Raw genomic sequence first — 115,343 nt, 5'->3', positions numbered from 1 at the left:
TTGCAATCGCCAAGGTACCTTGAACAATAATCGGTGCAAGGCTATTCGGAAGGACGTGGTGAAGGAGAATGCGGCCGTCCCCCATTCCAATTGCCTTTGCAGCCGTTACATATTCCTCTTCTTTCACCGTTAAGACCCGTGACCGTAAAAGCCGGCCGAATATCGGGACATTGACGATGGCGATGGCAATAAGTGCGTTGCGAAGGGAGGGCCCCAAAACGGCAACGACAGCAATGGCAAGCAAGATACTAGGAAAGGCCAGAATAATATCAAAAATCCTCGATATGATCGTATCTATCCACCTGCCGTAATAACCGGCAATGATCCCCAAAAAAGACCCAACCACAACAGATCCGGCAACAGATAAGAAGCCGACCCCTATTGAAATGCGCGAGCCATAAATGACCCTGCTCAAAATATCCCGGCCAAATTCATCCGTTCCGAACCAATGCTCCGCAGACGGGGCCAAATGTTTATCACTTAGCTTTTGCCCATCAAATGAATAAGGTGCTATAACGGGCGCGAAGATGGCGATTAAGATGAAAAATGAAACAATCCCCAGACCCACGATGGCTACCTTGTTTTTCCTAAAGCTTTTCCAGCCTTCCTTCCAGGGAGAGATGACTTTTTCCTCTGCCTCTTTTGGAGGAAGGATTGGCGGAGTATTCGTTGCTATTTCAGGCATGAGTTTCCCTCCCTATTTATACTTAATCCTAGGATCGATCGCTGCGTACAACAAGTCCACAACTAGATTAATCATGACAAACAAAAAGGCGATGACTAGAATTCCGGACTGTATCACCGGATAATCCCGAGATAGGATTGCATCATAAATATATGTACCGATACCTGGCCATCCAAAAATGTTTTCCGTTAAAATGGCGCCGCCTAAAAGTAATCCTGTCTGCAGACCGATAACCGTCACCACTGGAATCAAGGCATTCTTAAAGGAATGCTTGTAAACAACCCAAAACATTTTCATTCCTTTAGCACGAGCTGTACGAATGAAATCCGATCTCATGACTTCCAACATGGACGAACGTGTCATCCTTGCAATAATCGCCATCGGAATGGTAGCAAGCGCTATCCCCGGCAAAATGAGATGCTTGATCACCTCGAAAAACTGATCAACCCTGCCAGCCATGAGTGTATCTATCAAATACAGACCGGTTATGGCCTCAACAGGATCCCTGATATTGTCCCGCCCTGTCGTCGGAAGTAAATCCCATTGAATTGAAATGATGTATTGCTCCATTAATCCCAGCCAGAAAATAGGCATGGACAAACCAATCAACGCAATCACCATGGCGACATAATCAAACCATGAGTTTTGAAACCAAGCTGATACTATCCCTGCATTCACGCCTATGACCACGGCGATGATCATCGCGATCAAGGCCAGTTCTATCGTGGCCATCAAGTATGGTCCTATTTCTTCCGAAACCGGACTATTCGTTTTTAACGAAACACCCAGGTCCCCCTTTAACAGGCCTGATAAGTAATCCCAAAATTGAATGAACCAAGGTTTATCCAGGCCAAGTTCCTTTGTCATCGCAGCGACTGCCTCTTCCGTTGCTTGCTGCCCTAAAATCACCTGTGCTGGATTTCCAGGAATTGCCCGTATCATCATGAACACAATAAACGCCATTCCGAGTAACACCGGAATGAGAGATCCTAAACGTCGTACGGTATAGGAAAACAAAACAATCACCCGCCTTTTAAATTAGGGTCCTTCGAAGCGCCCTGGATCATTTTGAAATGCATTCCATAACAAAACCGGGAAGCATGCAAGACTCCATACTACCCGGTTCGTACGGTTAATTTTCTAGAGAAACATTAACAAGGGATTGTGAACCAGTTGGATGTGGAACAAACCCTTTGACCGTCTTAGATCCGGCTAACTGAGGTAAAGAGTGTACAAGCGGAACCCATGGAGCTTCATCATGGATGATTTCCTGGGCTTTTCCATATAACTCATTACGCTTGTCTTCATCTGCCGTGGACTGTGCCTCGATCAATAGATCGTGCACTTCATCATTTGCATAACGGGAATAATTATTTGAGCCGATATTATCCTTATCCAATAAGGCATAAAGGAAGTTATCTGCATCTCCATTATCGCCTGTCCAGCCTAGCATGAAGGATTGAGCCTCACCAGCCTGCACTTTCTCTAAATATGCAGCCCATTCGTATGAAACGATATTTGCCTCGATACCAACCTGCTTTAAGCTCGCTTGAATGGCCTCAGCCACTTTTTGACCATCTGGCATATACGGGCGTGGTACTGGCATTGCCCATAGATCCATTTTAAATCCTTTTTCATATCCGGCCTTTTTCAGAAGTTCTTTCGCTTTTTCGACATCGTAATCATAGTCTTCAATGTTGTCATTGTATCCAGAAACGGATGGTGGCATTGGATTCTTGGCAGGCTCCGCCGTGCCTTCGAAAAAGTTATCAATGATTTCTTTTTTGTTAATTAGGTGAGAGATAGCTTGGCGTACTTCCTTTTTGTCGAATGGTGCTTTTTCAACATTGAATGCAAAGTAGCCGACATTCATGGAAGGACGTTCGAATAACTGCAGTTTGTCATCTCCTGTAACTTTGCTGATATCGCTTGGGTTCAAACCGTCCATTAGGTCGATTTCACCTTTGATTACAGCATTTAAACGCGCAGAGTTATCTTTAATGACCTTAAACGTGACTCCATCAAGTTTAGGCAGTCCATCTTGCCAATAGTCATCGTTTTTCACCACTTCAATCGTATCGCCAGGTTTCCATGATTTGAACTTGAAAGGACCTGTACCAGATGGGTTTTTAGTGAAGTCGTCACCCTCTTTTTCAATTCCATCAGGACTGGCTATAGCAAATGTAGGCATGGCAAGGTTTTTCAGGAACGGCGCCTGCGGACGGTTCAAAGTGAATTCCACCGTGCTGGCATCGATCGCTTTTACTTCTTTGATAACATGACCTTCATCGCCTTCAAATCCTCCGAACATGGAGGCATAGTACGCAAATTTCCCTTCATCCTTACTTTTTGCCCATCGTTGAAAGTTTTTTACGACCGCATCTGCATTGAAATCCGTACCATCATGGAACTTGATTCCGGTTTCCAATTTGAATGTGTATGTTTTCGCGTCATCGGACACTTCCCATGACTTTGCAAGACCCGGTTTGATTTCCGTATCATCTTCCCCATATTTCACAAGCGTTTCAAAAATCTGCTGAGTGACGATGAATGATTCCCCATCGGTTACGATAGCTGGGTCAAGACCGACAGCATCTCCGCCTTTACCGTATATCAATACGCCGCCCTTCGCTTCACTCGATCCCCCTTTACCATCATCTTTCTCTTTTGATGTAGACGAGGAGCATCCCGCAAGAGCCAGCGAAAGAGCCAGGATACCAGTCAGCAACAATGCCAATGTTTTCTTCATATTCTTCCCCCTTATTATTTGCGAATTTATGTATACGTCGTGTCAATTGTATAGATGACAAGCAACGTAGTGACCAGGTTTATGTTCAGTCAGGATTGGCTTGTCCGTATTGCATTCTGCCATCGCCTTCGGACATCTCGTATGGAATGGACAGCCGCTGGGCGGGTTTGATGGGCTTGGAACATCTCCCTGCAGGATTACCCTATCCCCCTTATATTCCACATCCGGAATGGGCACGGCCGATAATAAAGCCTGTGTATATGGGTGAAGCGGATTTTCATAAAGCCCTTCACTTTCCGTCAATTCAACAATATGTCCGAGATACATGACACCGACACGGTCGGAGATATGCCTTACCACTCCAAGATCATGAGCAATGAACAAGTAGGTCAAATCAAAATCTTCCTGCAAATCCTGCAACAGATTCAAGACCTGGGCCTGAATCGACACATCCAGTGCAGATACCGGCTCATCTGCAATGATCAGTTTGGGATTGACTGCAAGTGCCCTCGCGATGCCAATACGCTGCCTCTGGCCCCCACTGAATTGATGCGGATACCTTTTAGCGTGGTAACTGCTTAGGCCAACGACCTTAAGTAGTTCCTGTACACGGGCCTTTCGCGCCTTTTTATCTTTAACCCCGTGGACGATGAGCGGTTCTTCCAAAATTTTTTCAATAGTATGCCTGGGATTGAGGGAGGCGAATGGGTCCTGGAAAACCATCTGCATCTCACGGCGCATCTTTCTCATTTCACTGGAAGATAAAGCTGTCAGGTCCTTTCCTTCGAAATAAACATTGCCCTCGCTCGGCTCAAGCAATCGAAGCAATAATCTTCCCGTCGTGGATTTTCCGCAACCGCTTTCACCGACAAGCCCCAAGGTTTCCCCTTTATAAATGGAAAAAGACAAACCATCAACTGCCTTAACCTCTCCAATGGTCTTTCCCAGAACCCCTCCTTTTATCGGAAAATGCTTCTTTAGGTTTTCTACCTTAACCAATGTTTGATTCATGCAAGGAAGCTCCTTTCCCATCTTCATAAAGCCAGCAGCGAACATGCTGACCCTCATCGAATTCCAGTAGAGACGGGGTCTCATTTATACATTGTTCCATGGCATGGGAGCAGCGGGGGGCAAACTGGCACCCTAGGTTGCTTGTCCCAGGTTTTGGCACATTACCTGGTATCGAGTAAAGGCGCTCTTTCTTTATTCGCATATCGGGAATCGACTGAAGTAAACCGACCGTATAAGGATGCTTAGGGTTTTGGAAAATCGTTTGCACATTTCCTTCCTCTATCACCTTGCCGGCATACATGACAATGACACGTTCACACATTTGCGCCACTACCCCAAGATCATGGGTAATCATCATGATTGCCGTGTCTGTTTCTTTATTTAAATTCTTCATTAATTCCAGGATTTGTGCCTGAATCGTCACATCCAAAGCCGTTGTCGGTTCATCGGCTATAAGGAGTTTAGGCTCACAAATCATGGCCATTGCTATCATGACCCTTTGTCTCATTCCGCCAGAAAGCTGATGCGGATACTCTTTGAGCAATTCTTCGGCACGGCCAAGCCCAACCAACTTCAACATTTCCACCGCTCTATTTCGTGCCTGCTTTTTATTCCATTTTTTATGTATCCGAAGCGTCTCGACCAACTGCTCGCCAATAGTGAACACGGGATTCAAGCTTGTCATCGGTTCCTGAAATATCATCGCAATATCATTTCCGCGAATTTTTCTCATTTTCGCTTCAGAGGCATTTGCGATGTTTTCTCCTTTAAAAAGGATTTCCCCCTCCACCTTACCAGCCGGTGAAGAAACAAGACCCATGATGGACAGAGAAGTTACGCTTTTTCCGCATCCCGATTCTCCTACAATCCCTAAAACCTCACCAGGATTGACATGAAAATCGATTGAATTCACGACAGGGATCACCCCATCGTCCGTACGAAAACTGGTTCGAAGCCCATTAACCTTAATAATTGGTTCGTCCATCAAATCACTTCCTATATATAACTTATTTTCCATTATATTATTGGGTTTATTATTGCATCAAAATTAAAATATTACAATATATTTTCTAAAAATTCTAATTTAACAGAATTATTTTTTATTTTTTTCTGTTTACACACATTTTGGCACAAAAAAAAGACTGCTTATTTGCAATCATTACAAGAGGGAAATCATATAACTCAATTTTTTTGAGGGTAAATCGGGGATTACTGCGGAGAAAAAGCCATATTAGCTTTGGGGAATGAATGGATGAAAAAAATTCTATATGCTACTGCCTAGTTTCATAAAAAATCCCTGTAATTCTTGGCATTGGTTATTCATTATGGTCATATAAATACTTTTTTTGTGTATCGAATTTAAATCTTACATTTTCTTAAATCAATTCTTTGTTAAGCAAGCTAGCATGCCCAACCTTCACGTAACACTATAAACCAATATGTTCAAAATCCTTGGGCTTTCCATCATTTTGTTTAGTTCCGATGAATTGAACCCTCTCGGAGACCACTTCAGTTACATATACATATTTACCCTCCTGATTTTCGTATCTCCTTGTTTGTATTCTGCCAGTTATGCCGATTATGGCTCCTTTTTTACAATATTGAGCAGTATTTTCAGCCGACTTTTTCCATATGATACACTGTACAAAGTCTGCCTCATAGTTACCGACAGTATTACGGAAGTTCCGGTTGACTGCTAATGTGATATTGGAAACAGCCTTGCCATCAGGTGTGTATCTTAATTCTGGATCCTTCGTAAGCCTGCCGACGAGGGTAACTTGGTTAATCATTGTTTCACTCCTTCCTCTTTAATTATTTTAATCATACGCTTTCTTCCATCGATTAAAAAATGGAGGAAATGATTTTATTACACCGTTTTTCTTCATAAAAAGTCGTTTAGATTGGTGCAAAAACATTTTTTAGTGATTAAAACCAGGTAAAAAACGAATAGTTAACAAAATTAAATATTTTGCAAATTTTTATTCCATCCTTCATAATTTAGACAAATGTTGGGTTTTCATTTCATTAAGAGACTTTTTTTTAGTATGATATAATTACCTTTAAAAGGATTAATCGATATGTACCCTTTAAAAATTTACGTTTAAGAGAGGTAATCGCCGCTCTTTCTTGCAAGAAACGGAGGAATTAGATGAAATCATTCAAATTGATCTCGTTGCAAATTGTTACTGAAAATTTAAACTTGATTGATATTGCATTAACAGATGGATTGATCATAAATAAAGAAAACGATGCTAGATCATGGTTACTGGAAGCCTTTGTAGAAGAAAAACATTTCAAAGAGCTTGAACCCTCACTTCCCGATATAGACGGAGAGGTGTATATCCAGGCAGTCATTACCAAAAAGGACAATGAACCGGCTTTGTTTCAAACTGTTTTACGTACAATAAGAAAAGTGGGCAATCATTATAGCCTTTTATTTGTTGGTCACATCCAAAAAACACGGAGCAAATATGCAGAACTCCTTCTTGAAGATTTGGTCCAAAAAGGTCTCGTCGGCGATGAACTTATAAAAGAGTTCAAGCAAAAAATCCGCTCAAAGCCTAAATTAGCAACTAATAAATAAAACCCTTCCCTTAATTTCCATCCCCAAATCGAATGCACATAAAAAAGACTGACTTAGACGGATAAGGATATTAATCCTTTTTTGCCTAAGCAGTCTTTCTCATTCTGTGCTAATTACTTATTTTTGTCGTCATTTTTATCATCGTCTTTAATCAAGTCATCTGCATCATCATCGACGTTATTATCGTTATTATCGTCGTTATCAAGGATGTCATCATCGTTGTCGTTGTCGTTGTCGTTATCAAGCACGCCATCATCGTTATCGTTGTTATCATCTGTACCGTTGTTATCATTTACACCATTGTCATTGTTATCATCTTCTATGATGTTGTTATCATCCTCTGGTGCGGGATTTTTATCATTATCATCATTATTTCCACATCCAGCAAGGAACATAATAGATAATAAAGATCCCCCAAGTAGTGCAAAAATTTTCTTCATCATTTTTGGCAACCTCCCTTCTTTCTTTATCATTAGGTATTTTGCCCGAATATGAAAATAACTTGCGTCCTATTTTAAATTTAAAAAGAAAATCTGCTATTTGGAATTAAACATTAAAAAATGCCGGACATTAAAATGTCCGGCATTCAAAGGGAGAATAGAAAGATCTAAAAACCGCTCTTGCTTTAAAAAAGCAATGCAGTGCTTTTTATATACACCGCTTCACGATTCCTTAAACCTCTTTTTGAAATATATAGTTAAGGAAAAAGAATCTTATTTGTCACCAAAAGCAAACATGATATCGGCTTCACATGCTGTTTCCCCATCAACCGTTGCAACTGCTTTCCCTTTACCCATTGAACCTCTCATACGCACTATTTCCACTTCCAGACGCAGCTGATCACCTGGTTTAACTTGCTTTTTAAAGCGGCAATTATCAATCCCAGCGAAAAATGCAAGCCGGCCTTTATATTCTTCTTGTTTCAAGACGGCTACAGCGCCAACCTGCGCTAAGGCCTCTACAATTAAAACTCCAGGCATAACTGGATAATCGGGGAAATGGCCATTAAAGAATTCTTCATTTGCCGAGACATTCTTCAATCCAACCGCTCTTTTCCCTTCATCAATTTCTATGATCCGGTCGACTAATAAGAATGGGTAACGATGCGGAATAATTTCCTTTATTTGTGTGATATCTAGCATATTTGTTCCTCCTATGACTTAAATATTTCAAACATAACGTAAACTCGCCCCTGTCATCTAGACAGAGGCGTAGTTGCCATGAAATATAAATCCGTTAACGACAGCAACTACTTCAAAAAAACATGGAACTACGCGCCCTTGTTCACTATATCAAAAATATGGGTCCATGTGGATTTTTGGAAAACATCCATTGCATGTCCTCCGCCAATCACACTATATCCTAATAGTGCCCCGGATAATACAGCAATGAAAATCAATCCGATAACAATGAGTAAACGAAGCCAAATTGGCAAAAGACGGACCTTGATCCTACGATTCGGTTTCGCCTCAACTTCCTTTATCTCTTCTTCAATTTGTTGTCTCATTACACGATTTTGTTCCATATAGAATGTGAAAGCTCCTTTTAAGAAAACTCGCCGACTGATTTCCCCGATACGCCAGAAATTCAGCAGCTATGCAAAATGGTCGGCACGAATGATTTCTCTTGTTATGAATTCATTATAACCGATTTGCTCTAATTCCGCAGGGAGACATTTTATTTACCAGGTACCTTAACGGATTCCATTGACTAATCCGCTCATTTGATCTGCCATCGTTACCGCCCGGGATTGAAATTGGTAAGACCGCTGAACATTGATTAGATTCGTCATTTCTTTGGAAAGATCGACATTCGAGGACTCCAGGGTACCTTGACGGACCGCTGCCTGGTTGCGGGAATTCCCTGTTAATGCAGTCATGATATCGACTTCCGTAACACCCAAGGCATTGAAGTTTTTGGGCAGGCCAAGTAAGTTCCCGCCTAGCCGGTCAAGAAATTGCGGTTTCTTGACCGAGACTATTCCGAGCCCAAAACTCTTCTCGCCATATTCTTCCGTATCCACTATCAATAAGCCATTTTCCGAAACCTTAATGTCTTTAATATTTCCCTCTATGAGGATCGGTTCACCATTTTCATCAAGTACTTTATGTCCAGCAGAGGTAACAAGCATCATTTGATCGTTAGCATTAGGGGATAAATAAAAGGCACCATCCCTTGTAAGCCTTGTATTGACCCCATTATCGTCCTGAACGCTTACGGTGAAGAATTGGTCATCCCGGGTGAATGCTGCATCAAGGTTGCGGTCCGTCGTCTTTAAGGCACCCTGTGAAAGCACCAATTGAGATTGGCTTAACATAGCACCTGTTCCCTGCCGGATGCCAGGTGCGGTCAACCTTCCTTTTTCCTTGGTCTCACTCGGTTGATTATTGAAACTCTGTGTCAATAAGTCATTGAAACTCGTTTGGGTCTTTTTGAAGGCTGTCGTGTCCACATTCGCGATATTATTACTTATTTGATCGATTTTACTTTGAAGTTGGTTCAGCGTATTCGTCGCCGTCATCATCGTCCGGTTCATGGTTTTTCCCCTTACAGTTCAAATTTCCGAATTTCACCTACTGCTTAATTAAAGCCTGCCAACTTCATTGACCGCTTTATCCAAACTTTTATCATAGGCTTGAAGCACCTTTTGACTTGCTTCAAAAGAGCGGTATGCCGACATCATTTCTGTCATCGTTCTCGATTGGTCAACATTGGAGCCTTCAAGAAAGCCCTGCCTAGTAGAAAAACCGACATCCGCAGCCGCGTATGCGCTAGGTAAATCCCCATCATTCACAGCCTTATATAGACCTTCGCCATCTTTCATGAGCTGTAATGACGGATCATCCGAATAACAGATCCCCAAACGTGCGATTTGAACATTTCCTTCTAAAATAACACCGTTTTCCGCTACTGTGAATCGATCGCTATCAAGCTGGATCTTTTCATTATTTTCGTTCAATACATAATGACCGGACGGCGTAGTCAGATAACCTTGCCCATCCAGGGTGAAACTGCCGTTACGCGTATAACGGATAGCACCATCGCCATCCTGGACAGTAAAAAACACCGAGCCTTGCCGACCCGTTTCCTCATTGATCGGTAGGTTTTCATCAACAAGGGAAATATCCGTATCAAGCTGGGTTTCCTCCAATGTTCCCTGGGTAAATAAAGGATTCGCCTCCTGTACGTAAACGCCCGTACTTAGCCCCCCAACCTGGGAAAAGCCGGACATGCCCAATTTACTCTCCGTGGGAACCGTTTCACCACCCATGCTGCTTATGAGCATTTCCGGAAAAGACCTTACACTCAATTGATCCGCTTTATACCCTGTTGTATTCGAATTGGACATATTGTTTGTGAGTAATTCCGTGCGCCTTTGCTGTGCAAGCATCCCGGAAGCAGCCGTATAAAAACCTCTTAACATCTTCTTCACTCCCCAATCTACATAACTTATCCGTTCAATATCTCATATCTATCTTATCGGTCATGAACATCAGTATCTTAAGGAAAAGGAGAAGCATTAGGCAGAAGAATTTGTCATATCGTAGGTTAGGTCAAATTTAAAGGAATGGTGTTAAATTCTCGACTAAAAGAAGAGGGCCTATTGCTCATCAGTACTGGAACTGCACGCACTTTCACTATGCCTCACGTTTGTCTGAACCTTAGACCCCTATCTTATGATGCGGATTTCCACCCGCTTTTTAGTTGAATTTGTGCCGTGGCAATTTATCCATATTATCAAGCATGATACCTGTTCCGATTGCTACACAATCCATTGGCCGCTCGGCAACGAGTACTGGAACCTTTAGTTCTTCAGCAAGAAGTAAATCAATCCCGTGAAGCAGGGCTCCCCCGCCTGTTAAAATGACGCCGCGGTCGATGATATCAGCAGAAAGCTCTGGCGGCGTCCGCTCAAGTACGCTTTTTGCAGCTTGTACAATGATGGAAACCTGCTCGCGAAGTGCCTCCTCAATTTCTTCAGAATTGACCGAAATGGTTCTAGGCAATCCCGATACCATATCACGCCCACGGATATCGATGACTTCATTACGAGATCCAGGGAAGACGGTTGCAACCTGGATTTTAATGTTCTCCGCAGTACGTTCACCAATCAGGAGCTTATACTTCCGCTTGATATAATGTAATATTTCATTATCGAATTTGTCACCGGCCATTTTGATGGATGAAGATGTAACGATATCCCCCATTGAAAGAACGGCAATATCCGTTGTACCCCCGCCAATATCTACGACCATATTGCCGCTTGGTTGAAAAATATCCATACCGGCACCGATTGCGGCCACTTTCGGCTCTTCTTCAAGGTATACTTTCTTCCCGCCGCTTTTTTCGGCAGCTTCTTTAATCGCCTTTTGTTCGACACTTGTTATGTTGGTCGGGCAGCAAATTAAAATTCTAGGCTTTGAAAGAAAGCCTTTCACATTCAATGTATTGATAAAATGCTTAAGCATCGATTCTGTTACATCGAAATCTGCAATGACACCGTCTTTTAAAGGACGGATTGCGATGATGTTTCCTGGAGTACGGCCTACCATTTTTCGAGCTTCTTCCCCGACGGCAAGAACACGGTTCGTATTCTTATCAATCGCGACTACCGAAGGCTCATTTAACACAATTCCTTTACCTTTGACATGTATAAGAACATTGGCTGTTCCAAGATCTATCCCAATATCTCTAGCAAACATTTTCTTAAATCCTCCTTGAATATCCTCACATATAACCTACTTCTGTCCTAATTGTTTATTTTACCATATTGCATTGACACAAGTAAGTATGAATTATAAATAAACACTAATACAGACTATTATTTCCTATTTTGACAATATGTAAAAAAAATCAATGCCTTATGCACTACCTTACCGTATTTTACCATTAAAAAAATCCCGGCATGGAACCGCATCAAGGTTAAGAAAAAGCTGACACTCACTTTCATGTCCCCTTATTCATTCCCCGATAGCCCGATTCACTTCCAATTGCCGGAATGATTCAAGTATCATTTAACGATTTCTTCTTCTCTTTCAGAACGTTTGTATTTTAATTTTGTCGCTTCTCCACCTCTAAGGTGACGAATGGATTTATGATAATCCAATATATCCTTCACTTCGTTAGCCAAATCAGGATTAATTTCTGGCAGCCTCTCAGTTAAGTCTTTATGCACTGTGCTTTTAGAGACTCCGAACTCTTTTGCAATGACGCGGACTGTTTTTCTAGTTTCCACGATATACTTTCCTATCTTGATAGTTCTTTCTTTGATGTAATCGTGCACACCACTCGACCTCCCCAAATTGGATGTGAGAAGTGTGAAATGAGATTCGTATTTTTCGAATCGAATACCGCTGCCCTATAAACAATGAAAGATAGAATTATTCACCTATTAGATAATTTGTAATAAACGATTCCTCACCTCAAACACTCTCTTTGCATGGTTTATAACATCTTATTAGCTTGGTTAAGAATATATGCCTAATGGGACAGGAGGTTTGGATTTATTTCTGATTTTCATCTGTTTATTTTCATTAAACGTTAATTATTTCCCGAGAAATTTGTCAGAAATTCAAAGGTTTCAGCATATTGGCCAATATTTCCCCGAAAGAAAAAAAGAAGCCGTTCAAAGTGAACGGCCTCCTTTTACCAAATTTTCAGTTGTTGTCATTCGTAACGCTCTAGGTTTTTGTTTTGATTTTATTAAAAATCTTAATCTTAATTAGATTGATTTAACGAATCTTTTAAGGAATCGCTTTCTTCAGTTGTATCTTCACCAGGGACAGAGCCTTCCTCATCAGTGCCACTCTCTAAATCAGTGCTCTCGTCAGTTTCGTCAACTGCAGGCGTTTCTTCTTTGTCAGCTTCTGATCCTTCGACTGCAGGTGTTTCTTTTTTGTCAGCTTCAGACCCTTCGACTGCAGGTGTTTCTTTGTCAGTTTCTGATCCTTCAACTGCAGGTGTTTCTTCTTTATCAGCTTCAGCTTCAGTTGCAGATTGAATCGCAGAAGCTTGTTTATCAACAAAATCAAGTGGGTTTAACGCAATGTTATCTTTTCTGATTTCGAAGTGGACATGTACGCCAGCCTCTTCATTGATTTGGCTTTTTCCGGCTGTAGCAATTGCTTGTCCTTGTTTCACTTTGTCACCGACTGCAACCTTAATGTCTTTAACAGATTGATAACGAGTAACAACGCCATCTTCATGCTCTACTTCAACTAAATTTCCAAGTAACGCATCGTCTTGAACTTTCGTTACATTTCCACTTAAGGAAGCTTTTACATCGAAAGACTTTCCATCTTCCATTGCAATGTCTATACCTTTGTTTTGCTCATATCTATTGTTGTAGAAAACCAATGCTTCTTCTTGTGCCTTTTCATCCGCATTCACATCATAAAACTGTTTCTTGATAACCGATTTGTCTGCATCGGCCACAGGCATCTTGATTGTCTCAAGATTGCTATTAACCTCTACAGAAGGCTCACCATAGTTTTTTCCTGTTTCAGCCGATTCCTCTTTGCCATCTTTAGCTGAATCATTAAAACTATTTTGTAATAAGAAGGCCGCGGCTAAGATTATGGCTGCACTTGCGATATAGATTGCTGATAATGCCCAACGTTGTTTTAGTATACGTCGGATTGTGGAAGTTGGTTTCTTTTCTTCCTCTCTCATATTAATCACCTCAGCAATCATTCTGAACATTTTGTTAAAATTATATACATTCAGGAAAAATTTTTTTTAGATTTATTTTGTGGAAATGAAACCGATTTTATTCGTAGAATGGTAAAATGTTTGGTATCTTACTGTTGAAGGACGTTTAAATCATGAAAAAAGCTTTTAAACTTGTGTTAACGTTATTGCCTTTTCTATATATGATTGCCATTTGGATAATGTCGAGCAACCCCGATGATATGATTCTTGATCTTCCCTCATCGTCATTTGACCGATTTATCAAAGAGGCACTTCATTTGGTCGAATTTGCCCTTTTGTATATATTATTTGTTTCGGCACTTGCTGCACACCAAAAACTGAGACCTGGTTTAAGCCTGTTGGCTGCCCTTGTAGCTTGCCTTTATGGAGTGATCGATGAATACCATCAATCTTTCGTCCCGTACCGCTCTTCCAGCATAATAGATGTCATTAAAGATATCATTGGGGTAGCTGCAGTTTATTTTCATGTCCAATATCATTATTTCAAGCGTAAACGGGGCTTTTTGACCTTTATAGAAAAATTAAACGAAAAGAAATGAGAGATGGGAATTCCCATCTCTCATTTTTTTGCCGTCATCGTATTCAACCACTTACTTGAAGACTGAACTTTGACGCCTTTATAATAATATTTCACGATGTCTTCATAGGTTTTCCCTTCCCTGGCCATGCCATTAGCACCGTATTGGCTCATTCCAACTCCGTGTCCAGATCCTTTTGTCGTGATCACAATCCGGTTGCCTTGACGCTCCCAGTCAAAATCGGAAGATGTCAGCCCGAGCTTCTCACGAATCTGTTTTCCTGTCATTTTCTTTCCTCCGATATCCACTACACCTACGCGATTACCTGATGTTCTTTCAATGACAGTTCCTATGGATGTTCCCGAAGAAAGACTTACACCCAATTTTCTCTCAAAATCTGCAGTAGCGACTACTACTTTATTATAAAATTTTGGTGATTCTTCTTTATCCCATGGACTGGATACACTTTTTAAATAGGGGAATTCAGCTTGCCAATAGTCCTCTGAATTCTCCGTATAGCCATTGCTTGTCGAAAAAAAAGTGGCAGTAATCGGTTTTCCTTCATAGGTTAAGATTTGACCCGCCGTTTCTTTTATGGCCTTGTTAATTTTTTGCATTTTCCATTTATAATCAGAGCCCCACTGTTTTTTCAGCTCATCATTATTCTTATAAACTTGGTGCATGACCGTATCGCTTACATCGGCACCATCGGGCAAGCCTAATCGACTTTCGCTTATGAGCTGATTGACAATATAGGTTCTCGCCGTCAACGCTTGTGCTTTCAGCGCTTCTTCTTCAAAATCTGCTGGCATTTCAGCTGCAACCACACCACTCAAGTACGATTCAATCGGCAGTTTTTCAATCCTTTTTGCTGATGTGCGGTAAACGGCAACTTCTACGGAACTCATTTCATTTGCCGCTACCTCTTTGCCCTCACTCTTCCCTTTCTTTTCCAACTGCTCGGTTAACTGCCCACTTGTCTTATCATTTGAAAATGGAAGCACAAGCACTGCCGGAATCATGATAATTACGAATGCTACTGCTATGAATAGTACGACCATCGGTTTGATTGCTTTCAAATTCCTGAGCCTCCCTACACTTGTTCTCTGCCGTATTATCGTATCCAGCAGGTATCTTTACATAACAAATGTATGTCGAAGGACAAGCATTTATGAATAGAAAAGCGACAACTATTTAACTGTCGGCCAAGAATCCGGAACATGATAAAAAAAACCATTCACGGTTCGGAGACTCGAACGTGAATGGTTTTATAAGCTACTTATGCGTTTAAATCTGCAATTTTTTTTGTTTCAGCAGGCACATCTTCGTTAATACGTTCCACATCAGCACCTAGAGATGCCAATTTACCATGGAAATTCACGTATCCTCTGTCAAGATGCTTTAATTCTGTAACACGTGTAATGCCATCTGCAACCAATCCAGTCAGGATGAGCGCTGCAGCGGCACGTAAATCTGTTGCAGCTACTTCAGCACCTTGAATGTTAGTTGGACCATTAACGATAACGGAACGGCCTTCTATTTTAATATTGGCATTCATGCGACGGAATTCTTCAACATGCATGAAACGGTTTTCGAAAACGGTCTCCGTAATCATACTTGTTCCTTCAGCACGCAGTAATAATGCCATCATTTGCGATTGCATATCAGTCGGGAAACCAGGATGCGGCATTGTTTTGATGTCAATGGCCTTCAAGGTTTTTGGACCGATAACGCGTAATCCATCTTCTTCTTCAAGAATTTTAACGCCCATTTCCTCCATTTTAGCAATAAGGGAAGTAAGGTGTTCAGGTACAGCTCCTTGAACAAGAACATTTCCGCCAGTAAGAGCGGCCGCTGTCATGAATGTACCAGCTTCGATACGGTCAGGTATAATCGTATGTTCAGTGCCATATAATTTATCGACACCTTCGATTCTCATCGTACCAGTACCGGCACCTCTGACTTTGGCACCCATTTTATTAAGGAGATTCGCAAGATCTACAATTTCAGGCTCTTTGGCCACATTTTCAAGAATCGTAATACCTTCAGCAAGCGTAGCAGCCATCATGATGTTTTCGGTGGCACCAACACTTGGGAAGTCAAGATACACTCTTGCACCCTTAAGTCTGCCTTCTACCTCGGCATCAATGAAACCATTGCCGACCTTCACTTTTGCTCCCATCGCTTCAAAGCCCTTTAAATGCTGGTCGATAGGACGTGATCCGATGGCACAGCCACCAGGAAGAGCAACGCGGGCCCGGCCATTCCTTGCCAGTAATGAGCCCATCACTAAAACGGAAGCTCTCATTTTACGTACATATTCAAATGGTGCTTCTTCTAATAACTCTCTTGATGCATCTACAGTTACTTGATTGTCATGAAAGGCAACATCTGCATTTAAGTTGCGCAATACTTCATTGATTGTATATACATCGGAGAGCGTAGGAACATCTTTAATGATACTTTTCCCATCACTTGCTAATAATGTTGCAGCGATAACTGGCAAAACGGCGTTTTTAGCACCTTCTACTTTAACTGTCCCGCTAAGCCTTTTTCCGCCGCGGACGATGATTTTTTCCAAAAGTATTCCCCTCCGCGTCCATTTTCTCTATATTAATATTCAAACGTTATGATTGGTGTGCCAACTACAAAGTTCGTTCGGTCACCCAATCCTTCTGTCCGTAGCCCAAACTGCAAATTTAATTTTTCTTTTGTCAAAGGTTGTTTAAACAAAGTTGAATGTGCAGATATAGATGTAAAGTTTGTTTCGTGCACACTCTCAATTTCCCTTGCTTGGAACATATCTAACAGGTCTTCAGTTTTAGAGTTTAAAACCGAATCCATATTATCATTGATAGACCCTTTAATACAAGAAAAAATTGAAGGAGTTCCTATAAATAGGTCATTCACCCTGTTTTGGAACGTAGCGGTAAAAAAGGCATTATTGGCTTTCTTCCACTTTTTCCCCTTCACTTCGTAAATAACATAGGTAACTTTATCAAATTTCTCTTCCGTTGTCATTATTTTGATAGACTCGGTCAGACCTGAATCGACATTGTAAGTTAACGCCTCAGCCTTCCAGCCGGAAGCATCATCTTTCCGATGCCATTGAAATTGAGGGTATTTTCGTTTTAAAGCTGTAACTTCGCTTTCAAACTCTTGTTTAGTTGTAATCTCTTTATTTATTTCTCTAGTGAGTACAGACCAATCCCCTATGTCTAAATCTTTATCTTCCTGTAACAGTCCCACCATTTTAACTATATCTGGTTTACTTTCTGCCACAATCGTACTATTCCCAATTAAAATCACCGTCAAACCGAGAAATACTATGTATGTTAACATTTTTTTATTTAAAAAATACATGTTAAATCCCTCCCCTTTTACACATTCTTTCCATAAGGAGAGAGATCATACTTCGAGTTTTCCGACAATTGGTGACACCTTCCCATTAAACTTGCAGGAAGCAATAGCGAATACAAGAGTAGAATCATATTTTGCTATAAGAATATTCTTACAGCTTATCAGTCATTACTAAACATATACGGAAGTTGGTTTGCAAATCCCAGGTAGTCGAGGAAGAAATTACTTACAACTGAACCGATGGCAACCGTTAATAAAATATATAATACCCTGGCCTTGATGACCGAATTGGATCTTAACATTTTATCAAAATGTAATGCCTGTAAAGCCCACCAGGTAACTGCGATGAAAAACAAGTGTGCAATTATTCCTGTCAAAGCCTGCTGTCCCATTGCTGAAAACATGTACATACCTCCTAAAAGACACCCGAGTTCTATTCTAACACAAAACCCCATCATATTTGGAATTAAAAAGGAAGAATTGCAAAATATCTTTTTAAAACTGTAAATAGAGGCTTGATCCAATGGAACAAGCCTCTGATACAGGCATTATATCATTTACTCGAAATAAAGTCTGTAAAATCACCAAATTGATCATGAATAAAATCAAAGGCAATATTTGGCGCCACCCCGAAAAGTATGGTGCCTATTACGCATATGATCAATACGATGTGAAGACCCGGACGAATTTTAATGACCTTCTCTGAATGAATCGGTCGGAAAAAGACCTGCACCAATAATCCGAAATAATACACATAGGACACAATGGTACCTGCAATCATGATTCCCGCAAGGACGAAATGTCCAGGCTCCGTTATGAATGTCCCAAGAAAAATATTGAGTTTGCCAATGAAACCTGTCGTCCCGGGAATTCCAGCAAGCGACAGGATGAATACGGTGAATGCCATGGCAAGATACGGGGATTTCCTCCCCATTCCTGCAAGGATGCTGATATCTTCGGACCCACTTTGACTGGAGAGCAGCTGAATGACTGCAAATACACCGATATTCATTAATACATAAGCCATTAGGTAAAACCAGACAGTATCAAGCAGGAAATATCCCCCGCCCAATGTTGCCACCGCCACAAGCAGGTAACCCGCATGAGCGATGCTTGAATAGGCAAACATTCGTTTTAAATTTTGCTGCCTTAACGCAACCACATTTCCAATGATGATCGTCAGCCCCGCCAATGAAGCTATATAAATATTATTTTTATCCAAAAAATCTAGCGCCCCGAACGTATCACCGGAAGCCGTTAGGAACAACGAAAGAAAAAGGCGCAGGATGATGACGAAACCCGCCATTTTCGAAATTACACTCAAGAAGGCTGCGACCGGTGTCGGTGCCCCTTCATAGACATCCGGCGCCCACATATGAAACGGTGCGGCAGCTATCTTGAAGGATACACCGACAAATACCATGAAGAAAGCGAGCCCCATGATATATTGCAGCTGCCCGTCCGTCATCGCAGCCATCGTCCTGCTCATTTCGCCTAGATTGACGGAACCGGTCACTCCATATAAATAGCTCATCCCGAATAAGGTGATTGCTGTGGAAATGCCTCCGTTTATCACATACTTCATGGACGCTTCGTTGGACTTCCGATCATGCTTGCGCATTCCGACTAATATATAAGATGAAAGTGAAAGAAGTTCCAGTCCAACGAACAGCGTGATCAAATCACCGCTTGAGGACATGATCATCGCTCCAAGCAAAGCGGTCAGGAACAGATAATAAAATTCCCCCCGGTGCTCACGCAGCCCCTCTCGCGGTTCATATCCTTCAGCCAGAAGGATGATCAGGGCCGCTCCGAATAATAGTAGCAGCTTAAAAGCTTTTGCAAATGAATCTAAACGAAACGTATCGGATAAGATACTGACTGTCTCAAAGGACAGCAGGCTAATCAGTGACAAACATGCCAAAATGATTCCGGTTAGCGCGAGCCATGCCAGTTTTCTCCGATTAAAGTGCTTCGGCCAGAATAAATCCAGTATCGAAAGAATCATGGTCGTTCCAAGAATGATGAATTCCGGCATCATCGCTCCCCAATCATAAGAAAGCATCGTGTTCCAATCCATCCTTCATCGCCCCCCTAGAGCAAGCATCATGGCTTCAATCGTTCCTTGAAGAGGCCCGCCTAACAAATTTGGGTATACCCCAACAGATATTATCAAACCGAGAAGAACCAACGCCGGCAAAAACTCCCAGCCCCTTAGGTCCCATTTCTCGTTTTCTATCAAGCTATCATTTTTCCCGAAAGTCATAAGCATGACCGCCCTCAGTACATAAACAGCGGTTAATACCAGCCCGATCACCCCTATTGCCGCAAGCAACGGCTGACTCTTGAATAAGCCAAGAAATACCATGAATTCACTGATGAAACCGGACATGCCAGGCAAACCGAGTGATGCCATCCCAGAAGCTAACATAAACCCTGAAAAAATCGGCATCGACTTGGCCAGCCCTCCAAGCCTAGGAAGCATCATGGTTCCTGTACGCTCATACAACGCTCCAACCAAGAAAAACAACAAAGCAGCAATTAGCCCGTGTGAGATGACTTGAAAAATAGCTCCCTGAATGCCCGCTTCATTCAAGGCTCCCAGCCCCATCATGACGATACCCATATGCGAGATTGATGAATAGGCTAAAACGAGCTTGAAATCCGTTTGTACCAATGCCAGAAAAGCACCATATAAAAAACTGAGGACCCCAAATAGGACTATGGTAAAGGCCAAGCTTTTATATTGTTCAGGAAATATCCCCATTCCAAACCGGATGATTCCGTACGCCCCAATTTTCAATAAGACACCGGCATGTATCATGACTATGGATGGAGGTGCTTCTGCATGGACCCGCACCATCCAGCTATGAAAGGGAAAGACCGGCAGCTTTATCGCAAATGCCACGAGAAATGCAAGACATAAACCATATTTCATCGAACCGGATATGGGTGCAAAAAGCGAAACGCCGCCCATTGTCATCATCTGTGTCAATGCTGTAATGTTGGTCGTACCTGTCCTGGCAAACAAAATCAAAATGGCCACCAATAAAACAGCCGAACCAATGCCATTATAGATCAGAAAACTATAAGAAGCTTTCTCCCTCTCCAGAAAGCCCCATCTGCCAATCAAAAAGAAAGCAGGAATCAAAGTCATTTCGAAAAAGATGAAAAAAAGGATCAAATTTTCTGCCGTGAAGACACCGAGCATTCCAATCTCCAGGATCAAAAATAATAAATAATACCCTTTCCATTCTTTTTTTATATAAATGGATGCGATTGCGGCCAGTGATGAAATGATTGTTGTCAGTAATATGAAGATGAGACTTAAGCCATCCAGCCCCAGCTCAAAATCAACCGTGAAGAGCTTGGGATCATACATCTCCAAATTTCCAAACCTGATCCAATTCAACTTAATGTCAAATATGGATAGGGCCACACCCGAATAATATTGGCTGCAAAGAAAGAATGATAGGAAAAGGGGAGGCAGTGTTCCGAAAAAACCAAATTGTTTAATCGTCCTTTCCTCTTTTTTCGGCATGAGGGCAACCATCACGATGCCCAGCAGCGGTGAAAACACTAAAAGCGAGAGCAAATAGACATTCATCTTAGATACCCCCCAGTTACTGCAAAAATCACCAACAGTACCGCAAGTCCCAGAAAGGCTATCATGCCATATTGCTGTACCTGTCCCGTTTGCAGTTTAGACCCTATTTTCCCCAATCCTTCTATTGAACTTGTTACAGTGGAAACAAGGCCACCGATAATGAACCTTTCAATATAAGATAGGAATATACTAAAGCCTTTGATTGCATAGCCTGCAGTAAAATGATAAATCTCATCAATGTAATACTTATTTTCCAAAATCCTATATACCTCGGAGTTTTCTTTGACAAGCCATTCCCGAGATAACTTCTTTTTAACGTATATCATATAAGCAAGGTAAATCCCGGCCAGCGACACAAGCACGGCCATCAACATTATCCAAACGGGCCCCTCACTATGGCTGGCGCCTAAAAGAGCTTCATTTCCCTCCACAAGCCATTCCCCAAGAAAAGCTCCAAACCACGGTGTTTGGATATACCCACCGATTACAGCAAGCAAAGCCAATGCGAGCATGGGAATTAGCATGATGAAAGGTGATTCCTTGACCTGTTCTGTCTGACTGCGCGAATCACCTGCAAACATCATGAAAAACAGCCGGAACATATAAAACGCAGTTAAAAAGGAGGTAACCACCGCTAGACCAAACAATATATAACTACCATTCTCCCAAGCTGCCATTAGAATTTCATCTTTACTGAAAAAGCCCGAGAGCAACGGAAACCCCGATATCGCCAACGTGCCAGTCAAGAACAGCGGACCGGTCCAATTCAACTTGCGCCATAAGCCGCCCATTTTTTCCATATCTTGTGTATGTATAGCATGAATAACACTGCCTGCTGCCAAAAACAGCAAAGCTTTAAAAAATGCATGGGTCATTAAATGAAACACCCCGGCCACATATCCCGAAGTACCCAAAGCAAGCATCATAAAACCAAGCTGAGAGATGGTCGAATAGGCCAATACACGCTTAACATCCTTTTGCACTATGGCAATGCTTGCGGCAAGTATGGCTGTAATCCCACCTGTTATGGCCACTACCTGCATCGCAGCAGAACTAGCCATGAATAACGGAAACATGGCCGCCACCAGGTATACCCCTGCAGCAACCATGGTTGCTGCGTGTATCAATGCGGAAACCGGAGTCGGGCCTTCCATTGCGTCCGGAAGCCATGTATGAAGTGGAAATTGTCCAGACTTCCCAACCGCACCGATAAAAATCAAAATAGCAATTAATGTAAGTTTTTCACTTGATATCATGCCCGACTGAACGGCTTGAAAGATCTCTCCATATTCAAAGCTGCCTGTTTCCCAGAATAGTAGAATGATGCCGATTAATAGCCCTACATCCCCAATCCTGGTCATGATGAATGCCTTCTTCGCCGCAGCCTTAGCTTCCAGTTTATAAAAGTAAAAACCAATGAGCAGGAAAGACCCCACCCCGACCAATTCCCAGAAGATATAAAGTTGTAATAAATTGGGGGCCATGACTAGTCCAAGCATGGCAAAGGTGAAGAAGCCCAGATAAGCATAAAAAATGGAGAATCGTACTTCACCCTTCATATACCCCTTCGAATATATCTGGACAAGCAGGCTGACAAGGGAAACGACCACAAGCATCAAGGCATTGAGCTGATTGATTTCGAATCCAGCTGAAAGTTGCGTCCCTCCGAAGGAAAGCCAATCTATCGATATATTATAAGTAGGTTCTTTAAATCGCTCGATCAGGACAAGCAACGATAAAACGAACGAAGCCACTGTACATATTATTCCTATAAAAGCGCCTCGCTCCCGCAACCGCCCGCCTGATAGAAGCAGAACCAGAAACGTGACGAGTGGAAAGATTGGTATGAGCCATGCGTGCTCCATCATCGTATCAAATCCCCTTCTTCAATTATATAAACCTTCAATTCTTCATCATTTCCATTTCATCGACATTGACCGTCTTACGATTGCGATAAAGGGACATTAGTATGGCCAGCCCTACAGCTGCCTCCGCTGCAGCAATCGTAATCGTGAATAAGGAAAAAACTTGACCCGTAATGGATGGCGTTACCCCGAATTTACTGAAGGCCACTAAATTGATATTTGCAGCGTTCAGCATCAGCTCGATTGAAATCAAAACAATGACCGCATTTCTTTTCGTCAAGGCACCATACAGCCCTATACAAAATAAAACGAGAGCCAATACAAGATAAGCCGACAAAGGAACTCCCGTCATGATCGATCTCCCTCCTCATCATCTTTTTTAGCCAATACGATGGCACCGACTAAAGCAACAAGCAGGAGTACCGACATCACTTCAAATGGAATTACATATTTTGAAAAAAGTTCGATTCCTATTTGCTTTGTATTTTCCTCATGCAACGCCGTTGGCTGTACAGGTATATCCAGATTATAAATCCCCAGATACACTGCTACGGCAAATCCGGCAATCGCTGCCAGCAAGGAGAAATTCCCCCAGCCCCCTTTAGCCGGTGCATCATTTTCCTGGTGTTTTGTCAGCATAATCCCGAATAGCATCACGATCGTAATTGCCCCTGAATAAATAAGGATTTGGACAATGGCGACAAACTCTGCCGAGAGCAACATATAAATGCCTGCAATGCCCAAGAAAGTAAAAACAAGTGCGATAACCATGTGCACCACTTTTGTTAAGGTAATCAGCAACACCCCGCCTACTATCGCGACAAGTGCCAATCCAATAAAGGCAATCAATTCACCCGACAAACTCATACTTTATTCACCTTCCGGATATTTTCATCATTTTCATCCAGCCACTCCAGGTTTTTAAATAGATGATCACGGCTATACTCGGCAAGCTCGAATTGATTCGTCATCACGATCGCTTCTGTAGGGCAGACCTCCGTACATAAATCACATAAAATGCAAATCTCGAAATTGATGTCATACGTCTCGATGATTTTCCCTTTTTTCGACGGGTCCGGATGTTTCTTACCAGTTAATTGAATACAATCCGTTGGACAAATCGTCACGCATTGATTGCATACGATACACTTTTCAGGATAGAATTTTTGGATTCCGCGAAATCGGTCAGGGAGCGGAAGCGGCTCATTCGGGTAGTCATAGGTCACTTTTTTCCTCGTCAAGTTCTTTAATGTATAGGTTAAACCTTTTGCTAAACCAAGCATATAAATCCCTCGCTTTCCGACCAGCTTAAGTTTCTAAAAAAGGTTAAGCAATTCTTTTATTAGTGCCGTCAAAAATATATTTGCCAATGCAACCGGAAGCAGTACTTTCCATCCGAATTCCATCAATTGATCAGCCCTTATCCGAGGAAAGGTTACACGGATCCAGACCAATATATAGAATACGGCACTGAACTTCAGACCGAACCAGATGGCCGCCGGAATAAAATCCAAAAACGGAATAGAATTCCATCCCCCTAAAAATAATACAGTGGTTAGCGTTGCCATTGCAAACATATACACATATTCGGATAACATAAAGAAGGCCCAGCGAAATCCAGAGTATTCAACATGATAGCCTGCTACAAGTTCGGATTCCGCTTCCGGAAGGTCAAAAGGAACCCTGTTCAACTCGGCAACCGATGCAATGAAAAACACGATGAACGCAACCGGCTGAAGAAAAATGAACCAAACCTTTTCCTGGGCTGCGACTATATCATTCAAGTTTAAACTGCCTGTTATGAGGACGATGCCCACTAGCGACATCACCAAAGGGATCTCATAAGATATCATTTGCGCGGCTGCCCTCATTCCGCCAATCAAAGAATACTTATTATTGGATGCCCAACCTGCAGTGACGATGCCGATGGTCGATATGCCGGAAATCGCCATGTAATAAAGCAGTCCGACACCTATATCAGCAAATTGGAAGGCATCGGTGAACGGCAAGGTGGCAAGGACCATGAAAGCGGGAGCAAAAGCAATTACTGGAGCTAAAATATATAACGGCTTATCAGCTTTCTTGGGTATCGTATCTTCCTTGATCAGAAGTTTCAAAACATCAGCAACGGTCTGTAAAAGACCCCATTTCCCTCCAATTTGGTTTGGGCCGACACGCATCTGCATGAATCCCATGATTTTACGCTCTGAAAGGATTCCATAGGTTACAAACCCTAATACGACAAACAGGAGCAGGACTGCCAAACCGAAAAAAATGCCAAAATTCAGCAGGCTTGGAGCGGAATGGAGAAGATCCTTGATCATTTATCCATCCACCTCCCCTAACACGATATCGATTGCACCTAAAATCGTTATCAAGTTCGCCATATTTTCCCCCTCCAATAATTTCGGAAGAATTTGCAGATTATAAAACGAAGGTCTGCGGAATTTCAAGCGGTATGGCTCCTTTTTCCCTTCACTCGCGATATAACAGCCTATTTCCCCTCTTGGTGATTCAATTCGGACAAATGCCTCACCCTTAGGAACCTTTATTATTTTAGGGACCTTAGCAAGGACCGGCCCTTCTGGAAATTGCTCAACCGCCTGCTCGATGATTTTCAGTGACTCTTCGATTTCTTCCATTCTACAATGATAGCGTGAAAAGGCATCCCCCTCTTCCCTTGTAGGAACATCGAATGTGAACCTGTCATAAATGGAATATGGTTCATTTTTTCGTAAATCCCACTTCACACCTGTACACCTTAAGTTGGCACCGCTAAGCGAATACTGCAATGCTTCTTCCTTCGAATAGATGCCCACCCCTTTAACCCGATTAACAAAGATTTCATTCCCTGTCACAAGCTCATGGTAACCTGCAAGCTGCTCCCTCATATAAGGGACAAACTCGGCAACCTTCGCAATCCAGTCTTCAGGAGCATCCCATTTCACACCTCCGACACGCATATAATTGAATGTTAGGCGTGCCCCTGACAATTCAGTCAATAAATTAACGATCATTTCACGCTCTCGGAATGCGTAAAGGAAAGGACTCGTTGCACCTATATCCAGCAAGTATGTACCCCACCAGACGAGGTGGCTTGCAACTCTGCCCAATTCCATTGCGATGACCCGCAAATATTCTGCCCTTTCAGGGATCTCCACCCCCATCATTGTCTCAACAGCATGGCAAAGTACATAATTATTTGTCATTGCCGCCAGATAATCGAGCCGGTCAGTATATGGGATTATTTGTGTATATTGCAGATTTTCCGCTAGCTTTTCCGTACCCCGATGCAGATACCCGATGACAGGTGTAGCCTCTTTGATAATCTCACCGTCAATCTTGATGACAAGCCGAAAAACACCATGTGTACTCGGATGCTGCGGCCCGACATTGAGAAGCATTTCTTCCGTCCTTAACATAGGGTTTATACCTCCACATCATAAGGCTCATAATCTTTTCTAAGGGGATACCCTTTCCAATCTTCCCCAAGTAAAATCCGCTTTAAATCAGGGTGTTCATAAAAGTTAATGCCCAATAAATCATACGCCTCACATTCTGGCCAATTTGCACCTGACCATAATGGGACCAATGATGGGATAACGGGAGTATCCCTATCAAGCTTCACCTTCAAGGCAACTGATTGGTTCATTTTGAATGAGTGTAAATGTACATAGATTTCCATATGGGATTCAAAATCCGTACCATGAAGTTCCGATAAATACGAAAAGTCAAGCTGTTCATCATACTGCAGAAATTTGGCTATTGAGAAATATGTATCCGGGTTAGCCACTAAAGTGGGTACATCTTTTGATAGTCTATTAATATAGTTCTCTAATAATGCCCCTTGTCCTACATGGCTTTCAATAGCAGAAACAATTTGATCGAGTTTCGACTGATTTGGGGAAATTTCGCTAGGGGTGTCAGCTTCCTCGCTTTCCTGTGCAGCTGTCCTGTTCTTCGCAGCAGCAGCAGCAGCTTTCGCTTTGGCAGCGGCTGCTGCCTTCGCCTTGGCCGCTGCCGCCGCCTTTTGCTTCGCTGCATCGATTTCGCCTTCCGGCTTTTCTCCCGCTTCTTCTTTCGCCTGTTTCCGGGCCAATGCAGCTGCCTTCGCCTTGGCCGCTGCCGCCGCCTTTTGCTTCGCTATATCCATTTCACCTTCCGGCTTTTCTGCTGCTTCTTTCGCCTGTTTTTTGGCCAGTGCGGCTGCCTTTGCCTTGGCCGCTGCCGCCGCCTTTTGCTTCGCTATATCCATTTCACCTTCCGGCTTTTCTGCTGCTTCTTTCGCCTGTTTTTTGGCCAGTGCGGCTGCCTTTGCCTTGGCCGCTGCCGCCGCCTTCTGCTTCGCTATATCCATTTCACCTTCCGGCTTTTCTGCCGCTTCTTCTTTCGCCTGTTTTTTGGCCAACGCAGCTGCTTTCGCCTTTGCCGCTGCCGCCGCCTTCTGCTTCGCTATATCCATGTCGACTTCCGGCTTTTCTGCCGCTTCTTTCGCCTGTTTTTTGGCCAACGCAGCTGCTTTCGCCTTTGCCGCTGCCGCCGCCTTCTGCTTCGCTATATCCATGTCGACTTCCGGCTTTTCTGCCGCTTCTTCTTTCGCCTGTTTTCGGGCCAACGCAGCTGCTTTCGCCTTTGCCGCTGCCGCCGCCTTCTGCTTCGCTATATCCATGTCGACTTCCGGCTTTTCTGGAGCTTCTTCTTTCGCCTGTTTTCGGGCCAATGCTACAGCCTTCGCCCTGGCCGCGGCCTCTGCCTTTTGTTTCGCTAAGTCTTCCTTTTCACTCATCTATATCACCCGCTTTCCGGTTTTCGCCTCATAACGGATTTTTTCTTTTAATTTATTGATTCCGTAAATAAGTGCAGCTGGGTTTGGGGGACAACCCGGTATATACACATCGACAGGTACAATTTGATCTACCCCTTTGACCACTGAGTAAGAGTGAACATAAGGCCCGCCAGCAGTTGCACAGGAGCCCATTGCAATAACCCATTTCGGTTCTGGCATTTGTTCGTATAATCTACTTATTATTGGAGCCATTTTTTTCGTTACCGTTCCTGAAACAATCATGACATCCGATTGTCTGGGGGATGTCCGAAAAAAAGAACCAAATCGGTCCAAATCATAATGAGAGGAGCCGACACCCATCATTTCAATTGCACAACATGCCAAACCGAATGTCATTGGCCAGAGTGAGTTACTTCTAGCCCAGCCTTTTATTTGTTCAAGTGTGGATAAGAAAATACTGTGGCGCATTTCTTCCATTTCTTTAGGGGTAAGTTCATCCAACTTCAATTCCACTTTAACACCTTCTTTTTCCAAGCATAGATTAGGCCTAGCATAAGGATCACGACAAAAAACAGCATTTCAATCAATGCAAACAGTCCGAGTTCATCATAGGCAACCGCCCATGGGTAAAGAAAAACCGTTTCTACATCAAATATGACGAACATCAATCCAAATAGATAATACCTAACATTGAATTGAACCCTTGAATCCTGAAAAGGTTCGATTCCGCTTTCATAAGTCGTATACTTCATATCTGTCGGTTTATAAGGCCTTAGCAGTCTACCAAGAAATAAAGCGATCACAGGTAATAAAATTCCGAGACAAAGGAAAACAAATACAATTAAATAATTATTTTGGTAAATATGCAGCTGTCCCATGTTCATCTCCCTTTATGGATATATCATGTTAAATGGCTACAATTTAAGTTTGCTTGTCTTCATTTTGGATACGTTATAAATATTATGCAGGGTAACATTCTTTTAGAAGCAACGTGAAAGGAGGGGTATGAAGTAATAAATGTAAGCGTATACATTATAACATTAGGATAAAAGCATGTCGACGAGTTAAGGTTTAAAATGGAAAATACTTTACTCTATAATTCGACATTTTACTCCTAATTCTGATATTCCATGTCAATAATCTTCAAAAACCATCTGGATAAAAAAACACCTGATCTTACCACGAATGGTTTGATCAGGTGTTTTCATCAATTAAAGTTATCGCATTTCTGCAATTTGGATTCGGTTGATTGCACGTTTAAGCGCTAAATCAGCTCTTTTGGCATCATTTGATCCATCATTGTTCTGCAATCTTTGTTCAGCACGGGCTTTTGCTGCTTGAGCACGTGCAAGATCGATAGTTTCAGCTCTTTCAGCAGATTGAGCTAAAATGGTTACCACATCAGGGCGAACTTCTAAGAAGCCACCATTTACAGCTACATAGTCTGTGTTGCTTCCATTTTTAAGACGGACAGCACCAATGGTAAGCGGGGCTACAGTTGGAACGTGTCCAGCCATGATTCCCAGCTCACCGCTTTTAGCTTTAGTGCTTACCATTTCAACTTCTGCATCATATACTGGGCCATCGGGAGTAACAACATTGACTTTAATGGTCTTCATTTCATTCCCTCCTAGGTCCCTTTAATTAAGCCATTTCTTTTGCTTTAGCAACAACTTCTTCGATGCGGCCAACTAGACGGAAAGCATCTTCTGGAAGTTCGTCATATTTTCCAGCTAGGATATCTTTGAATCCTTGGACTGTTTCTTTAACTGGTACATAAGATCCCTTTTGACCAGTGAATTGTTCAGCCACGTGGAAGTTTTGTGACAAGAAGTTTTGAATTCTACGAGCACGTTGAACGATTACTTTTTCGTCTTCGCTTAATTCGTCCATACCTAAGATGGCAATAATATCTTGAAGTTCTTTATATTTCTGTAAAGTCGATTGCACTTGACGAGCCACTTTATAGTGCTCAGCCCCAACGATTTCTGGGCTAAGGGCACGAGAAGAAGACGCCAATGGATCAACCGCAGGGTAGATACCCATTTCAGAAAGTTTACGCTCAAGGTTAGTTGTTGCATCCAAGTGAGCGAAAGTTGTAGCTGGAGCCGGATCCGTATAGTCATCGGCAGGTACATAGATCGCTTGAATGGATGTAACTGAACCTTTATTTGTTGAAGTGATACGTTCTTGCAATTGGCCCATTTCAGTAGCAAGAGTTGGTTGGTAACCAACCGCTGAAGGCATACGTCCTAGTAGGGCGGAAACCTCAGAACCTGCTTGTGTGAAACGGAAAATGTTATCGATGAAGAATAGAACGTCTTGTCCTTGTTCGTCACGGAAATATTCAGCCATTGTCAAACCGCTAAGAGCTACACGCATACGTGCACCTGGCGGCTCGTTCATTTGTCCGAATACCATTGCCGTTTTCTTGATAACACCGGAATCAGTCATCTCGTAGAAAAGGTCATTACCTTCACGAGTACGCTCACCTACACCAGCGAATACCGAGATACCGCCGTGCTCTTGTGCGATGTTATTGATAAGTTCTTGGATAAGTACAGTTTTACCAACACCGGCTCCACCGAAGAGACCGATTTTACCACCTTTAATGTAAGGAGCAAGTAAATCTACTACTTTAATACCAGTTTCAAGGATTTCAACTGTTGTTGATAAGTCCTCAAAAGTTGGTGCTTGTCTGTGAATTGGATCACGGCGCACCTCTGCTGTAAGTGGTTCGAATAGGTCAATGTTTTCCCCTAATACGTTGAAAACGCGGCCTAGTGTTACTTCACCTACAGGAACGGAAATTGGAGCTCCTGTATCAACAGTCTCTGCACCACGGGTTAAACCATCAGTGGAAGACATTGCTACAGTACGAACTGTATTATCACCTAGTTGAAGGGCTACTTCAAGAGTTAGTCCTGTACCAGACGCTGTATTTTCGATTCTTAACGCGTTATAGATCTTAGGAAGTTGTCCGTCTTCGAATTTCACGTCAACAACCGGACCCATAACTTGAGTAACGCGTCCTATATTCATCGTTTTCCCTCCTAACGTTGCTTGTAACGACAATCTAGTTTATGGAACGGCCAAGCATCGTCCGGTCCGACCGTCCCTTTAATAATTTTTATTCTAAAGCTGCTGCACCGCCGACAATTTCCGTTATTTCTTGAGTAATTGCGGCCTGACGTGCACGGTTATATTGCAATGAAAGTGAATCAATCAATTCTTTAGCATTATCGGTCGCATTTTTCATTGCAGTCATACGTGCAGAGTGCTCACTTGCTTTACCATCTAGCAAAGCACCATAAATTAAACTTTCTGCGTACTGAGGCAGTAATACCTCAAGGATTTCTTCTGCATTCGGTTCAAATTCATAAGAAGTCATTGCTGCATTGGAAGTATTAAAGTCAGCTAACGGAAGGACTTGCGTTTCCGTTACATCCTGCTGGATTGGGCTGACATAATGGTTATAGTACATGTAAAGCTCATCACACAGTTCATTTAGATACAAATTCACTGTTGATTTTGCAAGGGAGCTAATGTCAGCGAAAGAAGGCTGATCAGGAACTCCAGTTACTTCAAGCTCTACGTGCATGTTACGGCTGACAAAGAAATCACGGCCAACCCTTCCGATTGCGATAATGACGAACTCATCATTGGATTTATGGCGTTCAAGAATGGTTTTATGAACGTGGCGAAGGATACTACTATTGTATGCTCCTGCCAATCCGCGGTCCGATGTGATTACCAGGTAACCGGTTTTCTTAACTGGACGCGAGACAAGCATTGGATGAGATGCACCCGTACTTCCGTTCGCAATACTTGATACTACTTCTTGAATTTTATCCATATATGGAACATATGCTTTAGCATTAGCTTCAGCACGGTTCATTTTAGAAGCAGATACCATCTGCATCGCTTTTGTAATTTGACTCGTCTTTTTCGTTGAAGTAATCCGAGACTTAATATCGCGTAAAGAGGCCATTCATTCTCACCACCCTTTATAAATTAGTTAGACCTTATTATTCAGAAATAACGAAGTTCTTTTTGAACTCGTTAATTGCAGCAACGATAGCAGCATCTTCAGGAAGACCTTTCGTTGTGCGAATGTGATCTAATAATTCCGGATGAGAACGATCTAGGAATACATAGTATTCTTCTTCAAAACGAAGGATATCCGATACTGGAATATCATCTAAATGACCTTTAGTCAATGCATAGAAAATCATGACTTGTTTTTCAACTTTGATCGGTTTGTTTAGATCTTGTTTTAGAACTTCAACTGTACGAGCACCACGGTTAAGTTTTGCTTGAGTTGCAGCATCAAGATCAGAACCGAATTGAGAGAATGCTTCCAATTCACGATAAGAAGCTAAGTCTAGACGTAAAGTACCAGCAACTTTCTTCATCGCTTTAATTTGTGCAGATCCACCAACACGGGATACGGATAGACCAGCGTTAATCGCAGGACGTACACCCGAGAAGAACAAATCGGATTGCAAGAAGATTTGTCCATCAGTGATGGAAATTACGTTTGTTGGAATATAAGCAGAGATGTCGCCTGCTTGTGTTTCAACAAATGGAAGCGCAGTGATTGAACCGGCACCTAAAGTGTCATTCAATTTAGCTGCACGCTCAAGTAAACGGGAGTGCAAGTAGAATACATCCCCTGGGAATGCTTCACGACCTGGAGGACGGCGAAGTAGCAAGGAAAGTTCACGGTATGCAGATGCTTGTTTAGAAAGATCATCATAAACCACAAGAACGTGCTTGCCAGCGAACATGAACTCTTCACCCATAGTCACACCAGCATATGGCGCTAGGTATAAAAGTGGTGCTGGTTGAGAAGCTGATGCAGATACAACGATTGTGTAATCCAATGCACCATTTTTACGCAGTGTTTCAACAGTTCCACGAACAGTTGATTCTTTTTGACCGATAGCCACATAGATACAGATCATATCTTGGTCAGCTTGGTTAAGGATTGTATCGATCGCAACTGATGTTTTACCAGTTTGACGGTCACCGATGATTAACTCACGTTGTCCACGTCCGATAGGTACTAGCGCATCGATTGCTTTAATTCCTGTTTGTAATGGTTCATGAACGGATTTACGGTCCATAACACCTGTAGCAGGGCTTTCGATTGGACGAGTTTTTGTTGTAGCGATCGGACCAAGACCATCTAATGGTTGTCCTAACGGATTCACGACACGCCCGATTAATTCTTCTCCAACTGGTACTTCCATGATACGGCCAGTACGGCGTACTTCACTGCCTTCTTGAATGTCTCTGAATGGTCCAAGAATAACAACACCTACGTTATTTTGCTCAAGGTTTTGTGCCAATCCCATTGAACCATTAGAAAATTCTAAGAGCTCCCCAGCCATTGCATTGTCTAAACCATGAACGCGAGCGATACCATCACCAACAGTGATTACTGTACCTACATCGCTTACTTTAATTTCCGACTGATAGTTTTCAATCTGCTTTTTAATCAGCGCACTGATTTCTTCAGCTTTGATGCTCATGAATTTCACCCCTATCTGTGAATATTAACCTAATAGTTGTTTGCTAAGGCGATCAAGCTTCCCACGTATCGTTCCGTCATAAATACGGTTACCGATTTGAAGTTTGATACCGCCAAGAATATTGCTATCCGTAACATTAGTGATACGCAAATTACGTTTGCCGATCTTTGCAGCAAAAGCTGAAGACACAGCCTCCGCTTCAGCTTCAGTTAATGGATTTACTGTATAAACAGTCGCATCCGCAACTGAATTTTCTTCATTCGCAAGTTCAATGAACTCTTGTGCCATAGGAATCACTTCATCTGTACGATGACGCTCCACCATTAACATTACAGTGTTTCGAACGGAAGACGAAAGACTTGCAAATGCATTTGCAAGCATTGTATTTTTTGCATCTCTAGTCATTTTAGGATGAGCCAAGAAGCTTAATAGATCTTTATCATTTGTGAAAACTTCATTCACTATGCGAAGCTCTTCTTCAAGTTGGTTAATGAGATTTTGCTCTTTCGCAATTTGGAAAAGAGCTACAGCATAACGTCCTGCTACAGTTATATCGCTCATTTACCTTCTCCTGCCTCTTGAATATATTCATTGATTAGTTTTTCTTGATCAGCTGATGAAAGTTCTTTCTCAATCACCTTAGAGGCGATCATGACAGATAATGAAGCTACTTGCTCGCGTAAGGCGGCAACTGCTTTTTCTCTCTCTTGAACGATTTCACGTTTTGCTGATTCTTTAACACGTTCAGCCTCTGCACGCGCTTGATTAATAATATCTTCGCGTTGTGCTTCGCCTTGCTGCTTAGCATTCTCTATAAGTTGTCCCGCTTCAGTGCGAGATTGTTTTACGATTTCACGCTGTTCTTCTAAATATTTCAGTGCTTCTTTCCGGCTAACTTCAGCTGCTTCAATTTCATTCGCAACATGCTCTTCACGTTCTTTCATGATGCCCATTAGCGGACCCCATGCAAACTTCTTAAGCAACGCTAACAAAATAATAAAGATTACAAGCTGGTATATGATATCTCCACCATTAAAGTGGACTTGACCAAGAACAAAATTGCTTGTTAACACGCTCGGTTCACTCCCTTCATGAGATTCACTATTGAAGTTCTGTATTTTCGATTGACAGTATCACTGCCATAAATGTTCACTTTAACACAGAGCAATGGCGAAGGGTCTCCTTGGATCATCTTCGCCATTATTGAACTTTTTCAAGTTATCTTATTTACCCATTACAATAAACGCGATAACTACAGCGATGATTGGAAGTGCCTCAACTAATGCAATACCAACGAACATTGTAGTTTGAAGCATACCACGAGCTTCTGGCTGACGAGCCATTCCTTCAATTGTACGCCCAACGATAAGACCGTTACCAATACCCGCACCTAGTGCACCTAATCCAACTGCGATAGCAGCAGCTATAAGACCTAAAGAACCTGTCATGATAAATTTCCTCCTTGAAATGTTGTTTTATTTTTTCATCAATATAATGTTCTAAATGAACAATATTTATAATTAATGGTCGTCACTTACTTTATGGGAAAGATAAACCATCGTTAACATAGTAAAGATAAAAGCTTGAATGGACCCGACAAAGATACTAAACCCTTCCCAAGCTAACATCGGTAATGCAGCAGTGGCTGCACCCACAACACCACTTGTTCCTAGTCCAGCAAGTAAAGTTAATAGTAACTCACCCGCATAAATATTCCCGTAAAGCCGCAATCCTAGAGTTAACGTATTAGCGAACTCCTCAATAATCTTTAACGGAAACAAGAAACCCATTGGCTGAACATAAGTTTTGGCATAATTTTTCATGCCTCTCATCTTGATACCATAATAATGAGTTAAACCCATTACCATAACTGCCAAAGTTAAAGTTATTGCCGGATCAGATGTAGGTGATTTCCACCAAAGTTCATGTCCTATTACAATCGAGAACGGCAACCCTAACATGTTTGAAACAAATACGTACAATATTAACGTCATTCCCAACATTAGGAACTGACCACCCGTACGCCAATCCATATTGCTGTTGATGATATTTTTCACAAAATCCATAACCCATTCGATAAAGTTTTGGATACCTGTTGGCTTCATCGCAAGTTTTCGAGTTGCTGCTACAGCAATAATGAAGACAATGAGACTTGCGATGGTCATCATAAGAACATTAGCCAAGTTGAAATGTATTCCGGTATTCATAAATTCCCACATAGGAGCTTCATGATTCAACAGTATTCACCTCTCTTCTTTACTACCTACGTATGTTTTGCATAAAATAATCTATCATAATGACAAAGTAAACTGTCATTAATCCCACAACCACGCAGACAACCTGAAATTCACCAGGATATCTCAATGCAATAATTGCAGCTAAACCCGCTACAGACATTCTAGTTAAACTACCAAGGGAGCGCGTTTTCTTTCCTTCGGCAACCTCTTGGGCGAACTTCTTGTTCTTTTTGACCATTGACCAGAATATAAATAGGCTGAAGGCAGTTCCAAGCAATAATCCTTGGAAGACTGAATCATGGGAAGTGAAAACCGCCCCAAGTAGATAAATACCCATTAAATACAACATGTATTTTAGCTGCCTATTGAACATCTTTTCCAATTCTAGCATTTTGTCATGTAATCTCCCTAGAAATATTGTAGTATCTTGTTTAGCTTAGGAGAATTTGCCCGTAACAAGTCCAAATAGAAGGTCAAAAACTTACTTCTATTTGACACGTTATTAACGTATGAAACCCCTCTCATTTTACATCCTTAGTTAGCATACAATAGGCTAGAATCATTGTCAATGAGTGGTTAGTGAAATTTGTCACAGGTTTGTAATTATTAACGAATTGTTCACAAATTATCTTTTTTCTTCTATTGACATCCGTTTTATTTTACTTATTAGCCTCTGTTCACTCAATAAGTAACGTCTTTTCTATCCGATCTTCCCTTCCGCCCCTTCTTGCAAAGATTATTGCTTTATACACTCCTTTAGGAGGCAAGTCCTTTTTCAATACATCTTTTTTGATCAAACCGGAAGGAGCCGATCTGGACCAATCCAAATATCCAGCGAATTTCAAGCTATCTTCCTCATAAAGGGCAATACCGAATTCTTCAGCCCCGCGCGGAAGATACATTTCGTATCGATATGTGCCTTCCTGGTCCCCTTGACCAAAATCAAATCCCATTATCCTTGGATAATCAGGCTCTTCTTTTACATATAAATAAGGAAGGGATATTCTTTTGGTTCCTTCCATTATAATGAGGTATCCATCAAAGACTCCCTTTTTAAGCTTGGCTGGGTTGACCTGCAATCCGACTTTTATCCGTTTCTTTTCCTTCGGTTTCAAAGTAAGGGATTTCGGCAATTCCCAAGTGAGTCCCGTCTCTTTTAATGGGACCATGAATGAGTACTTCCTCATTTCCGTACCGGTATTTTCTATGACTATGGTTTCATGATGCTCTTCAATTCCTTCTTTTTTTGTATACATCCCAAAAGACAATGAGCTTGGGTTCAAGAGCGTATCCGCTTTTAACGCTTCGTCGACCTGGATGCGCCCAGCCCCCTGTTCATATGTGTGATACAATTGATTTGCTGTTTTCCTCAATGGCTTGGAAGTGCTCATCAATGCAGATTTGACTTGATCAGGAGTCCACTCCGGGTGTTTTTGCAGGATTAAGGCGCATGCTCCTGCAACATGCGGTGCGGACATACTTGTTCCATCCAGGGACATATATCCTTTAGGAATGGTGCTTTCAATTTCCACTCCCGGTGCCAATACGTCAGGCTTTATTCCCCATGATACGGTTACCGGTCCCCTGGAGCTAAAATCCGCGAGCCTATCCTGCTCGTTCTTATAAACAAATTGAACGGTTTTGCTCTGCCCTTGCTCCATGATTTGCTTGAGCTGCAATCCATCTCTTCTATTAATAGAAGAAGCCGGGATGTTCATTTCTTTTTCCAAGCTTCCAGTAAAGGTCCCGCTCGTATTATTAAAAACAATTACCCCCTTCGCACCCGCCTTTTCTGCATTGGATACTTTCTGCTGGAAGGTAAGTGTGCCACGTTCCAACAACACAATCTTATCCCGAACATTCTTTAGGTCCTTTTTATTACCCAGTCCCCCATATATGACATCCTCGGAAAACGTCAGGTTCCATTTTTTAGAGCCTTGAAACAAGGTTAAATGCGATTGATGCTTTTTTGATCCAAGTCCGTAAATCATATACGGCACTCTTAAGGGCGGAGTCGAAGCCCCAACGGAAATCGCTTTTTCCGCTGTACCGGGTGAACCGACGGTCCATACAGCCGGACCGGAATTCCCGTTTGATGTCACGGCAACAATGCCGCTTTCCACAGCTTTATTCAATGCAAGGGAGATAGGTAAATCAGGACCATTGACGTTATTACCTAGAGAGAGGTTCAATACATCCACCTTATCCTTCATGGCTGACTCAATGGCCGTCAACACTTGATCAGTATCTCCAGAACCGCCTGGCCCCAATGCTCGATATGCGTAAATCTCCGCTTCAGGTGCGACACCTTTCATTTTTCCATTGGCTGCAATGATGCCCGCCACATGAGTGCCATGCAATGTATCCAGGTCGCCTTGATTTTTGGTTTCCATCGGATCTGCATCACCATCAACCAGATCCTTACCTCCTTTATAAGCTCGTTGCAAATCTGGATGAGTATAATCGATGCCAGTATCGATTATCCCTACCTTTATCCCTTTCCCGGTGATCCGGCGATTCTCCTTATCAAAGAAACCCCTGACCCTGTCTCCTCCTATGTATGGGACACTTTTATCCAACACGGCTTGATAAACGGATACTTCCGTTACTGCCTGAATTCCACCCTCCTTTTTAAGTTGTTCTATTTCATTCATTTTCCCTTGAAGGGAAAATCCATCCAGGGCAACCGAATAAACATTCCGTAATTGAAGAGATGGATATTTTTCAAGCAGTTTTTCGATCTTTTTTCGATTAAACGCCTTATCCATCGTGACAACAACCGTTACTTCCTTAGATTCAGATAGTTTTGGTAAAGGCGGCAGAATGACTTTTGCAAAGCCCTTTTCATATTGATAAATAAATATAAAAAGGAAAACAAACACTATGAACGTTTTCTTTCCCAACATAATCATCCCCTTAGCAGTTATCTTTTCTCAACAACCTTGGAGTATGCAAATAAAAAAAGGAAAAGCGCATGGCTTTTCCTCTTTTATGGTTCAAATCTAGTTGGCGGCATATTCACTTGCTTAAAATAGTAACGGATGGCTTCAGCTATGCGGACCGAAGCATTTCCGTCCCCATATGGATTTGAAGCTTTGGACATTTTTTCGTGCACCTCTTGATCGGTGAGCAATTCATGTGCCAAATCATATATGGTTTGTTCATCAGTACCTGCCAATCTTAAGGTTCCAGCCGTAATCCCCTCAGGACGTTCGGTCGTATCCCTTAAAACCAGGACTGGTACACCAAGTGACGGTGCCTCTTCCTGGATTCCTCCAGAATCAGTCAAAATCAGAAAGGCTCTAGAAGCGAAGTTATGGAAATCCAATACATCCAGCGGTTCGATCAAGTGAACCCGCGGATCGTCCCCGAGAACTTCGTTTGCCAATTCTTGAACAAGCGGATTCAAATGGACAGGATATACCACTTGAACATCATCATGCTCAACAATGATTCTCTTAACGGCCCTGAAGATATTCCTCATGGGTTCCCCTAGATTTTCCCTGCGATGGGCGGTAAGCAAAATGAGCCTGTCTTCTCCAAGTCCATTTAAAACCGGATGGGAATATGTCGACCTTACAGTCGTTTTTAAAGCATCCGTTGCCGTATTTCCCGTCACGAAGATATTATCCTTCTTGTTCTCGTTCAGCAGATTCTCCTCGGCTTTCGAAGTCGGCGCAAAATGCAAATCCGCCATCGTACCCGTAAGCTGTCGATTCATCTCTTCCGGATAGGGGGAATACTTATTCCATGTGCGCAGCCCCGCTTCTACATGCCCAATGACAATTTGATTATAAAAAGCTGCCAGACTGGCAACAAACGTTGTGGTTGTATCACCATGAACGAGAACAATATCTGGTTTAGCTTCCTTCATTACGGAATCAAGACCATTCAATGCTCTTGTTGTAATGTCAGCAAGCGTTTGCCTTTCCTTCATTATGTCCAAGTCATAATCCGGCTGTATGGAAAATAGTTCGAGAACTTGATCTAACATTTGGCGATGCTGAGCCGTGACAGCAACGATCGGCTTGAAATATTCTGGGTGTTTTTGAAATTCGAGTACTAAGGGAGCCATTTTGACAGCTTCTGGTCTCGTCCCGAAAATGGTCATGACTTTAATCGGTTTGTTCATTCGTGACACCTCAGTTTCTTTCCTTATTTTGTGCCGAATAAACGATCTCCTGCGTCTCCAAGACCCGGAACGATATAACCATGTTCATTCAGTTTTTCGTCAAGACCCGCAATATAGATATCAACATCAGGATGAGCTTCTTTTAAAGCTTCCACACCCTCTGGAGCAGCAATCAAACACATGAATTTAATATTGACTGCACCGCGTTTTTTAATGGAATGGATCGCTTCGATGGCTGATCCGCCAGTGGCTAGCATCGGGTCAACGACAATGCATTCCCTTTCTGCCAAGTCACTTGGCATCTTCGCATAATATTCAACCGGTTTCAATGTTTCAGGATCACGGTAAAGTCCAACATGTCCGACCTTTGCAGCAGGAATCAGCTTAATGATTCCGTCCACCATCCCTATGCCCGCACGTAAAATCGGGACGATTCCCACTTTTTTACCAGAAAGCATTTTCACTTTCGCTGTGCTTACAGGCGTTTGGATTTCCACTTCTTCCAGCGGCATATCCCTCGTGATTTCAAATGCCATCAATGATGCAACTTCATCCACTAGTTCACGGAATTCTTTTGTTCCTGTATTTATATCACGTATATAGGCTAATTTGTGTTGAATTAACGGGTGATCGAAAACATAAACTTTTCCCATTTGGCATCTCTCCAATTCCATTGCTTAGTTTTGCGCTTTTTTATGATTTCCCTAATCGAATAGAAAAATTTTCGTGTCTTTTAAATTTCACTTCAACCTATTTTACAGAAAAACGTTTCAATCTTCAATAAAGGTTTAGTTGTCAGACCTATTTTCACTATTCGGATTCTTCTAACACACCGACTTCCATAAATGAAAAAACCGCTCCCTTTAAAGGGAGCGGCCCGATATTACAATGAAGGATATAATTCAAATTTGTTCGCTAATGATTCAACACGCTGTTTTGCTTCTTCAAGCTTAGCTGCGTCTTCATTATTTTTCAATACAAGTCCGATGATAGCAGCTATTTCATCCATGTCTTCCAATCCGAAGCCACGTGATGTCACTGCCGCAGTCCCAATACGTATACCGCTGGTAACGAATGGTTTTTCCGGGTCATAAGGAATCGCATTTTTGTTCACGGTAATACCGATTTCATCCAAAACATGCTCTGCGATTTTTCCCGTTAACCCTGTAGAGCGTACATCAAGAAGAATCAAGTGATTGTCCGTTCCATCAGAAACAAGAGTGAACCCTTCTTTCTTCAAACCTTCACCCAAGCGTTTAGCATTGTCGATGATTTGTTGAGCATATACTTTAAAATCATCTTGAAGCGCTTCGCCGAATGCAACAGCCTTAGCTGATATTACATGCATCAAAGGACCGCCTTGAATTCCAGGGAAGATGGATTTATCGATCTTCTTACCGAATTCTTCTTTACAGATGATCATCCCGCCGCGTGGTCCGCGAAGTGTTTTATGAGTAGTTGTTGTAACAAAGTCAGCATAAGGAATTGGACTTTGATGTAATCCAGCCGCAACTAAACCTGCAATATGCGCCATGTCGACCATTAAATATGCCCCGACTTCATCCGCAATTTCACGGAATCGCTTGAAGTCGATTTCCCGTGGATATGCACTTGCACCCGCTACGATCAATTTAGGTTTGTGTTGACGCGCTTTTTCCAATACATCATTGTAATCGATACGGTGATCTTTTTCGTCTACACCATATTCAACAAAGTTGTAGTTAACACCACTGAAGTTTACTGGACTTCCATGTGTTAAGTGACCACCATGCGAAAGGTTCATCCCAAGCACTGTGTCGCCAGTTTGAAGCACTGTAAAGTAAACGGCCATATTGGCTTGAGCTCCAGAGTGAGGCTGTACGTTCACATACTCGCCTCCGAAAATTTCTTTCGCACGCTCACGTGCTAGATCTTCAACGATGTCTACATACTCACATCCGCCATAGTAACGTTTTCCAGGGTATCCTTCTGCATACTTATTAGTCAAGACCGATCCTTGCGCTTCCATGACAGCTTCACTCACGAAGTTTTCAGAAGCAATAAGCTCAATTTTACTTCTTTGACGCCCTAATTCCAGTTGAATTGCGTTAAACACTTGCTCATCTTGCTTTGCTAAACGATTCATTCCGTAATTCCTCCTTAAATTGTGCGTGATTCGCTTTTTAGTATTTATGTGCAACATGCCTTCAAAAAGCATGAAAAAGCCATATCAATAGTTATTAGAAAATTCTACTCCATTTTAACATGTCTAATTTAGAAGTGATAGTCTAATTTTATCGAACATTAAATGTTTTTTCATTTAAAAATGTTCGTATTTAACATCAGAATTATGGTAAATAGCTCTTTCACCTTATATTACAAGAGCGAAATCACTATTCTATTAGCACTATAAAGGAAAGTTTTTTCTTTTGATCCTTTACCTTGAGCGTTACGATTTTGCCCGCCTTAATTAAAAAACAGCATTCCCCATCCGAGAAATGCTGTCTTACTTACCCATTAAGTACAACTTTTGTTTTCAGAGAGGTCCCGATAAACTGCACGCTCCCCGCCAATCAGTTTCGGGCGGGCTTTTGCCATCGTCACATGTGCATGTCCTATTTCTTTAATGGCAGAGCGAATCGGAACCGCAACATGCTTCAGATGCATACCAATGAATGTGTCTCCAATATCTATCCCCGCATCCGCTTTGATATGCTCAACGACGACTGCATCTTTCCATTGCTGATAGGCGTACGTCGCCATCGATCCACCAGCTGTTCTTACAGGTACGACCGAAACTTCTTCATAACCATAACGAATCGCGGTTTCCCTTTGTAAAACCAAGGCCCTGTTTAGATGCTCACAACATTGATATGCAACCTGAACACCCGTTTTTCCTTGAAAATCCCTCACTACGGAAAAAATCATCCCAGCAACATCGAGCGTCCCTTCAGTCCCGATCCTTTTCCCGATCACTTCACTTGTACTGCAGCCGATGACCAGTAGCTGTTTCTCTTTTAAAGCCGTCTGTTCTTGGAACTCGTATAAAAGTTCCCGAAACTGGTTTTCCCACATCTCAAGCTCATTTGAAAATGTAGCATCACTTGTCATGAAAACGCATCCTTTCAATAAGAAAACTTACTATCGGAACTCTCCAAAAACCAAAAGAATTAGCTGTGCTTACCTTCGTACTCCGCAATCTTACCAATCCTGTTTTGATGGCGCCCGCCCTCAAATTCCGAAGTCAGCCACGTTTGGGCAATTTCCCTGGCTAGCCCCGGGCCAATGACACGTTCCCCCATCGCTAACATATTGGTATCATTATGCTGACGGGTCAATTTCGCACTATAGACATCATGAACCAATGCACATCTTATTCCTTTGACCTTATTGGCAGCAATGCTCATTCCGATTCCAGTTCCACAGATTAAAATGCCCCGATCGAACTCACCCCGTGCCACTTTTTCAGCAACCGGCAAGGCATAATCAGGATAATCCACCGACGTACTGCATTCACAGCCAAAGTCCTCAAATGGAATCTGTAACTCATTCAATAAATTCTTTATTTCTTCACGGATATGTATACCACCATGATCCGAAGCAATCGCAACTTTCATCATAATCCTCCTCTAGCTTTTTCATTTGATTTTATTGTGTCACAAAATTATGAAAAGATAAAGGATGTCCATCCTTTTCCCCGCAAAGAAGCAGGAAACCTACTCTGGTTTCCTGCTAGCGGGTAATGGTCCTGTTCAACTTTTCCGCTTCCGCTTTAAGTTCCATTGACGATGTTTCGACATTTTCCATGACTGCCCCTTGTTCGCTTTTGACAGCCGACACTTCTTCCGCTCCAGCAGATGCTTATTCTGCAATGGCAGCCAATGCTGCCTTGATCCTATACCAAGCTTAGTAATATCTTTTACCCCAGCGGCCACATTATGTACCCCAGTTCAATTTTTAAGCCTTTTGACTAATTCATCTATCAATTCCTGCAGCTCTCTGAACGTTTCCCGATAAATGCCTTCAGAACCGCCGAACGGATCCATTATATCTCTATCATATTTATCGCCGAGAATGAATTCTTTTAAAGTAAAGGTCTTATCGATCATTTGGGGATATGAACGGGTAATGGCCGATTTATGTCCTTCCGTCATGGTGAAGATATGAGTCGCCCACTCCATTTCCTTCGCGGATAAAGGCGTTGAATGATGATTATGCACTATGTCATTTTCAACCAATACATTTTTAGCATGCATTGAAGCATCCTGACCTGTCGAAGCATACACGCCTGCGGACTTCACTTCAACACCCGCAATATTCTTGTTTTTCAATATCGCTTCTGCCATCGGGCTTCGGCATGTGTTACCTGTACATACAAATAATACTCGGATCATTTTAACGCCTCCTTTTTTATTCATTATAAGCTATCGCCCGTTTATTATAGTCAAAAAATCACTGTCATTTTGTCCGAAGAAAAATAAAAACCGCTCCGTTAATCGGAACAGTTGAGGTAGGAATGATATGAATTCAGGCGGATCAAAAAGAGAACAATAGTTTCAATCCAAACGCACACAGAATGCTTCCGCCAAGAATCTCACTATACACGCCAAGCAAACCCTGCATTTTTCTACCCAGTAAAAGCCCCGCCCACGTTAATAGAGTGGCGGCAAACCCAAAACAAAGAACCGTTAAAATCGTTTTGGCACCGTAAATCCCCAGAGTCAACCCTACCGAGAAGCTATCCAGGCTTACCCCTAAAGCAAAAATGATTAAACCTTTCCCGACAGGAGCCAGCATCTTATTTTGCATGGCACCAGCTCCATCCTTTTTACCAGGAATAAACATCTGTATACCAAGAATGATCAACAATAGACCGCCGGCGTATGTAGCGAAGGTCCCGAATTTTTCTGAAATGAAACGGCCTGCCCCCATTCCTAGCAAGGGCATCCAAATATGAAAAATGCCGACTGTCAAACCTATAAACAGAATTTGCCTCAACCTTAGCTTAAACATTCCCATTCCAAGGCCCACTGAAAAGGCATCCATTCCCAAAGCGAAGGCCATTAGCAATAAGGTGATGATTTCTCCAGCAAATGTATTCATTCCAATCCCCCTCGGACGTGCCTACTACATGTTATGCATGTCCGAAAAGAAATAGAAGGATAAATCAGTCCTTATTACACATGTTCCTTGATGATTTGATGACCTGCTGCCTTCTCAAGCCGGTTCATGACCGCAGCCCCTATTCCATGGTCAGGAAACATTTCACTAAAAATGACATCGACCTCCAGCTCGTCAAACTGTCTTAAGGCATCATATAAGCCTGTCGCAACTGTATGTAAATCGGCTAGTGAACCTGGGACAACCACATAATCCGCCTTATAATCCTGTTGATGTTCATGAGCCGTAATGATGCCCACCTTTAACCCGTCACTTCTTTTTTCATCCACAAGCTTCTGAAGGAAAGCTTGATTACCCTTGACTAAAAATAGAGGGGCCTTTGGAGCATAGTGGGTATATTTCATGCCCGGAGCCTTTGGCGCCGTTTCCTGATTCTTCAAATCGACATCTTGCCTGACTTCCCCAATTACCGCTTCAAGCTGTTCCAGGGTCACCCCGCCAGGCCTTAAAATAACAGGGACTTCCACAGTGCAATCCAGTACTGTGGATTCCACGCCCACACCTGTATTCCCGCCATCGACTATACCTGCAATCCGGCCCATCAAGTCATCTTCAACATGTTTTGCTGAAGTGGGGCTTGGTTTCCCGGAAGTATTTGCACTTGGAGCCGCAATGGGCAAACCACTCGCACGAATAAGGCCAAGGGCAACCTGATGATCCGGCATCCTGACAGCCACCGTGTCCAATCCAGCTGTCACAAGATTCGATAGCTGGCCCGGTTTCCGTTTCATGATCAAAGTCAAAGGACCCGGCCAAAATTCTGCCATTAGCTTCCGGGCCTGTTCCGGAATCTCTTCAACAATACCCGACAACTGGTCATCGGAGGCTATATGAACGATTAAAGGATTATCACTCGGACGCCCCTTTGCTTCGAACACTTTTTTGACCGCCTCGTCATTTTTGGCATTCGCGCCGAGTCCATAAACGGTCTCTGTAGGAAAAGCAACCACTTGATTAGCCTTTAATAATTCAGCTGATTGTATAATCTGGGGATAACTTTGTAAATTATCCACATTTTTATCCACTGACCAAATTTTTGTTTTCATCTTGAACACCATCGCCTTTTAACATTTCTTATTTTATATAATCGCTTTAATATGAACGGTTTTTTCAATTTAACGTACGAATTCCACTTAAAAGATACTTTGAAAGTATAAAAGAAGTATACACATATTTCAAGTGTTATCCACAAATTGGGGATAACTACATCGAATCCGTGGATAAGTTTGTGGATATTAATGATTAATGACAGACTTTTTTGATTTTTTGTTAATAACCCTGTGGATATGTTTTTAAAATTATCTGAATTTAAAGAAGAGGGACTCTGCCCCCTCCTTAAAATAGATCATTGAAGATTTCTGCAAACAAGGACTTCACTTCCACCTCAGGCTCCTTTTCCCCTTCATATAATTGTTGACCTTTTTCATTGGATGCCGCAAGTTCAACCTTGTTTTCTTCAGCTTTCCCTTCAATGACTTCATCTGTCACTTGTTTCTTATCTTTCACTGCCACTTCTTCTTTTACCTCTGGCTCTACAACCTCTTCTTTTACCTTTACTTCCGGTGCTTCCTCTTTTACACTCTCCTCGATTACCTCTTCTTCAACTACTTCCTCCGGCCTTTTTTCCTTTTCAGCCAGCACTTCTTCTTCAACTACTTCCTCCGCTACAGGTTCACTTTCTTCATTCGTTGCAGCATACGCCGTCCCTTCCGAAGTCAAGGAACCTTCCTCTTCATCCTCGACAATCGGACTTTGACTTACAGCCGTCCCATTTGAAAAATCCAAGAAACACAATGGGGGAAATAACACACACCACCAATTAGCGCCGTCCCCTTCACCAAGCGTGATAATCACTGCTTCATATTCCCCTGCCGGATATAAATACTGCCCGTACAGCTTTGTCGGAAATTCAGCTTGTCCAAAATCCACTTTCACCGACTGCTCCAAACCCTGTTCCTTTATTACCGCCTCAGCCGTCGCCTGGATATCCGGCAGATGCGAGGTGATCACATCCCTCGCCTCATCCAAAGAAGTAAGCTCAGCGACCCACTTTGTGATATCTTCATTTACCTTATCCCTAATCAGTCGTTTAACCGCTTGGTCCTCTTCTTTATCACTATTGGCGAGTATCCGCAGCCGAATCGCCTCATCCGGGATTACCTTTGTATCTTCTGCACCGACCATCTCCGCTTTAGGCATATATATACTTACGATCGTTCCTATAGTTAAGATTAATAGATAAATAATGGCTAAATGTTTAGTTTTCATCGCCTTCGCCCCCTCACATGAATCAGTCTCACCATTTTTCAGCTATCTTAAACTAGTAAAAACAAAAAAAGTTGATAGCTGGAAATATAGATTCCAAAGGATAATGAGGGTGCTGTCCCTAAAAAAACCGTCTCACATAAGGGAGACGGATCATTTTAATTCAGCAAAGACCATTCGATCTTTTTCATTAATGTCATTTATGATGGATACTTCCGCGGCAGGAAAGGTTCGCTTCAATAAATCGGCAACCGCCGCCCCCTGTCCTGCACCCACTTCAAAACCGATCAGTCCAGGCACCTTCATCACCAAAGGTAACTGTTCCATAAAGCGGCGGTAAAAATCCAGCCCATCGATACCGGCAAACAACGCACGGTGTGGTTCATGACCAGTCACGACCACTGACATGGATTTATGATCATCTTCTGGTATATATGGCGGATTCGATAAAAGAATGTCCACCTTCTCGTTTATATTCATGAAAGGCGAAAGCAAATCACCTTGCATGAACTCCACTTCGGCACCAAGTGATTCGGCATTTTTCCTCGCCACCTCAAGCGATGGTTGCGCTATATCCGTGGCCGTCACCATCAGGTTTGATTTTTCAAGTTTCATCGTTATGGCAATTGCGCCGCTGCCAGTCCCAATATCAACTAAACGGAGCTTCTGTCCCTCCATAAAAATCGCCGGGAGTTTACGTAATGTATAATAAATCAATTCTTCTGTTTCCGGTCTCGGTATGAGCACTTCTTCATTCACAAAAAAGGTCCGTCCATAAAATTCTTCACTGCCGATTATATATTGGATGGGCGTCCCCTCAGCATGCAGCTCAATAGCGTCCTTAAATTGCCCAAAATCCGCTTCACTAAGCTCATCATGAAGGTTGGCCAGCATTTGGGAGCGAGTTTGTTTTAAAAAGTGCTGTAACAGGATTTCCCCAGCATTGGCATCACGATCATTTTCCTTTAAAAAAGAAGAAGCCCATTTAAGGGCTTCAAAAACTTTCACGGCAGAATTATTCATCTGCATTTTCCAGCCTTGAAGATTGGTCTTCCATGATTAATGCATCAACGACTTCATCCAGTTTACCTTCCATGATTTGATCCAGTTTTTGAATCGTTAAACCAATGCGGTGGTCGGTAACGCGGTTTTGCGGGAAGTTATAAGTCCGAATCCTTTCAGATCGATCGCCCGTTCCAACGGCCAGCTTCCTGTTTTGATCATATTCCGCCTGTATTTCGCGATTGATTTTATCGAACACCCTGGCACGCAAAACCTTCATTGCCTTTTCTTTGTTCTTGATTTGTGATTTTTCATCTTGACAGGATACAACCGTATTAGTCGGAATATGAGTCAAGCGCACCGCTGACATTGTCGTATTGACACTTTGCCCTCCAGGACCGCTTGATGCAAAGGTATCGACACGGATATCCTTATCATGGATTTCAACTTCCACTTCCTCAGCTTCAGGTAAAACGGCAACCGTTGCTGTAGATGTATGAATCCGACCGCCTGATTCCGTTTCAGGTACTCGCTGAACGCGATGGGCTCCATTTTCGAATTTCAACTTTGAATAAGCGCCATTGCCATTAATCATGAATATGATTTCCTTGTAGCCGCCAAGCCCAGTAGGATTTGCTTCAATGACTTCAGTCCGCCAGCCCTGCACCTCGGCAAAACGGCTATACATCCGGTATAGACTGCCTGCAAATAAGGCCGCCTCATCTCCGCCAGCTGCACCGCGGATCTCCATGATCACGTTTTTATCATCGTTGGGGTCTTTCGGAATAAGCAATATCTTCAGCTTATCCTCAAGGCCTTGTATGGTCTCATCAAGTTCATTGATCTCCTCTTTTACCATTTCACGCATTTCCGCATCAAGTTTCTCCTCCAGCATCGCCTTCGCTTCCTGAAGTTGCTCACGAACCGCTTTATATTCTTTATAAGTCGACGCGGTCTCTTGAATGCTGGATTGCTCCTTGGAATATTCCCTTAGCTTCTTGGAGTCATTAATGATCTCCGGGTCACTTAATAGTTCATTCAATCTTTCATATCTATCTTCTACTGCTTGCAAACGATCAAACAAATTATTCACCTCATAAATTTTCCAAAACTTCTTAAACGAATTGGAAGTAATCCATCTCTTATTACTATAAATAAGTAGCTCAGTGCCCCAGCTCAGTTCACTTCTAGGTTAATTATAGTATAGGTGAATAATCAACGTCAAAGAGATTCAAAAATGTCGTGCCGTTACTTATTTAATTTGACATCTACATTATATTGAGGCACAACCCTGTTTATCATGCCTTGTATTCGCTGCATTTCCTTTTTTCTTTCTTTTTCGGTCTTGATTTTGCCTTTATCATGGACCGTAACGTGTATGGTATTTCCATTAAACCAAACGGAACCGGCCTCATAATTAGTTTCCGATTCGATCCCCCCGCGGATTTCATCAATTTGCTGACCCATGGATGGAGAATTATTGGATGTGTGATGCGGTGTGTTGAGGACCTGATCTGATGGTCGTTCCGCCTCATTATCCCAATCTTTATTGGATACTTGATTTAAACCATCGCCAACCCTGCCATCCCGGGATTGATCTCCATATTCCGAATCATTATTTATTGCATTGTCATTTTGACCGCATGCCGTTAGTGCAGCAAGCAGAAAGGCCGTCATGATAAGCAGTTTTAATTTCATATTTTTTCCCTCCATTTTGACTGGTTAAGAAGAACATTTCCTCGTTAGCCTACCCAAAATGGGGCAATATTTATCTTTTATTTCCCTTCCATGTATTGGTCAGGCCACCTTAATAACTCGACAGTTTTTTCAACTTTTCCGCATAAAAAAAGCACCCTGTGATCTCATTGGATCATAGGGCACCATCATTCAAATATGTTCTTTAATCCCAACAGCCTGCTTACCCGGAACTTCGTGATGATGGCGGCAGCGGGGCTCGTACGATTCCGATGCACCCACAAGGATGATCGGCTCATCATAGGAGGCCGGCTCCCCATCTATCAAGCGCTGTGTCCTGCTCGCAGGTGATCCGCATACTTCACACACTGCCTGCAGCTTAGTCACCGATTCTGCAAGCGATAATAGAACAGGCATAGGGCCGAATGGTTCACCTCTGAAATCTTGATCGAGTCCAGCCATAATCACTCGATAACCGCTGTCCGCAAGATGCTGGGCAACCCCGATAATTTCATGATCAAAAAATTGCACTTCATCTATTGCAATGATATCCAAGGGCTTGTCCAAATACTTAAAAATATCCGTTGAATGGGCAATCGGTTTTGCCATCACAGAAGAGCCATTGTGTGATACGACAGCCTCTTCCGCATAGCGATTATCAATAGCTGGTTTAAATACAGCTATCTGCTCTTTAGCAAATTGAGCACGGCTGACTCGTTTAATCAATTCTTCAGATTTACCTGAAAACATGCTTCCGCAAATAAGCTCGATCCAGCCTGTTTGTTTCATTACATACATGGAAACAGCTACTCCCTTCCACCTGTCGATCCATTGGCCATAATTGAAGTCGACCTGGCTTTGTATAAATTCTTACTTGTTTATGGAAAAGAAAAAACAGGCAAGAAAAATACTTGCCTGTTTTTTAAAAAGTCCGGCTTATTTAATACCGTATTTTTTGTTGAAACGATCAACACGTCCGCCAGCTTCAGCGAATTTTTGACGACCAGTATAGAATGGATGGCACTCTGAACAAGTCTCAACTTTGATCTCTTCTTTAACTGAACCAGTTTCAAAAGTGTTTCCGCAAGAGCAAATTACTTTTGAAAGCTTATAATTTGGATGAATTCCAGTTTTCATTCTTTTCATCTCCTTATGCCCTGAATCATTCGAAACAGAGTTATATACTTCAAGTTGAGGGAAAAGCACCCTCACATTTATTGTAAAAACACATGAACTCATTATAACAACTTAAGACTAGTTGTGCAACTGTTTGTTTCTTACAGGGTTTAAGAACGTTTTACGCTCGCTGGACCCTTTTTCATTTCTGACATCTCTTCATCCAGCTTACTGAAAAATTCTTCATTGCCTTTTGTCTGTTTTAGACGGCGAAGGAATTTCTCCGAGAAATCAGGCGAATCTGACATCGTTTTCCTGATGGCCCATAGTTTATCCAGGCGATCTTTCGGAATTAGCAATTCTTCTTTACGCGTGCCTGAGCGACGAATATCGATTGCCGGGAAGATCCGCCTTTCGGCAAGGGCACGATCTAGATGCAGCTCCATATTGCCCGTACCTTTAAATTCTTCATAAATGACATCATCCATTCTTGAACCCGTATCTACCAATGCTGTAGCAAGGATCGTCAGGCTGCCGCCTTCCTCGATATTCCTCGCCGCACCGAAAAAGCGTTTCGGACGATGGAATGCAGCAGGGTCAATACCCCCTGACAGTGTACGTCCGCTCGGCGGAATGACAAGGTTGTAAGCACGGGCTAGGCGAGTGATGCTGTCCATTAAAATGATGACATCCCGTTTATGCTCCACAAGGCGCATGGCTCGTTCCAACACCAGCTCAGCCACCTTGATATGGTTTTCCGGCACTTCATCGAAAGTTGAACTTACCACGTCTCCAGCGACGGAACGTTCAATGTCTGTCACTTCTTCCGGGCGTTCATCGATCAACAGCACAATCAATTCCGATTCGGGATGGTTTGTGGTTATCGCATTGGCAATTTCCTTGATGAGCATCGTTTTACCGGCTTTTGGCGGTGCAACAATCAGACCACGCTGTCCAAAACCGACCGGTGCCAGGACATCCATAATCCTGGTCGATAAGTTCTTCGGTGTCGTTTCCAGTTTAATTTGCCTGTTAGGATACAGCGGTGTTAAACCTGGAAAGTGGACACGCTCTTTAGCTGATTCCGGATTATCGCCATTGACCGCTTCAACATGCAGCAATCCATAATAGCGCTCGTTTTCTTTTGGAGGCCTTACCTTACCGGACACTTTATCTCCATTTCGCAAATCGAATCTGCGGATCTGTGAAGCCGAAATATAAATATCCTCCGAGCTTGGAGAATAATTAATTGGACGCAGGAAACCGAAGCCCTCTGAAGGGATGATCTCTAAAACGCCCTCCATGAATAGGAGACCGTCCTGCTCAGCTTGCGCTTTCAGGATAGCGAAAATAAGTTCCTTTTTGGAAAGTTTGCTGTAATAGGAAACTTTATATTCACGAGCGTGCTCATAGAGATCCTTAAGTTTCATGTTTTCTAAATTAGAAATAGTTAAATTCATTATGACACCACACTTTTATTAATTAAACGTTTTCACCCATACTGAAAAAGAATTGGTTTGTTAGATGGAAGAAAAACCGCAATCCATGTACCCGACCAGAGTTTTCTTAGAAAGGATGATACATTTTTACATGTAAAGAAGAAAATTATTTGAAGGCTTCTTGAAGTTTGGAGTGAAAGGGCAGATTTTAAATTATTAATAGTAGACCAAGCTTTATTTTACTTTTTTTATTTTAATTATTCAACTTAAATTTTTTTAAAGAGAAAGCGAGCGATGAAACCGCTCGCTTTTTAAAAGTGATTTTTCTAAAAAACGCTATCAGTCAATCAAACCATTCGGTTTAATCTTAAGACTGTGACGCCCATCAATGAATCGAACGGTACCAGATTTAGCACGCATGACTACGGATTGCGTTTCGCCGTAATGCCCTTTAAATTGTACACCGCGTAAAAGTTCTCCGTCAGTCACACCCGTTGCAGCAAAAATTGCGTCATCTCCGCGAACAAGATCTTCCATTCTGAGGACTTTTCCTAATTCAAGGCCCATTTTCCCACAGCGTTCCACTTCTTCATCAGTATGTGGAACGAGCTTACCTTGAATTTCCCCTCCAAGGCATTTCAAGGCAACGGCTGCAATGACTCCCTCTGGAGCTCCGCCAGATCCGAATAAGATGTCAACACCGGTAAGATCGAAGGCCGTATTTATCGCTCCTGCGACATCTCCATCATTGATCAGCTTGATACGTGCCCCTGCCTCACGAAGTTCATGAATGATCTTGGAATGACGATCGCGGTTCAATACTGTTGCAACCACATCTTGGATATCTTTATTTTTTGCCTTGGCTACCGCTTTCAGGTTGTCCAACACGGAAGCATTGATATCAATCTGACCAACTGCCTCGGGTCCGACTGCTATTTTATCCATATACATATCCGGGGCATGAAGCAAGTTCCCCTTATCGGCTATCGCCAATACAGCCAATGCATTCCAGCCGCCAGATGCAACGATGTTCGTTCCTTCTAATGGATCAACCGCAACATCCACTAGTGGTCCAAGACCAGTTCCAAGTTTTTCGCCAATATAAAGCATTGGCGCCTCATCCATTTCCCCTTCACCGATTACAACCGTTCCTTGCATGGGAATGGTATTGAAAACATCCCGCATCGCAGTTGTTGCTGCATCATCCGCTTCGTCTTTCTTTCCTCTTCCCATCCAACGAGCTGAATTTAGTGCCGCCGCCTCTGTTACGCGGACTAGCTCCATCGATAAACTTCTTTCCATTTCCGGTTCCCCCTCATGTACACTAGCATGATTTATTTATATATTAGTATAACACATTATATCATATATAGTAACACAATGAGGTAACAAGAAAAGGGATCAGCTTTTAAGCTGCTCCACTTCTTCTTGCGTCATTTCTTCACGCCAAATCGTCGCTCCCAAACCTGAAAGTTTTTCAACAAGATGGCTATATCCGCGATCTATATGTTCAAGCCCTGTCACTTCTGTAATTCCTTCTGCCATTAAACCGGCAATTACCAGAGCTGCTCCGGCACGTAAATCGCTTGCCTTCACTTTTGCCCCATGAAGTTGGACAGGACCATCGACGATGCCCGCTCTGCCCTCGACTTTGATCTTCGCATTCATGCGTCGCAGTTCATCAATATGCTTAAATCGTGCCCCGTATATCGTATCGGTCACCATGCTAGAACCGCTTGCTTTTGTTAAAAGGGAAGTGAAAGGTTGCTGAAGATCTGTTGGGAATCCAGGGTAAACCAACGTCTTGATATCAACGGATTTATAATTTTCTCCCGGTGAGACAAATATCTGGTCATCACCCGCTTCAATATTGATCCCCATTTCCCTCAATTTGGCAGTCAATGACTCCAAATGCTGGGGAATGACATTATCGATCAGAATCCCTTCACCGACAGCGGCGGCTAAAATCATGAAAGTACCTGCTTCAATCCGATCCGGTATGATCGTATGCTTGCAACCATGCAAACTTTCCACACCATCAATACGAATGATATCCGTTCCAGCACCCTTAATTTTCGCTCCCATATTGGTCAACAATGTGGCGACATCGATGATTTCCGGTTCTTTCGCAGCGTTTTCAATCACAGTGCGGCCTTTGGCCAAAACGGCGGCAAGCATGATGTTGATCGTTGCCCCTACACTAACGACATCCAAATATATGCGTGCTCCCCGAAGCTCGTCCGCCCTAAGGTAAATGGCTCCTTGTTCATTCGTCACTTGTGCGCCAAGTGCTTCGAACCCCTTAATATGCTGATCTATCGGACGGGGTCCTAAATGGCAGCCTCCTGGCAAGCCGATCACTGCCTTTTTGAATTTACCAAGCATTGCCCCCATTAAATAATACGAGGCACGTAATTTCTTGACCCTGCCATTCGGAAGAGGCATTGAAATCATCCTGCTGGGGTTGACTGTCATCTGTCCTTCGTCAAAGGACACCTCACCGCCAATTTCCTCCATTAACTCTTTCAGCATCTGTACATCCGAGATATCAGGCAGGCCTTCAATCGTTACGGGAGAGTCCGCCAAAATTGTTGCCGGAATAAGGGCAACCGCACTATTTTTTGCTCCGCTGACACGAATGCTTCCCTTTAGGGGATAGCCACCGGCAATTTTAAGTTTTTCCATAATAAACTCCCTTCCACGCTAAGCACTTAGAAGCTACTTCCAAAAAGTAATATTTTACCACAAGAAATTTGCATAATCCGACAACATTTACTATCTAGTTCTTTAGTTTACACAAAAGTAGAAAATTCATGTAAAAAAAGATAAAAATTTCTAATTTATGTTAATTTTATTAAAACAGTGCAATCTATAGCGACTTAGCGGCAAGGCATTATGCTTCTGTACGTGAATTCCAATCATTCAAGAAAGCTTCAATCCCTTTATCCGTTAATGGGTGGTGGAATAATTGCATTAAAACTTTATAAGGAATCGTTGCAATATGTGCTCCTTTAAGAGCCGCTTCTGTAATATGCATCGGATGGCGGATGGAAGCTGCAATGATCTCAGCATTGATATCATGAATTGCAAATATGTCAGCAATATCCGAAATTAAATCCAAACCATTTTGGCCGATATCGTCCAAGCGTCCTAAAAATGGCGATACATAAGTTGCTCCCGCCCTAGCTGCCAATAATGCTTGGTTTGCACTGAAAATAAGCGTGACATTTGTTTTGACACCTTGTTTTGTAAGTGCTGAAACAGCCTTCAAGCCGTCTGGAGTCATTGGCACTTTGATCGTGATATTAGGTGCAATCGCAACAAGCTCCTTGGCTTCTGCCATCATTCCTTCAAAATCAAGCGCAATGACTTCAGCAGAAACGGATTCCTTAACAAGGCTTGTGATTTCTTTTAACCGGTCATGGAAAGAAACTCCCTTTTCCCTGGCAACAAGAGATGGGTTAGTCGTAACACCTGCTAGAACGCCAAGTTCGTGCGCTTGTTTGATTTCTTCCATATTTGCTGTATCTATAAAGAATTTCATAAAATATCCTCCGTATGTAATCGATTTTTTATTTCTCTATTGAATTCTAATTGTTCGAAAAATAGAGCCCGGATTAAGCCTGCATCTAAAAGAAACCATTAGGGGGGAGCCCCCCAATGGGAATATTGCCTTACATTTAAAGGGATGGAACCCCCTTTGAAATTATGCTTTGCCGTTTGAACCGAATTCACGAATTTTGCCGATGACCGTTTCTTTAATAGCTTCACGGCCAGGAACCATGTATTTACGAGGATCGTACACTTCAGAATCGTTATTCAGGATTTCACGAACCGCTTTTGTGAACACGATTTGATTTTCCGTATTCACATTGATTTTTGATGTTCCAAGTGAAATCGCTTTTTGGATATCTTTCAGAGGGATGCCTGTACCACCATGAAGAACAAGAGGTTTGTTCGTTAAATCCCGTACTTCTTCCATTTCTTTATAGCCTAGGTTAGGTTCACCTTTGTATGGTCCGTGAACGGATCCCAAAGCTGGAGCAAAACAGTCGACATTCGTTTCTTTAACCAACTGTTCACATTCTTGAGGGTCTGCATATACGACTCCATCAGCGATAATATCATCTTCTTGTCCGCCAACCGTGCCCACTTCCGCTTCAACCGAAACATTGCGTGCGTGAGCGAACTCGACAACCTTCTTGGTTGTTTCGATATTTTCTTCGATCGGATGATGTGAAGCGTCGATCATTACTGAAGTGAATCCGGCTTCGATGGCTTCCTTACATTTATCAAAACTTGAACCATGGTCAAGGTGAATGGCCACAGGAACAGTGATTTTCATGTCTTCCAACAATCCTTGAACCATCATGACAGTCGTTTTAAAACCACCCATATGACGGGCAGCACCTTCGGAAACACCAAGGATGACTGGAGATTTTTCTTGTTCAGCAGCAGCTAGGATAGCTTGAGTCCATTCAAGGTTATTGATATTGAATTGACCTACTGCATATTTTTCATCAAGGGCTTTATTCAGCATATCTTTCATAGAAACTAAAGGCATTTGATTTCCTCCTACTAGTGGATGTTTATTTTTAAAGTTAATTCTTTCTAGATATTCCCTAAAACGAAAGTAGCATACGCTTATAAATCAGAATATCTCTCCTCTTTTAGCATATCAATACATCAAAAAAACAGCAACAATTACAACTGAACCATGTCTCAAATTTTATTCCAAAAAAACACGGCCCATCTAAAAAAAGATAGCCGCGGCAATTTCCCCGTCAATAATATTAAACTTTCAAGACCGTTAACTCGATTGAATCGGTAAGTATTCACGAACGGCTTTTCTAATATCATCAATATCAAACGGCTTTGCAAAGTGTGTCATTGCACCTAAATCCTTTGCTTCTTGAATCATATCAAGTTCACCATATGCCGTCATGATTATGACCCGGATGTCCGGATCGACGACTTTCATCCTTTTCAAGATCTCAATGCCATCCATTCCCGGAATCTTCATATCCAGCAATACAAGATCGGGTGAATGGTTATTTAGCACTTCCAAGGCTTGAATGCCATTAGCTGCTTGAAATGTTTCATACCCTTCTTTATGTAACACCTCGTTCAATAAAATACGAATCCCGAATTGATCATCAACAATCAATATTTTCCCTGGCATTTTATCACCTCTCCCCTTCCCGATTCATCCATTAAATATATTAGCCTATTCGGCCTATTACCCGAAAAAGGGTAGTTACATAGATTGCCTCAAATTACTTGAGCAACGCATTTATTCATTCATGACATCTATGTTCATATTCGATAATTGTAACAAAATTCCTGCTGTATGGCTAAAAGGAATTTTAATTTTTTTGTTTTTTCGACCGATTTAGTTAATTCTGCCCTTTGGACCAAAAACCCTGAAACCTGTCAATGCAAAGGAAAGTCCTTTATAATAAGTATATTATTTTTTAAAGGAGTCCCTGATCATGTTAAAAATTTTCTCGACACAGATAAGCGGTTTATTTAAAAAAATGATTGAAAATGAAGCCTTTGAAATGGAGGATGCCGGACGCCTGCTGGCTCAGGCTGTGGTTGGGGACGGTTCTGTGTTCATTCACGGTTTTGATGAAATGCAGGGCGTCACTGCCGAGGCATTGAATGGGGAAGAACCCTTTCCTAAGGCAAAAGGCTATGATATAAGTGAAACAATTTCCAAGGAAGATCGATTTCTTATATTCAGCCGCCATTCGGATGATTCAGAAGCATTGATGCTGGCAAAACAACTCAAGGAAAAAGATATCCCATTTGTTGCGGTTTCTACATCCGTCCCTTCCGCAGAAGATTCTCTTTTGGAGTTGGCTGACGTACATATTGATTTACGCATCCAACGGGGATTGATTCCCGATGAAACCGGAAATCGATATGGGTACCCTACCCTCCTTACCGCTCTTTTCGCTTATCATGGAATTAAATTCACTCTTGAAGAAATCATAAAAGAATATGAAGATGAAGAATGATGAATTCAGCTAAAAAGGTTCGGAAAAATATATCTTTCATCAAATGATGTTCCCGAACCCACTGACCACCCTCTAAAAGTTAAAACAAATTTGGAGCGGGTGTGCGGGACTCATGCGGGAAAGCACGTCTAAGCGGTGCTTGGAGTGGCCATCAACCTCCTAAAGTACAAACCAAAAAAAAAACTGTAGGCAAACTCGATTTTATTCAAGTTTGCCTACAGTCTGAAACAGCCACAGGGGCTGTTTTTTTGTTTATTAACGATTTTCGCCGTTCTTTAATGACATACCGACAAAGTCGCGGAATAGCGGCTGTGGACGGTTAGGACGTGACGTGAATTCCGGATGGAATTGGGAAGCCACAAACCAAGGATGATCTTTCAGTTCAATGATTTCGACTAGACGGCCATCTGGACTTGTACCGGAGAACACGAATCCTGCCTCTTCCATAGCTTGACGGTAGTGGTTATTGAATTCATAACGGTGACGGTGACGTTCATAAACAACCTCGTCATTATAAGCTTCGTATGCTTTAGTACCTTCGATAAGCTTACATGGATACAGACCAAGACGAAGTGTTCCGCCCAAATCTTCTACATCCTTCTGCTCAGGAAGAAGATCGATGATTGGATCAGGAGTATCCTCCTTAATTTCAGCTGAATGTGCTTCTGGCAATCCCAAGACGTTGCGTGCATACTCAATGGACGCCAACTGCATGCCTAAGCAAATTCCGAAGAATGGTTTTTTTGTCGTGCGGGCAAATTCAGTCGCTGCAATTTTCCCTTCGATTCCACGATCTCCAAAACCTCCAGGTACAAGGATTCCATCTGCATCTTGAAGAAGTTCTGCAACATTTTCTTTAGTTACATCTTCGGAATTCACCCAGTCGATTTCAACATCTGCATCAAATGCGTAACCAGCATGCTTAAGTGCTTCCACTACAGAAAGATAAGCATCTTGCAATTCAACATATTTTCCGACTAAAGCGATTTTCGTTTTCTTTGATAAAGAAGTAACCTTTTTGACTAGTTCCTTCCAATCTTCCATATCCGCTTCGCCACAGTCCAATTGCAAGTGATCACAAACGATTTGATCCATATTTTGCGCTTGAAGCGCTAGAGGGATGGAGTAAAGTGTATCCGCATCAAGACATTCAATAACAGAATTTTTATCGATATCGCAGAATAAAGCGATTTTATCCTTCATATCTTGTGAAATCGGGCTTTCTGTACGTGCAACGATGATATTTGGCTGAATGCCAAGACTGCGTAATTCTTTTACACTATGCTGTGTCGGTTTTGTTTTCATTTCACCTGCAGCTTTGATGTAGGGAACCAGTGTACAGTGGATATACATAACATTATTGATGCCGATATCACTCTTGATTTGACGAATCGCTTCAAGGAATGGAAGAGACTCGATATCCCCTACAGTACCGCCAATTTCAGTGATGACTATGTCGGCATTCGTTTCATTGCCTGAACGGAAAACCCGTTCTTTAATTTCATTCGTGATATGGGGAATGACTTGAACCGTTCCACCTAGATAATCGCCGCGGCGTTCTTTTCTCAGGACGGTTGAATAAATTCTGCCTGTAGTCACATTGCTGTGTTTACCAAGGTTGATATCGATGAAACGCTCATAGTGCCCCAAATCCAAATCCGTTTCAGCACCATCATCCGTTACAAACACTTCACCATGTTGATATGGACTCATCGTACCAGGATCCAAGTTGATATAAGGGTCAAACTTCTGGATCGTAACATTCAATCCCCTATTTTTTAATAATCTTCCTAAAGAAGCGGCCGTAATCCCTTTTCCCAAGGAAGAAACTACTCCACCTGTCACAAAAATATATTTTGTCATCTTATATCCTCCTAATAGAATGTTTTCTTCCAATTCAGTTCTTCACATCATTAGATCGGAACCTGAATCAAATCTTCCGCCACATGAGCGGTTAAAAGCTAAAAACCGTAACCAGTACAAACCATTAATCACTTAAAGGTCTTTAGTGAGAGTCATGCAGGATACATGAACAAGAATAAATTTCCTTAAATGACAGTTAACATAAATATGTTCTCTATAGTTTTTACAATTCTACGAGAAATCATTTTTAAAAATAAAAAAATGATGTCATTTATTCATTCCATCATTAAAAACAAAAACGCTCCGCTTACAAAAAAGTAAGGGAGCGATATAATTTAATCATTGTGTCCTTTTTTAAGGAGCCCAAAAATGATTCTACAAATTTCGCCTTAAAAAGTCAAGGGCGATTATTTATTTCTCATCCTCTTCATTCAAGTCATCCAAGTCATCTTCGTCTTCATCTTCGTCCTCATCATCTTCCAGGACAAATGCATCATCTTCGATTATTTCTTCTTCCAGGTCGTCGTCATCATCCACGTCATCATCCAAAAGCACTTCGTCGATGACTGGAGAACCTAGAATATCATCATCGTCGTCATCTTCATCCTCGTCCAGATCATCGATATCCTCTTCAAAGTCAAGGTCTTCGTCTTCAAGTTCATCGAAATCATCGATGACGACAGCAGCCTTTTTGGCTTTCTTTTTCTTTTTAGGTTTTACAACATGTACGACTTCTTCCTCGATTTGGTCAACCGGGTACCATGTTTTCAATCCCCAGCGGTTGTCTCCAAGTGAAGTGAAACGGCCATCCACATTTAAATCCGTATAGAATTGGGCAATTTTCTTTTCCACTTCCGCTTTGGATAAATGGTGCAGCGAAGCTAATTCACTAATTAAGTCTTTAAATGGAATCGGTTCATTTCTTTCAACTAACAAATCATATGCCATCTCTATTAAGGACATTTCCAATAATTGCTCTTTTGAGTATTGTTTTAAACTCAAATTCCGCACTTCCCTTCTCTATTCAAACACTGAATTCCGTGTTTTTTCACATAAAAAAATAATCTAAAACAGTAGTTCGATAAAATAACGACAATTCCTGCTAGACATATACTCCATTATAAACAATCTAAATGGGTTTATGCTAGTTCTATATGATACTTTCACAGATTTACCTTATTGTCTATCATTCACAGGAAACCAAAAGCTAAAGATCATTCCTTTTTTTCTTTTTCGATTTCTGACGATAGGCTGCCGTAAAAAAGACAACAGTCAGGATAAAAAAAGAAATGGCTCCCAATTGATGCTCATACAGCTCAAATAAAAAAATGATGGCAAGAATGTAACCTATGATCAACCCAATCATCTTCAGGTTCATTTTCTCAACTCCAATAGGGCTGATTCTTCATTTTTGCCCCTTTTCCGAATAATTATAAGGTAAAATCTTCATTTTGTTAAAAAAGACGGGAATTATTAAAAAAAAGGGCCCCTAAACGTTCGGAGCCCCCTTCTAAGTTTACATATTTCTTCTATATTGACCGCCTACATCATATAACGCCCTCGTTATCTGACCCAGACTGGCCACCCTCACGCAGTTCATGAGCTCAGCAAAGATATTTTCCCCATTCATGGCAGCCAATTTCAGTTTAGTTAACGCTTCATCCGTGAACTCCTTATTTCTTTCCTGGAATGCCCGGAGATTTATGATTTGCCCTTCCTTTTCTTCCTTGGTTGCACGGGCAATTTCCATGCTGTTCACCGCTTCTTCGGAAGGAGGATTTGGATTCAAATACGTATTTACACCGATGATCGGCAATTCTCCCGTATGCTTTTTCATTTCGTAATGCATCGATTCATCCTGGATTTTCCCGCGCTGATATTGCGTCTCCATTGCACCCAGCACACCGCCACGATCATTGATGCGATCGAACTCTTGCAGGACGGCCTCTTCGACCAGATCCGTCAATTCCTCCACGATGAAGGCACCTTGCATCGGGTTTTCATTTTTTGAGAGACCATGCTCCTTCGTAATGATCATTTGGATGGCCATTGCCCGGCGCACGGATTCTTCTGTAGGCGTCGTGATGGCTTCATCGTACGCATTAGTATGCAGGGAATTACAGTTGTCCTGCAGTGCCATTAAAGCTTGAAGTGTCGTTCTGATATCATTAAAATCAATTTCTTGGGCATGAAGCGAGCGCCCGGAAGTCTGTATATGGTATTTGAGCTTCTGGCTGCGGTCGTTCGCACCATATTTATCCCGCATGACTGTCGCCCAGATCCTTCTTGCCACCCTCCCGATCACCGTATATTCCGGGTCGAGCCCATTTGAGAAGAAGAAAGACAAATTCGGGGCAAAGTCATCAATATTCATTCCGCGGCTTAAATAATATTCGATGTAAGTAAAGCCATTCGCTAATGTAAAAGCCAGCTGTGAAATTGGGTTGGCACCCGCTTCTGCAATGTGATAGCCAGAAATGGATACAGAGTAATAGTTCCTGACTTTCCGATCGATGAAATATGCCTGAATGTCGCCCATTAACCTTAGAGCAAATTCCGTAGAGAAGATGCATGTATTCTGGCCTTGGTCCTCTTTCAGAATATCCGCCTGAACAGTTCCGCGTACCGTCTGAAGCGTATAAGCCTGCACTTCTTCAGCTTCGGCGTCTGTAAGGGGACGGCCTAGCTCTTCTTCTTTCCGTTGAATCTGCTGATCGACTGCCGTATTCATGTACATGGCCAAAATGATTGGTGCCGGTCCATTGATGGTCATGGATACAGAGGTTGAGGGGTGGCAAAGATCAAAACCTGCATACAGCTTTTTCATGTCATCCAACGTGCAGATGCTGACTCCGCTTTCTCCTACCTTTCCATAGATATCAGGTCGGTGATCAGGGTCCTCGCCATATAAAGTTACAGAATCGAAAGCCGTGCTTAGCCGTTTAGCCGTATCATCCTTTGATAAATAATGAAAACGCCTGTTGGTACGGTCGGGCGATCCTTCACCGGCAAATTGCCGCTTCGGGTCTTCCCCTTCACGCTTGAATGGAAAGACTCCCGCTGTGTAAGGAAAGAAGCCCGGAACGTTCTCACGGAATACCCATCCCAAAATCTCTCCATAATCCACATATTTCGGCAGTGATACTCTCGGGATCATTAAACCTGATAAACTTTTCGTTTTCAGCTTTGTCACGATTTCTTTATCCCTTACTTTCGTTACAAACTGCTCTCCTGCATACTTTTCTTTTAAATCCATCCATCCAGAAAGGATTTTTTTAGATTCAGGTGATAAATTCGAGGCGGTTTCCTTTTTCAGTTTTTCTAAAGAAGCCACCATATCGCCGTTGTTATCATTTTCCTTAACTGCATCAATGGCTCCTTCAAGCTGGAAAAGCCTCCGGGCAATACGCACTTGTTCAGCGGCACGCTTATGATACGATCTGACCGTATCACTGATTTCACGTAAATAATACCGGCGGTCAGTTGGAATGATGACGTTTTGCTTGTAAACATCCGCTTCTTTCGAAAAGGCCGTACTCCAAGCCGTTCCTGATTTTTCATTAAGCTTTTCAATCAGTGCAGCGAATAATGCATTGGTGCCTGGGTCATTGAATTGGGAAGCGATTGTACCGTATACTGGCATTTCAGATGGATCTTGATCAAAAAGCGTACGGCTTCTTTGGTATTGCTTTTGAACTTGGTTTTTTGCATCTTCGGAACCTTTGCGCTCGTATTTGTTAATGACTATCAAGTCTGCATAATCAATCATATCGATTTTTTCAAGTTGCGAAGGAGCACCGAATTCACTCGTCATTACATACATGGATACATCGCATATTTCGGCAATTTCTGCATCACCCTGACCGATCCCGCTCGTTTCAACGATGATTAAATCGAAGCCTGCTGCCTTCACGACGGAAATGGCATCCTTTATCGCCAAAGACAGCTCACTTTTTGAATGGCGCGTGGCTAGGCTCCGCATATAAACACGCTCTGAAAAGATCGAATTCATTCTGATCCTGTCACCAAGAAGGGCACCGCCCGTTTTCTGTTTGGTCGGGTCTACAGATAGAATGGCGACTCTCTCATTCGGAATTTCGTTAATGAACCGTCGTATCAATTCATCAGTCAATGAACTTTTTCCAGCTCCGCCAGTCCCCGTGATGCCCAGAACAGGAACCTTCTTTTCGGAAGTCTTGATCTGCTCAAAAAGACTCTCCACCGCTGCCGCTGATTCCTGTGAAACATCGAGTCTATTTTCGGCAAAGGTAATGAATTGGGCAATGGCATTCGTTCCCCCGGCAATCAATTCATCAAAACGTTCCTGTAAAGATGGTTTGACTGTCGAGAAATCACACTCCTCCATCAAAACGTTTATCATTCCTTGAAGACCATATTCCCTCCCTTCATCAGGTGAAAAGATACGGGCAATCCCATAATCATGGAGTTCTTTAATTTCCCTAGGGATGATGACCCCGCCACCGCCGGCAAAAATCCGAATGTGCCCGGCTCCCTTTTCCATCAGCAGGTCATACATATATTTAAAATATTCCACATGTCCGCCTTGGTAAGATGACATGGCTATGCCTTGGACATCTTCCTGGATGGCCGCATTCACGATTTCTTCCACCGAACGATTATGACCTAGGTGAATTACTTCCGCCCCGCTGGACTGAAGGATTCTCCTCATTATATTGATGGACGCATCATGTCCATCAAATAAACTCGAAGCTGTAACGAATCTAATATGGTTCTTCGGTTTATACACCTCAACTGTACTCATTTAGCTCCCCCTTATTGAAACTTATTTATATCAGTGCACTTTGGAACCCGATACATTTTGAATCAATAATTGCGTCTGCAGTTCAACATACTCTTGAAGCGTGTACTGTTTATGCAAAGCCCATCTTCTAAAACTCCACATCTGTCCCTGTACGAAAATGTTATGTGAAACAAGGCTTATTTGTTTTTCCGTTAATGATAGCTCCCCATTCTCAACACATTTCGTTATTACTTTTTCGAACATGCCCACCATCCGAAGTTCTTTATTCAGAACATATGGTAAAGCATCTTTCGTCAGGGCCTTCACTTCCTGATACATGACAAGCACTTCGTCCTGCATATCATCCATCACTTTATAAAAATAGGCGATCGTCAACTTCAAGCTTTCAAGTGTCCCATCACTCTGTTCTATTTCCTTCTGAAGCTTTTCCTGGACTTCATCATAAATAAAGTCACAAACGAGATATAATATATCTTCCTTGGTCCGGATATACTCGTATAATGTACCAATGCTAAAGCCTGCCGCTTTGGCAATTTCCCTGGTAGTCGTACGATGAAATCCCTTTTCTTTAAAAAGGGTCACCGCTCCTTTAATCATTTGAGTACGCCTTTTTTCAACCAGCCGCTCATCCTTTACAGATGCAAGAACCTCTCTTTTTTCCATTTCCAAACTCCTTTTGAAAGCCCATTATTCAACCATTGATATTCTGAAGAAATTGAAAAGGGAATTCCGGTAAAGGCAGAGCCTCATCGGAAAACCACAGTTTCAACCCTATTTAGTAACCATCCGTGAGATGACCAGCTTTTGAATTTCCTGTGTACCTTCGTAAATCTGGGTTATTTTCGCATCACGCATATACCGCTCCACTGGATAATCTTTTGTATATCCATAGCCCCCGAAAACCTGTACGGCCTCCGTCGTCACTTTCATTGCTGTATCTCCGGCAAAAAGTTTGGACATGGCCGACTCTTTCCCATAAGGAAGGCCCACTGATTCCAACCAGGCTGCCTGATAGGTTAATAGCCTTGAAGCCTCAACACCCGTTGCCATATCCGCCAATTTAAAACCGATTCCCTGCTGTGCAGAAATTGGCTTGCCGAATTGGACGCGCTCTTTTGCATAATCAACCGCGGCATCCAATGCACCTTGGGCTATCCCTACAGCCTGGGCTGCAATTCCATTACGGCCGCCATCAAGCGTCATCATCGCGATTTTAAAGCCTTCCCCTTCTTTTCCAAGGAGATTTTCTTTAGGAACACGGCACTCATCAAAGATGATTTCCGTAGTCGGTGATGAACGGATTCCAAGCTTCTTCTCTTTTTTACCAACACTGAAGCCCGGGAAGTCCTTTTCAATGATAAAAGCACTCGTTCCTTTTTGCTTCGATTCAGGATCCGTCAATGCAAAGACGACATATGTATCCGCAATCCCGCCGTTCGTAATGAAGATTTTGGAACCGCTGATAACATATTCATCACCCACAAGCTTTGCAGTCGTTCTCATCCCTCCGGCGTCTGAGCCTGAGCTGGGCTCAGTAAGGCCATATGCACCGATTTTTTCACCTTGTGCCATCGGGCGAAGGTATTTTTGTTTTTGTTCTTCAGTGCCAAACTTATATATTGGCCATCCTGCGAGCGAAGTATGGGCTGATAAAGTCACCCCAGTAGAAGCGCAAACGCGGGAAAGTTCCTCAACCGCTATGCAATACGCTAAGTAATCACTTCCAATTCCGCCGTATTCCTCAGGCCACGGAATCCCGGTCAATCCAAGTTCAGCCATTTTATCGAAGATTTCACGGTCGAATCGTTCTTCTTCATCCCTCTCGGCAGCAGTCGGAGCCACTTCATTCTGGGCAAAGTCGCGCACCATTTTCCTAATCATTTCATGTTCTTCCGTTAGTTTAAATTGCATGGCAATGCCTCCTAAATTTCTCGTAATTATAGACTTTTACTGATGACCATTCTCTGTATTTCGCTTGTACCCTCATAAATTTCAGTTACCTTTGCATCCCTGAAATATCGTTCGACCGGATAATCCGTTGTATATCCATAGCCACCGAACACTTGGACTGCTTCTATCGCCACCTCAACGGCCGTCCTCGAAGCGAATAGCTTAGCCATTGCCGCCTCTTTACCGGACTTTAATCCCTGTGAGCGTAAAAACGCCGCGCGATAGACGAGTAACCTTGAAGCTTCTATGCTCGTTGCCATTTCGGCCAGTTTGAAACCAATCCCTTGCTGTTCTGCAATGGGTTTTCCGAATTGCTCCCTGCTTTTTGCATATCGGACAGCATGTTCCATGGCACCCTCAGCAATTCCTAGCGCTTGAGCGGCAATCCCGATCCTTCCAGCATCCAAGTTGGCCATGGCGATCTTAAAACCTTCCCCTTCTTTGCCTAGGAGATTGGCTGCAGGGATTTTCATATCCTCGAACGTCACCTGTACGGTGCTCGAACCATGAAGGCCCATTTTACGTTCATCTTTACCGATGATTAAGCCCGTCGTCCCTTTTTCTACAATAAAAGCAGAGATTCCCTTGCTTCCCTTCTGTGGGTCGGTCGAGGCAAAAACAATGAACACATCCGCTTCCCCGCCATTGGTGATAAAAACCTTGGACCCATTTATTCGATATTGTCCGCCTTCCTTTACTGCCACTGCCTTCGATTTCAAACTCGCAGCATCGGAACCTGAGCTTTGCTCAGTCAAACAAAAGGCCCCTAAATTTTTACCAGCGGCTAACTTAGGCACATACTTTCGCTTCTGCTCTTCCGTTCCAAAATAAACGATTGGATTTGTGCCAACAGATGTATGAACGGACAGTATGACACCGAGAGTGGGACTTACTTTGGAAATCTCATTGATGGCAATGATATAAGACATAAAGTCCATACCCGCGCCACCGTATTCTTCTGAAATCGGAATTCCCATCAAACCAAGCTCACCCATTTTTTGCAGAATCGTTTTTGGAAACACGCCTGTTTCCATTGCCTCGATATGAGGAGTGATCTCATTCTCCGCAAAAGAGCTTACCATTTTCCGCATCATTTCATGTTCTTCGGTAAACTTGAAATCCATCCTACATCCCTCCCTGGCTGCACATCTTTCCATGATTAGTTATATTCATAAAAGCCCCGTCCTGATTTCTTGCCTAACCACCCTGCCTTTACATATTTCCTTAACAGCGGACACGGTCGGTATTTATCGTCTCCCAGTCCTTGGTGAAGGGTTTCCATTATATACAAGCATGTATCCAGGCCGATGAAGTCAGCTAGCGTAAGCGGTCCCATCGGATGGTTCATGCCCAGTTTCATTACGTCATCGATCGCCTCTTTAGTAGCGACGCCCTCATAAAGTGTATAGATGGCCTCATTGATCATCGGCATCAAAATCCGATTCGCTACAAAACCTGGAAAATCATTGACTTCCACCGGTACCTTATTCAAGGATTCAGCCATCTTTTCAACCTCTTGATAAACTTCATCCGCTGTAGCAAGGCCGCGGATGACCTCAACCAGCTTCATGACTGGAACCGGGTTCATAAAGTGCATGCCAATTACCTTTTCCGGCCTTTTCGTGGCAGCGGCTATCTCGGTAATCGGTAGCGAAGAAGTATTGGATGCAAGAATGACGTGCCGGGGCGTGATTTCATCCAACTCGGCGAATATTCTTGTTTTTATTTCCATGTTTTCCACTGCCGCTTCAATCACCAAATCTACTGCAGCTGCATTTTTCAAATTCGTTGAGGAAGTAAGCCGGGAAAGGATTGCATCCTTCTCCTCGGATTCCATTTTCCCTTTTTCAACCTGCCGCGATAGGTTTTTGGCAATAGTCCCTAAACCCTTTTCTACATACTCATCTTTTAAATCGTGTAAAAGAACTTCATAACCGCTCATTGCACAGACCTGGGCAATGCCAGATCCCATCTGTCCCGCACCAATGACCATCACTTTTTGAATGCCCATGGGAATATCCCTCCTCATTTATCTATGAAACTATTATCCTTGCTTAGGCACTTCTATTAAAATGGCATCTCCCTGTCCGCCGCCACTACAGATCGCTGCGATGCCCAATCCCCCTCCGCGGCGTTTCAGTTCATGCATCAGCGTAATGATGATGCGGGCACCACTTGCCCCGATTGGGTGACCTAATGCTACGGCCCCTCCGTTTACATTCACTTTTCCTGGCTCGATGTTGGCAATTTTCCCGCTGGCCAATGCGACCGCAGCAAATGCTTCATTCACTTCAAATAAATCAATTTCCTCTATCGATTTACCTGTCTTCTTCAGAAGTTCATTTATGACCAGACCTGGCGTTTTAGGGAAGTCCTTTGCTTCCACTGCCACTTCTGCATGAGCTAAAATATAGGCAAAAGGCGTTTTCCCTTCTTTTTCAGCACGTTCCTCACTCATCAATACGAGAGCACCCGCCCCGTCATTGACACCTGGTGCATTACCAGCCGTAATGGTCCCCTCATTATTGAAAGCTGGACCTAGTTTAGCCAACTTTCCGGCAGATGTATCTTTTCTTGGGGCTTCATCATGTTCGATGGTAATTGGTTCGCCTTTTCGGACCGGCACTTGTACGGAAATGATTTCTTCTGCAAGAATTCCGCCATCGATTGCTTTTATCGCTTTTTGGTGACTCTCATAAGCCCAGTTATCTTGTTCCTCACGGGTGATTTCAAGATCCTCGGCTGTACTGTTACCGTAAGTCCCCATATGGACGCCCGTAAAACTGCAGCTAAGTCCATCCGATATCATCGTATCCTTCAGTTCCCCATCACCCATCCTTAGGCCCCACCTTGCTTTTGGAAGGATATAAGGTGCATTGCTCATCGATTCCATTCCGCCGGCAACAATGATTTCTTCTTCACCTAAGCGAATGATCTGATCAGCCAATGTGACACTGCGAAGTCCTGATGCGCATACTTTATTAATGGTTTCCGTTTTCACTTCCCAAGGTAATCCAGCATGACGGGCTGCCTGGCGGGACGGTATTTGGCCTTGGCCTGCTTGAAGCACATTCCCCATGATGACCTCGTTCACTTGGCTTCCTTCAATCCCTGCCCGAACAAGTGCCTCTTTGATTGCTATTCCACCAAGCTGTGATGCCGTCAAACTGCTAAGACCACCGCCGAATTTACCAAAAGGTGTTCTCACACCGCTAATAATCACTGTTTTCGCCATCATTATTTCCCCCTATAAGTAACATTGATTGAACGCTCGCTCAATTTGGAGTTAAAAAAATAGTGTTGTAAGCGCTTAATATTATATTATATTACACATTTTTCTCAAAAATGAAAATATTTAGTTTATAAATATTGAAAATATTGCCTGCTTCCATTTGAATCTCATTTAGAGGAAGCAGGCAATTCCATTTAAAATTAAGAGGCAATCGATTTATTTTCACCAATGACCGCTTTTTCGAGTAGTTCAGCTACATCATACGTTTTAACATTTTCCTCAACTTCTTTTGCCTTCGTCCCATCAGATAGCATGGTCAGGCAATAAGGACATCCTGAACTGATCACTGTTGGACTGACGGCCAGCGCCTGTTCTGTACGGGCGACATTAATGCGGTTTCCAGTTTCTTCTTCCATCCACATCAAACCGCCTCCAGCTCCGCAGCACATACCCTTCTCACGGTTACGCTCCATCTCAATAAGTTTCACTCCATCAATGGATTGTAAGATTTCACGCGGCGGGCTGTAAACTTCATTGTACCTTCCCAAGTAACAGGAATCGTGGAATGTAATCGTCTCATTCACCGGATACTGCGGCACCAGCCTGCCTTCACTGACAAGTTTGGCCAACAGCTCAGTATGGTGATACACTTCCGCTTCCAAGCCAAAATCCGGATACTCATTCTTAAAGATATTGTATGCATGCGGATCGATCGTCACGATTTTCGTTATTTCATTCTTTTGGAATTCTTCTATATTTTTCATGGCAAGTTCCTGAAAAACAAACTCATTACCCAATCGACGTGGAGTATCCCCTGAGTTTTTCTCCTTATTTCCGAGAATTGCAAATGTGACGCCCGCTTCATTCAATAATTTAGCAAAGGAAAGGGCAATCTTCTGGCTTCGGTTATCGTATGACCCCATTGAACCCACCCAAAATAAATACTCGAATTCTTCGTCTGCCTTTTTTAATTCCTTCACGGTTGGGATGCTGACATCTTCCCGAAGGCTCCGCCAATCTTCTCTCTCTTTACGGTTCAATCCCCACGGGTTCCCTTGACGCTCGATATTCGTCATGGCACGCTGTGCATCGGGATCAAGTCTGCCTTCAGTAAGCACTAGATAACGGCGCATATCAATGATTTTGTCGACATGTTCATTCATTACCGGGCATTGATCTTCACAGTTCCGGCATGTGGTGCAAGCCCAAAGTTCTTCTTCCGTAATGACTTCGCCAATCAGGCTCGGACTGTATGCTTCTGTTGCTGCAGCTGATTCCTGCACCCCCTGCGCGGCACCAGCCAGAGCGATCTTATTTCCCTTCGTATTTCCAAAAACAAAAGATGGCACCCATGGCTGCTTCGTTGTAACGGCAGCGCCTGTATTAGTTAAATGGTCACGCATCTTGATTATGATATCCATCGGGGACAGCATTTTCCCGGTACCTGTAGCCGGGCACATATTCGTACAGCGACCGCACTCCACACAGGCATAGAGGTCCACCATTTGATATTGCGTCAAGTCCTCGATATATTTGGCACCGTAATATTGATTGCCTTCTTTGTCGAGAATCTCTTCTTCCAAATCAACCGGTTTCAATTTCCCCGGATTGTCCAGGCGATTAAGGAATACATTTATTGGACCGGCAATCAAATGTGCGTGCTTAGATTGCGGGATATAAACAAGGAAAGATAATATGATCAGTAAATGCAGCCACCAAGCTACATAAAAAACGACGGTTGCCGCTGTTGTCCCCATCCAGCCGAATAGAAATGCAATGCTGGATGCGACTGGCTCTGACCAGGTTGCATCGTGTCCATGCCAGATCATTCCCATTCCATTCCCCAGTAATACGGTGATCATGATACCGGTAATGAAGATGACAACCAAACCTGCTTTGAAATCCCTTTTCAAACGAACAAGCTTTTCGACATAACGGCGGTATGCCGCCCATAGGATTGCAACAAGAACGGTAAGCGTCACAATTTCCTGGAAGAAAGTAAAGGCCGGATAAACAGGGCCGAACGGTAAATGCCACCCCGGCCTTAAGCCTTTAACGAAAAAATCAAGTGCACCAAATTGCACTAATATGAAACCATAAAATAACAAGGCATGAATGATCCCGCTCTTTTTATCTTTAAAGAGCTTCTTCTGTCCAAATACATACACCCCTATTTTGACAAGACGATCTTTCACACGGTTATCGAATTCCACTTTTTTGCCAAGTTTTATATAAGCAATACGAGTCTTTATCAAATAGATAAACAAACCGGCGGCGTAAGCGGTTACAAGCAGGAATGCAACTAAGTTGATCCATAGTAAACCATTCATTTCCATGCAGTCTTTCCCCCTCTTTAGTAAATTGCAAAATGCCAGGTACCATTATGGGAAATTTGGCATTTTTCTGAAATTTGATTAATTCCATTATATAATGAATGAGCATTCAGTCAACTTTTTTCTTTTAAAAACCATTTAATTTTTCTGCCCCTTAATTATATAATTCGACAAATCCATGCATTACCCTTCTGCATTCAAAAAAAATAGACCCTTTCCCCCTTTTTAATGGTTACTGACAGGGAATTAGAGCCAAACTAAATATAATCATTTAGGGGGGATTTTTTTTGAAGATAATCACCACGATTGCCTCTATATTTTTATTGATCTTCTCTTGGTGCTGGGTTGATCTTAAGGTAGGGCATAGCCGTTATTTGAAGCACGCAACCAACATTAAATATCCGCCTCGGAATAGCGAAATAACTGTATTCACATCAGGGAAAATCCTGTTTGAAGATTATATCAAGGAAGTCAGGCAAGCTCAGGATTCCATCCATATCCTTTTTTATATAGTAAAAAACGATAAATTCAGCAAGGACTTTTTGAAGTTACTGCAGTTAAAAGCGAAGGAGGGCGTGGAAGTGCGGCTTTTAGTCGATTGGATAGGGAGTAAAAAAATGTCCCGCCAAACCATTCAGGAGCTGACTGAAAGCGGCGTTCATTTTTCTTTCAGCTTTAAACCGAAACTCCCCTTCCTTTTCTATACCATACAAAAAAGAAATCACCGTAAGATCTCGGTGATAGATGGAAAGATCGGCTATCTTGGCGGCTTTAATATCGGTAAGGAGTATATAAACCAAGGGGAGAAGCTGAACCCATGGAGGGATTACCATTTAAAAATGACCGGGGAAGGTGTAAAGGACCTTCAGGAAGTCTTCCTCTCGGATTGGTTCTATGATACAAACGAGGATTACAGAGGAACGCCTGCCTATTTTCCGACATTGACTCCCGGGACGCAGGCCCATCAGTTTGTCGTCTCGAATGGCAGTGATCTTGAACAGTCACTGACACACATGATTCGTCAAGCGACTAAAAAAATCATTATCGGGACTCCATACTTCATTCCCAGTGAAACTTTATTTCAGGAATTGAGGGATGCCCTTGCTCGCAATGTTTCCGTTACGGTCATCGTACCTGAAATTTCAGACCACGCCCTTGTAAAAGAAGCTTCTTTTCCCTATTTTCGGGTACTAATAAAAGACGGGGCGGAAATCATGCAATTTCAAAGAGGGTTCTACCATTCTAAAGTGATGCTGATCGATGATATAATGTGTGATATCGGTACGGCTAATTTTGATAAACGCAGTTGTTTTTTAAACAGTGAAATGAACTGCACCGTATTTGACCGGACATTTATAAAAGATGTAGAAAAGGAATTGGCAGTGGACCTGGCCGAATCAAAGCCGCTGAACGGGGACGCTCTTTCCAGCATGAATGTAGTCCGTTCAGCAAAAGAATCGCTGGCTTCCATCCTTTCTCCTTTTCTTTGACAACCCTTTGCTCAAGGAGAAAAATATAATGAAAATAAGATTTGGGTTCGTATCCAATGCCACCTGTTTATGGGAGGCTTCTCCGGCTAAGACACTTACTTTCAAGCGATATAGCACACTTGGCGCAGAAAAAGGAATGGAAAAGCTTCTGGATGTGACAAGGCAGAACATTGAAAATACCTTAAGGGTCCTTCAATATAACACGGCACACCAAATAGAAGTATACCGGATGTCCAGTTCCATTGTTCCTTTAGCCACACATCCCGAAATCGAATGGGATTTCGTCACTCCTTTTAAGAAAGAGTGGAGACAGCTTGGCGATTGGGCCACTGCACACAAGATGAGGCTCAGCTTTCATCCCAATCAGTTTACTCTGTTCACCAGCCCTAAGCCCGAGATCACACAAAATGCAGTGAAAGATATGGAGTTCCATTATAAAATGCTTGATGCAATGGGCATTGCGGACACCTCTTTCATCAATATCCATGTCGGTGGGGCCTATGGTGATAAAGAGTCCGCCCTTGTAAGGGTTCATGACAACCTTAAATCACTGCCTATGCATATCAAGGAAAGAATGACTTTGGAGAATGATGATAAAACCTATACAGCATCTGAAACCCTCGGCGTATGTAAAAGGGAGGGAATCCCGCTTGTATTCGATTATCACCATCATCTCGCAAACCTTTCAGATGAGCCGCTTAACGAGCTGCTCACCGAGGTGTTCACCACTTGGAATCAAGCAGGGGCGGTACCAAAGATCCATATTTCATCCCCAAAATCGGCAGGTGAATTTCGCTCGCATGCAGATTATATCGATTTGGACTTCATCATGCCCCTTTTTAAAGTGCTTAAGGATCTTGGACAGGACGCGGATTTCATGATCGAGGCCAAGATGAAGGATCGGGCAATGTTGCAACTGATTGAAGATATGGCTAAGATTCGAGGTGTAAAAAGGGTGAGCGGCGGAGCCATTAAGTGCTAAATAACCTAAAAAAAGCGGCTGTTTCGCTAGAAACAGCCGCTTTTTTCTATTACATTTTTTCCGGTGCCGAAACCCCGATGATAGCCAATGCATTCTTTAACGTAATTTGGACGGATTTGACGAGTCCAAGACGAGCCTTACTTCTTTCCATTTCTTCAACATCCAGAACCTTATCTGCATTGTAGAAACTGTGGAATGTAGAGGCCAGGTCGAATATATAGTTCGTCATACGGTGAGGCATCCGTTTTTCGGCTGCTTCCGCTATTGCCTGCGGGAATTCTCCTAATTTCTTCAAAAGCTCCACTTCTTTTTCAGTAGATAGGGCAGAGAAATCAGTGACTCCTTCATAGCTGATCCCTTGTTCAACGCCTTGGCGCAAAATGCTGGAAATACGGGCGTGGGCATACTGTGCATAATAAACCGGGTTTTCATTGGATTGTGAGACCGCAAGATCCAAATCAAAGTCCATATGGGTATCCGCACTTCTCATTGCAAAGAAATAACGTGTTGCATCCAGACCCACTTCATCAATCAGGTCACGCATCGTAACTGCTTTACCGGTACGTTTACTCATCTTCATTTTCTCGCCATCCTTGTACAGGTGGACAAGCTGGATGATTTCCACTTCAAGCTGCTCGCGGTTGTACCCTAATGCTTCGATCGCCGCTTTCATGCGCGGTATATAGCCGTGGTGATCTGCACCCCAGATATTGATCAGCGTTTCAAAGCCGCGTTCCAATTTATTACGGTGATAGGCAATATCCGGTGTCAGATATGTGTAAGACCCATCCTGCTTAATAAGCACCCGGTCTTTATCATCGCCTAATTCCGTAGAGCGGAACCATGTAGCCCCATCTTCCTCGTAAACATGGCCCCTTTCCCTCAACACTTTAAGTGCTTCATCAATTTTACCGTCTTGATAGAGGGATGTCTCGGAGTACCATACATCAAATCCGACACGGAAATTACCCAAGTCCGTTTTCAGTTTTTCCATTTCATATTTCAAGCCGTACTCACGGAAAAATTCAAAACGTTCCTTCTCATCGGCATTTACATATTTATCCCCATACTCACTTGCAAGCGTCTTACCGATGCCAATGATATCTTCGCCATGATAACCGCCCTCAGGCATATCCTTTTCGAGTCCAAGTGCCTGGAAATAACGGGCTTCTATGGAAATGGCCAAATTATTGATTTGATTGCCTGCATCATTGATATAGTATTCACGTGAAACATCATAACCTGCTTTAGCTAGGATATTACATAGCGTATCGCCTACTGCTGCACCACGGGCATGACCAAGATGGAGATCACCGGTCGGGTTCGCGGAAACGAACTCCACTTGGATTTTTTCGCCTTTACCAAAGTCACTTTCCCCATATGCTTCATCCACTTTCAAAATGACAGGAACCAGTTCTGTCAAATAAGCATTATCCATGTAGAAATTGATAAAACCCGGTCCTGCAATTTCAATTTTTTCGATGGATGCTTTTGAATTGTCAAAGTTTTCGATGATTGCCTCTGCTATCATCTTTGGCGCTTTCTTTGCAATCTTCGTTAATTGCATGGCCATATTCGTGGAATAATCTCCGTGTGTCTTATCTCTTGGCAACTCCAATACAACATTCGGAATTTGCTCTTCCGTTGCTAAACCGGCTTTAATGACTGCCGCTTTAATCTCTTCTTTCAGTTTTTCCTGTACCTCTTTTACTATATTCATGCGTTATGCTTCCTCCTTGTAGGAAATAGTCATCTCATATTGACCGGGTTCGCTTCCCTGCATATGTAACGTATATTTAAGGACAAGTTTCCCTTGTTTGGACTGCTCATCCCATTGATGATGGATCTTCTTCGTGGTCGTCCGTAATCCTAACCTGCCATATATACTTTCGTAATGCCCATTTGTCGCTTCCTGCAGGCGGAAAAGCTGCCTCATTTTAATGGCACCATTTCTAAGCAGGATCGTTTCATCCGGTTTGTGCTTGATGGTCGTTTGTGTTTGACCGGTTTCATTTTCCTCTTTATATTGCAAATATAAATCTGCACCTTTATACATTTTTGTACCAAATGTGACCAGCTCATACGTTTCCGTTTCTGAACCGTGCTTGATTTTTGTCTGTAAAGTCACTTTAATAGCATGCTTATCTATATCATGAAGAGTCAAAGCTACACTTCCTTCATCATGTCGTTCTTAACTTTATAAGTATAAATATTCTTCAAGGAAGTTTCAACTTGGAGCGGAAAATAAAGTGTTAAACCAAAAGTGTGCTGTCGAAATCAAGTTGTTGCAATCCATTTGATTTTAACGCAATAATGACTCATTGGGCGGAATTATTCAAAAAGAGCCCTTAATTCTATCCACGGATAAAAAAAGACCATTCCCGCTAAAAAAACAGGAACAGTCAATTCTTCCATCATTAACCTTTTTGAACCCACCCTAGAATCATTTCGCGAATCAGCTTGCTCGCCGTATTCGCAGTTTGCTCGGATGGATCATAGATTGGTGCGACTTCTACTAAATCGCAGCCGACCACATTTATTTCAGACCGTGCTATCTCATGAATCGAAGCTAAAAGCTCTTTGGAAGTAATGCCTCCACAATCAACGGTGCCTGTTCCCGGCGCGTGCGCAGGGTCAAGAACATCGATGTCGATCGTCACATATACAGGACGGCCAGCTAACTGCGGCAGTACTTCTTTCAAAGGTTCAAGAACTTCAAATTTAGAGATGTGCATGCCATTTTCTTTTGCCCATTGGAATTCTTCCTTCAAACCGGAACGAATGCCGAAAGAGTATACATTTTTCGGGCCGATAAGTTCTGCGGATTTACGGATGATGGACGCATGGGAAAGCGGCTCTCCCTCATAATCCTCACGTAAATCTGTATGTGCATCCATATGGATGATGGCCATATCGGGATACTTTTTGAACATGGCTTTTATGACAGGCCATGTGACAAGATGTTCCCCTCCCATACCCATCGGGAACTTACCTGCATCCAACAAGCTGTCGACAAATTTTTCAATCATATCGATACTGCGCTGCGGATTGCCGAATGGTAATGGAATGTCCCCGGCATCAAAGAATTTAACTTCCTCTAATTCACGATCTAAATACGGGCTGTACTCTTCCAAACCAATCGAAACTTCACGAATCCGGGTAGGGCCGAAGCGAGATCCCGGACGGAAACTTACCGTCCAGTCCATCGGCATGCCGTATAGCACAGCTTCAGATTCCTCAAAAACAGGGTGGCTTTTAATGAATACATTGCCTGAATAGGCTTCATCGAATTTCATGGTCCATGCCTCCCTTACTTCACTAAATCTTGAACGAATTTAGGCAGAACGAATGCTGCTTTATGAAGTTCTTTTGTATAATATTTAGTTTCCATTTCATGGAAACGATCTTCAGTCACTTCTAATGGATTATATTTTTTCGATCCGATCGTGAACGCCCAAAGGCCGCTTGGATACGTCGGGATATTCGCTAAATACAGGCTCGTGATTGGGAATATCTCTTTCACATCACGTTGTACATCGCGAATTAAGTCCGCTTTAAACCAAGGGTTGTCGGATTGTGCCACAAAAATCCCGTCTTCTTTCAAAGCTTTGGAAATCCCGGCATAAAAACCTTTTGTGAATAAATTGACAGCAGGTCCGACAGGTTCAGTTGAATCGACCATGATCACGTCATATTCATTTTCACTTTTGGCGATGTGCATGAAGCCATCCCCAACTTGTACGTCTACACGCGGATCTTCAAGCATGCCTGCAATTTCCGGCAGGTATTTCTTTGAGTATTCGATGACTTTCCCATCGATATCCACCAATGTAGCTTTTTTTACGCTTGGGTGTTTAAGGATTTCACGGATAACTCCTCCGTCCCCTCCACCTACAACCAAAACGTTTTCTGGATTAGGATGGGTAAATAAAGGAACATGGGCTACCATTTCATGGTAAACGAATTCATCGCGCTGTGAAGTCATTACCATGTCATCCAGCAATAGCATATTGCCCCACTCTTCCGTTTCAATCATATCAAGCTTTTGAAACTCAGTTTGCTCCGTATGTAAAGTACGATTCACTTTCATCGTAATACCAAAGTTCTCTGTTTGTTTTTCAGTAAACCAAATGCTCATTTATTAACGCTCCTTTTCCATTTCATATTGTCAGTCACCTTATAGGTTCCCCAAAATCGGTATAGTCATTAGCTAGAAAAATTATAGACGAATCTAGCAGAATTGCAAGATAAATTTCTTAAATGCAGTTCTTATGTTTAAAATTTTCTTTTTTTTCCATAATAGTAATAGATACTAGATTCTTACCCGATAAGAGAGGTGAAAGCAATGGAATTGATTCCAAGCGAACGATTTAAAAGGACAACTAAATATGTACGGGCCTTCATTATCCTTGCCGCAATCGGGCTGACAATACTCTTTGTATTGCTTCTCTCTTTACTGATTTACGCAAAAATATTAGGTCCGCCTCCTTTGGTCGTGCCGCAGTCCACTCTCTATTACAGTGATGATGGAAATGTGATCGGTGAAACAGATAATGGCCAGAAGCGTTATTGGGCCGGAATGGAGTCGATTTCACCACAGCTCATCAAAGCGACTGTCGCCGTTGAAGACCGCCAATTTTACACTCATTATGGATTTGATATAAAGCGGATCGGCGGTGCCATCCTTGCCGATATTAAGGCAATGTCCAAGGTCCAGGGTGCAAGCACCATTACCCAGCAGTATGCCCGGAACCTGTTTCTTGGGCATGACAAAACGTGGTCGCGTAAACTTAATGAGGCCTTTTATACGATACGTTTAGAAATGAACTACTCCAAAAAGGAAATTCTAGAAGGCTATTTAAATACGATTTACTATGGCCATGGCGCATATGGAGCCCAGGCTGCAAGTCAATATTACTTTGGCAAGGATGCCAAGGATTTGACTCTTCCTGAAGCGAGCATGCTGGCCGGAATACCAAAAGGGCCGTCAAACTATTCTCCATTGGATAACTTTGAAAAAGCGAAATCAAGGCAGAAAGTTGTCCTGCAATCCATGAAAAGCAAAAACTACGTTTCAGAAAAGGATATCGCGGAAGCTCTGCGAACATCCCTTACATTAAAAGGGGAACACGGAACGGTCACCAAGAAGACCGCTCCCTATTTCCAGGATGCCGTCAAGCAGGCTTTAAAATCTCAGCTTCATTTAGATGACCGGACGATCGAGCTCGGCGGCCTTAAGGTGTATACGACACTGGACGAAACCCAGCAGGATGCTGCTGAAGAGGTCCTTTCCAATACCATACCCAAGTCTTCAGGCATTCAAGCCTCGATAGTGGCAATGGATCCGGATACCGGGGAGGTCCGTGCGCTGGTCGGCGGTAAAGATTATTCCGAGTCTCCATTCAATCGGGCCACCCAGGCCGTTCGCCAGCCTGGGTCAACCATGAAGCCATTGCTATACTATTCAGCGCTGGAGAATGGTTTCACACCGTCCACCACCTTGAAAAGCGAGACAACTACCTTTTCTTTCGATGATGGTCACTCATCTTACACACCGCATAATTATAACCATCAGTATGCGGAAGGCGAAATCACGATGGCTCAGGCCATTGCTCTTTCCGATAATATCTTTGCCGTAAAAACGCATTTGTTCCTTGGGGAACAGTCATTGGTCGATACGGCGCGCCGATTCGGAATCACGGCAAAGATGGATGCGGTCCCTTCCCTGGCACTCGGTACGTCAGGTGTTAGGGCGATTGAAATGGTGAACGCATACAGCATTCTGGCTAATGGCGGCAAGAAGGTTGAACCCGTGTTTATCAAAAAGGTGGAAAATCAAAAAGGTGAAGTGATTTTTGATGAAAAGGAGAAACCCAAACAGATTCTGGATAAGGACAAGGCATTTGTCATGACCCAGATGCTTACAGGTGTTTTCGATGAAACGTTAAATGGCTATACGAAAGTGACCGGCAGCACCATCAGTTCCCAGCTGACCCGCCCATATGCCGGCAAATCAGGCTCCACCCCGACGGATAGCTGGATGATCGGCTACACACCGGAGCTTGTAGCAGGAGTATGGACTGGATATGACCAAGGCAAAAAGATCGAGATCCCTGCTGAAAAAGGCTATGCAAAGAAAATCTGGGCTTCCTATATGGAAAAGGGTCTAAAAGGTAAACCGGCAAAATCATTTAAGGAAACCGAAAACGTAATCGGGGTAAACGTGAATCCCGTAAGCGGAAAATTGGCCACAAAGGATTGTCCCGTCTCAAGAATGACTTATTATGTTAAAGGAACCGAGCCTGTCGAATACTGTGCCGAGCACTTTAAGGGCGGGAATCCGAAACATGCCCCAAAAGAAGAAGAACTTAAAAAGGCCCCTTGGTACAAGAAAATCTTAAAACCTTGGGGATAACGAAAAACCCCCGAAGCCTGCAGAGGCTTCGGGGGTTTTTCTGTCCTAGTTCCACAGTGACTAAACTGCTGTCTTTAAGTTTACTGATTTTATCGCTTTCCTACAAGTGCATTTTTCACTAAACTTAACATTTCATCCATCAAACGAGATTCAAACCGTCAATGAATCCTTCAGCTGATCTGAAGAACGCTCCCACATTCCCGCATCATGGTTTTTCAGGAAGTCTGCAAGCACACGTTTTGATTTATCGTCCATGTCCTCAACGATGATCTTCCGTTTTAGCGATTTATCCATCCGGTTGACATGCTCCGGGAGCGATTTGTAACCGCGTCTAATTGACCTGTCGACCGTCATTTCACATGCTGTCACACCTGCATAGTGCGGACCATTTTGAGTGGCTTCAATGGTCACCCAAACAAGCCAGTAGGGTTTGGCATTCGGGACTTCCTCTTTAGTCTTTAAGAACTTGATCCCTTTTTCCACTGCACTCCTTGCGTGCATCGCACCGATATCGACCTCTGCTTCACCCGCATCCACATCGATGATGACCGGGGAAATATTATCGAGTGTTAATACCCCTGCCCCATATCCGCCATGGCCTTCTGTTGGGTCGTTTTTTATAATATTGAAGCCTACCTTTTTCTTTGGTTGTTCTTCCATGTTCATATCCCCCTTTATCGTTTGTCATTCCTTATTATTGGTTAAAAAAACAAAAGTGAAAAAAATTGACTCAAGGTGCCTCCTACAAATTTAATGCCAGTATCCAAAATCGGTCTAATTGTATATTGACTCAGCGGTGTGATGATCAGAATCAAAAAAATAAGGGAGCCATATTGTTCATACTGGGTCATTTTTGCCCGCAAGTCTGCTGAAACAAGATCCTGAACGATCCTATAACCATCGAGAGGCGGCAGCGGTAACAGATTAAATACAAATAAAAGGACATTTAAATTTATGAGTATATTTAAGAAGGGCTCGACGAAAAACGGTAACTCGGGTCCAACGCCTGCCGCCAGCAACCCGTAAAAAATCAAATACCCTAAAATTGCAACAAGCAAATTGCTGAACGGACCGGCAAAAGAGACGAGCACTCCTGCCAATTTTGGATTCTTGAAATGAAAACGATTGACCGGTACGGGTCTCGCCCAACCAAATCCGGCTATCAATATCAACAGAGTTCCGATCGGATCCAAATGTGAAATCGGATTCAACGTGACTCTCCCTTCATTCTTTGCTGTCGGGTCACCGAACTTATAGGCCACATACGCATGGGAAAATTCATGAACCGTAAATGCGATCAACAGTGACACAATGACATATGGAAGCTTTTCCAAAGGATAAACCAAAAACCGTTCTATTTGATCAATGAATTCCATCGATAGCTTCTCCCCCAATGTTTAATACCGTTAGTATACATCAAAAGCTCAAGAAGTGAAAAAACTCTGACTTCCGTGTCTTGCAATTCTTTTTCCATTGTGAAACACTACAAGATAAGAGAGGAAGGGGGGAAAAGAGATGCCATATGTAACAGTCAAAATGCTTGAAGGCCGTACAGACGAACAAAAAAAGGCTTTAGTCGAAAAGGTGACTGCAGCCGTGACGGAAACAACTGGAGCACCAGCTGAAGCCGTGACGATTTTCATTGAAGAAATGTCAAAAAATCATTTAGCAGTAGCCGGTGTCCGTAAAAGCGATCTATAAGATCTACATAATGGGGAAAAGCTAAGCCATCAATTCGGCTTAGCTTTTGTTTTTAACTGCTCAATATATTCATATGCCTCATCAATTTCTTCAAGGGTATATTTTTGTTTGCTTTTCAGCGTAAAAATCTTCTCGGTGACTTCCTCTTTTTCAAGCGTGTCGAAGTATAATACCGTTGAAACCAGCTCCAAAAACCTGGCATTCTGTTCGTTCATATCCTGTAAGCATGCCTCAAGTGCCGGCATCTCCACTTCCTGTATGGATAGGAAATCCTGGCCGGCATCCGTTATCGAATAACAATATTGATAATAGCCTGCTTTTTTTTCCCTTACTTCATTCAAGTAGCCCATTTCGCAGAGCTCTTCAATCCGTAAGGTCAACTCCTCCGAATACGGTCCATAAAAGTGAAATTGAAACTTTTCATGAAATGGGAAGGACAGCTTCTTCGCGATATAAACGATTTTTTGTAATTTTTTTCGACCCGAGATTTCACCGGCAGTAGAAATTGCATTGATAATGTTTGCATGATCCTTAAACAAGGCCCGTCACTCCTCACCAAAAATGTACCACTTTAATCCGATAGCTCCAAAAGCTTGCGGATCTGTTTTTTAATATTTTTCTTCGTAGATTCATCACGCAATAAATCCGCTGGATAATACAACTTATGATCCGTTCTTCTTTTCCCTGAAATTGCATCGACAATTTCGGATTCACGTGATAATTCACGAATTTCGCCATTATTTTTAAGCAAGTGAATCGGAAGTCTCTCCTCTTCCTCACCCGGCCGGTAAAAATCATACGGCAGATCTGATGAGGAATCGACGACAAGATAATAATCCGGATCGATGCCTGCCTTCTTGAATAGCGTCCTTAATTCCATCAATCTGTTCATTTGACTGTTCGACGGATGGAATTCCACATATTTAAATAGTTTACGGTTAACGAAGCGAGTGCATAAATCTTTTAAAATCGCATCATTTTCCTCTTCCCATGCTTCGAAATAATAGAGCATCACCGATTCATCCATTTTCAAATAGTCCGTTAAAGTCACTTCTCCCTTGAACAATGAATAAAAATGGTGCGGTTCTTGGGCAAACTCATAACCGGATTCATATAAATGTTTCGCCCTATGAAGGATCTTGGTAAGTATGACCTCCGCACTTCTCGTAACTGGATGGAAATAAACCTGCCAATACATTTGGTAGCGACTCATGATATAATCCTCAACAGCATGCATCCCGCTCTGCTTTATGACGGCATGTTCTTCCCTTGGCCTCATCACACGCAAAAGCCTTTCCATATCGAAATGACCATAACTCACGCCAGTGAAATAAGCATCACGCTGTAAATAGTCCATTCTATCAGCATCGATCTGACTTGAAATCAGGCTGACTACTAATTTGCCTTTATAGGTTTTCGCGATGACTTCTGCCACTTTTTTAGGAAAATCACGCCCAACTCTAAGGAGGATCTTATTCACTTCCGTATCGCCGACGATTATCTGCTGCGTGAATTGCTCATGATCCAGATCAAACACTTTTTCAAAAGAATGAGAGAAAGGACCATGACCCAAATCATGCAGGAGGGCTGCGCACAAGGATAGTAACCGCTCCTCTGGTTTCCATTCCGGTCTGCCCTCGAAAACATCATCCACGATTCTCCGGACAATCTCGTATACTCCAAGCGAATGGCTAAGCCGACTATGTTCCGCACCATGAAAGGTTAAATAAGTCGTTCCCAGCTGTTTGATCCTACGAAGCCGCTGGAATTCCTTCGTCCCTATTAAATCCCATATAACCCGGTCACGAACATGTATATATCGGTGCACCGGATCCTTGAATACTTTTTCTTCTTGTAATTTTTCGCCGGAATATCCCATGAACTACCCTCTTTTTCATAATCTCGATGCACTCATTATAGCGTGTTTTGACAAAAAACCCTAACTTCCACCTTGCTAGTAAGAGGGGGCATTTTTTAAGAAAACGGAAGTTCCAGTCTGGTTTTGTCTCGAAAATAAGGAAATAAAAAATCACCGCAGTGTGTCGAATCTGGGTGATGATTACTGGTTCCATATATCATAAGAAACAATCCACTCTACCTATATATCATGGATCCTACTTTAGTTTTTTATTGATTTTATCTAGTAACTCGTCTTCTGTCAGTGCAGCAACCGGACGGTTATTGACAAAGGCAAAAGACTTCTTTCTGCCAGGACCGCAGTAGGATTGGCAGCCCACTTCAATTTTCGCGTCGGGATCAAGCTTTTCAAGACGCGGGATCAATGTTTTTATGTTTACCGCCAAGCAGTCATCGCACACTCTGAATTCATTGGACATCCTCCGGTCACCATCCTTTCCATGACAAACTGTATTTCATCCATTTATATGACTAAAAGGTATTTTACCGTTTCTACTTATGAATATCAAGAGGGCTGAATGATGTGAAAAATGATGTAATTAATCAAAAAACTAGTATCCTTTTAACCTTTTTGTATAAAAAATCCATATTTTGTCCAAAATGCTAGTAGAACACCCATAAATCACTGCCACACGATATTTTATATAGTTATTTATTTTAAAAGTTACCAGAAAGGGAGTATGTAGAAATGAAGGTTCGTCAAGACGCCTGGACAGAAGAAGATGATTTACTTTTGGCAGAAACGGTATTGCGCCATGTGCGGGAAGGCAGCACTCAGCTTAATGCTTTTGAAGAGGTAGGAGATAAGTTGAATCGTACCTCTGCAGCATGCGGATTCCGCTGGAATGCAGTTGTCCGCCATAATTATGATAAAGCGCTATCCCTTGCCAAGAAACAGCGTAAGCAGCGGCAAAGGATCCTTGGAAAAGATCAAGGAGGGAAAAAACGGCTTCTTTATACACCGCCGTCCCCAACGATTTCCGACATAATGGTTCCCCATGTACAAGAGGAGGAACTAGAGTTGAATACCGAAGTCGATACTGCCAATTATGAAGCAGCAGAGGAATTCGTTGTGGCAGAAGCCCTCACTCCTAAGACACAGCACACACCAGTTACTTTGGAATCGGCCATGAGCCTTGATGCCGTCATCGCCTATTTGGAATCCATGAACGGCCGCATGCTTCAAGCTGAAGTATTAAAAACCGAAAATGAAAGATTGAAGCTTGAAATTAAAGGACTGAAAAAGCGAAACGAAGATTTGGAGAATAAAATCAGCCACCTAGAACAAAACAGCGGCTTGATGCAGGAAGATTATGAAACTTTGATGAATATCATGAATCGAGCAAGAAAGCTGGTCTTGTTAGAGGAAGAGGAACGTCCGGCAACGAAGTTCAAGATGGACCGGAATGGCAATTTGGAAAAAATGGCCGAGTAATAAATAAGATAATGTGGGGTTCTGTTATATAGATCAACCACATGCCAGAGGCCGTTTCACCCCTATTTATCCGAAAAAAGGGAGCCAACAAGGCTCTTTTTTTCATTGTTTCAAGAAAGAAGGAATACTATCTCCGCCTATCATACAGTCCTTTTACAGTTTCAGTGAATGCTAAAGTCGTATTAAATGAAAGAAGCCATTCCTGACTTAATGGAACGGCTTCTTTCATATCAATCCTTTAATGCATCGAACACTTTATCATTGCGTTCGACCACTCTCGTCAAGTACGCCTCATACAGCGGCCATTCCTCAGCGGAAAGTGTGTCAGAGAATATCCTTTCGCTATGTTCCTTCAATACTTGAAGGAATCTGAGCATCACGTCTTGAACGCTCAATTGCACACCCAACAATTCGGTTAGGGATGCCATTACCGAAGGGACGATATCAGGATAAGCGAATTTGGTTTCTGCATTTCCTTTAGCTGCATCATAAAAACCCTTCACGAGACTGGCACGTTCAGCCCCGCTTCCATTGACACACAAATAGATTTGCACCGCTACACCATTGCGGATCCTGCGTTGGGATATACCGGCAAACTTTTGCCCATTTATACTTAAATCATAACTGCCAGGACAATAGGAACCGACGATTTCCCGCGCCTCCATCTTGACTGGAAAATCGGAAAACATCAATTGGACAAGCTCCCACATCGCATCATATCCACGATTGATTTCAATTTTCTGCTCGTTTTCAGGAAAAATGAGCGAAAAATTAAGGACCCCCTCATCCAGGACGACTGCAAGCCCTCCGGAATTCCTCACGATGGCCCGGAAACCATGTTCCTCCAAATGATCCAAGCCCTTTTTAAGAAAAGGCAACTTCGTATCCTGTATACCCATGACGATGGTTCGGTGGTGTACCCACGCCCTGGCTACAGCCGCTGATTTACCTGACCCAACGGAAGCGCAAAATGTATCATCCATCGCAAAGGACTCCAGAGCAGGAAACTGAGGTCCAACGGAAGATTGATCAATAATCCTCCACTCTTGCTGCATTAATAATGAATCTGTCTCACCCATACGAATCTCCCTCTACATTTAATCCTCAAGCTGCCTATTGATACTGCGCCACAAATCCCTGTGCAGCTGTAATGACAGCCAGTTTATATACATCCTCTTCACTGCATCCCCTCGAAAGGTCGTTCACCGGACGATTCAGCCCCTGAAGGATCGGACCGACCGCTTCCAAGCCACCCAAGCGCTGTACCATCTTATAGCTAATGTTCCCTGCTTCGAGACTTGGGAAAATAAAAACATTCGCATCCCCCTGTATAAGGGAATCCGGTGCTTTCTTCCTTGCCACAGAAGGGACGAAGGCCGCGTCAAACTGAAATTCCCCATCAAGAATGACTTCAGGGTCCATTTCCTTTGCCAAATCGACGGCATCAACCACTTTTAAGGTCTCGGGGGATGTTGCCGATCCCTTTGTCGAAAAGCTCAGCATCGCCACACGCGGTTCGATATCGAACATTAATGCTGTCTTCGCACTTTCTATAGCAATTTCAGCCAGGTCCTGGGAACTCGGGTTTATATTGATCGCACAATCCGCGAATACATATTTCTCTTCCTCCCGGACCATGATGAACACTCCCGAGGTTTTTTGGACGCCCGGCTTCGTTTTAATGATCTTTAAGGCTGGACGAACCGTATCGGCAGTAGAATGCGTTGCGCCACTAACCATTCCATGTGCCAGTTTCATATGGACGAGCATGGTTCCAAAATAGTTCTCATCCATTAAGATTTCACGTGCTTGTACATCAGTGTCTTTACCATCACGGACCTTCACGAACGCTTCAATCATTTCATCCATCATGATATAATTCTTCGGATCATATATTTCGATTGCATCAAGGGAGATCTTTAAGTCTTTTGCCTTCTCTTGAATCAACCCGATATCCCCGATCAATACCGGTGTCACCAGTTTAGCTTGGGCAAGCCTGCCTGCTGCTCCCAAAATCCGTTCATCCAACCCTTCCGGAAAAACGATCTTTAGATTATGCCCCATAATTTTCGATTCCAATATTTCAAATAAATCACTCATTGGCTCTTCCTCCTTTTTAGATACGTTTCCCCCATTTTTTCTATATTCAACCATCCGGTAAAATCCATTGTCGTCTTCTTTTAAGAATACTCCAGCAGCCAGGTAAATTCCAGCCCTCCGCAAATTTGAAAATTACAGAAGCACCGAAAAACAATGATGGTGTTTGCGGGTTGATATAAATTTCCTTATACTGAAACTATGCTATATTAAAGTTATAATAAGACTTAGGAGTGATTGTAATGAGTGAAGCAGCACAAACACTGGACGGCTGGTATTGTTTACATGATTTCCGCCTGATCGACTGGGCTTCTTGGAAAACGTTATCAAGTGACGAACGCCAATTGGCCATTTCGGAATTCCAAGGTTTACTGGATAAATGGAATATGACACAAAGCGACAATGAAGGCAGCCATGCCCTATATTCCATCGTTGGTCAGAAAGCGGACTTCATGCTTATGTTTGCCCGCCCGACCATGGAAGAATTGAATGCAATCGAAAACGAATTCAACAAAACGAAGCTTGCCGAATATACAATTCCCGCTTATTCATACGTTTCGGTCGTGGAATTAAGCAATTACTTAGCTGGCGGAGATGGTGAGGACCCATACCAGAACCCTCATGTTCGTTCCAGACTTTATCCGATACTGCCAAAAGCGAAACATGTATGCTTCTATCCAATGGACAAGCGTCGTGATGGCGATGATAACTGGTATATGCTTTCCATGGAAGAGCGCAAAGGCTTAATGCGTTCCCACGGCTTGATTGGCCGCAGTTATGCCGGTAAAGTAAAACAAATCATTTCAGGTTCTGTCGGTTTTGACGATTATGAATGGGGCGTGACTCTATTCGCAGATGATGTCCTTCAATTCAAAAAATTAATCTATGAAATGCGTTTTGATGAAGTGAGTGCACGATACGCTGCATTTGGCTCTTTCTTTGTAGGCAATATCCTGCCTGAAGAAAATGTATCTTCATTCCTATACGTTTAAGACGAAGGGCTTCCGGTTTCCGGAAGCTTTTTTTGCGTCCGCTCCTTTTTATTTTTTCCCCGGCTGTGGAATAAATCCAATCCCCATCCCATACATTTTCAATAGTGATGAATTTATTTTTTCACAGTCCCATTCAGCTTCAGGAAAATTGATCAAGGCAATTCCTGACTCCAGCGAGGTGAAGGAACGTTACTTCTATTCATTAGCCGGCAAGAGGATATGGCTTATATCATGAACGGCAGCCGTTATGTATCGCTTAACATTCATTGTGGTTTTTTAAGCCACCCGGGGATTGTCCAGAAAACATATACAATACTACCGGTCGCTATAAATCGCACTGTTTCTCCCAGTCCACACTCTCGGATTATCCAAATTCCACAGCATCAACTAAACCTTGAATTCAGGAGGGAATGCAATGTCACAAAATAATCCTTATGGTAATTACCCGTACGGAGGAAGCCCTTATTACCCCTATGAAAATAATGAGCCTGAACTAAGGCAGCAGAATCCTAACCAGCAGCAGGGTTACCCGCAGCAAGGATACCAACAACCACCATACCAGCCACAACAGCCGACTATGGCAGGCACGCCACAACAAATGCCGATGCAGGTGAATCCAGCCACTTCCGGACCGCAGATACCTGGCATGCTTCCGGTCGAACAGTCGTACATCGAGAACATCTTGCGTTTGAATAAAGGGAAATTGGCCACTGTTTATACTACGTTTGAAAACAACAAGGAATGGAATGCCAAGATCTTCAAAGGAATCATCGAGGCTGCAGGACGCGATCATTTAATCATAAGCGATCCTCAAACGGGAAAACGATACTTAATCCCGATGGTATACTTAGATTATATAACGTTCGATGAAGAAATCGAATATGAATATCCATTTGGAGGCACTGGGCTTACCACCTATTCGCCAAGGTAAAAAAATCCTATATAGAAGAGCCTCAGAATCCATTTGATTCTGAGGCTCTTCTTATATTGGCATGACTTTTTCCAAAAAGATCGATCAGCTCAGTTTGTAGAGGTTCGGAACATTCCACCTTCAACTCATCAGGTATGGTTTCTATCTAAATGTACTAACAAAGTTGATTGGAGAAAAAGGTGCGAGCCCGCCTCTGGATAAGCGAGTGCCTGCAGCGGTAATGTACGTCCAAATTGTACAATCCATAAAAAAACTGCAGGCAAACTCGATTTCTTCGAATTTGTCTACAGCCTCAGCTGACCTTACAAGTATTTATACGCAGCAATGATCATTAAGACCCAAGCAACCAAGAAAGAAACTCCGCCAAGCGGTGTGATGGCACCAAGGACTTTGATTTGCGTAACGCTTAGAACGAATAGGCTTCCGGAAAACAGGATAATTCCTATTAGCATAAGCCAGCCGGACCAGTTGATCAGCGGACTATCAATTTTCCCAGCCAATAAACCGAGCACCAATAAACCCACCGCGTGGAACATTTGATATTGAACAGCGGTTTGCCAAGTTTCCAAATATTTATCAGGAATTTTCCCTTCCAGGCCGTGTGCACCGAATGCACCAAGTGCCACAGCAATAAACCCATTCAATGCACCTAAAATGATGAACAGTTTCAATTATTTCGCTCCCCTTCCCTAATTTAAAAATCGAACAAGGAATCCCCATTGGCCTCATCCATTTTAACCGGTTCTACATTCGGTGTAGCCGGCATGACGGGCTGGGTCAATGTGATTGGCTTCTGTATGCTGATGTTCGCAGCTTTTTCATCAACCATCACTTCACAAAGGGACTTAATGGCCATTACATACCCTTGCACCTTATCCTCTGAATTTGCCTGTTTCGCTTTTAAAACAAGCTCTTCGATTTTATCTAACATTTGTCTTGATGAAATATCCAACTTTACCACCTCGTCTATATACAGGTCAAAACTATCATAACTAGCATAGCAAAAATCAGAGAAGAAAACACCTTGCATATTTCCTACCTTTTAATTGGCTTTGCTTGAAATTTCAAGCATGGCTCTCCTGAAGAACGAAAGACATCAAGAGAAGGCTGGTTTGATGTTTTGAATTGAAAAGCACGGCAGCCTTTTGGAAAACTGAGATCCCAAGTTATATAGAAATGACGGCACGCCATACAATTCACCCGTTCCGTTCTCTTGCCGATATCATCGGTTCGGGATTTTCCAATCAATTGGAGATTCCCCCAATTCCATCAGCAATTGATTTGTTTTGGAAAATGGTTTGGTGCCAAAGAAACCACGGGAAGCCGACAGCGGACTCGGATGTACAGACTTAATGATTTTATGGCGGGCTTCATCAATCAAAGGGATTTTGGTTTGAGCAGGTTTCCCCCACAGGATGAATACAACCGGTTTCGGACGGTCATTCAATAGGCGAATAATTTGATTCGTAAAGATTTCCCATCCTTTTCCGCGGTGTGAGTGCGCCTCTCCCTCACGGACAGTCAAGACGGTATTCAATAGAAGCACTCCCTGTTTTGCCCATTCGATCAGGTAACCATTATCTGGTACCTCATAGCCAAGATCGGTGTGTAACTCTTTAAAGATATTTCTTAAAGAGGGCGGGATGCGCACCTCCGGCTTGACTGAAAAACTAAGGCCATGCGCCTGACCCTGGCCATGGTATGGGTCCTGTCCAAGGATGACAACCTTTACATCTTCAAAAGGAGTATAGTGAAGCGCATTGAAAATATCGTCCTGATCCGGATGAATGACTTGCTGACTGTACTCTTGCTTTATGAATTCCCATAGCTCCTGGTAATATTCTTTTTTGAATTCCTCTTTCAATAGAGGCCACCAATCATTTGTTAAAAACTGCTTTGCCATCTGCCACAGCCCCTCTCCGCTTTTTGAAACTATATTATATCAAACTTCATCGCCTTGCCTTTTTCCATAGATTGCGATTTATGTTTCTATATACCCCAAAAAGGGGAAAATAGAAAGCTAGCAAGCAATTTAACCATGTTGGAGGCTTTCCTATGAAAAAGTGGTACAAAAGAAAACGATTTTATCTGCTTGTCAGCATTTTGGTCATCATTGCAATCGTCATTGCCTATAACAGCTACAAGCCACTTCCCGATGGCATTTCTTATGAAGGGAAGGTTCATCATGTCGAGGATATCGATTTCATCTATAATCTTTCCTATCACGACGAACAAGGGAATCTGCAACATGAGCAGCGAATTTTCCAAACCATAAATCAAGCCATAGAAGAGGCTGATTCTTATATCGTAATCGATATGTTTTTGTTTAATGCTTTTTATGATGAAAAGATAAACTTCCCGAAGTTAACCGAGACGCTGAAGGATAATCTGGTTGAACAGAAGAAAAAGAAACCTGGCCTCCAGATTATATTCATTACTGATGAAGTGAATACTTCCTATAATGCCTACCAGTTAGAGGCATTGGAAACGATGAAGAAAAATGGAATTGATGTCATTGTTACCAACTTAGACCGCCTCCGGGATCCGAATCCTCTCTATTCAGGTGTATATCGGACCTTTTTCCAATGGTTCGGTGAAAGCGGGAAAGGCTGGATTGTCAATCCAATGGCTAAAAGCGCACCAAAGGTCACCTTGCGTTCTTATCTTAGACTGATGAATATCAAAGCCAATCACAGAAAAGTGGTCGCGACTGAAAAAACGGCCATCATCTCATCTGCCAATCCTCATGACGCAAGTGGCTTCCACTCCAATATTGCCTTCCAGATGGACGGGAATATCATCGGCGATTTCGTTAAAGCCGAAGAAGCCGCTTCGAAATTCTCGGGAGGACCAAAGTCATTTCCTGAGTTCAAGGAGAAATCAGCTGATAAAGGGCCGATATCAGTACAACTGCTAACGGAAGGAAAAATCAATAAACATGTCCTAAAGGCAATTAAGGATGCCGAAAATGGTGACAAGATCCATCTTGCCATGTTCTACATTGCCGATCGCGAGGTTGTCGAGGCATTAACGGATGCAGCTAAACGGGGTGTGAAGATTGAAATGATATTGGATCCGAATCAAAACGCATTCGGAAGTGAAAAAATCGGGCTGCCCAATCTTCCGGTTGCCGCCGAATTCGAAAAACTTGGGGATGAAAACATCTCGATCCGCTGGTATAAAACAGATAAAGAACAGTTCCATACAAAATTGATGATGATCCAAAAGGCTGATGAAACGGTCATTCTTGGAGGATCGGCTAATTATACTTCACGAAATCTAGATGACTATAACCTAGAAGCGAATGTTGAAATCCATGCTCCAAATGATGCGGACGTTTCCAAGGATGTCGACAGCTATTTCCATAGACTCTGGACAAATCAAAACGGAACATACACGGTGGATTACAGTGAATACCAAAAGAAACTGCCTGTCTTCAAATACTTGACCTATCGCATACAGAAGGTATTCCGCTTCACCACTTACTAAATGTTCTTTGAGATAAATGTTTAACAGGGTCCAAATGAGGTTATATACTACTATAGCCAATCAGCAACTGTAATAAGCAAGATTCCATTTACCTATTTTCAAGAAAACCTTAATGAAATTCAAGGAGGAGTTTATATGTATCAAGTACATGTAGTAGAAAACGGTTTACAAGCAAAGGAAAAAATCGATGAATTAGTTACATCAGGTTATACGAAAGACGATGTATATTTGTTTGCCCATGATAAAACCCGTTCTAAACACCTTACCGAGAATACAAATACAGAAGGTGTAGGCATGAAGGAACAAGGTTTCCTTGATACCGTCGGAAATCTCTTTAAATCTCGCGGAGATGAACTTCGTAATCGAATGAGCAACCTTGGCCTTAGCGATATGGAGGCTGAGCGTTACGAGGAAGTTCTTGACGAAGGAAAAGTAGTCATCGTTGCTTCCAAACAAGATAACAAAGACGGGGTCACACACTAAAACCCGTACCATTACCCTATATGGATTCATAAAAAAACGAGGCCCCAAAACCTGGGGCCTCGTTTTTTTATGAGCATTATCCCAGGATGCTTTGGTACGCGGCCTTTGCATGGACCATATCCTTCGTACCGTGAATCAACGCCCTGCCATCCTTGAAAATGACGATACGTTCCCCAGCTTTTTCACAGGAGAGAAGAAACGGATTGAATTTCACCAAATAACCGCTGCCGTCCAGATCTTTGGCTAATTTTTCGAGTTGCAGTTCCAGAGGTTTTGGCGGTCTTACCTGTACAGTGTCCCTCCCGCAAAGAACAGCCGTTTTCGTTGCATTTTCCATTGTTAAAAAGGGGTATGTCCTCTGCTCTCCGCATGAGAGACAATCTTTCTTTCTCGCTTTTGTCAATTTAACGGTTTGGTATTGATTTCTCCACAGATCAAAAGAAACTAGAGCAGGCCGTACCGATTCCCAATCTTCAACAAGGATTTTCAAAGCCTCGGCAGTTTGGTGTGCCACTACCATCGTAACAGCTGGTGATATGATCCCTCCTGTGTCACAGGTCATTCCTTGAATCGGGATCGCTTTAAGCAAACAGTGCAAACATGGAGTCTGCCCGGGAAGGATCGTCAAAGTCATGCCCACGCTCCCCACACATGCCCCATAAATCCACGGTATATGAAGCTTTTGTGATAAATCATTAATAATCATCCGTGTCTCAAAGTTGTCGGTTGCATCCAATATCAAATCAACATCACCAAGCAGCTGTTCGAGATTCTGGGCAGTTGCATCCATGATGATGGCATTCACTTCAACTTCATGGTTGATATCCAATAAATGACGCTTTGCCGCCTCTGCTTTTGGCAGTTTCTCCGCGACATCCCGTTCCGTATACATTTGTTGGCGCTGTAAATTACTGGTCTCGACATAATCCCTGTCGACAATGGTAAGCTTCCCTACTCCTGCACGAGTAAGGGCCTCGGCATTAGCTGATCCCAAAGCCCCTGCACCAAGAAGCAAGACATGCTTCTTCATAATTTTCAATTGGCCCCCTTCACCAACTGGGGCGAATAAAGTTTGCCTTGAATATCGCTCTTTCACCGTGAGCCCTCCCTTCCGGACGCTTCACCCTCCACTTACTGGCGGAATGAAAGCAACTGTATCTCCATCAGATAAAATCGTGTCATCATCAGCAAATTCCTCATTGACCGCTGTCATCACGGTTTCAAGACCTTCCAATTGAAAATCCACTTTCATCTTTCCTTTTAGCTGGGCAACACTCATTCCATTTCCTTCTATTGAAACAGTCTCTTTGCCTAGCTCATCTTTCAATTGGGCAAATAAAAGTACATTAATCATCAATATCCCCCTCTTCCGGTTTCCCTGATGGATATGGAACGGTTTCCAACTGGTTTCCTACCCAGGTTTCCCCATCTTCCCAATGTTCTTTTTTCCAAATCGGGACGATTTCTTTTATTCTTTCGATCGCATACCTATTGGCCTCATATGCATCTTTTCGGTGTGGCGTACTAACGGCAATAACCACTGCGATATCCGTGATTTCTAGTTTACCTACACGATGGGTGATCGCCGTTTCTGCATCAGGCCAACGCTCCTTGATCTCAGATCCGATTTGCTCCAATTTCTTGATGGCCATCGGTACATACGCTTCGTAAATTAAGAAGAGGGTCTTTTTTCCTTTCGTCATTTCCCTCACTGTACCAATAAAAGTCGTGACGGCACCCGCATTTCGACTGACTACTTTATCAATCACTTCCTGGATGACAATCGGCTCTTTTGAAATATTATAATTCATGTCTACCATCCTTTATATAATTCAGTTTGATCAATATAATCTGCCTCTTGATAATCTTCCCTCGTATTCATATTGAAAAAAAGGTAGTGAAATTGTTCAGGATTCTCGCGATATAATGTAAAGTCGGTTTCTTTCATGATTTTCACCGAGATCTTTTCCAAGAATAGACTCATTTTTAGTTCATGTTTTAATAAACACTCCGTCAGTACAGGAAGACACCTTTTATGGTAAACAGCAAAAAGCGGCTGGAGCCTGCCATTTATTTCTGGAATGACAGCATCGAATCCAGGTTCATAATGGGTAATGATATCCTTTATGGCATCTGCACTCACAAACGGCATATCGCACGCTGCAAGGAACTGAAGCTCCGTTTTTGATGAGGTCAGCCCTGCATGCAATCCGCCAAGAGGTCCTTGATCTTTATGTAAATCCGGAATGAGCGGAAGTTGCAGAAAATGATATTCTTCAAATGTATTCGTAATGACCATAATGTTTTCTGACACCTTTTTCAATTCAGATGCCACTCTTGAAATGTTCACAATGCCGCCTACGGTCAAAAGTGCCTTATTCACTCCCATACGGCTTGATTTCCCGCCAGCTAAAAGCAACATGGTCCATTCCATAGAAATCAACCTCCCTTTTTGGGTTTAATCCAGCATCGAACGGAAAAGCTATACTAAATGTGTCTCCACTATATTTAAATATTTTAAATCAAATTTGAAAATAATGACACTTTCACAACCTTTGCTTTGTCCATCAAAAGATGGAGGCAGGGTCCAAAGCTAAAAGTGCATGCTGACATCCATCCAATTTCTTTAATTACAGGTTCGAAAAATGACTTATACGAGGCGATTGCCCTTCCTTCGCCAAGACACTCATAGTAAGCTGAAAACTAAGTTTTACATAAAAGAAATTTTGGTATATTCTAAAAATAGGATATTAACTGGTATGCTGATAATATCGATATCTAATTCTCCTGAGGAGGTCACATAATGACTATGAAAAGAGCTATGACGGTTGCCGGATCTGATTCGAGCGGCGGCGCAGGTCTTCAAGCAGATTTAAAGACATTCCAAGAATTCGGCGTTTACGGTATGTCCGCTTTAACGACAATCGTGACGATGGATCCGAAGAATGGCTGGGCCCATAATGTATTCCCTACACCGGTCGAAGTTTTGGAAGCCCAAATCGAAACGATTCTATCAATAGGCATTGATGCCATGAAGACAGGAATGCTTGGATCAGTGGAAATCATTGAACTTGTTGCCCGTAAAATAGATGAGTTGAAGCTGGACAAAGTCGTAATCGATCCAGTTATGGTATGTAAAGGTGAAGATGAAGTATTGCACCCTGAAACGGCTGTAGCACTGCGCGAACTGCTTGTTCCACGTGCAACTGTAGTCACACCTAACCTGTTCGAGGCCGCTCAGTTAGCGGGAACTGCTCCTATCAAGACGATTGATGATATGAGGGCTGCAGCTGAAAAGATTCATGCACTTGGTGCAAAATATGTCTTGATCAAAGGCGGTAATAAGCTTGATCATGATAAAGCCATCGACCTTTTATATGATGGACAAGAATTTGAAATCCTTGAATCGGAAAAAATCGAAACGACCAATACACATGGTGCCGGCTGTTCATCTTCTGCCGCCATTGCAGCTCAATTGGCTGAAGGGAAAAGCCCGCGTGAAGCTATCCTCGTTTCCAAAGACTTCATCACCGAAGCGGTTCGCCATTCTTGGAAAATGAATGACTATGTCGGACCCGTCAATCATGGCGCATACCATAAATATGGGGTTGCGGAAAAAACACAAAAATAAAACATCAAGTTTAATGGCCGCTCAAATTCATCGAGCGGCCTTTTTCGCTTTTTTTGTTTTTATCTAGTAAAATAGAAAGAAGGAAAAGCTTATCTAGCCGCCCAGTTAAGGAGGAAATTATCGAATGAAACCTATAGACCGTACAGAGGTGCAAAATGCCATTGATTCTTTCGCCGGACAAGATGTATATCTTCACCTTGAAACGACAAATGGCGCCTATGCCACTCATGTAGATGAAGCTTTCTTCTCGGCAGGTGCTTATATTCGTAACGCTTTTATTCAGTATGAACATGGCAAGATAGTTGGGGATGGACCTTATCGCATCGGCTTGAAGCTCAATATTGGCTGGGTATATGCAGAAGGCGTTAACCACTTCGAAATGGATGAACAGGGGAGATTGCTATTGGCAGGCCTTGATTTTTCCGGAAAGCTTGCTGTCTCCATGCAGCTCAGTCCCACTCCCTTTGAATGATGACAACTTGCTTGATATATATCATATGATGATTCCGATGAAAACTCCCATTCACCGATAAACATACTTACTGTAAGTAGTACGGAAGGAGAAATATACCTTGGAAAAAGAACGCCATGTATTAGTTATATTCCCACATCCCGATGATGAAGCCTTCTCGGTCTCCGGAACGCTTGCCCTTCATAGAGAAGCGGGCACTCCTGTCACCTATTTATGCTTAACTTTAGGAGAAATGGGACGTAATTTAGGAAACCCTCCATTCGCAACAAGGGAATCGCTTCCTAAAATTCGTAAAAAGGAATTAATCGATGCAGCAAATGCGATAGGCATCCAAGATTTACGCATGCTTGGATTGCGTGATAAGACGATTGAATTCGAAGATGATGAAAAGCTGACTTCATTATTCACCGATGCCATCAATGAATTGAATCCTTCATTGATCATTACGTTTTACCCAGGATACAGTGTCCATCCGGACCATGAAGCGACAGCACGGGCTGTAGTTCGGGCCGTGGAAAGAATGGAAGAGAAAGAGAGACCTAAACTTCATTGTGTCGCCTTCTCGAATAACTGCATTGACGAACTGGGACAGCCCGACATCGTCCATGATATCACTGCCGTCGAAGAAAAAAAGGTAGCCACATTCACTGCCCACCGTTCGCAAACGGAAGCAATGGTGATCGATTGGAAAGAGAAATTCGAAAATCAGGATGCAGATTTCCTAGACTGGATCCGCAAAGAAAGATTATGGACCTATAAATTTTAAGAAAACCGCCAATAAGGCGGTTTTCTTTGTTTATGGCATAAAAAAAACGCCTGTTGGATTACAGGCGGAGAAAAGGGGGATACTTTGGAAAATCAATCATAATATAAGCATCCCCAAAACACTTCTTTTTATACAATCCTATTGAAAAAATTTAGGCAGACAAGCGTTCCTCATGCTGCATTTTCACTCTTGCCGAGGCTTTTTTCCCATGTGCCAAGTAATAAATGCCAATAAGTACGAATGCAAAAACCGACATTCCCATGAATAACCCTTTGAACCCTGTAAATGGAATAAGGAATCCCAATAGGAATGGACCAACACCAATACCGAAGTCATACATCGTAAAAAATGTGGATGTGGCTAATCCCATCCGATTTGATGGGGCTTCCTTGATGGAAATCGCTTGACAGCTTGATTGGAATGTACCGTACCCCACTCCGATCAAGGCGCCGGCAATCAGAAGCGTGATACCATGATGGGATTGGCTGAGGATGACCATACCGACGGCAAATAGTAAGAGCGATGGGTAAATAACTGCATTTTCCCCCTTCACATCAAACATCCGTCCTGTAAACGGACGGGACGCCAAAAGGAAAACAGCAAAAACGACAAAGAAGAAGCTCGCCGCATCCATTAAATCCATTTCCTTTGCAAAAGACGTTAAATAGGACAAGATGCTCGAATAGGTAAATCCGGCAAACCCGATAAAAATGGAAATGGGCAGTGCCCTTTTTTCAAAGTAATCGCTGATTTTAAATCCTTTTTGTGGCGAAGCTCCGCCCTTATCCCCCTCAGGCACATTCATGAATAATGATGCAACTAAAGAAAATGCGGCAAATAAGGAGGCTGCATAGAAAATGATGGAATAACTGAAATGCTGTGTTATCAGCAATCCAATGAACGGACCGAATGCCATTGCCAAGTTGGTACTCATGGCAAAGTAACCCGTACCTTCCCCGCGTCTTTCATTCGGAATGATATCCGCAGCAATCGTTCCAGTTGCCGTAGTGGCAAGGCCAAAAGCAAAACCTTGAATAAACCGATCGATCAATAAGAGGGATAAACTATTCACCAGGAAATAGCCGATGGATGCGATCAGAAATAGAACCAACGAGCCAAGCAACATCTTTCTGCGGCCGATCTTGTCAATTTTTTTCCCTGCAATCGGTCTGACAAGCACAGCCCCCAGAACAAAAATACTTGAGGCAAGCCCTGCTTGTGCTTGCGACGCATTAAAATTATCCATCGTATAAATGGTCAATGTCACCATCAGGACATAAAAAGTTAAAAATAGAAAAAAGTTCACAGACGAAACAATCAGAAAGTCTTTCGTCCACAATTTCGGTTTGTGATTCATTTCAATCCTTCTTCCTTACTATTGTTTTAATTTTTCCTTCAGGAAAATCAACGTACGTAACGTTGCCTCCCGGTCTTCTTCAGCCAAACCGCTCATTAATTGAAATTCAAATTCCTCAACTACCTTTTTGGCCTCTTGATAAGTCCTTAAACCTGACTCCGTTAACTGTATTCTCCGTTCCCGTTTATCTTTTCCTGGAACTTGTTCAATCAACTCAAGCTCTTCCAGCCGGTTTACCGTCCTGGTTACCGTCGGTTTCTCCACATCTAAATAAGTGCTTATTTCAACAAGCGTAGAACAGCCGAACCGACTCAGATAATATACAATTGACCATTGGGAATGATAAAGATCAACCTTGGCCAATTGTTCATTTAACTTTTTCGTAAATGACCTTGAAAATTGTAAGTTATGATGAAAAAAACCATTTTGAAAGGACAAAGGTAATTCCTCCTGTAAAGTAGTTACCTAGGTAACTATACACCTATTCAATAAAAATGTCTAGCCCTCAGGAAGAACGAAAACAATCGTAGAGACACAGTATCCTCAGCTTCTACACCACTTCCGAGACAAAAAATACCTTTTTCAGGGGATTCGCGCTTTTACTCGTGAGTTTCACACCTTTACTCGTGAGTTTGGGCGTTACTCGTGAATTTTGCGCTTTTACTCGTGAGTTTGGGCGTTATTCGTCAATTTCGCACCTTTACTCGTGAGTTTCACGCTTTTACTCGTGAGTTTGGCACTTTTACTCGTGAATTTCATGCTTTTACTCGTGAGTTTGGTGCCATACACAAAAAGGAAACCCCGCTATTGGCGAGGTTTCCCAAATATATGCTTCTTTTCTGCTCATTGATCACATCAAGGCATATTTAACCGAGATAGCGGCAAACGATATAGCTTATCATCCTTTTCATCAGGATTTCCTCGGCCGTCCGTATTGTTGCTTATGAAATATATGAATTCTTCATCAACGAATACATCACGTATCCTTCCTGAGCCCGTTATGATATTGGTCAGTTTTCCGCTCTTTACATCGTAACTCTTTAGCGCTTCGCCCCTTAAGGCTGCAAAATAAAGCTTTCCGTCAAAATAGGCCATGCCTGAAGGAGCCCATGTATTTTCACCGGAATGAATCAAAGGTTTTACCATATCCGGTTTCTGCTCATCGCCCTGTATCTCTGGCCAGCCATAGTTCTTACCGGGGTCAATTTTATTTAATTCATCGTGGGCCGAATCTCCGTGCTCACTTTCATACAACTGTCCTGCTTCATCCCAAGCCAGACCTTGTGGATTGCGGTGACCGTATGAATAGACATATGAATTCCCGAAAGGATTATCTTTAGGAATGGTGCCATCCAGGTTCAAGCGCAGAATTTTCCCGCCTAAAGATTCTATGTCCTGTGCAATTTCAGACTTTCTTGCATCACCTGTTGTTGCATATAGCTTATCATCCGGTCCAATCTTGATCCTGCCGCCATGGTGGAAGTCCCCGCTTGGTATTCCGTCGATTAAGGTCTCCATCTCCTGCCATATATCATCATTTTTTTCTAAAGTGATGATGCGATTGATGGAATCCCCGCCCTCTTCATATGTATAATAGGCGAAAGCTTGCCCGCTCTTAGAGAAATCGGGAGCTAGTAAAAATCCAAGCAATCCAGCTTCCGCTTTCGCCGACAATGTCTTTTTAAGATTGACCTTTTGCCGTGTCATCTTATCCTTGTCCCATTCGACGATTGTTCCAGTCCGCTCTGACACATACATTATATCCCCATTCTTCTGAATCGACCACGGGGCCTGCAGGTTCGTTACCAACACATCCGGACCTTCCCCTAAAGTGCCTGTCACTTCCTTGTCAGGATTCGGCTGGTTTTTGCTTTCGTCATCATTCATGTTGCAACCAGTTAAAAACAATGTCGCCATAAGGAAAAATAAGAGCATCTTTTTCAATGTTCTTTCCCCCTTTGATTCATGAGTTTAATAGGCTGACTGTTTAAGTACCTTTAAAATTGCCTCCGCGACGCCTGATTCATCATTCTTGCCTGTTACTGCATCACACAGTTCTTTAATTTCGAGCGGGGCATTTCCCATTGCGAAAGACAAACCTACCCGTTCAAACATGGATACATCATTATAATTATCCCCAATAGCCATGGTTTCCTGCATCGAGCCGGATTTTCCATTCACATATGCTTCAAGTGCCGTACCTTTTTGAGCCGTTTCACTCATGATTTCTACATTTTCACGTCCTGATGAAGTGACTGTAACTCCCTGTCCTTCCAATTTCGAAGCAATTTGATTTAATAAAGTTAAATCCTTTGAGAAGCTGAGAATTTTATAATATTCCTCATTCGAACGGCTGAATAACTCGGAATAATCGGAAATGGAAGTTACCTGTCCCAGCTGTAAACGCTGCTCTGCAAATTTTCGCATACCCTCAGGGTCAATGTCGGGATTGGCTGTAACGAATACATCAACCAAAACAGATATTGCGTTTTCATAGTCTTTGGAATAAATCCCCTGACTCGTATATATTTCGAAATAAATCCCTTGTTCTTCGAGGAATCCAGCGACCATTTTAGCAGTGGCTGCTGACATTGGATTGGAAGCGGCAATCTCCCCTTCCTCCGTGAAGAGGGCCGCACCATTTACACAGATGACAGGGCAAACGATGCCTGCTTCATCTAAAGCGAACCTTGCTTCTACATAAGATCTTCCAGTAGCAATGATCACTTCCACTCCCTCGCTTTGCGCCCTCAGGATTGCTTGTTTATTTTCCTCACTGACCTTTTGCATTTTGTTTAGCAATGTTCCGTCCATATCAATCGCAATCGTCTTTATCAATTCAATCGGCCCCTTTTTTCAATATAATCCCTATTTTAACCGAAAGGGCGTGGATAAACACGTTTAACAAACCCGTATATATTCTTGATGTGGCTTCAGGGGTTAAAAAATCCTTTTATGTATATAAATAAACTGCGCCTATTTAAGGTAGGCGCAGTTTATTTTCTTAATGTAGAATCGTTTTTCTATCGGCATCTTGTGCCCGTTCAGTAATTTGTTCATTGATGTCTTTTTGAATATCATCGATGGCTGTAAAATCCATTGCTTTTACATAAATCTTTTCGAGTTCGTCATGCAGCTCTTTTGCCTTAGCCAGATTTGCTGTCGCTTCATTCATTTTCGTCCGATACCTGGTGGAAACATCCTTTAATTGATCGGCATATATTTCATCTGTTCCTGGCAAAATGGCCGTTTTATATATATCAATGATTTCGTCCCCTCCACAACTCGGGAAATACTCATGAGGCGATGTGCTGTCAAAGATGGCGATTCCCACCTCCCGGACGATTACCATGTCCAAGCTATGCGGATCGAAACCACAATGATATATTTCCACATCAAAGCCCCTTTGCTCCGCAGCCTTTGCAATCTTCTTCAGCATCGTTGATTTCCCTGAACCTGGACGCCCCTTTAAAAAGTACCGTTTTTGTATTCCCTCAGTAATATTGGGTATGAAATCAACTGCACCCGTTGGTGTAGCTGCACCTAAGAATCGGTGACGAACATCCGACTTCTTATTAAGGACGATATCTCTATAAAAGCTTTCAATCAATTTATTGGTCAACCCATTCAATTTTGCGAAATCAATATTTGACTTGTAAATGTCTTCCCATTCATCATGTATCTTTAATGCTTCAGCGAATAGGGTATATGCTTTTTCGAAACTCTTGCTTCTCGCATTCGTCAACTTTATGATGGCCGCTCTTTCAGAAGCCAGCTGCTGGGAATCCCAGGCAGCCCCAAGATTCACATATTCCTCAATCGCCCCTGGTGCCTTCGGCTCAATCACATGCGGCGCAGTCCCATCCACGATACCGATTTTCAAAGCCGGTATGATTACTCCATCAATGGAATCGTTATCGGACGAACAATGCAAATACTCGATGTCATAGTCTTTATCCAGCCATTGTTGGCCGATTTTTTTCATAATGGTCGATTTACCGGAACCAGGTCCGCCTTTTAATATGAATAATCTTTCCAGACCTTTTAAATTTGAATCATATAAACTATAAAAACCTTTAGCCGTATTGCCTCCAGCAAAATAATTCATCACTTTTCCTGTCACTTTCACACTCTCCCTCACAATAAAGATGTGATCTTCAAGACAGCGTATGAAAAAAGTGCCTAATAGGTGAATACCTAAAGATAAACAATTTATTTTATTAGGGCGGCAGATTCCGCTTGTGTGACTTCCAGGAATTCTGACGGTTTTAAAACGATCTGTGTACCGATTTTCCCTCCACTTACGATGATTTCAGTCAGGTTTGCTGCACTTTCATCGATAAAGGTGGGGTATTGTTTTTTCATTCCGATCGGGGAACAGCCTCCCCGAATGTACCCTGTGTATTTTTGCAGATCTTTAACCGCAAGCATTTCAATTTTTTTTGCACCTGCAGCCTTCGCTGCTTTTTTCAAGTCTAGTTCGGTGGCTACAGGAATGACAAATACGTAAAGCTGCTGGGGTCCGTTATGGGTGACAAGCGTTTTAAAAACGGTTTCTGGCGCTTTTCCAATCTTGTCCGCAACAGTGATCCCATCAATCTTTCCATCACGGGCATCATAACTCATCATGCCATACTCTATACGTTTGTTATCAAGAATTCGCATTGCATTCGTTTTACTGGCTCCCATAAGAAATTCCCCTTATCGTTTTATTCCATCTTACCATTTTAATTACCAGGCAAAAAGAAAAGCACAGTGCTTATGCATTTGTGCTTTTAGACTATAGACAAATTCGAGGAAAAGCCTGTTTTCCTCAGTTTTTTTAAAAAAAGTTCCAGTCGTGTTCTGAAGTCCGCTCTCTTTTCGACAAATTGAAGCACAGTGCTCATTCATCCTAAGAGTCATTCTAAATGGCGTCTTTGGAAATCCGCTATCCTCTTGTAGTCGCCTTCCAATTGCCTGCTTACGGATAAATAAATTGACATCAATTCTTCATATACTTTGACGTTCTCTTCGATCGGGACAAGTTCATTCGTTTCACCAACCATACCCTCAACCTCATCAAGGCTTTCGATTTCGCCTAAAGCATATAATCCAAGAACGGCGGCACCTAAGCTCGAACTCTCAAAGCTTTCTGGAATTGTCACGTTTTGATTGAATATATCAGCCATGATTTGGCGCCAGAGCTTCGAACGAACAAATCCGCCGCTTGCATGAATCTTCTCGGGAGCACCAGTCAATTCTTTTACGGCTATAAGGACACTGTACAAGTTGTACATTACACCCTCCAGTACTGCCCGGACCATATGGTCACGAGTGTGATGAAGCGCCAGTCCAAAGAAAGAGCCCCTTGCATCGGCACTCCATAATGGTGCCCGTTCCCCTGCCATATACGGATGGAATATCAACCCATCAGAACCAGGTGCAATATTAGAAGCCATATCCGTCAGAATCTCATAGGAGTCCTGTCCCGAAGCCTTTGCTTTTTCGATTTCCACACGGCCCAATTGATCACGTGCCCATCGGAAGGTGATTCCCCCATTGTTGACCGGTCCGCCGATTACCCAATGATTCTCAGTAAGGGCATAGCAGAATGTCCGGCCTTTGGGATCGGTAAGCGGCCTGTCACTGACGGTTCTTACCGCACCGCTCGTTCCGATTGTCACTGCCAGAACGCCTGGCTTGATTGCGTTTTGACCTAAGTTGGCAAGCACGCCATCACTCGCTCCAATCACAAACGGTGTACCAGCATGAATGTTCATTTTTGCAGCTAATTCCTCACTTAAGCCTGAGAGGATATGCGTTGTAGGGACAAGCATCGGCAGCTTATCAGCCCCAATTCCAGCAATGGTAAGTGCCTCTTCATCCCAATTCAGGTCATTCATGTTGAACATGCCCGTTGCAGAAGCGAGCGAATAATCCATCACATACTCATTGAAGAATTTGTAGATGATGTATTCTTTTATTCCTATAAACTTGTCCGTTTCGTTAAAAATTCCGGGGTGCTCATTTTTTAACCACATTACTTTCGTGATTGGGGACATCGGGTGAACAGGCGTTCCGGTCCTGTGATACAATCGCATCCCCTGTTCCGAAGCCTTCAGTTTCCTCGCATAGGCAACACTTCGATTATCCGCCCATGTAATGCTATTCGTCAGCGGGTTGCCGTCCTTACCCATGGCGATCAAGCTATGCATCGCCGAACTGAACGATATCAATCCCAGTTCTTGCTTTTCTATTCCACTTGCAATCATGACCTCGCCTATAGCAATGATGACCGCTTTATAAATTTCTTTGGGATCTTGTTCCGCTACAGAAGGAGTTGGACTGTGCAGAGGATATCCCCTTGAACAAGATTGGACAACTTCCCCCCCTTTTGAAAAAAGAACAACTTTCGTACTCGTCGTGCCAATATCGATCCCCATCATATAACCTGAATGCTTCATATATACATCATGCTCCTTTCTCTTAAACAATTGAATTCAATAGTAAGATTAGGATAAATGAAACGACTGATATAGTCATTTCCATAACCGTTCAAATCTTTATCGTATGTGCGACTGCTGACCATCCAAAATCTGCTCCATTCACATGTGATGGAGTATTGGACCGGCAATTTACTATAACACCAGGACAGCAGATTTTATCATGGCTGTAACGAGTCAGCCCAACAAATCAAGGGATGTCGCTAGACTGACTTGCAATGGCTTCATTCACCAGCTCTTGCCATACATTTTTAAATGCACCGCCCGCTCCAATAATCTAGATGATGGAGGCAGCGGACATGAATTGGTTTTGCTCCCCTTTATTAAAACCTCTTGTGCAACCTAATGTAAAGAGTGAAACCATGAGGCGCAATGATTGGTTTTCCAATGAAATCAACCCATCATTCCATGTTGAATCTTCACCAAAGCTCCGATCAACATTACCAAGAGTAATACCTACCCCTGTCTGAACAGCATCTGCAACATCCCGAATATCCATACCTGTGATGATTCCTAAAGTGACGGAAGCGAGCAGTAACGCAATAATGGGTTTCTTTTTACTTTGGCATGATAAAACCGGGCAACAAGCCCACCTATCCAAATAAACCAAACATCTTATTCAAGCATTCACTCTAAATAGGAAAGGAATCCATCAAGGTAAGATCTCAATGAAAAAAGCATCGAACCCGTTCATTATGAACTAAACTCGATGCCTGATTCAGTCTTGGATCGATCAACCGCCAATAAAAAGAGGACCGGATCTTTGCTTGATTTCTTCCTCCAGTTGTTCAGGATAGGCAATGAGGAAGCAGGTGGATGGTCCTGATGATTTTTCAATATCGACTTTATTGCTTATATGCATAGAAACACCTTCACCACTTTGATCCAGGTGCCCCCATTCATAGGCTATCCCTTTTGAGCCGACTGGAAGTGCCTGAACACCTACCATTTCACATAAGCTTTTATATAAAGATAATGGTGCGACCCATTCTTGCTGTTCCATAACTTCCTCTCCAACGAGCGGCCTGCCGACCAGAGCAATTTTCCGTAAGGGCTGTTGCTTTTTAACACGTTCATTCACTCGTTTACCAATCACCATAAGACCAAGTGCTGACTGAAGAAGCGGCATGTTACTTTCTGTGCTGCCAGTGATGGGAAGATCCTCCATTCCCAATTCATTCAGCCCCTTCCTCACACCCCTGGTCAGATCCTCCCAGGCTTCATCACCGCAGAAATTATTTAGTACGACGGATACGGGTCTTCCGCCAACGCCCAGGCATTCCATGACGGCAACCCGAAAGGAATAATATCCAGCAACCTCATAAGGGACATGGACAAGATCTTTTTCCTTCAGCCCGATCCCGCCGCTATTGTCACTTGAGACGATCAAGGAATCTGATTCGGAAAATGGCAAAATCAATGAATCACTCATTCAGCTAATCCATCTTTAAAAATGATTTTTTTCAAAACAGGTTCCAAGCGCGGCAATAAAAGGACCGCCAATACTACATTTACCGCCGTCGCCACCGTTAAGCCCGGAACCAATAACGTGTAAAAGCCAGGGCTGATCAGAAATGCGAAAGGCAGGGCCAAAACGAAGGCATTACTGATAAAGAAGAGAAAAAATGCGCCTACTTTTTTCCCGTTTATATATAAAATGCTAAACATCCATGTCAGGACAGCCATTTCGACCATGATCAAAAAATGGAATGGCCCAAGTGTCATGCCGCCGATGAACGCTGAAATGATATGACCAAGCCCAGCAACTATAGCCCCCGATACCGGTCCAAGTATGACAGCCGCCAAAAGGGCCGGAAAACTATCCAAAGCGATGCTTCCGATCGGTGAAGGGATTTTAATCATTGCCCCTACCGCCGATAAGGCGATAAATATAGCAATTGCACTAATTTTTCTTACATCCATGTTTACTCTTTTTCCTTTCTTTTCCCTCCCCGGAACACATTTGCGCTGCGGATATATTCCACATCTTTTACACCAAGACGGAAATTGATCACACGTGCAACAGCAAAGAAGTAATCCGACAAACGATTTAAATATTGAAGTGATAATGGAGAAACGGCCGCACCCGACTTGATCAATGAAACGACCAGCCGTTCTGCTCTTCTTGTCACGGTTCGGGCAATGTGAATCGTTGCAGCCGCTTTTGAACCGCCAGGCAGGATAAACTTTTCCAGTTCCGGTGCTTCAAGTATGAAGGCATCTATCCGTTCTTCCAAATAGGTAATGGTCTCATCCGTCAGCTTTTGCGGGGCTTTCTCAGAAACAGTTGCCAAATCTCCGCCGCAGTCAAATAACTCATGCTGGATTTTCTCTAGATCGGCCAGTACATCCGTAAATATCGCAGGATCCAATTCTGTCACCGCAAGACCGATATAGCTATTCACTTCATCCACCGTTCCATAAGATTCAACACGAATGTCATCCTTGTCAAGCCGACCTCCGATTACGCTGGTTTGTCCCTTATCCCCTGTACGTGTATAGATTTTCATCCCAATTACCTCCTCTACTTTATTCGCTGGTTAATTCCATACCAAATGATATCAACGCGCTTTGATATGGATGCTACATCTTGATAGACCCATCCGCAGGCATCACGCCATCTGCGGTCTCTTGCTTCCATCGGGACTATTCCCTTGGAAATATCAGAACCTATCACAATGCAGCGGTGTTCATCCCTTTCATTCTCCCATATTCGCCAATCAGCCATGATTTCCTTCCATTTTTTTCGAATCGAATTTGAATCCATCTTTTCTGCATCGTGTTGAATCCATGCATCCAATCCTTGCAATATAACAGTCTTGCCTTGAAAATCAATCATTTCCGGCTGTTCTTGTCGATAGCCGGATAGCCAAAGGACATCATTTTCCAAACCATACAATTGCCTTACCCATTTAGTTTTCCCATTATAGGCGCCTCCTGTAACAAAGTGCAACGTTCTCCCCTCCTTAAGCTGTTCCGGTCTTCCCATATGAGCTCATATCCCCTGCCATGGGAAATTCCCCAATCAAAAAAAGACTTTTCCTGCGGGGCATAACGGACCAATAAATCACGAATTACCCCTCCATGCGTCAATAGGGCAAATCGATTCTCCTTACAGGCAATCAATTCGTTCCAGCCCTTATTAACACGCTCGGAAAATGCCGGATAACTTTCACCCCCGGGCACCAGTGCCTCCATGGGACGTTCCAGCCAATTAAGATACTCTCCATCTGTCTTCAACTCTTGATACGTCTTTCCTTCCCAATTGCCGAAGTTCATCTCACGGAAAGAAGGGCTTTTGAGCGGAACTGCATCTGGAAACAGAAGTCGTGCAGTTTCCACACAGCGTGGCAAATCACTGCTGTGAATTTTTTCATACTGTGGGTAAGAACCCCTTAAGTCCAGTATTTCCTTTTCTCCTTCGGTGCTTAATGGAGAATCCGTCCACCCTAAATAGGCCCTTCGCTCATTCGCTACTGTCAGCCCATGGCGAAGTAGTGTAATAGCCACAATATCAGCCATAACCAAAGCTCAACCCCTTCCACGGATGCCCCCAGCACATCCCCCGTTATCCCACCGAACCAACTGAGGATTTTACGTTTCATATATACCAGGAAAATCACGGCAGCCAGACACATGATGAAAAATAAGGGGACAAGCTTAAAATCAATGATCCAGGCAATCGCCAGACTTACAAGGAGGTACAGCCAATAAATGGGCAAACTGCTTTTCGTACCTGCACTTTGAAAAAAAGCACCTAGCCCCTCTTTTTTAGCGAGCGGCATCCGGATGAGTAAATAACCCATCACACATTTGCTTAAGAGCGGAAGGGCAATGATCAAGAAGTATGTCCATTCATTTACCCTTTCGACAATTTCATAGATAAATAGAAACCGTGCGGCCAATAGGACTATGACGGAGATGACACCGAAGGCACCTGTCCTGGAATCCTTCATGATTTCCAATCGCCGCTCTTTATCCTGATAGGAAAAAAAAGCATCACTTGCATCGATCCAGCCATCGAGATGCAAGCCTCCCGTTAATGCCATGGTCAAAAACCAAAGGAAAAAGGCAATCGAAAGCGATGACAATGGGGTCCATTCCACAAGTGCATACAAAACGCCGCCCAATATCAAGCCTAGCAAAAGACCTACTAATGGAAAGGTTTGAATGGCACGGTGAATATATTTCTTCTCCATCGGAAGCTGCTTCTTTATTGGAAAGACCGTAAAGAACTGCAGGTTAATTAAAAATCCAATCACTCCGCTCATTCCTGCATGCCCCCTTTCTTCCGCAATGGAATTCCCGCTTCCACTAGATAGGCTTCATCGGCCAGCCCGACGATCGTTTGATGAAGCAATCCCAGTGTTTTTCCGTATATATGAAGGAAATCATCCTGGAAAATCGGTTCCTGCACCAATTCATTGCTCACGACAATTAAACAATTGGATTGTTTTTTTATCTCATTGATTCCGGTTATTATTTTTGAAAAAACGCTATTTAAGAATTCTTCTTCAAGCGGAAGGCCAGGGCCAAATAGTTCGTTATCAAGCAGGGTTGTCAGACAATCGAGCAGAATTATGGAATCCTGATCAATATCCGCCCCTATTCTTGTAATATCCGTTGCGTATTCGGAGGTCTTCCACGCAATCGGGCTGCTTTCCCTATCTTTCCGGTGCCTAAGGATGCGTTCACCCATCTCAGCGTCACTGACTCGGCCACAGGCGAGGTAATGCAAGTTCCCATCCATCTGGAGTGCATACTCCAGGGCTTTTCTTTCCGCGAAGCTGCTTTTTCCAGAACGGACACCCCCGGTTATAAAACAGAGCCTTGCTTTCTCCACTGTCTTACCCCCTCCATCAGTGCTTCGTTATCATGTTCACTCTTCACTGCAAACCGAAGCCACCTTCCATCCAAACCCGGAAAATTATAGGTATGGCGCGGTACGATTCCTTTTTTCAGCAAAAAGGGGAAAAGGGATAAAGATTCATCTTTCACCAAATAAAAATTAACTGTGCTATCGGAGACATCCAACCCCTGCTCCTCATAAAACCGGAATAGTTTTTGCTTTTGCCATGCAATAAAGTCTCTTGTTTTTCTCATATAGGCTTCTTCTGCAAGACAGATTTTCCCTACTTCAAGTGCCACATGGTTGACGCTCCAATGCGGTTTATAATTTCTTACCCGTTTTATGATGTCAGGTGACGCAAGCAAATAGCCTAGTCTCAAACCGGGGATCGCAAAGATTTTAGTCATTGATCTTAGTATGAGTAAATGTGGAAATGCATTGATTAAAGAAGCATAACTAAAGGCATCCTCCGTGAAATCATAAAAAGCCTCATCCAGGACAACCAGGCAATCCGCTTTTTGGCATTCAATGATCAATTCCCTAACTGTATCCCGCTTAAATGAAACTCCCGTCGGATTATTAGGCGTACATAAGAAAATGGCATCATATTCGGGTAATCGCGGAATCAATCGTTCCAGGTCCAATTGCCACCTAGGAGCATCAAGCTGGTGAAAATCGACCTTACATCCTGCTGCCAAACAAGCTTCAGCATATTCCGCAAATGCCGGCTGTATGATCAGCACCCTTTGATTGGCTAATCCGTTCGCTACCAGCATGATGATTTCAGCACCACCGTTCCCCATCAAAACGGATTGCTCAGGAAGTGCTTCTTTTTTTGCAATGGATTTTGTCAATTCAATGGCATGCGGATCTGGATATTGAAGGATTCCTTCGAAAAACCCAGACCACTGTTGCTTTATGCGTAAAGGCGGACCCAATGGGTTGATGTTAGCACTGAAGTCGAGAACCGATTCAGGCATTTCGATTTTCAGCGCTTCATAAAGATAATGAGGATTAGAGCCATGAGAAGGTAATGTCAAGAATAAGTCCCCCTAGCCATAGCATCAGCAGAAATAGAAAAGATGACCGATGCATGATGGTAATCGTTTGTGGTATATGTTTTGCTTCCAATCGAACAAGCGGAACTCCCATCCTCGCGCGGTCGGAAACAATTCCTTTGTACGTGTTCCGGCCACCAAGCTGTATTCCCAAAATAGCAGCAACGCCTGCTTCACACCACCCGCTATTCGGGCTTGGATGTTTTTTTGCGTCATTGAATAATATCTTCCATCTGGTGCCGAATCCATGATAGCCGGATTTCGAGCTCAGCAACATCAGGAATCCGGTGAAGCGGCTGGGAATCCAGTTGACGATATCATCGAGCTTTGCTGAAGCCCATCCGAATTGCCCATATTTATCATTCTTGTACCCTACCATGGAATCGCAGGTATTAATCGCCCTGTACACCATCGCGAGCGGCGCACCGCCGATAGCTGCCCAAAATAATGGCGCTGTAATCCCATCACTGGTATTTTCCGCTACGGTTTCCACCGTGCCCCTGACGATTTCTGGCTCATCAAGATCAGCCGTATCACGGCCGACGATATAGGAAAGCTTTACCCTCGCTTCAGGGAAATCCCGTTCATTAAGCGGAAGGCAAACATCCATCCCGGCTTGCTTCAAGCCCTTCTGAGCTATCGTTGTGGAAATGACAACAGCTTCCCAAAGGATACCTGCAAGCGGATGGATTAGATAAGCCAAATAAACGGAAAGAAGTGTAATCAATAACACCGCCGATAGGACGATGATCAACATGAAGAGCCCTTTCCGTTTCTTATATGCCCCTTTATTGAATGCCAGATCCAACTTGCTAATCATCGTTCCTATCCATTTGACTGGATGCGGCCAACTTGGCGGATCTCCAATTAATAAATCAAGGAAGAACGCCAGCGTAACCGCAAAAAGATGATGATAAATCATAATTCCTCAATCCGTTTCCGATTATTCGTCAATGCTTCCACTGTACAATCATATACACCGCGACTGATCAGCTTCCCTAACGGAGTGATGGTACCTGCATATTGAAGCTTTGCCCCTCTTTGAGTTGCCGCAATCAAAATGCTGTCTGTCGATGTTCCTGTTGCACAAGTATTTGTCACCTTATCCATGACATGCAAATCATGAAGCGCTTTTACTTTTGCCTCGGTCGCAGTCACTATACTGTGGATATATGCCTCTTCTGCCAAATGCCCATTTACGAATATCCATGTATTTATCGTTCCTGGAGCGGAACTCCAAGAATGCCGGTCAGCTAATGAAGCGTCGATGGCATTCCCTACACCGGCCGTCACAATGATAAAAACCGAGAAATCTTCAGCTCTTAATAGCTTGAAAGCGACCGTATCGAGAAAGACAGCTGTCATCATCCCTACCGTTTCCTGAGGCTCAAAACCATGAGCTGTTAAATAGTCGGCCATTTCAACATGATGATCCTCGCAATCATAACCATGATGGACGTGCCTATTCACAAAATACTTATGCCAGCCTGTCCCAGAACCAGTCACTCCAGAAGACATCGTTCTAAGCGGGATCGGAGACTTCAATTGAATCATCTCAAATCCGACTGTCAAATGAGAATCATCAATTTCCAGCGGGATAGTTTCCTGGCCATGCTTTTCCGGAACGATGAACATTTGCGGTTTCGGAAGGGCGGGATGCGGATGTTTTTCGATCGTCGTATGATATACACCCTGAATCCGTTCCTGTTGAAGCACTTCATTCGGCACATCAACAACCTGAATCTGCCCTTTCTCAAGCAGCATAAGCCGATCACAATATAATCCAGCCAAATTCAAATCATGAAAAATTGAAATAACGGTCAACTTCTGCTCTTTTGCCATTTTCCTCATTAGATCAAGAAGATCTTTTTGATAGGAAAGATCCAAATGGTTCGTAGGCTCATCCAAAAAAAGGATTTCCGGCTCTTGGGCAAGGGCCTGTGCCAGCAGGACCCTCTGTCTTTCCCCACCTGATAATCGGTCAAAATGAAGATCCTGAAAATCAGCTACTCCCGTTTGTTCCATCACCCGCTGGACAATCGATTCATCTTCTGCGGACCAACTATGGAACCAACCTGATTGATGGGCATATCGCCCAAGCGAGACCGTCTCTTTTACTGTATAGGAGAAAGCTAATGAGGAATGTTGAG

At 42.9% G+C, this 115,343-nt stretch carries 121 protein-coding genes (2 of these 121 running past the window's edge); 16 read left to right on the top strand and 105 right to left on the bottom strand.

Going from position 1 to position 115,343, the window contains the following annotated elements; all coding sequences use genetic code 11:
• The 6 genes from OTG27_RS01140 to ssb form a co-directional block, all read right to left on the bottom strand.
• On the bottom strand, positions 1-685 hold the 5' portion of the coding sequence (locus tag OTG27_RS01140; protein WP_048685793.1) for an ABC transporter permease. 218 nt of this gene lie to the left of the window's left edge; the window shows 685 of its 903 coding nt (coding positions 1-685); the start codon lies at positions 683-685; its stop codon lies off the left edge, out of view.
• Positions 686-697: 12 nt separating this feature from the next.
• The gene (locus OTG27_RS01135) at positions 698-1,702 is read right to left on the bottom strand and encodes an ABC transporter permease (protein ID WP_034316217.1); all 1,005 of its coding nucleotides are present in this window, start codon (positions 1,700-1,702) and stop codon (positions 698-700) included.
• A 115-nt stretch (positions 1,703-1,817) separates the two neighbouring features.
• Positions 1,818-3,434, bottom strand: coding sequence for an ABC transporter substrate-binding protein (locus OTG27_RS01130; protein WP_214811234.1), 1,617 nt, complete (start codon positions 3,432-3,434; stop codon positions 1,818-1,820).
• A 42-nt stretch (positions 3,435-3,476) separates the two neighbouring features.
• Complete coding sequence (locus tag OTG27_RS01125) at positions 3,477-4,445, bottom strand: ABC transporter ATP-binding protein (protein ID WP_057278171.1); 969 nt, start codon at positions 4,443-4,445, stop codon at positions 3,477-3,479.
• Positions 4,426-5,430 (bottom strand): ABC transporter ATP-binding protein, encoded by a 1,005-nt coding sequence (locus OTG27_RS01120; RefSeq protein ID WP_148666451.1) that lies wholly within the window; start codon positions 5,428-5,430, stop codon positions 4,426-4,428. Before OTG27_RS01120 ends, OTG27_RS01125 begins: the two co-directional genes overlap by 20 nt.
• A 442-nt stretch (positions 5,431-5,872) precedes the next feature.
• The gene (ssb, locus tag OTG27_RS01115) at positions 5,873-6,235 is read right to left on the bottom strand and encodes a single-stranded DNA-binding protein (RefSeq protein WP_053536875.1); all 363 of its coding nucleotides are present in this window, start codon (positions 6,233-6,235) and stop codon (positions 5,873-5,875) included.
• A gap of 359 nt (positions 6,236-6,594) precedes the next feature.
• On the opposite strand from ssb, the gene OTG27_RS01110 reads away from it, so the two are divergent.
• Positions 6,595-7,029, top strand: a complete 435-nt coding sequence (locus OTG27_RS01110) for a YwpF family protein (protein ID WP_034315749.1) — start codon at positions 6,595-6,597, stop codon at positions 7,027-7,029.
• Positions 7,030-7,142: 113 nt separating this feature from the next.
• On the opposite strand, the gene OTG27_RS01105 is transcribed toward OTG27_RS01110, so the two are convergent.
• From OTG27_RS01105 to spoIIQ, 8 genes are all read right to left on the bottom strand, one after another.
• Positions 7,143-7,472, bottom strand: coding sequence for a hypothetical protein (locus tag OTG27_RS01105; protein WP_268564559.1), 330 nt, complete (start codon positions 7,470-7,472; stop codon positions 7,143-7,145).
• A gap of 270 nt (positions 7,473-7,742) precedes the next feature.
• On the bottom strand, positions 7,743-8,171 hold the full coding sequence (fabZ, locus tag OTG27_RS01100; protein ID WP_034315755.1) for a 3-hydroxyacyl-ACP dehydratase FabZ: 429 nt from the start codon (positions 8,169-8,171) through the stop codon (positions 7,743-7,745).
• Between the two features lie 128 nt (positions 8,172-8,299).
• Positions 8,300-8,554 (bottom strand): DNA-directed RNA polymerase subunit beta, encoded by a 255-nt coding sequence (locus OTG27_RS01095; protein ID WP_053087418.1) that lies wholly within the window; start codon positions 8,552-8,554, stop codon positions 8,300-8,302.
• A 168-nt stretch (positions 8,555-8,722) separates the two neighbouring features.
• A complete protein-coding gene (locus tag OTG27_RS01090) occupies positions 8,723-9,565 on the bottom strand; it encodes a flagellar hook-basal body protein (protein ID WP_268935985.1) in 843 nt (280 codons plus the stop codon).
• Between the two features lie 48 nt (positions 9,566-9,613).
• Positions 9,614-10,453, bottom strand: coding sequence for a flagellar hook-basal body protein (locus OTG27_RS01085; protein WP_268935984.1), 840 nt, complete (start codon positions 10,451-10,453; stop codon positions 9,614-9,616).
• A 277-nt stretch (positions 10,454-10,730) separates the two neighbouring features.
• The gene (gene mreB, locus OTG27_RS01080) at positions 10,731-11,732 is read right to left on the bottom strand and encodes a rod shape-determining protein (protein ID WP_057278176.1); all 1,002 of its coding nucleotides are present in this window, start codon (positions 11,730-11,732) and stop codon (positions 10,731-10,733) included.
• 308 nt (positions 11,733-12,040) lie between these two features.
• The gene (spoIIID, locus tag OTG27_RS01075) at positions 12,041-12,313 is read right to left on the bottom strand and encodes a sporulation transcriptional regulator SpoIIID (protein ID WP_034315767.1); all 273 of its coding nucleotides are present in this window, start codon (positions 12,311-12,313) and stop codon (positions 12,041-12,043) included.
• Between the two features lie 434 nt (positions 12,314-12,747).
• A complete protein-coding gene (spoIIQ, locus tag OTG27_RS01070; protein WP_268935983.1) occupies positions 12,748-13,701 on the bottom strand; it encodes a stage II sporulation protein SpoIIQ in 954 nt (317 codons plus the stop codon).
• 152 nt (positions 13,702-13,853) lie between these two features.
• Between spoIIQ and OTG27_RS01065 the strand changes: the two genes are divergently transcribed.
• The gene (locus tag OTG27_RS01065) at positions 13,854-14,279 is read left to right on the top strand and encodes a VanZ family protein (protein ID WP_057278178.1); all 426 of its coding nucleotides are present in this window, start codon (positions 13,854-13,856) and stop codon (positions 14,277-14,279) included.
• Between the two features lie 20 nt (positions 14,280-14,299).
• On the opposite strand, the gene spoIID is transcribed toward OTG27_RS01065, so the two are convergent.
• The 45 genes from spoIID to OTG27_RS00840 all read right to left on the bottom strand — a co-directional run bounded on the left by spoIID (position 14,300) and on the right by OTG27_RS00840 (position 57,641).
• Complete coding sequence (gene spoIID, locus OTG27_RS01060; RefSeq protein ID WP_223255874.1) at positions 14,300-15,337, bottom strand: stage II sporulation protein D; 1,038 nt, start codon at positions 15,335-15,337, stop codon at positions 14,300-14,302.
• 200 nt (positions 15,338-15,537) lie between these two features.
• The gene (gene murA / locus OTG27_RS01055; RefSeq protein ID WP_034315774.1) at positions 15,538-16,839 is read right to left on the bottom strand and encodes a UDP-N-acetylglucosamine 1-carboxyvinyltransferase; all 1,302 of its coding nucleotides are present in this window, start codon (positions 16,837-16,839) and stop codon (positions 15,538-15,540) included.
• Positions 16,840-16,871: 32 nt separating this feature from the next.
• Positions 16,872-17,621: a YwmB family TATA-box binding protein gene (locus OTG27_RS01050; protein ID WP_098186789.1), complete on the bottom strand. Its 750-nt coding sequence runs from the start codon at positions 17,619-17,621 to the stop codon at positions 16,872-16,874.
• 158 nt (positions 17,622-17,779) lie between these two features.
• Positions 17,780-18,022, bottom strand: coding sequence for a DUF1146 family protein (locus OTG27_RS01045; protein WP_034315776.1), 243 nt, complete (start codon positions 18,020-18,022; stop codon positions 17,780-17,782).
• Positions 18,023-18,171: 149 nt separating this feature from the next.
• Positions 18,172-19,698 carry an NADH-quinone oxidoreductase subunit NuoN gene (gene nuoN / locus OTG27_RS01040; protein WP_268935982.1) on the bottom strand — a complete coding sequence of 509 codons (1,527 nt, stop codon included), beginning with the start codon at positions 19,696-19,698 and terminating at the stop codon, positions 18,172-18,174.
• 3 nt (positions 19,699-19,701) lie between these two features.
• The gene (locus tag OTG27_RS01035; protein WP_268935981.1) at positions 19,702-21,225 is read right to left on the bottom strand and encodes a complex I subunit 4 family protein; all 1,524 of its coding nucleotides are present in this window, start codon (positions 21,223-21,225) and stop codon (positions 19,702-19,704) included.
• The gene (nuoL, locus tag OTG27_RS01030) at positions 21,222-23,093 is read right to left on the bottom strand and encodes an NADH-quinone oxidoreductase subunit L (RefSeq protein ID WP_268935980.1); all 1,872 of its coding nucleotides are present in this window, start codon (positions 23,091-23,093) and stop codon (positions 21,222-21,224) included. The genes OTG27_RS01035 and nuoL overlap by 4 nt, the downstream gene beginning before the upstream one ends.
• A gap of 34 nt (positions 23,094-23,127) precedes the next feature.
• Positions 23,128-23,442: an NADH-quinone oxidoreductase subunit NuoK gene (gene nuoK, locus OTG27_RS01025; RefSeq protein ID WP_034315785.1), complete on the bottom strand. Its 315-nt coding sequence runs from the start codon at positions 23,440-23,442 to the stop codon at positions 23,128-23,130.
• A complete protein-coding gene (locus tag OTG27_RS01020; protein WP_048685826.1) occupies positions 23,439-23,957 on the bottom strand; it encodes an NADH-quinone oxidoreductase subunit J in 519 nt (172 codons plus the stop codon). Before OTG27_RS01020 ends, nuoK begins: the two co-directional genes overlap by 4 nt.
• Positions 23,954-24,373 carry an NADH-quinone oxidoreductase subunit NuoI gene (gene nuoI, locus OTG27_RS01015; protein ID WP_034315789.1) on the bottom strand — a complete coding sequence of 140 codons (420 nt, stop codon included), beginning with the start codon at positions 24,371-24,373 and terminating at the stop codon, positions 23,954-23,956. Before nuoI ends, OTG27_RS01020 begins: the two co-directional genes overlap by 4 nt.
• A gap of 33 nt (positions 24,374-24,406) precedes the next feature.
• A complete protein-coding gene (gene nuoH / locus OTG27_RS01010; RefSeq protein WP_048685830.1) occupies positions 24,407-25,414 on the bottom strand; it encodes an NADH-quinone oxidoreductase subunit NuoH in 1,008 nt (335 codons plus the stop codon).
• A complete protein-coding gene (locus OTG27_RS01005; RefSeq protein WP_034315793.1) occupies positions 25,415-26,512 on the bottom strand; it encodes an NADH-quinone oxidoreductase subunit D in 1,098 nt (365 codons plus the stop codon).
• A 5-nt stretch (positions 26,513-26,517) separates the two neighbouring features.
• Positions 26,518-27,876 carry an NADH-quinone oxidoreductase subunit C gene (locus tag OTG27_RS01000; RefSeq protein ID WP_268935979.1) on the bottom strand — a complete coding sequence of 453 codons (1,359 nt, stop codon included), beginning with the start codon at positions 27,874-27,876 and terminating at the stop codon, positions 26,518-26,520.
• Positions 27,877-28,353 carry a NuoB/complex I 20 kDa subunit family protein gene (locus OTG27_RS00995; protein ID WP_170946902.1) on the bottom strand — a complete coding sequence of 159 codons (477 nt, stop codon included), beginning with the start codon at positions 28,351-28,353 and terminating at the stop codon, positions 27,877-27,879.
• Positions 28,354-28,379: 26 nt separating this feature from the next.
• A complete protein-coding gene (locus tag OTG27_RS00990) occupies positions 28,380-28,754 on the bottom strand; it encodes an NADH-quinone oxidoreductase subunit A (protein WP_057278185.1) in 375 nt (124 codons plus the stop codon).
• 339 nt (positions 28,755-29,093) lie between these two features.
• Entirely contained in the window at positions 29,094-29,495 is a 402-nt protein-coding gene (locus OTG27_RS00985; protein ID WP_034315803.1) for a F0F1 ATP synthase subunit epsilon, read from the bottom strand.
• Positions 29,496-29,520: 25 nt separating this feature from the next.
• Positions 29,521-30,918 (bottom strand): F0F1 ATP synthase subunit beta, encoded by a 1,398-nt coding sequence (atpD, locus tag OTG27_RS00980; RefSeq protein WP_034315806.1) that lies wholly within the window; start codon positions 30,916-30,918, stop codon positions 29,521-29,523.
• 88 nt (positions 30,919-31,006) lie between these two features.
• Positions 31,007-31,867, bottom strand: coding sequence for a F0F1 ATP synthase subunit gamma (locus OTG27_RS00975; RefSeq protein ID WP_034315808.1), 861 nt, complete (start codon positions 31,865-31,867; stop codon positions 31,007-31,009).
• Between the two features lie 37 nt (positions 31,868-31,904).
• Positions 31,905-33,413 carry a F0F1 ATP synthase subunit alpha gene (gene atpA / locus OTG27_RS00970; RefSeq protein ID WP_034315812.1) on the bottom strand — a complete coding sequence of 503 codons (1,509 nt, stop codon included), beginning with the start codon at positions 33,411-33,413 and terminating at the stop codon, positions 31,905-31,907.
• A gap of 24 nt (positions 33,414-33,437) precedes the next feature.
• A complete protein-coding gene (locus tag OTG27_RS00965; RefSeq protein WP_034315814.1) occupies positions 33,438-33,974 on the bottom strand; it encodes a F0F1 ATP synthase subunit delta in 537 nt (178 codons plus the stop codon).
• Positions 33,971-34,486 carry a F0F1 ATP synthase subunit B gene (gene atpF / locus OTG27_RS00960; protein ID WP_034315815.1) on the bottom strand — a complete coding sequence of 172 codons (516 nt, stop codon included), beginning with the start codon at positions 34,484-34,486 and terminating at the stop codon, positions 33,971-33,973. The genes OTG27_RS00965 and atpF overlap by 4 nt, the downstream gene beginning before the upstream one ends.
• 150 nt (positions 34,487-34,636) lie before the next feature.
• Positions 34,637-34,861 carry a F0F1 ATP synthase subunit C gene (gene atpE, locus OTG27_RS00955; RefSeq protein WP_034315818.1) on the bottom strand — a complete coding sequence of 75 codons (225 nt, stop codon included), beginning with the start codon at positions 34,859-34,861 and terminating at the stop codon, positions 34,637-34,639.
• Positions 34,862-34,933: 72 nt separating this feature from the next.
• The gene (atpB, locus tag OTG27_RS00950) at positions 34,934-35,650 is read right to left on the bottom strand and encodes a F0F1 ATP synthase subunit A (protein ID WP_034315819.1); all 717 of its coding nucleotides are present in this window, start codon (positions 35,648-35,650) and stop codon (positions 34,934-34,936) included.
• A gap of 22 nt (positions 35,651-35,672) precedes the next feature.
• A complete protein-coding gene (locus OTG27_RS00945) occupies positions 35,673-36,041 on the bottom strand; it encodes an ATP synthase subunit I (protein ID WP_191930439.1) in 369 nt (122 codons plus the stop codon).
• 286 nt (positions 36,042-36,327) lie between these two features.
• The gene (locus OTG27_RS00940; protein ID WP_307729972.1) at positions 36,328-38,556 is read right to left on the bottom strand and encodes a S8 family serine peptidase; all 2,229 of its coding nucleotides are present in this window, start codon (positions 38,554-38,556) and stop codon (positions 36,328-36,330) included.
• 83 nt (positions 38,557-38,639) lie between these two features.
• A complete protein-coding gene (wecB, locus tag OTG27_RS00935) occupies positions 38,640-39,782 on the bottom strand; it encodes a non-hydrolyzing UDP-N-acetylglucosamine 2-epimerase (RefSeq protein WP_063574650.1) in 1,143 nt (380 codons plus the stop codon).
• Between the two features lie 23 nt (positions 39,783-39,805).
• Positions 39,806-40,435 carry a uracil phosphoribosyltransferase gene (upp, locus tag OTG27_RS00930; protein ID WP_034315825.1) on the bottom strand — a complete coding sequence of 210 codons (630 nt, stop codon included), beginning with the start codon at positions 40,433-40,435 and terminating at the stop codon, positions 39,806-39,808.
• Positions 40,436-40,665: 230 nt separating this feature from the next.
• Positions 40,666-41,907 (bottom strand): serine hydroxymethyltransferase, encoded by a 1,242-nt coding sequence (locus OTG27_RS00925; protein ID WP_053536892.1) that lies wholly within the window; start codon positions 41,905-41,907, stop codon positions 40,666-40,668.
• A gap of 371 nt (positions 41,908-42,278) precedes the next feature.
• Complete coding sequence (locus OTG27_RS00920) at positions 42,279-42,872, bottom strand: TIGR01440 family protein (protein WP_268935978.1); 594 nt, start codon at positions 42,870-42,872, stop codon at positions 42,279-42,281.
• A 59-nt stretch (positions 42,873-42,931) separates the two neighbouring features.
• Positions 42,932-43,378: a ribose 5-phosphate isomerase B gene (gene rpiB, locus OTG27_RS00915; RefSeq protein ID WP_034315832.1), complete on the bottom strand. Its 447-nt coding sequence runs from the start codon at positions 43,376-43,378 to the stop codon at positions 42,932-42,934.
• Between the two features lie 333 nt (positions 43,379-43,711).
• On the bottom strand, positions 43,712-44,155 hold the full coding sequence (locus OTG27_RS00910; RefSeq protein WP_048685867.1) for a low molecular weight protein arginine phosphatase: 444 nt from the start codon (positions 44,153-44,155) through the stop codon (positions 43,712-43,714).
• Between the two features lie 142 nt (positions 44,156-44,297).
• On the bottom strand, positions 44,298-44,864 hold the full coding sequence (locus OTG27_RS00905) for a manganese efflux pump MntP (protein ID WP_048685870.1): 567 nt from the start codon (positions 44,862-44,864) through the stop codon (positions 44,298-44,300).
• Between the two features lie 74 nt (positions 44,865-44,938).
• On the bottom strand, positions 44,939-45,988 hold the full coding sequence (locus tag OTG27_RS00900; protein WP_268935977.1) for an L-threonylcarbamoyladenylate synthase: 1,050 nt from the start codon (positions 45,986-45,988) through the stop codon (positions 44,939-44,941).
• Between the two features lie 289 nt (positions 45,989-46,277).
• Positions 46,278-47,210, bottom strand: a complete 933-nt coding sequence (gene spoIIR, locus OTG27_RS00895; RefSeq protein WP_268935976.1) for a stage II sporulation protein R — start codon at positions 47,208-47,210, stop codon at positions 46,278-46,280.
• A gap of 150 nt (positions 47,211-47,360) precedes the next feature.
• Positions 47,361-48,230 (bottom strand): peptide chain release factor N(5)-glutamine methyltransferase, encoded by an 870-nt coding sequence (prmC, locus tag OTG27_RS00890; RefSeq protein ID WP_307729971.1) that lies wholly within the window; start codon positions 48,228-48,230, stop codon positions 47,361-47,363.
• On the bottom strand, positions 48,223-49,293 hold the full coding sequence (gene prfA, locus OTG27_RS00885) for a peptide chain release factor 1 (protein WP_048683507.1): 1,071 nt from the start codon (positions 49,291-49,293) through the stop codon (positions 48,223-48,225). Before prfA ends, prmC begins: the two co-directional genes overlap by 8 nt.
• Positions 49,294-49,457: 164 nt before the next feature.
• Positions 49,458-49,907 carry a hypothetical protein gene (locus OTG27_RS00880; RefSeq protein ID WP_268935975.1) on the bottom strand — a complete coding sequence of 150 codons (450 nt, stop codon included), beginning with the start codon at positions 49,905-49,907 and terminating at the stop codon, positions 49,458-49,460.
• Positions 49,908-50,096: 189 nt separating this feature from the next.
• Positions 50,097-50,702, bottom strand: a complete 606-nt coding sequence (locus OTG27_RS00875; protein ID WP_034315845.1) for a thymidine kinase — start codon at positions 50,700-50,702, stop codon at positions 50,097-50,099.
• 138 nt (positions 50,703-50,840) lie between these two features.
• On the bottom strand, positions 50,841-51,041 hold the full coding sequence (rpmE, locus tag OTG27_RS00870) for a 50S ribosomal protein L31 (RefSeq protein ID WP_034315847.1): 201 nt from the start codon (positions 51,039-51,041) through the stop codon (positions 50,841-50,843).
• Between the two features lie 149 nt (positions 51,042-51,190).
• Entirely contained in the window at positions 51,191-52,480 is a 1,290-nt protein-coding gene (rho, locus tag OTG27_RS00865; RefSeq protein ID WP_034315849.1) for a transcription termination factor Rho, read from the bottom strand.
• A 318-nt stretch (positions 52,481-52,798) separates the two neighbouring features.
• Positions 52,799-53,761: a class II fructose-bisphosphatase gene (glpX, locus tag OTG27_RS00860; RefSeq protein WP_034315852.1), complete on the bottom strand. Its 963-nt coding sequence runs from the start codon at positions 53,759-53,761 to the stop codon at positions 52,799-52,801.
• Between the two features lie 99 nt (positions 53,762-53,860).
• Positions 53,861-55,144 carry a UDP-N-acetylglucosamine 1-carboxyvinyltransferase gene (locus OTG27_RS00855; protein WP_034315853.1) on the bottom strand — a complete coding sequence of 428 codons (1,284 nt, stop codon included), beginning with the start codon at positions 55,142-55,144 and terminating at the stop codon, positions 53,861-53,863.
• Between the two features lie 208 nt (positions 55,145-55,352).
• Positions 55,353-56,003 (bottom strand): fructose-6-phosphate aldolase, encoded by a 651-nt coding sequence (gene fsa, locus OTG27_RS00850; RefSeq protein WP_034315855.1) that lies wholly within the window; start codon positions 56,001-56,003, stop codon positions 55,353-55,355.
• Positions 56,004-56,165: 162 nt separating this feature from the next.
• Positions 56,166-57,023 carry a class II fructose-bisphosphate aldolase gene (locus tag OTG27_RS00845; protein WP_053536898.1) on the bottom strand — a complete coding sequence of 286 codons (858 nt, stop codon included), beginning with the start codon at positions 57,021-57,023 and terminating at the stop codon, positions 56,166-56,168.
• 246 nt (positions 57,024-57,269) lie between these two features.
• Positions 57,270-57,641 carry a response regulator gene (locus OTG27_RS00840; RefSeq protein ID WP_034315860.1) on the bottom strand — a complete coding sequence of 124 codons (372 nt, stop codon included), beginning with the start codon at positions 57,639-57,641 and terminating at the stop codon, positions 57,270-57,272.
• A gap of 310 nt (positions 57,642-57,951) precedes the next feature.
• Between OTG27_RS00840 and OTG27_RS00835 the strand changes: the two genes are divergently transcribed.
• A complete protein-coding gene (locus OTG27_RS00835) occupies positions 57,952-58,482 on the top strand; it encodes a DUF2529 domain-containing protein (protein ID WP_268935974.1) in 531 nt (176 codons plus the stop codon).
• A 255-nt stretch (positions 58,483-58,737) separates the two neighbouring features.
• On the opposite strand, the gene OTG27_RS00830 is transcribed toward OTG27_RS00835, so the two are convergent.
• From OTG27_RS00830 to OTG27_RS00785, 10 genes are all read right to left on the bottom strand, one after another.
• Complete coding sequence (locus tag OTG27_RS00830; protein WP_048683527.1) at positions 58,738-60,345, bottom strand: CTP synthase; 1,608 nt, start codon at positions 60,343-60,345, stop codon at positions 58,738-58,740.
• Positions 60,346-60,756: 411 nt separating this feature from the next.
• Positions 60,757-61,347, bottom strand: coding sequence for a DNA-directed RNA polymerase subunit delta (gene rpoE / locus OTG27_RS00825; protein WP_057278194.1), 591 nt, complete (start codon positions 61,345-61,347; stop codon positions 60,757-60,759).
• 205 nt (positions 61,348-61,552) lie between these two features.
• Complete coding sequence (locus OTG27_RS00820; protein WP_156319604.1) at positions 61,553-61,723, bottom strand: hypothetical protein; 171 nt, start codon at positions 61,721-61,723, stop codon at positions 61,553-61,555.
• A gap of 138 nt (positions 61,724-61,861) precedes the next feature.
• Positions 61,862-65,128, bottom strand: coding sequence for a fused isobutyryl-CoA mutase/GTPase IcmF (gene icmF, locus OTG27_RS00815; RefSeq protein WP_268935973.1), 3,267 nt, complete (start codon positions 65,126-65,128; stop codon positions 61,862-61,864).
• Positions 65,129-65,158: 30 nt separating this feature from the next.
• Positions 65,159-65,791, bottom strand: a complete 633-nt coding sequence (locus OTG27_RS00810; protein WP_034315867.1) for a TetR/AcrR family transcriptional regulator — start codon at positions 65,789-65,791, stop codon at positions 65,159-65,161.
• 108 nt (positions 65,792-65,899) lie between these two features.
• On the bottom strand, positions 65,900-67,039 hold the full coding sequence (locus tag OTG27_RS00805; RefSeq protein ID WP_034315870.1) for an acyl-CoA dehydrogenase: 1,140 nt from the start codon (positions 67,037-67,039) through the stop codon (positions 65,900-65,902).
• A gap of 26 nt (positions 67,040-67,065) precedes the next feature.
• A complete protein-coding gene (locus OTG27_RS00800) occupies positions 67,066-68,202 on the bottom strand; it encodes an acyl-CoA dehydrogenase (RefSeq protein WP_191930443.1) in 1,137 nt (378 codons plus the stop codon).
• Positions 68,203-68,237: 35 nt separating this feature from the next.
• Positions 68,238-69,089 (bottom strand): 3-hydroxybutyryl-CoA dehydrogenase, encoded by an 852-nt coding sequence (locus tag OTG27_RS00795; protein ID WP_048683542.1) that lies wholly within the window; start codon positions 69,087-69,089, stop codon positions 68,238-68,240.
• Positions 69,090-69,122: 33 nt separating this feature from the next.
• The gene (locus OTG27_RS00790) at positions 69,123-70,313 is read right to left on the bottom strand and encodes an acetyl-CoA C-acetyltransferase (RefSeq protein ID WP_268935972.1); all 1,191 of its coding nucleotides are present in this window, start codon (positions 70,311-70,313) and stop codon (positions 69,123-69,125) included.
• A gap of 197 nt (positions 70,314-70,510) precedes the next feature.
• The gene (locus OTG27_RS00785) at positions 70,511-72,640 is read right to left on the bottom strand and encodes a (Fe-S)-binding protein (protein ID WP_268936140.1); all 2,130 of its coding nucleotides are present in this window, start codon (positions 72,638-72,640) and stop codon (positions 70,511-70,513) included.
• A 290-nt stretch (positions 72,641-72,930) separates the two neighbouring features.
• Between OTG27_RS00785 and cls the strand changes: the two genes are divergently transcribed.
• Both cls and uvsE read left to right on the top strand, forming a co-directional pair.
• On the top strand, positions 72,931-74,133 hold the full coding sequence (gene cls / locus OTG27_RS00780) for a cardiolipin synthase (protein ID WP_268935971.1): 1,203 nt from the start codon (positions 72,931-72,933) through the stop codon (positions 74,131-74,133).
• A 28-nt stretch (positions 74,134-74,161) separates the two neighbouring features.
• A complete protein-coding gene (gene uvsE, locus OTG27_RS00775) occupies positions 74,162-75,115 on the top strand; it encodes a UV DNA damage repair endonuclease UvsE (RefSeq protein ID WP_268935970.1) in 954 nt (317 codons plus the stop codon).
• A gap of 49 nt (positions 75,116-75,164) precedes the next feature.
• Here the strand turns inward: uvsE and argS are convergent, their stop codons facing one another.
• From argS to speE, 4 genes are all read right to left on the bottom strand, one after another.
• Entirely contained in the window at positions 75,165-76,835 is a 1,671-nt protein-coding gene (argS, locus tag OTG27_RS00770; RefSeq protein ID WP_145506359.1) for an arginine--tRNA ligase, read from the bottom strand.
• A gap of 3 nt (positions 76,836-76,838) precedes the next feature.
• Positions 76,839-77,279: a YwiB family protein gene (locus tag OTG27_RS00765; protein ID WP_268935969.1), complete on the bottom strand. Its 441-nt coding sequence runs from the start codon at positions 77,277-77,279 to the stop codon at positions 76,839-76,841.
• A gap of 253 nt (positions 77,280-77,532) precedes the next feature.
• Complete coding sequence (speB, locus tag OTG27_RS00760; RefSeq protein WP_034315888.1) at positions 77,533-78,411, bottom strand: agmatinase; 879 nt, start codon at positions 78,409-78,411, stop codon at positions 77,533-77,535.
• A 14-nt stretch (positions 78,412-78,425) separates the two neighbouring features.
• A complete protein-coding gene (speE, locus tag OTG27_RS00755; RefSeq protein WP_034315891.1) occupies positions 78,426-79,253 on the bottom strand; it encodes a spermidine synthase in 828 nt (275 codons plus the stop codon).
• Between the two features lie 207 nt (positions 79,254-79,460).
• Between speE and OTG27_RS00750 the strand changes: the two genes are divergently transcribed.
• Positions 79,461-81,530, top strand: coding sequence for a transglycosylase domain-containing protein (locus OTG27_RS00750; protein WP_268935968.1), 2,070 nt, complete (start codon positions 79,461-79,463; stop codon positions 81,528-81,530).
• A gap of 150 nt (positions 81,531-81,680) precedes the next feature.
• Here OTG27_RS00750 and OTG27_RS00745 read toward each other — a convergent pair whose 3' ends face one another.
• Together OTG27_RS00745 and OTG27_RS00740 are read right to left on the bottom strand one after the other, a co-directional pair.
• A complete protein-coding gene (locus tag OTG27_RS00745) occupies positions 81,681-82,190 on the bottom strand; it encodes a YwhD family protein (RefSeq protein WP_268935967.1) in 510 nt (169 codons plus the stop codon).
• Positions 82,191-82,231: 41 nt separating this feature from the next.
• Complete coding sequence (locus tag OTG27_RS00740) at positions 82,232-82,906, bottom strand: site-2 protease family protein (protein ID WP_222620034.1); 675 nt, start codon at positions 82,904-82,906, stop codon at positions 82,232-82,234.
• A gap of 139 nt (positions 82,907-83,045) precedes the next feature.
• Here OTG27_RS00740 and OTG27_RS00735 point away from each other — a divergent pair, with 139 nt between their 5' ends.
• Positions 83,046-83,231, top strand: coding sequence for a 2-hydroxymuconate tautomerase (locus tag OTG27_RS00735; RefSeq protein WP_034315897.1), 186 nt, complete (start codon positions 83,046-83,048; stop codon positions 83,229-83,231).
• A gap of 29 nt (positions 83,232-83,260) precedes the next feature.
• Here OTG27_RS00735 and OTG27_RS00730 read toward each other — a convergent pair whose 3' ends face one another.
• The 3 genes from OTG27_RS00730 to OTG27_RS00720 all read right to left on the bottom strand — a co-directional run bounded on the left by OTG27_RS00730 (position 83,261) and on the right by OTG27_RS00720 (position 85,567).
• A complete protein-coding gene (locus OTG27_RS00730; RefSeq protein WP_034315899.1) occupies positions 83,261-83,770 on the bottom strand; it encodes a YwgA family protein in 510 nt (169 codons plus the stop codon).
• Positions 83,771-83,802: 32 nt separating this feature from the next.
• On the bottom strand, positions 83,803-85,110 hold the full coding sequence (locus tag OTG27_RS00725) for an HD domain-containing protein (RefSeq protein ID WP_034315900.1): 1,308 nt from the start codon (positions 85,108-85,110) through the stop codon (positions 83,803-83,805).
• A gap of 235 nt (positions 85,111-85,345) precedes the next feature.
• The gene (locus OTG27_RS00720) at positions 85,346-85,567 is read right to left on the bottom strand and encodes a YuzB family protein (RefSeq protein ID WP_034315903.1); all 222 of its coding nucleotides are present in this window, start codon (positions 85,565-85,567) and stop codon (positions 85,346-85,348) included.
• Positions 85,568-85,836: 269 nt separating this feature from the next.
• Between OTG27_RS00720 and OTG27_RS00715 the strand changes: the two genes are divergently transcribed.
• Positions 85,837-86,583, top strand: a complete 747-nt coding sequence (locus OTG27_RS00715) for an RsfA family transcriptional regulator (protein ID WP_095390579.1) — start codon at positions 85,837-85,839, stop codon at positions 86,581-86,583.
• Positions 86,584-86,813: 230 nt separating this feature from the next.
• Here the strand turns inward: OTG27_RS00715 and lipL are convergent, their stop codons facing one another.
• Both lipL and pta read right to left on the bottom strand, forming a co-directional pair.
• Positions 86,814-87,662 carry an octanoyl-[GcvH]:protein N-octanoyltransferase gene (gene lipL / locus OTG27_RS00710; protein ID WP_057278205.1) on the bottom strand — a complete coding sequence of 283 codons (849 nt, stop codon included), beginning with the start codon at positions 87,660-87,662 and terminating at the stop codon, positions 86,814-86,816.
• A 34-nt stretch (positions 87,663-87,696) separates the two neighbouring features.
• A complete protein-coding gene (pta, locus tag OTG27_RS00705; protein ID WP_268935966.1) occupies positions 87,697-88,683 on the bottom strand; it encodes a phosphate acetyltransferase in 987 nt (328 codons plus the stop codon).
• A 239-nt stretch (positions 88,684-88,922) separates the two neighbouring features.
• On the opposite strand from pta, the gene hemQ reads away from it, so the two are divergent.
• Together hemQ and gerQ are read left to right on the top strand one after the other, a co-directional pair.
• Positions 88,923-89,672, top strand: a complete 750-nt coding sequence (hemQ, locus tag OTG27_RS00700; protein ID WP_053536913.1) for a hydrogen peroxide-dependent heme synthase — start codon at positions 88,923-88,925, stop codon at positions 89,670-89,672.
• 415 nt (positions 89,673-90,087) lie between these two features.
• Positions 90,088-90,603, top strand: coding sequence for a spore coat protein GerQ (gene gerQ / locus OTG27_RS00695; protein ID WP_268563621.1), 516 nt, complete (start codon positions 90,088-90,090; stop codon positions 90,601-90,603).
• A 302-nt stretch (positions 90,604-90,905) separates the two neighbouring features.
• On the opposite strand, the gene OTG27_RS00690 is transcribed toward gerQ, so the two are convergent.
• From OTG27_RS00690 to OTG27_RS00675, 3 genes are all read right to left on the bottom strand, one after another.
• On the bottom strand, positions 90,906-91,274 hold the full coding sequence (locus OTG27_RS00690) for a DUF423 domain-containing protein (protein ID WP_053536916.1): 369 nt from the start codon (positions 91,272-91,274) through the stop codon (positions 90,906-90,908).
• 23 nt (positions 91,275-91,297) lie between these two features.
• The gene (locus OTG27_RS00685) at positions 91,298-91,555 is read right to left on the bottom strand and encodes a YwdI family protein (protein ID WP_268935965.1); all 258 of its coding nucleotides are present in this window, start codon (positions 91,553-91,555) and stop codon (positions 91,298-91,300) included.
• Positions 91,556-91,825: 270 nt separating this feature from the next.
• Entirely contained in the window at positions 91,826-92,506 is a 681-nt protein-coding gene (locus tag OTG27_RS00675; protein WP_268935964.1) for a uracil-DNA glycosylase, read from the bottom strand.
• Between the two features lie 152 nt (positions 92,507-92,658).
• Here OTG27_RS00675 and OTG27_RS00670 point away from each other — a divergent pair, with 152 nt between their 5' ends.
• Both OTG27_RS00670 and OTG27_RS00665 read left to right on the top strand, forming a co-directional pair.
• Positions 92,659-94,092, top strand: coding sequence for a phospholipase D family protein (locus OTG27_RS00670; protein WP_268935963.1), 1,434 nt, complete (start codon positions 92,659-92,661; stop codon positions 94,090-94,092).
• A 135-nt stretch (positions 94,093-94,227) separates the two neighbouring features.
• Positions 94,228-94,575 (top strand): YflT domain-containing protein, encoded by a 348-nt coding sequence (locus OTG27_RS00665; RefSeq protein WP_053536921.1) that lies wholly within the window; start codon positions 94,228-94,230, stop codon positions 94,573-94,575.
• A gap of 76 nt (positions 94,576-94,651) precedes the next feature.
• Here the strand turns inward: OTG27_RS00665 and OTG27_RS00660 are convergent, their stop codons facing one another.
• Genes OTG27_RS00660 through mobA form a run of 4 tightly spaced genes read right to left on the bottom strand, consistent with a single transcriptional unit; the run spans position 94,652 to position 97,009 of the window.
• Positions 94,652-95,671 (bottom strand): MoeB/ThiF family adenylyltransferase, encoded by a 1,020-nt coding sequence (locus OTG27_RS00660; RefSeq protein ID WP_098185029.1) that lies wholly within the window; start codon positions 95,669-95,671, stop codon positions 94,652-94,654.
• A 24-nt stretch (positions 95,672-95,695) separates the two neighbouring features.
• The gene (gene moaD / locus OTG27_RS00655; RefSeq protein WP_034315925.1) at positions 95,696-95,929 is read right to left on the bottom strand and encodes a molybdopterin converting factor subunit 1; all 234 of its coding nucleotides are present in this window, start codon (positions 95,927-95,929) and stop codon (positions 95,696-95,698) included.
• Entirely contained in the window at positions 95,922-96,386 is a 465-nt protein-coding gene (locus tag OTG27_RS00650; protein ID WP_268935962.1) for a molybdenum cofactor biosynthesis protein MoaE, read from the bottom strand. Before OTG27_RS00650 ends, moaD begins: the two co-directional genes overlap by 8 nt.
• A gap of 2 nt (positions 96,387-96,388) precedes the next feature.
• Positions 96,389-97,009, bottom strand: coding sequence for a molybdenum cofactor guanylyltransferase (gene mobA / locus OTG27_RS00645; RefSeq protein WP_268935961.1), 621 nt, complete (start codon positions 97,007-97,009; stop codon positions 96,389-96,391).
• A gap of 369 nt (positions 97,010-97,378) precedes the next feature.
• Between mobA and pdxK the strand changes: the two genes are divergently transcribed.
• The 3 genes from pdxK (at position 97,379) to bshB2 (ending at position 99,444) form a co-directional block, all read left to right on the top strand.
• Positions 97,379-98,206, top strand: coding sequence for a pyridoxine/pyridoxal/pyridoxamine kinase (gene pdxK, locus OTG27_RS00640; RefSeq protein WP_170946897.1), 828 nt, complete (start codon positions 97,379-97,381; stop codon positions 98,204-98,206).
• A 124-nt stretch (positions 98,207-98,330) separates the two neighbouring features.
• The gene (locus OTG27_RS00635) at positions 98,331-98,678 is read left to right on the top strand and encodes a YojF family protein (protein WP_034315946.1); all 348 of its coding nucleotides are present in this window, start codon (positions 98,331-98,333) and stop codon (positions 98,676-98,678) included.
• 100 nt (positions 98,679-98,778) lie between these two features.
• Positions 98,779-99,444, top strand: a complete 666-nt coding sequence (bshB2, locus tag OTG27_RS00630) for a bacillithiol biosynthesis deacetylase BshB2 (RefSeq protein WP_034315960.1) — start codon at positions 98,779-98,781, stop codon at positions 99,442-99,444.
• A gap of 151 nt (positions 99,445-99,595) precedes the next feature.
• Here the strand turns inward: bshB2 and OTG27_RS00625 are convergent, their stop codons facing one another.
• Positions 99,596-100,801: an MFS transporter gene (locus tag OTG27_RS00625; RefSeq protein WP_268935960.1), complete on the bottom strand. Its 1,206-nt coding sequence runs from the start codon at positions 100,799-100,801 to the stop codon at positions 99,596-99,598.
• A gap of 18 nt (positions 100,802-100,819) precedes the next feature.
• Positions 100,820-101,239: a MarR family winged helix-turn-helix transcriptional regulator gene (locus OTG27_RS00620; RefSeq protein ID WP_268935959.1), complete on the bottom strand. Its 420-nt coding sequence runs from the start codon at positions 101,237-101,239 to the stop codon at positions 100,820-100,822.
• A 207-nt stretch (positions 101,240-101,446) separates the two neighbouring features.
• Between OTG27_RS00620 and OTG27_RS00615 the strand changes: the two genes are divergently transcribed.
• The gene (locus tag OTG27_RS00615) at positions 101,447-101,671 is read left to right on the top strand and encodes a hypothetical protein (protein WP_268935958.1); all 225 of its coding nucleotides are present in this window, start codon (positions 101,447-101,449) and stop codon (positions 101,669-101,671) included.
• On the opposite strand, the gene OTG27_RS00610 is transcribed toward OTG27_RS00615, so the two are convergent.
• The 16 genes from OTG27_RS00610 to OTG27_RS00535 all read right to left on the bottom strand — a co-directional run.
• A complete protein-coding gene (locus tag OTG27_RS00610; RefSeq protein ID WP_268936139.1) occupies positions 101,657-102,736 on the bottom strand; it encodes a PQQ-dependent sugar dehydrogenase in 1,080 nt (359 codons plus the stop codon). The two genes, OTG27_RS00615 and OTG27_RS00610, sit on opposite strands and share 15 nt — an antisense overlap.
• 36 nt (positions 102,737-102,772) lie before the next feature.
• Positions 102,773-103,639, bottom strand: a complete 867-nt coding sequence (locus OTG27_RS00605) for a Cof-type HAD-IIB family hydrolase (RefSeq protein WP_268935957.1) — start codon at positions 103,637-103,639, stop codon at positions 102,773-102,775.
• 166 nt (positions 103,640-103,805) lie between these two features.
• Positions 103,806-104,924, bottom strand: coding sequence for a PRK06851 family protein (locus tag OTG27_RS00600; RefSeq protein WP_268935956.1), 1,119 nt, complete (start codon positions 104,922-104,924; stop codon positions 103,806-103,808).
• Positions 104,925-105,013: 89 nt separating this feature from the next.
• Complete coding sequence (gene ybaK, locus OTG27_RS00595) at positions 105,014-105,490, bottom strand: Cys-tRNA(Pro) deacylase (RefSeq protein WP_034315977.1); 477 nt, start codon at positions 105,488-105,490, stop codon at positions 105,014-105,016.
• Positions 105,491-105,702: 212 nt separating this feature from the next.
• Positions 105,703-107,247, bottom strand: coding sequence for a gluconokinase (gntK, locus tag OTG27_RS00590; RefSeq protein ID WP_268935955.1), 1,545 nt, complete (start codon positions 107,245-107,247; stop codon positions 105,703-105,705).
• 316 nt (positions 107,248-107,563) lie between these two features.
• Positions 107,564-107,887 carry a GntT/GntP/DsdX family permease gene (locus OTG27_RS00585; protein ID WP_268935954.1) on the bottom strand — a complete coding sequence of 108 codons (324 nt, stop codon included), beginning with the start codon at positions 107,885-107,887 and terminating at the stop codon, positions 107,564-107,566.
• A 132-nt stretch (positions 107,888-108,019) separates the two neighbouring features.
• The gene (locus OTG27_RS00580; RefSeq protein ID WP_268935953.1) at positions 108,020-108,718 is read right to left on the bottom strand and encodes an ATP-binding protein; all 699 of its coding nucleotides are present in this window, start codon (positions 108,716-108,718) and stop codon (positions 108,020-108,022) included.
• The gene (locus OTG27_RS00575) at positions 108,715-109,209 is read right to left on the bottom strand and encodes an ECF transporter S component (RefSeq protein WP_048688544.1); all 495 of its coding nucleotides are present in this window, start codon (positions 109,207-109,209) and stop codon (positions 108,715-108,717) included. Before OTG27_RS00575 ends, OTG27_RS00580 begins: the two co-directional genes overlap by 4 nt.
• 2 nt (positions 109,210-109,211) lie before the next feature.
• A complete protein-coding gene (locus OTG27_RS00570) occupies positions 109,212-109,796 on the bottom strand; it encodes a cob(I)yrinic acid a,c-diamide adenosyltransferase (RefSeq protein WP_048688549.1) in 585 nt (194 codons plus the stop codon).
• Positions 109,797-109,810: 14 nt separating this feature from the next.
• A complete protein-coding gene (locus OTG27_RS00565; RefSeq protein ID WP_268935952.1) occupies positions 109,811-110,239 on the bottom strand; it encodes a bifunctional adenosylcobinamide kinase/adenosylcobinamide-phosphate guanylyltransferase in 429 nt (142 codons plus the stop codon).
• Positions 110,191-110,808, bottom strand: coding sequence for a histidine phosphatase family protein (locus OTG27_RS00560; RefSeq protein ID WP_268935951.1), 618 nt, complete (start codon positions 110,806-110,808; stop codon positions 110,191-110,193). The genes OTG27_RS00565 and OTG27_RS00560 overlap by 49 nt, the downstream gene beginning before the upstream one ends.
• A complete protein-coding gene (cobS, locus tag OTG27_RS00555) occupies positions 110,766-111,557 on the bottom strand; it encodes an adenosylcobinamide-GDP ribazoletransferase (RefSeq protein WP_098864431.1) in 792 nt (263 codons plus the stop codon). Before cobS ends, OTG27_RS00560 begins: the two co-directional genes overlap by 43 nt.
• Entirely contained in the window at positions 111,554-112,129 is a 576-nt protein-coding gene (locus OTG27_RS00550) for a bifunctional adenosylcobinamide kinase/adenosylcobinamide-phosphate guanylyltransferase (protein ID WP_057278223.1), read from the bottom strand. The genes cobS and OTG27_RS00550 overlap by 4 nt, the downstream gene beginning before the upstream one ends.
• Positions 112,102-113,175: a threonine-phosphate decarboxylase CobD gene (gene cobD, locus OTG27_RS00545; RefSeq protein ID WP_268935950.1), complete on the bottom strand. Its 1,074-nt coding sequence runs from the start codon at positions 113,173-113,175 to the stop codon at positions 112,102-112,104. The genes OTG27_RS00550 and cobD overlap by 28 nt, the downstream gene beginning before the upstream one ends.
• Positions 113,150-114,115, bottom strand: coding sequence for an adenosylcobinamide-phosphate synthase CbiB (cbiB, locus tag OTG27_RS00540; protein ID WP_268935949.1), 966 nt, complete (start codon positions 114,113-114,115; stop codon positions 113,150-113,152). Before cbiB ends, cobD begins: the two co-directional genes overlap by 26 nt.
• Positions 114,112-115,343: the 3' portion of a heme ABC transporter ATP-binding protein gene (locus OTG27_RS00535; protein WP_268935948.1), read on the bottom strand. 241 nt of this gene lie beyond the right edge of the window; 1,232 of the gene's 1,473 nt are visible here — the last part of the coding sequence; the start codon falls outside the window, past its right edge; it ends in the stop codon at positions 114,112-114,114. The genes cbiB and OTG27_RS00535 overlap by 4 nt, the downstream gene beginning before the upstream one ends.

It is taken from the genome of Peribacillus sp. AS_2, from assembly GCF_026891895.1.
GTDB lineage: Bacteria > Bacillota > Bacilli > Bacillales > DSM-1321 > Peribacillus > Peribacillus frigoritolerans.
The sequence above is the reverse complement of the archived record's forward strand: the minus strand, read 5'-3'. Positions and strand labels throughout refer to the sequence as shown.

What these genes read in the sequence shown, in the direction of transcription:
- OTG27_RS00840 (WP_034315860.1), bottom strand. Translation starts at nt 57,641, where the DNA reads ATGCCAGGGAAAATATTGATTGTTGATGATCAATTCGGGATTCGTATT.
- OTG27_RS00735 (WP_034315897.1), top strand. Translation starts at nt 83,046, where the DNA reads ATGCCATATGTAACAGTCAAAATGCTTGAAGGCCGTACAGACGAACAA.
- OTG27_RS00790 (WP_268935972.1), bottom strand. Translation starts at nt 70,313, where the DNA reads ATGGCGAAAACAGTGATTATTAGCGGTGTGAGAACACCTTTTGGTAAA.
- uvsE (WP_268935970.1), top strand. Translation starts at nt 74,162, where the DNA reads ATGAAAATAAGATTTGGGTTCGTATCCAATGCCACCTGTTTATGGGAG.
- OTG27_RS00670 (WP_268935963.1), top strand. Translation starts at nt 92,659, where the DNA reads ATGAAAAAGTGGTACAAAAGAAAACGATTTTATCTGCTTGTCAGCATT.
- OTG27_RS00905 (WP_048685870.1), bottom strand. Translation starts at nt 44,864, where the DNA reads ATGAATACATTTGCTGGAGAAATCATCACCTTATTGCTAATGGCCTTC.
- wecB (WP_063574650.1), bottom strand. Translation starts at nt 39,782, where the DNA reads ATGAACAAACCGATTAAAGTCATGACCATTTTCGGGACGAGACCAGAA.
- nuoL (WP_268935980.1), bottom strand. Translation starts at nt 23,093, where the DNA reads ATGATGGAGCACGCATGGCTCATACCAATCTTTCCACTCGTCACGTTT.
- rpmE (WP_034315847.1), bottom strand. Translation starts at nt 51,041, where the DNA reads ATGAAAACTGGAATTCATCCAAATTATAAGCTTTCAAAAGTAATTTGC.
- pdxK (WP_170946897.1), top strand. Translation starts at nt 97,379, where the DNA reads ATGACTATGAAAAGAGCTATGACGGTTGCCGGATCTGATTCGAGCGGC.
- glpX (WP_034315852.1), bottom strand. Translation starts at nt 53,761, where the DNA reads ATGGAAAGAAGTTTATCGATGGAGCTAGTCCGCGTAACAGAGGCGGCG.
- rho (WP_034315849.1), bottom strand. Translation starts at nt 52,480, where the DNA reads ATGAATTTAACTATTTCTAATTTAGAAAACATGAAACTTAAGGATCTC.
- OTG27_RS00875 (WP_034315845.1), bottom strand. Translation starts at nt 50,702, where the DNA reads ATGTATGTAATGAAACAAACAGGCTGGATCGAGCTTATTTGCGGAAGC.
- OTG27_RS00830 (WP_048683527.1), bottom strand. Translation starts at nt 60,345, where the DNA reads ATGACAAAATATATTTTTGTGACAGGTGGAGTAGTTTCTTCCTTGGGA.
- OTG27_RS00820 (WP_156319604.1), bottom strand. Translation starts at nt 61,723, where the DNA reads ATGAACCTGAAGATGATTGGGTTGATCATAGGTTACATTCTTGCCATC.
- OTG27_RS00715 (WP_095390579.1), top strand. Translation starts at nt 85,837, where the DNA reads ATGAAGGTTCGTCAAGACGCCTGGACAGAAGAAGATGATTTACTTTTG.
- OTG27_RS00925 (WP_053536892.1), bottom strand. Translation starts at nt 41,907, where the DNA reads ATGAATCGTTTAGCAAAGCAAGATGAGCAAGTGTTTAACGCAATTCAA.
- OTG27_RS01035 (WP_268935981.1), bottom strand. Translation starts at nt 21,225, where the DNA reads ATGAATGTCTATTTGCTCTCGCTTTTAGTGTTTTCACCGCTGCTGGGC.
- ybaK (WP_034315977.1), bottom strand. Translation starts at nt 105,490, where the DNA reads ATGGGAGCCAGTAAAACGAATGCAATGCGAATTCTTGATAACAAACGT.
- OTG27_RS00625 (WP_268935960.1), bottom strand. Translation starts at nt 100,801, where the DNA reads ATGAATCACAAACCGAAATTGTGGACGAAAGACTTTCTGATTGTTTCG.
- OTG27_RS00995 (WP_170946902.1), bottom strand. Translation starts at nt 28,353, where the DNA reads ATGGAAGAAATGCGCCACAGTATTTTCTTATCCACACTTGAACAAATA.
- rpiB (WP_034315832.1), bottom strand. Translation starts at nt 43,378, where the DNA reads ATGAAAGTTGCGATTGCTTCGGATCATGGTGGTATACATATCCGTGAA.
- OTG27_RS00740 (WP_222620034.1), bottom strand. Translation starts at nt 82,906, where the DNA reads ATGGAATTCATTGATCAAATAGAACGGTTTTTGGTTTATCCTTTGGAA.
- OTG27_RS00985 (WP_034315803.1), bottom strand. Translation starts at nt 29,495, where the DNA reads ATGAAGACCATTAAAGTCAATGTTGTTACTCCCGATGGCCCAGTATAT.
- nuoK (WP_034315785.1), bottom strand. Translation starts at nt 23,442, where the DNA reads ATGACGGGAGTTCCTTTGTCGGCTTATCTTGTATTGGCTCTCGTTTTA.
- atpD (WP_034315806.1), bottom strand. Translation starts at nt 30,918, where the DNA reads ATGAATATAGGACGCGTTACTCAAGTTATGGGTCCGGTTGTTGACGTG.
- OTG27_RS00675 (WP_268935964.1), bottom strand. Translation starts at nt 92,506, where the DNA reads ATGGCAAAGCAGTTTTTAACAAATGATTGGTGGCCTCTATTGAAAGAG.
- OTG27_RS00990 (WP_057278185.1), bottom strand. Translation starts at nt 28,754, where the DNA reads ATGGGACAGCTGCATATTTACCAAAATAATTATTTAATTGTATTTGTT.
- OTG27_RS00665 (WP_053536921.1), top strand. Translation starts at nt 94,228, where the DNA reads ATGTATCAAGTACATGTAGTAGAAAACGGTTTACAAGCAAAGGAAAAA.
- OTG27_RS00610 (WP_268936139.1), bottom strand. Translation starts at nt 102,736, where the DNA reads ATGCTCTTATTTTTCCTTATGGCGACATTGTTTTTAACTGGTTGCAAC.
- OTG27_RS01130 (WP_214811234.1), bottom strand. Translation starts at nt 3,434, where the DNA reads ATGAAGAAAACATTGGCATTGTTGCTGACTGGTATCCTGGCTCTTTCG.
- OTG27_RS00745 (WP_268935967.1), bottom strand. Translation starts at nt 82,190, where the DNA reads ATGGAAGAACAACCAAAGAAAAAGGTAGGCTTCAATATTATAAAAAAC.
- lipL (WP_057278205.1), bottom strand. Translation starts at nt 87,662, where the DNA reads ATGGGTGAGACAGATTCATTATTAATGCAGCAAGAGTGGAGGATTATT.
- OTG27_RS00920 (WP_268935978.1), bottom strand. Translation starts at nt 42,872, where the DNA reads ATGACAAGTGATGCTACATTTTCAAATGAGCTTGAGATGTGGGAAAAC.
- OTG27_RS01020 (WP_048685826.1), bottom strand. Translation starts at nt 23,957, where the DNA reads ATGAGTTTGTCGGGTGAATTGATTGCCTTTATTGGATTGGCACTTGTC.
- gntK (WP_268935955.1), bottom strand. Translation starts at nt 107,247, where the DNA reads ATGAAGCATTCAGGTTATATGATGGGGATCGATATTGGCACGACGAGT.
- OTG27_RS00910 (WP_048685867.1), bottom strand. Translation starts at nt 44,155, where the DNA reads ATGATCCGAGTATTATTTGTATGTACAGGTAACACATGCCGAAGCCCG.
- OTG27_RS00880 (WP_268935975.1), bottom strand. Translation starts at nt 49,907, where the DNA reads ATGAAATTAAAACTGCTTATCATGACGGCCTTTCTGCTTGCTGCACTA.
- OTG27_RS00580 (WP_268935953.1), bottom strand. Translation starts at nt 108,718, where the DNA reads ATGAGTGATTCATTGATTTTGCCATTTTCCGAATCAGATTCCTTGATC.
- OTG27_RS01045 (WP_034315776.1), bottom strand. Translation starts at nt 18,022, where the DNA reads ATGTTTTCAGCAATGGGACAGCAGGCTTTGACAGGAATAATTGCACAC.
- cbiB (WP_268935949.1), bottom strand. Translation starts at nt 114,115, where the DNA reads ATGATTTATCATCATCTTTTTGCGGTTACGCTGGCGTTCTTCCTTGAT.
- gerQ (WP_268563621.1), top strand. Translation starts at nt 90,088, where the DNA reads ATGTCACAAAATAATCCTTATGGTAATTACCCGTACGGAGGAAGCCCT.
- OTG27_RS00965 (WP_034315814.1), bottom strand. Translation starts at nt 33,974, where the DNA reads ATGAGCGATATAACTGTAGCAGGACGTTATGCTGTAGCTCTTTTCCAA.
- fsa (WP_034315855.1), bottom strand. Translation starts at nt 56,003, where the DNA reads ATGAAATTCTTTATAGATACAGCAAATATGGAAGAAATCAAACAAGCG.
- OTG27_RS00945 (WP_191930439.1), bottom strand. Translation starts at nt 36,041, where the DNA reads ATGCTAGAATTGGAAAAGATGTTCAATAGGCAGCTAAAATACATGTTG.
- OTG27_RS00725 (WP_034315900.1), bottom strand. Translation starts at nt 85,110, where the DNA reads ATGGGATATTCCGGCGAAAAATTACAAGAAGAAAAAGTATTCAAGGAT.
- OTG27_RS00800 (WP_191930443.1), bottom strand. Translation starts at nt 68,202, where the DNA reads ATGGATTTCAAGTTTACCGAAGAACATGAAATGATGCGGAAAATGGTA.
- OTG27_RS00940 (WP_307729972.1), bottom strand. Translation starts at nt 38,556, where the DNA reads ATGTTGGGAAAGAAAACGTTCATAGTGTTTGTTTTCCTTTTTATATTT.
- OTG27_RS00785 (WP_268936140.1), bottom strand. Translation starts at nt 72,640, where the DNA reads ATGAATGGTTTACTATGGATCAACTTAGTTGCATTCCTGCTTGTAACC.
- OTG27_RS01110 (WP_034315749.1), top strand. Translation starts at nt 6,595, where the DNA reads ATGAAATCATTCAAATTGATCTCGTTGCAAATTGTTACTGAAAATTTA.
- OTG27_RS00635 (WP_034315946.1), top strand. Translation starts at nt 98,331, where the DNA reads ATGAAACCTATAGACCGTACAGAGGTGCAAAATGCCATTGATTCTTTC.
- OTG27_RS01105 (WP_268564559.1), bottom strand. Translation starts at nt 7,472, where the DNA reads ATGATGAAGAAAATTTTTGCACTACTTGGGGGATCTTTATTATCTATT.
- OTG27_RS00560 (WP_268935951.1), bottom strand. Translation starts at nt 110,808, where the DNA reads ATGGCTGATATTGTGGCTATTACACTACTTCGCCATGGGCTGACAGTA.
- OTG27_RS01085 (WP_268935984.1), bottom strand. Translation starts at nt 10,453, where the DNA reads ATGTTAAGAGGTTTTTATACGGCTGCTTCCGGGATGCTTGCACAGCAA.
- nuoH (WP_048685830.1), bottom strand. Translation starts at nt 25,414, where the DNA reads ATGATCAAGGATCTTCTCCATTCCGCTCCAAGCCTGCTGAATTTTGGC.
- speB (WP_034315888.1), bottom strand. Translation starts at nt 78,411, where the DNA reads ATGAAATTCGATGAAGCCTATTCAGGCAATGTATTCATTAAAAGCCAC.
- OTG27_RS00835 (WP_268935974.1), top strand. Translation starts at nt 57,952, where the DNA reads ATGTTAAAAATTTTCTCGACACAGATAAGCGGTTTATTTAAAAAAATG.
- OTG27_RS01005 (WP_034315793.1), bottom strand. Translation starts at nt 26,512, where the DNA reads ATGTTAAGGACGGAAGAAATGCTTCTCAATGTCGGGCCGCAGCATCCG.
- OTG27_RS00805 (WP_034315870.1), bottom strand. Translation starts at nt 67,039, where the DNA reads ATGCAATTTAAACTAACGGAAGAACATGAAATGATTAGGAAAATGGTG.
- OTG27_RS01065 (WP_057278178.1), top strand. Translation starts at nt 13,854, where the DNA reads ATGAAAAAAGCTTTTAAACTTGTGTTAACGTTATTGCCTTTTCTATAT.
- OTG27_RS01095 (WP_053087418.1), bottom strand. Translation starts at nt 8,554, where the DNA reads ATGGAACAAAATCGTGTAATGAGACAACAAATTGAAGAAGAGATAAAG.
- OTG27_RS00900 (WP_268935977.1), bottom strand. Translation starts at nt 45,988, where the DNA reads ATGAAAACAAAAATTTGGTCAGTGGATAAAAATGTGGATAATTTACAA.
- OTG27_RS00975 (WP_034315808.1), bottom strand. Translation starts at nt 31,867, where the DNA reads ATGGCCTCTTTACGCGATATTAAGTCTCGGATTACTTCAACGAAAAAG.
- OTG27_RS01050 (WP_098186789.1), bottom strand. Translation starts at nt 17,621, where the DNA reads ATGTATTTTTTAAATAAAAAAATGTTAACATACATAGTATTTCTCGGT.
- ssb (WP_053536875.1), bottom strand. Translation starts at nt 6,235, where the DNA reads ATGATTAACCAAGTTACCCTCGTCGGCAGGCTTACGAAGGATCCAGAA.
- OTG27_RS00570 (WP_048688549.1), bottom strand. Translation starts at nt 109,796, where the DNA reads ATGAAAATCTATACACGTACAGGGGATAAGGGACAAACCAGCGTAATC.
- OTG27_RS00855 (WP_034315853.1), bottom strand. Translation starts at nt 55,144, where the DNA reads ATGGAAAAACTTAAAATTGCCGGTGGCTATCCCCTAAAGGGAAGCATT.
- OTG27_RS00845 (WP_053536898.1), bottom strand. Translation starts at nt 57,023, where the DNA reads ATGCCTTTAGTTTCTATGAAAGATATGCTGAATAAAGCCCTTGATGAA.
- OTG27_RS01000 (WP_268935979.1), bottom strand. Translation starts at nt 27,876, where the DNA reads ATGAGTGAAAAGGAAGACTTAGCGAAACAAAAGGCAGAGGCCGCGGCC.
- spoIIR (WP_268935976.1), bottom strand. Translation starts at nt 47,210, where the DNA reads ATGAAAACTAAACATTTAGCCATTATTTATCTATTAATCTTAACTATA.
- OTG27_RS00810 (WP_034315867.1), bottom strand. Translation starts at nt 65,791, where the DNA reads ATGGAAAAAAGAGAGGTTCTTGCATCTGTAAAGGATGAGCGGCTGGTT.
- icmF (WP_268935973.1), bottom strand. Translation starts at nt 65,128, where the DNA reads ATGAGTACAGTTGAGGTGTATAAACCGAAGAACCATATTAGATTCGTT.
- fabZ (WP_034315755.1), bottom strand. Translation starts at nt 8,171, where the DNA reads ATGCTAGATATCACACAAATAAAGGAAATTATTCCGCATCGTTACCCA.
- OTG27_RS01125 (WP_057278171.1), bottom strand. Translation starts at nt 4,445, where the DNA reads ATGAATCAAACATTGGTTAAGGTAGAAAACCTAAAGAAGCATTTTCCG.
- OTG27_RS00720 (WP_034315903.1), bottom strand. Translation starts at nt 85,567, where the DNA reads ATGTCCAATGAATTCAGAGTGTGCGATGACTGCTTGGCGGTAAACATA.
- OTG27_RS00650 (WP_268935962.1), bottom strand. Translation starts at nt 96,386, where the DNA reads ATGAATTATAATATTTCAAAAGAGCCGATTGTCATCCAGGAAGTGATT.
- upp (WP_034315825.1), bottom strand. Translation starts at nt 40,435, where the DNA reads ATGGGAAAAGTTTATGTTTTCGATCACCCGTTAATTCAACACAAATTA.
- argS (WP_145506359.1), bottom strand. Translation starts at nt 76,835, where the DNA reads ATGAATATAGTAAAAGAGGTACAGGAAAAACTGAAAGAAGAGATTAAA.
- OTG27_RS01090 (WP_268935985.1), bottom strand. Translation starts at nt 9,565, where the DNA reads ATGAACCGGACGATGATGACGGCGACGAATACGCTGAACCAACTTCAA.
- mreB (WP_057278176.1), bottom strand. Translation starts at nt 11,732, where the DNA reads ATGTTTGCTAGAGATATTGGGATAGATCTTGGAACAGCCAATGTTCTT.
- OTG27_RS00750 (WP_268935968.1), top strand. Translation starts at nt 79,461, where the DNA reads ATGGAATTGATTCCAAGCGAACGATTTAAAAGGACAACTAAATATGTA.
- mobA (WP_268935961.1), bottom strand. Translation starts at nt 97,009, where the DNA reads ATGGAATGGACCATGTTGCTTTTAGCTGGCGGGAAATCAAGCCGTATG.
- prmC (WP_307729971.1), bottom strand. Translation starts at nt 48,230, where the DNA reads ATGAATAATTCTGCCGTGAAAGTTTTTGAAGCCCTTAAATGGGCTTCT.
- OTG27_RS01120 (WP_148666451.1), bottom strand. Translation starts at nt 5,430, where the DNA reads ATGGACGAACCAATTATTAAGGTTAATGGGCTTCGAACCAGTTTTCGT.
- nuoN (WP_268935982.1), bottom strand. Translation starts at nt 19,698, where the DNA reads ATGGATTGGAACACGATGCTTTCTTATGATTGGGGAGCGATGATGCCG.
- nuoI (WP_034315789.1), bottom strand. Translation starts at nt 24,373, where the DNA reads ATGCTTGGTTTAGCAAAAGGTTTAACCTATACATTAAAGAACTTGACG.
- atpE (WP_034315818.1), bottom strand. Translation starts at nt 34,861, where the DNA reads ATGACAGGTTCTTTAGGTCTTATAGCTGCTGCTATCGCAGTTGGATTA.
- speE (WP_034315891.1), bottom strand. Translation starts at nt 79,253, where the DNA reads ATGAGCATTTGGTTTACTGAAAAACAAACAGAGAACTTTGGTATTACG.
- pta (WP_268935966.1), bottom strand. Translation starts at nt 88,683, where the DNA reads ATGAGTGATTTATTTGAAATATTGGAATCGAAAATTATGGGGCATAAT.
- cobS (WP_098864431.1), bottom strand. Translation starts at nt 111,557, where the DNA reads ATGAGCGGAGTGATTGGATTTTTAATTAACCTGCAGTTCTTTACGGTC.
- OTG27_RS00795 (WP_048683542.1), bottom strand. Translation starts at nt 69,089, where the DNA reads ATGGGCATTCAAAAAGTGATGGTCATTGGTGCGGGACAGATGGGATCT.
- atpA (WP_034315812.1), bottom strand. Translation starts at nt 33,413, where the DNA reads ATGAGCATCAAAGCTGAAGAAATCAGTGCGCTGATTAAAAAGCAGATT.
- spoIIQ (WP_268935983.1), bottom strand. Translation starts at nt 13,701, where the DNA reads ATGAGAGAGGAAGAAAAGAAACCAACTTCCACAATCCGACGTATACTA.
- OTG27_RS00575 (WP_048688544.1), bottom strand. Translation starts at nt 109,209, where the DNA reads ATGGATGTAAGAAAAATTAGTGCAATTGCTATATTTATCGCCTTATCG.
- moaD (WP_034315925.1), bottom strand. Translation starts at nt 95,929, where the DNA reads ATGATTAATGTACTTTTATTTGCCCAATTGAAAGATGAGCTAGGCAAA.
- hemQ (WP_053536913.1), top strand. Translation starts at nt 88,923, where the DNA reads ATGAGTGAAGCAGCACAAACACTGGACGGCTGGTATTGTTTACATGAT.